The organism is Streptomyces griseorubiginosus (genome assembly GCF_001514195.1).
Taxonomy (GTDB): domain Bacteria; phylum Actinomycetota; class Actinomycetes; order Streptomycetales; family Streptomycetaceae; genus Streptomyces; species Streptomyces griseorubiginosus.
Genome location: NZ_KQ948745.1, coordinates 226038 through 308897 on the forward strand (window position 1 = coordinate 226038; position 82860 = coordinate 308897).

Here is an 82860-nt window from a genome sequence, read left to right on the forward strand (position 1 = left end):
CTGTGACATGACAGTCGACGCTCTGACAGATGTCGCCGGAGTGCGGGTGGGGCACGCGACGCGTACCGGGGGCGGGTGGCTCAGTGGGACCACCGTCGTGCTCGCCCCGGAGGGCGGGGCGGTGGCCGCGGTGGAGGTGCGCGGGGGCGGTCCCGGGACCAAGGAGACCGACGCGCTCGATCCGCGCAACGTGGTGCAGAAGGTCGACGCGATCGTGCTGACCGGCGGGAGCGCGTACGGGCTGGACGCGGCCTCCGGGGTGATGGCGTGGCTGGAGGAGCGGGGGCGGGGGGTGCGGGTCGGGCCGGATCCCTCGCACGTGGTGCCGGTCGTGCCCGCGGCGTGTGTCTTCGACCTGGGCCGGGGCGGGGACTTCCGGGCCCGGCCGGACGCGGCGACCGGGCGGGCCGCCGTCGAGGCAGCGGCGGCCGCTGCGGTGGGTTCGCCGGTGCCGGAAGGGTGTGTGGGGGCCGGCACGGGGGCCGTGGCCGGGGGGATGAAGGGCGGGGTGGGGTCGGCCGGTGTCGTGCTGCCGTCGGGGATCACCGTGGCGGCGCTCGTGGTGGTCAACGCGGTCGGCGCGGTGGCGGATCCGGAGACGGGGGTGCTGTACGGGGAGTTGTTCCAGGGACGGGTGCGGTATCCGGACGAGCGGGTGCACGAGGCCGCGCGCCGGCGACTCGCGGAGCTCTCGGCTCGGCAGCCGCCGCCGTCGTTGAACACCACGCTCGCGGTGGTGGCCACCGACGCGGAGCTGTCCAAGGCGCAGGCGCAGAAGGTGGCCGGTACGGCGCACGACGGGATCGCCCGCGCCGTACGGCCGGTGCATCTGCTGCACGACGGGGACACCGTGTTCGCGCTGGCGACGGGGGCGCGGACGTTGGACACGGGCGATCCGCTCGCGCTCAACGACGTCCTCGCGGCGGGGGCGGACGTGGTGACCCGGGCGATCGTGCGGGCCGTCCGGGCCGCGGAGTCCGTGGACGGTCCCGGCGGGGTGTGGCCGTCGTACGAGTCGCTGTACGGGGGGTCCACGGCTTAGGAAGCGCTCCGGTGGGGGCCTTGGTTCAGGGAGCGCTCCAGTGGAGGCCTCGGCGCAGGAAGCCGCTCCAGTGGGGGTCGCGGCTCAGGAAGCGCTCCAGTGGGGCCTCGGATCAGGAGGCGCTCCGGTGGGCGCCTCGCCTCAGGAAGCACCCCCGTAGGGGCCTCGCCTCAGGAAGCGCTCCAGTGGGGGTCGCGGCCGAGGTAGCGCAGGAGGATGGCTGTGTCGTCGTCGGTCGGGGTGACGGGCAGGGCGGCGGCGTACGCGCCGTAGGCGCGGAGGGGTTCGACGATCTCCTGGGCGACCTTGAGGAGGGGGCGGGCCAGCTCGGGCGGGAGCGGGGAGGGCCGGCCGGTCGCGGCGGTGAGGTCCCAGGCGTGGACCGCGGCGTCCAGCCCGCAGGCCGCGGAGCCGGACCAGGGGGACATGCTGTGCGGTGGTACCGGTGTGGGGACCTCGGCGGCGTCCCGGTCGACTCCCGCCCACGCCTTGGCCGCGCGGGCCAGGGCGTCCTCGAGGAACGCCGTGGGGTCGGCGCCCGCCAGGTCGCCCGACGGCTCGAAGGGGTTGAAGTCGGGGCCGGGTTCGCCGGTCAGCGCGGCGGCGAAGCCGATCTGGTCGCCGACGGCGTGCTGGAGGACCTGGGCGACGGTCCAGCGCTCGCAGGGCGTCGGCAGGTGCCAGCCGTCGTCGGGGACGGACCGGACCGCCGTGCGCAGTGCTTCGTGTGAGGCGTCCAGGACGTCCCAGCCGCTGGAGATCGTGCCGTCGCTCATCGGAGAGCCCCCCTGGTGTCGGACTGTGGTCGGTGCCCTCACCCTGCTGAATGGTGCGGCCGTCCGTCCACCCCTGGCGCGCCCTTTGCTCTGTCCGGGTTCTGTCACATGAGGGCATTCGTCGCGCGGACGGGGAACCCGGCCGGGGACCGGGTCCCTCCTTTCCTCACAGCGGAGAACGGAGCGGACCACGCCTCTCACATGAATCTGGAGCAGACCTTGGCAACGCCGGACATAGCAGCACGGCGCGCACTGGGGACCTGTGCCGTCCTGGTGGTCGGCGCCCTCACCCTCACCGCGTGCGGAGGCGACTCCGACGGCGGCAGTGAGGGCAAGGGCGGCAAGGACTCCGCGCAGTCGTCCGCGGCGGAGATCGTCATCTCCGCGAAGAACGGTTCCACCGGCGCCTCGATCAACTCGACCGGCGTGAAGGTCAGCGACGGCACGCTGACCGGCGTGAGGATGACGGTGGCGGGGACGGGCGAGGACGTACCGGGGACGATCGCGGCCGGCGGCGGGAGCTGGCAGCCCGCGGAGCAGCTGGAACGGGGGACCAGGTACCGGATCACCGCCACGGCGAAGGACGCGGACGGGAAGGCCGTGGCCGCGAAGTCGGTGTTCACGACCGTCTCGAAGGCGCACAGCTTCATCGGGACGTACACGCCGGACGACGGGACGACGGTCGGTGTGGGGATGCCGGTGTCGTTCAGCTTCGACAAGGCGATCAGCGACCGGAAGGCCGTGCAGTCGCACATCACGGTCAGCTCCAGCAGCGGACAGCGGGTGGTGGGGCACTGGTTCGGGTCGCAGCGGCTCGACTTCCGGCCCGAGGAGTACTGGAAGGCCGGCTCCAAGGTCACGATGAAGATCGACCTGGACGGGGTGGAGGGGGCGAACGGCGTGACCGGCGTGCAGCGCAGGACCGTGAGCTTCACCGTCGGACGGTCCCAGGTGTCCACGGTGGACGTGAAGACGCAGACCATGACGGTGGTACGGGACGGCGAGGTCCTCAAGAAGGTGCCGATCTCGTCCGGCAGCCCCAAGTTCACCACCTACAACGGGCAGATGGTGATCACCGAGAAGCACAAGAAGATCCGCATGGACAGCCGGACGGTCGCGCTGGCCAACGCGTACGACATCCCGGACGTGCCGGACGCGATGCGGCTGACGCAGTCCGGGACCTTCATCCACGGCAACTACTGGTACAACCAGGGCAATCCACCCTTCGGCCGTACCGGCACCAGCCATGGCTGCGTGGGACTGCGGGACGTCAAGGGCGGTCAGGGCGACACACCGGCCAGGTGGTTCTACGACAGCTCGATCGTCGGGGACGTCGTCATCGTGAAGAACTCCCCCGACAAGCAGGTCGCACCCGACAACGGACTCAACGGCTGGAACCTCCCCTGGGCCGAGTGGACCGCCGGAAGTGCCGTCTGACCGGCGGCTTTTGACGGAACATCGGGCCGCGTGGGAACTTCTCGCGCGGTCCGGGCGTTTTCCGGACGTACGTTTTCTCGGTTCCCGGACATGATGTCCGACCGAGGGGCTACGGTATGCACCCACAAGGTGACATGCAGCAACGCCGGGAGAAACCTTGAGCGTTCCGTACGAGACGGCAGCGTACGAACCACCCGAGTCGCCCGAGTCTCCGGAGGAGCACCTCGCGCGTCTCCTCGGTCGTGCCCTGAACTCCTTCGAGCTGCCGGACGAGACCATCCGGCGCCTGGACTGCGCGCTGGCGTACGACAGTTCGCTGCACTCCGCGCACCACAGCGCGGGCCTGCACCGCGAGACGTACCGGCACACCTGGCTGCTCGACGACGGCTCCGCGCTCACCCTGTGGGAGCTCGTCCACAACACCGCCCGCGACAGCCTGCCGCAGCACGAGGTGTACGTCGACGAGGAGGAGCTGCGGGCGGCGACCGCCCGGCTGCCCTTACCGGCGGAGACACCTGACTTCGAACTGCCGGTGACGGTACAGCTGGAGCCCGTGCACCCGCCGCGGCACGCCTACGTCCCGGACGACTCACCGGACCACGCGCGCCGGCTGCTGCGCCGCGCGGAGAACGCGGACCGGCCGGGCGCGGAGACGGCGGCGCTGCTGTCCGAGGCGTTCGCGCACCAGATCACCCAGGCCTTCGGGCGCCCGTGCCGGGCGGGGCGGTCCGGGCTGGGTTTCTCGCTGTACGAGCACGCGTTCCTGCTGCGCGACGGTGCGGAGATCTCCCTGTGGGAGGTCGAGCACACGGCCACGCCGGACGGGCGGCACATGTGCGAGGTGTACGTCAGCGAGGACGCGGCCCGCGAGGCGATGGAACGGCGCGCGGCACAACTGTCCTGAGCGGACCGCCGGTTGGGCGCCGGTTGGGCTCGGCGGGCGCAGAGCCGTCCGGCGGCTGCTGCCTCAGCGGCGGCTACTGCCTCAGCGGCCGCCGCTGAGCTGTCGTACCAGACCCGCGAACGCGTCCTCCTCCGCCGGGCTCAGGGCGACGGACTCGTGGCCGGGGGCGGCCCGGCGCTGGCGGGGGAAGGCGGGCAGACCGTGGTCGACGCGCCAGGTGACGGCTTCGTGGCGGCCGTGTCGCAGCAGGTAGGCCAACCCCGCGGTCCAGGCGAAGACCACCAGGACGAGAAGGGTCACACCCAGCAGCTGGTAGACGGAGACGTGCTCAGGCATGCCGTCCAGTAGACACCACGGTCCGGGACTTTGGCCCCGGACCGTGACGTATCTCGCAGGTGCCGTGAACACCTCACAGCAGCCCCAAAGGGGCGGTTCCTACGCGGCGACCGGCTGCTTCGCCGGCTGTTCGGCGACGGGTGCCGCGGGGGCCTCGGCCTCCGGGGTCGTCTTGCGCAGCCCCTTCAGGACGATGACCAGGCCGGCCGTGATCGCCGTGCCGATGGCGATGGCGAGCAGGTAGAGGAACGGCTTGCCGATCAGGAAGGTGACCCAGATGCCGCCGTGCGGGGCGCGCAGGGTGGAGCCGAAGGCCATGGTCAGGCCGCCGGTGACCGCGCCGCCCACCATGGAGGCGGGGATGACGCGCAGCGGGTCGGCCGCGGCGAACGGGATCGCGCCCTCGGAGATGAAGGAGGCACCGAGGACCCAGGCCGCCTTGCCGTTCTCGCGTTCGGCGGGGGTGAAGAGCTTCTTGCGGACGGTGGTCGCGAGGGCCATGCCCAGCGGGGGCACCATGCCGGCGGCCATCACGGCGGCCATGACCTTCATCGCGGAGTCGCTCGGGTTCTGGACGGCGATACCGGCGGTGGCGAAGGCGTAGGCGACCTTGTTGACCGGTCCGCCGAGGTCGAAGCACATCATCAGGCCGAGGAGGATGCCGAGCAGGATGGCGTTGGTGCCGGAGAGGCTGTTGAGCCAGTCCGTCATGGCCTTCTGGGCCTCGGCGATGGGCTTGCCGATGACGATGAACATCAGGAAGCCGACGACGATCGACGAGATCAGCGGGATGACGACCACCGGCATGATGCCGCGCAGGACCGGCGGGATCTTCACCCGCTGGATGGCGAGGACCACACCGCCGGCCAGCAGCCCGGCGACCAGGCCGCCGAGGAAGCCGGCGTTGATGTTGACGGAGATCATGCCGCCGACGAAGCCCGGCACGAGTCCCGGCCGGTCGGCCATGCCGAAGGCGATGTAGCCGGCCAGCACCGGGATCAGGAAGCCGAAGGCGACCCCGCCGATCTGGAACAGCAGCGCGCCCCAGCTGTCGACCTGGCCCCAGTCGAAGTGCTCGGAGACCGACTTGGCGCCGTTGATCTGGTAGCCGCCGATCGCGAAGCCGAGGGCGATGAGGAGACCGCCCGCGGCGACGAAGGGGACCATGTAGCTCACGCCGGTCATCAGCCACTTGCGGAGCTTGGTGCCGTAGCCGTCGCCGGGGTCACCGGCCCGCTCGACCGGCGTACCGCCGCCCTTGGCCGTCGCGCTGACCTCACCGCGGGCCGCCTTTCCGCGCACCTCGGTGATGAGTTCGGCGGGGCGGTTGATGCCCGCCTTCACACCGACGTCGACGGTGGGCTTGCCGGCGAAGCGGTCCTTCTCCCGTACGGGGACGTCGTGGGCGAAGATCACGCCGTCCGCGGCCGCGATGACCGCCGGGTCGAGCCGGGTGAAGCCGGCCGAGCCCTGGGTCTCGACGACGAGTTCGACACCCGCCTCGCGGCCCGCGTTCTCCAGCGACTCGGCGGCCATGTAGGTGTGGGCGATGCCGGTCGGGCAGGAGGTGACGGCGACGATCCGGAAGGGGGCCGCCGGGGCGTCGGGAGCGGCGGGGGCCGCCGGCGCGGTGGTGGCCGTTGCGGCATCGGCGGAGGCCGCCGCCGATGCCGCAACGGAGTCTTCGGAGGGACGGTCCTCGGAGGCGCGAGTCTCGGAGGCGCGCGCCTCGGAGGCCTGCGGGGCGGTGGTCGCCTCGGCGGGTGCCTCGGGTGCCTCGGGTGCCTCGGGTGCCTGGTCCCCCCGGATCAGCGCCGCCGCGCCCGCCGCGTCCCCCGCGGCCCGCAGCGCGTCCGTGAACTCGGTGTTCATCAGCTGCCGGGCCAGCGACGACAGGATCGTCAGGTGGGCGTCGTCGGCGCCCGCGGGGGCGGCGATCAGGAAGATCAGGTCGGCGGGGCCGTCCGGCGCGCCGAAGTCGATGCCGGCGGCGCTGCGTCCGAAGGCGAGCGTCGGCTCGGTGACGTGCTCGCTGCGGCAGTGCGGGATGCCGATGCCGCCGTCGAGGCCGGTCGGCATCTGGGCCTCGCGGGCGGCCACGTCGGCGAGGAAGCCGTCCAGGTCGGTGACCCGGCCCAGGGCGACCATGCGCTCGGCGAGGGCACGTGCCGCCGCTTCCTTGGTGTCGGCGGACAGGTCGAGGTCGACCAGGTCCGCGGTGATCATCTCGCTCATCGCGGGCTCCTTCGCACGCGTATCGCCCGGAATGCGGAGTGGGCGTCGGGGGTGGGGACGGGGGTGCAGCGGGGGTTCTTCACCGGGAGGGGGGTGGCGGCGGGGAGTAAGGGCGCCGGTACGGCCGTAGGGGCGCCGACGCGGTCCAGAGCCCTGAGGGGCGGTGCGGCCGTGGGGAGAGCCATGAGGGGCGGTATGACGGGGCCGTTCATGACACCGGCTCCTTGAGCGGGCGGTCCACCGGCACCTCCGCCGTGACCGTGACGGCGGCCGGGTCCAGGTCGGCCGGGGTCGGCATGACGCTGCCGGGCAGCTGGACGGCCGCCGCGCCGTGCGCCACCGCGGAGGCGAGGGCGTCCGGGCCGCTGCCGCCGGCGATCAGGAAGCCGGCCAGGGACGAGTCGCCCGCGCCGACATTGCTGCGTACGACGTCCACGCGCGCGCTGCCGAACCAGGCGCCCGAGGCGTCCACGAGTAGTTGCCCGTCCGCGCCCAGGCTCGCGAGGACGGCACGGGCGCCCATCTCGCGCAGTTCCTCGGCGGCCTTCAGGGCGTCGCCCACGGTGGCGAGGGGGCGTCCGACGGCCTCCGCGAGCTCCTCGGCGTTGGGCTTGACCACGTCGGGCCGTTCCCGCAGCGCCTCCTGGAGGGCGCGGCCCGAGGTGTCCAGGGCGATCCGGGCACCTCCGGCGTGCGCCCGGGCCACCACGTCGGCGTACCAGGAGGGCGCGAGCCCCCGGGGCAGGCTTCCGCAGCAGGCGATCCACGCGGCGTCCCGGGACTGCGCGCGAACCGTCTCCAGGAGCAGTTCCTGCTCGTCGGGAGAGAGTTCGGGGCCCGGTGCGTTGATCTTCGTGAGCACGCCGTCGGACTCGGCGAGCGCGATGTTCGAGCGGGTGGCGCCCGCGACCGGCACCGGCGCGACCTCGATGCCCTGGGCGTCGAGCAGGTCGGCGACGAGCGCGCCCGGCGCCCCGCCCAGCGGGAGGACGGCGACCGTGCGCTGTCCGGCGGCGGCGACCGCGCGCGAGACGTTGACGCCCTTGCCGCCGGGGTCCATGCGCTCGCCGGTGGCGCGGATGACCTCGCCGCGGTCGAGGGCGGGCACCTCGTAGGTGCGGTCCAGGGACGGGTTCGGGGTGACGGTGAGGATCATGCGCGCACTACTTCCGTGCCGCCGCGCTCGATGGCGGCGGTGTCTTCGGGGCTCAGCCCGCTGTCGGTGATCAGCAGGTCCACGTCGCCCAGGTCGCCGAAGCGGGCGAAGTGCTCCTGGCCGTGCTTGGCGGAGTCGGCGAGGAGGACCACGCGGCGGGCGGCGGCGATCGCCGCGCGCTTGACCGCGGCCTCGGCGAGGTCGGGGGTGGTCAGGCCGTGCTCGGCGGAGAAGCCGTTGGCGGCGACGAACAGGACGTCGGCCCGGATCTCGCCGTAGGCCCGCAGCGCCCAGGCGTCGACGGCTGCGCGGGTGCGGTGCCGTACCCGCCCCCCGACGAGGTGGAGCTGGATGCCGGGGTGGTCCGCGAGGCGGGCCGCGATCGGCAGGCTGTGGGTGACGACGGTGAGCGAGGCCTCCAGCGGGACGGCGGCGGCCAGGCGGGCCACGGTGGTGCCGGCGTCGAGGATCAGGGTGCCCTCGGTCGGCAGTTCCGCGAGGGCCGCCTTGGCGATGTGGTCCTTCTCGTCGGCCGCGGTGGTCTCGCGCTCGGCGAGGTCCGGCTCGAAGTCGAGGCGGCCGGCCGGGAGGGCCCCGCCGTGCACCCGGCGCAGCAGGCCGGCGCGGTCGAGGGCCTTCAGGTCCCGGCGGATGGTCTCCGCGGTGACCTGGAACTCCTCGGCCAGCGAGACGACGTCCACCCGCCCGCCGTCACGCGCGAGCCGGAGGATCTCCTGCTGCCGCTCCGGTGCGTACATGTCCGCTCGCCTCCGACCGATGCCCGAACGTGTGGTTTCAGGTGGGAGGCTACGCCCGGATTTCCGGGATGTAAACAGGTTCGGGCGTGATTCGGGTGCGATTCGGGCATGAACGGACGCCCGGTTGTGTCCGAGTACGGCGAGGGGTTGTGACCGGGTACGACGAAGGGGCCCGGTACCTGGGCAGGTACCGGGCCCCTTCTCCCCGAGCGGTCAGGAGACCAGCTCGGGCTCCTTCTCCTCCACCGCGGGCAGCTCCCCCGCGCCCTCCACATGCTGGGCCGGCCGCTTCGGCAGCGCGAACATCAGCAGGAAGATGACGGCCATGACCGCCGCGATCCAGCCGAGCGCGTGCTGGAAGGCGTCCACGAAGGCCGGGCCCACCTGCTCGGGGCGCAGCCGGTCGCCGATCACCCCGAAGAACACGACCGACACCAGCCCGAGACCCAGCGCGTTGCCCATCTGCTGCACGGTGTTGATGAGCCCGGACGCCGACCCGGCGTGCTCCTTCGGCACCTCCGACAGCACCGCGTCGGTCAGCGGCGCCACGATCAGGCCCATGCCCACGCCCATCACGACCAGCGGCAGCGCCATCTGCCAGGAGCGGATCCCCATGCCGTACCGGTCGGCCTCCCAGAGGTAGAGCAGCACGCCCGCCGCCATCAGCAGCGCGCCGGCCTGGAGGACCTTGCGTCCGAAGCGGGGCACCAACTGCTGCACGGAGAGTCCGGCGGCCGTGGAGACGGCGAGGGAGAACGGCACCCCGGTCAGCCCCGCCCGCAGCGGCGTCCAGCCGAGACCGGTCTGCATGTACAGGGTCCACACCAGGAAGAAGATGCCGAGCCCGACCCCGAAGACGGTCTGCACCGCGATCCCGGCCGCGAAGCTCTTCACCCTGAACAGCGACAGCTCGACCAGCGGCGACCCGTCCCGTGCGGCCTTGCGCCTCTCGTAGGCCACCAGCGCGGCGAACACCAGGGGCGCGCCGGCCATCGACACGTACCCCCACAGCGGCCAGTCCAGCTCCTCGCCGCGGGTCAGCGGGTAGAGCAGCATCAGCAGTCCGAGGACGACCATGGCAACGCCCACCAGGTCCAGCTTCAGCGCCCGCGGGGCCTTGGACTCGGTGATGAAACGGCTGCCGAGGACGAGCCCGGCGATCCCGACCGGCAGGTTGATCAGGAAGATCGGCCGCCACTCCAGTCCGAACAGGTTCCACTCGGTCAGCAGCGCCCCGAGCAGCGGACCGGACACGGCGCCGAGTCCGACGACCGCGCCGAACAGCCCGAACACCTTGCCCCGCTCATGGGCCGGGAAGGTCGCGTGCACGATCGACAGCACCTGCGGAACCATCATCGCGGCCATGCCCCCTTGCAGGATCCGGGCCGCGACCAGCATCTCCGGGTTCGCGGCGAAGCCGCACAGCGCCGACGCGAGCGTGAAGCCCCCGATGCCGACGAGGAACAGCCGCTTGCGCCCGTGGATGTCACCGAGCCGCCCGCCGGTGATCAGCCCGGCCGCGAAGGCGAGGGCGTACCCGGCGGTGATCCACTGGATCTGGCTGACGGAGGCGCCGGCGTCCTGCCGGATGGACGGGATGGCGATGTTGACGATCGTGACGTCGACGAGGTCCATGAAGGCCGCGGTCATCACGATGGCGAGGGCGAACCAGCGACGCCGGTCGCCCGCGGCGGGCGCTACAGCGGTGGATGTGGTCTCGGTGGAGGTCATGGAACGAAGCTATGACGCCAGTAGGACAGATCGTGTCCTAGTTCTACGGCATCCTCGAACTCATGACGACGGACACCCCGGCACGGCTCCTGACGCTCCTCTCCCTCCTCCAGACGCCCCGCGAATGGCCCGGCGGCGAGCTCGCCGACCGGCTCCAGGTCTCCCGCCGCACGGTCCGGCGGGACATCGACCGGCTGCGTGAACTGGGCTATCCGGTCCAGGCGACGAAGGGCTCCGACGGCGGCTACCGGCTGGTGGCCGGCAAGGCGATGCCACCGCTGGTCCTCGACGACGAGGAGGCGGTGGCCATCGCGGTCGGTCTGCGGGCGGGGGCGGGGCACGCGGTCGCGGGGGTGGACGAGGCGTCGGTGCGAGCCCTGGCGAAGCTGGAGCAGGTGCTGCCCTCCCGGCTACGGCACCGGGTCTCCACCCTCCAGGCCGCGACGACCCCGCTGACCAGTGGGGACGGGGCGAGCATCCCGACCGGGACGCTGACCGTGATGGCGTCCACGGTGGCCGGTCACGAGCGGCTCCGGTTCGCCTACCGGGCGAAGGACGGGGCGGCCTCGCGCCGGGTGGTGGAGCCGTACCGGCTGGTCTCCACCGGGCGGCGCTGGTACCTGGTCGCCTATGACCTCGACCGCGGCGACTGGCGGACGTTCCGGGTGGACCGGGTGAGCGAGCCGTTCGCCACGGGCGCGCGGTTCGCTCCGCGGGATTTGCCGACGGGAAGTGCGGCGGAGTTCCTGCGGCAGTCGATGTACCGGCGCCAGGAGACGTACGAACTGGTCGTGACGTTCGAGGCGGACGTGTCCGTGGTGGCGGCCCGGGTGCCGGCGTGGATGGGGGTTCCGGAGTCCCTGGGCGAGGGCCGGTGCCGGCTGCGGGGATCTGTCGGGGACGCGGTGGACTGGATGGCGGTGCGGTTGGCGATGACGGGGGTGGAGTTCCGGGTGGAGGAGCCGCCGGAACTCGTTTCCGCCGTGCGGGAGTTGGGGGGACGGCTGGTGCGGGCTTCGGGGGATGCCGCCTGAGGGGGGCCGGGTTCGGTCTCCGGGCGGGTGCGGGTGGACGGGGGCTGGTCGCGCCCACGCGGCGGAGCCGCACATCGACGCAGCCCCGCGTCCCTGAGTGGGTGCAAGGGCCCTGCGCCGTAACCTGCCCCTTCTTGCCCTTGCGCGTCAGGCGCGAGCGACGACCAGCAGGCCGAACGCCGCGATGATCTCGGCGACCCGGACGTAGTGCCAGCGGTTCCAGCGGTTCAGTTGCTCCTTCCAGTCGGCGGGCCGGTTCTCCGGGGTCCACGTCTTGTTGCGGTTGTTGATCGGGACCAGCAGCAGGACCGACATGATCACGCTGATCAGCAGCAGCACGCCGGCGGTGACGACCAGTCCGGCGTGGTCGTGGTGCCGTCCCGCCACGGCCCAGACCGCGACGAGGCCGAGCGAGCCGAGGTACCAGACGGGCATCGCGGCGCCGAGCATCCGGCCCCCGTGGGCGTGCCCGAGCTGGGCGCTGTCCTCGGGCAGGGCGTTGAGGATCGGACCGAGGACGAACGCGACGGCGACCTCCACCCCCACCATCAGTCCGACGACCACGACGGTGATGACCTCGAGTGAGCTGAGCATGATGATCCTCCCGGGATCTAGCGTTGCTAGCCGATGAGTCAACGCTAGTACTACTGCCGCTCGATTGTCTAGCGGTGCTAGGATCGAGACATGTCGGTACAGGAACGCAAGGAACGCGAACGGGCCGAGCGCGAGCGCCTCATCGTGGCGACCGCCCGCGAGATCGCCGAGCAGCAGGGCTGGGACGCGGTCACCACACGCCGGCTCGCCGAGCGCATCGAATACAGCCAGCCCGTCCTCTACAGCCACTTCCGCGGCAAACGCGAGATCATCGGGGCCGTCGCGGTCCAGGGGGCGGCCGAGATCGCGGTGGCGGTGCGGGCGGCGACCGCCGGTGCGACCGGCCCGCGCGAGCGGGTCTCCGCCCTCGCCCGCGCCTACCTCGACTTCGCCGCGCGCAATCCGGCGGTCTACGACGCCCTGTTCCAGCTCGACGGGGGCCTGGCCTTCGCACAGGAGGACACCCCGGAGTCCCTGAAGGACGCCTTCGCCGCGCTGCTGGAGAGCTTGGGCGAGGTCGCCGGGGAGGGTGTCGACACGGGACTGTTCACCGAGCTGTTCTGGGCGTCCCTGCACGGCCTGGCCACCCTGACCCGAGCGGGCCGGCTGCCGCCGCAGGACATCGAACCGAGGGTGGAGCTGCTGGTGGACCGACTCGCCGTGCTGTGACAGGAGTCGGGGGTTGGGGGTTGGTGGTTGGGGGTCGGGAGGCCAACCCACCCGCCCCTCATGCTTCCCCGAACAAGCCCCTCACCGCCCCCAGATCATGCTTCCCCGAGAAAGCCCCCCACCGCCCCCAGATTCCGCACCGCCACTTCCACCAGCCTCTCCGCCGGCTCCTCCCCCGCCGCCCACGCCTCGACGGCCGTGCGGACCGCCGCGCTGCCCACCGCCGCGAGGAAGCGCACGTCCTCGCGGCCGGTCCGCTCCGTGAGGACCTCCGCGAGGCGTCGCTCCGAGGACCGGCACACCTCCGCCCACACCCGCCGCAGTCCCGCGTCACCGTCCGCGAGGCGGATCAGGGTGCGGACGAAGGCCCAGGAGGAGGTGGAGACCCCCTCCCCCGGTGTCAGGGTCCGCCGCGCGCCGTGGGTGAGGGCCTCGGCGACCGACAGTTCCGCCGGCGCGGACCGCACCGCCTGCGCCCACAGCCGTGCCCCCGCCGAGTAGAGCGGCTCGACCGCCTCCTCCTTCGTCGCGAAGTAGCGGTAGAAGGTCCGCGGCGCCACCCCCGCGGCCGCCGCGATGTCCTCCGCCCGGGTCCCGCGCGGCCCCTGCCGCACGAAGAGCTCTCCCGCGACCCGGGCGATCTCCATCCGGGTCGCCGCCTTGCGCCGCTCGGTCAGGGAGGAGGCCACCGGAAGGGCGGCCGGGACGTCGGACGACTCGCTGCTCACGGCCTGCACGCTATGCCGATGTGACAGAATCTGCCATCCGGTGGGTCACCCCGTGGTTCAGGTACGGGGTGACCCACCGCTCCGCCCACCGATCCGGCCTCGGGCAGAAAAAAGAGCCGGACCCCGGCGCCCGGGGGGAGGGGCGCCGAAGTCCGGCTCTGGGAGAGTCCCGGCGCCGGGGGGGGTGAGCGTCGGGACTTGGTTCAGGTGGGCCAGGAGGTGCGATCTCCCGGCCCGAACACCTGGACCCTGAAGTCTTTTGCCCAGGGTCCGGCGGGTTAAGCGGCCTACTACAGCCATGTTTACGCGGTCTTCCGCCACCCGGCGTACGCGGTTGGCATACCCCGCTCACGCAGCCGCGTCGAACCCGGTGCTGCGCGCCAGCTTCTTCAGCTCCAGCAGGGCGTGCTTCTCGATCTGCCGGATCCGCTCGCGGGTGAGGCCGTGCTCCTTGCCGACCTCGGTCAGGGTGCGCTCGCGGCCGTCCTCGATGCCGTACCGCATCTTGATGATGGAGGCCGTGCGCTGGTCCAGGCGGCCGATCAGGTCGTCCAGCTCCTCGCTGCGCAGCAGCGTCAGCACCGACTGCTCCGGGGACACCGCCGAGGTGTCCTCCAGGAGGTCACCGAACTGGGTGTCGCCGTCGTCGTCCACCGACATGTTCAGCGAGACCGGGTCACGGGCCCAGTCCAGGACGTCCGTCACGCGCTCGGCGTTGGAGCCGAGCTCGGCGGCGATCTCCGCGGGCTCCGGGTCGCGGCCGTGCTCGCGGTTGAACTCGCGCTGCACGCGGCGGATGCGGCCCAGCTCCTCCACGAGGTGGACGGGCAGCCGGATGGTGCGGGACTGGTCGGCTATGGAGCGGGTGATGGCCTGACGGATCCACCAGGTCGCGTACGTGGAGAACTTGAAGCCCTTGCGGTAGTCGAACTTCTCGACCGCGCGCACCAGGCCGGCGTTGCCCTCCTGGATCAGGTCGAGCAGGGGCAGTCCGCTGCGGGGGTAGCGGCGGGCCACGGCGACGACCAGGCGGAGGTTGGAGCGGATGAACACGTCCTTGGCGCGCTCCGCCTCCTCCACCAGGGCCTCCAGCTCCTCGCGGGTGGCGTCCGCCTTGGCCTCCTCGAACCCGTCGAGGACCTGTCGGGCGAACACACCCGCCTCGATGATCTGGGACAGCTCGACTTCCTTGGCGGCGTCGAGCAGCGGCGTACGCGCGATCTCGTCGAGGTACATGCCGACCAGGTCGCGGTCGGCGATCTCGCCGCCATGGACGCGAACACTGCGTGCCGCGTCGGTAGACCCGCCGGTGGCGGACTTACGACGGGCGACGGCACGGGTTGCCATGCGTGCTCCCTTGCGATGGTGGGGTCAGCGGGTGGTCCTTGGATGCTGGTTCCGAGTTGCGGTTGCTCTCGCGACTCTCCTCGGGTGCCCTGCATCCGATGGAAACAACGACTGGAAACCGGACAGAATTCCCACCGGCGTCTCTATTTTTCTGATCTTGCAGTATCCTGCCCGGCCACACGGAGGAGGCATGATGCCGTCGCAGCGTGCAGAGGTGCAGGTCAGGCCAGGAGTCGAAGGTGACCTCGGGGCGCTCACCGACCTCTACAACCACTACGTCCGTGAGACGCCCATCACATTCGACACCGCCGCCTTCACCCCGGAAGAGCGCCGCCCTTGGCTGCTCTCCCACCCTGAAGACGGGCCGTACCGCCTGATGGTTGCCACCGACACGCACTCGACAGGAACCTCACAGCGGCTCCTCGGCTACGCCACGTCGAGCCCGTTCCGTGCCAAGCCCGCGTACGCGACCTCCGTGGAGGTCACGATCTACCTCGCTCCGGACGCCGGCGGCCGCGGCATCGGCACGCTCCTCTACAAGGCCCTCTTCGAGGCCCTGGCGGGCGAGGACCTGCACCGCGCCTACGCCGGCATCGCCCAGCCCAACGAAGCGTCCACGCGGCTGCACGAACGCTTCGGGTTCCGGCACATCGGGACGTACGAGGAAGTGGGCCGCAAGTTCGGCCGCTACTGGGATGTCGCCTGGTACGAGAAGGACCTCTAGGCCCTGCGGGGAGCTCAGCCGAACTGTACGGACCGCTTGGCCATCCCCATCCAGAATCCGTCGATCACGGACTTCTGCGTGTCCAGCTCGCCGCTCACGTCGGCCGCGCCCATGGTGACGAACAGCGGCGCGAAGTGCTCGGTGCGGGGGTGGGCGTAGCGCCCGGCCGGGGCCTTGTGGAGGAAGTCGAGCAGGGAGTCCACGTCCCGCGCCTCCAGTGCCTGCCGGCCCCACTCGTCGAACTCCGAGGACCAGGTGGGCACTCCGGGCCCGGTGTGGCGCAGGGCGGCGAGGTTGTGGGTGAAGAAGCCGGAGCCGACGATCAGGACGCCCTCGTCGCGCAGCGGGGCGAGCTTGCGGCCGATCTCCATGAGCTTGACCGGGTCGAGGGTCGGCATGGAGATCTGGAGGACTGGAATGTCGGCTTCGGGGAACATCTCGACGAGCGGGACGTAGGCTCCGTGGTCCAGACCGCGGTCCGGGATGTCCTGCACGGGGACGCCGGGGGCGCGCAGCAACTTACGCACGGACTCGGCGAGTTCGGGCGCACTGGGGGCGTCGTAGGTCACCTTGTAGTAGTGCTCGGGGAAGCCCCAGAAGTCGTAGACGAGGGGGACCGGGGTGACCGCGCCGAGGGCGAGGGGGGCCTCCTCCCAGTGGGCGGAGACCATGAGGATCGCCTTGGGGCGGGGCAGTTCCGCGGACCAGGCGGCGAGCTCACCGGGCCAGATCGGGTCGTCGGCGAGCGGCGGCGCTCCGTGACTCAGATAGAGGGCGGGCATGCGCTCCAGCGTGTCGGCGGACATGGCGGGGACTCCTCCGGTACTTCCGATGCGTTCGGTGCGATGGACGGGTTCGATGCGATTGATGCTTCAAATTTAAAACGTCTTCTGACATGACTGTACGCCTCATTTGTTTAATATTCAAGGAGAGGGCTCGTAGAGTGGGACTCATGAACACGGCACCCGCCCCCGATGACAAGCCCCAGTGGCTCGACGACGAAGAGCAGCGCATCTGGCGCTCGTACGTGCACGCCACCACCCTTCTCGAGGATCACCTCGACCGCCAGCTCCAGCGGGACGCCGGCATGCCGCACATCTACTACGGGCTGCTCGTGGGACTCGCCGAGGCCCCGCAGCGGCGGCTGCGGATGACCGAGCTGGCCATGAGGGCGAAGATCACCCGCTCCCGGCTCTCGCACGCGATCGCCCGCCTGGAGCGCAACGGCTGGGTGCGCCGTGAGGACTGCACCGACGACAAGCGCGGCCAGTTCGCGGTGCTCACCGACCCGGGCCTGGAGATGCTCCGGGACGCCGCGCCGGGCCATGTGCGGGCCGTGCGAGGCGCCGTCTTCGACCGGCTCACCCCGGAACAGCAGAAGTCCCTCGGCGAGATCATGCAGATCGTCGCCGAGGGACTCCAGCCCAACGAAGCGGGTGCGGATCTGCCCTGGCTCCGCTGAGCCAGGGCAGGTCCTTGGTGGTCGTGCGTGCGGAGCGTCCCCATCTCCGTACGCACGACGGGCCCGAAGGGGTACGACCGGACGGTCGTGGTCGTCAGTGGGCGACGACCGGGACCGCCAGCTCCTCCTCCGCGCCCTCGCCGGAGGCCACCGGGGTGGTGTCCGGACGGCCGGCGTTGACCAGGGTCACCACGATCACCGCGGCGAGCGCCAGCATGCCGACGGCGAACCAGATCGCGTTGGTGTAGCCGTGCACCTGGCCCTCCAGCGCCACCAGCTGCTGCTGGGACTTGGAGGCCGCGGAACCCATGTGGTCCTTGATGTACGCGGTCGTCGCCGAGGCGGCGATCGTGTTCAGCAGGGCGGTACCGATCGCGCCGCCCACCTGCTGCGAGGTGTTGACCATCGCGGAGGCGACACCGGCGTCACGCGGCTCGACGCCCAGGGTGGCCAGGGACATGGCCGGCATGAACGCCGTACCCATGCCGAGGCCGAGCAGCAGCATCGCGGGCAGGATGATCGAGGCGTACGACGAGCCGATCTCCAGCTGGGTCATCAGCAGCATGCCGACCGCGGCGACCAGGAAGCCGGGGCCCATCAGCAGGCGGGCCGGCAGCCGGGTCATCAGACGGGTGCCGATCTGGGTCGAGCCGACCATCATGCCGACGATCATCGGCATGAAGGCGAAGCCGGTCTTGATCGGCGAGAAGCCCTTCACGATCTGGAGGTAGTAGGTGAGGAACAGGAAGGTGCCGAACATCGCGATGATCGCGATGCCGAGCGAGAGGTAGATGCCACCGCGGTTGCGGTCGGTGATCACGCGCAGCGGCAGCAGCGGGGCCTTGACCTTGGCCTCGGTGACGACGAAGGCGATCAGCAGGACGGCCGACGCGACGAACATCGAGACGGTCACGGTGTCGCCCCAGCCGTCGGACTCGGCGCGGGTGAAGCCGTAGACCAGCGCGACCAGGCCCAGGGTGGACAGCAGGACGCCGGGGATGTCGAGCGGGTTGCGGTTGCGGCCGCCCTCCGGCTCACGGATGACGAAGTACGCGCCGAGCGCGGCGACGATCGCGAACGGGATGTTCACGAAGAAGGTCCAGCGCCAGTCCATGTACTCGGTCAGCACACCGCCGAGGATGAAGCCCACGGCACCGCCACCACCGGCGATGGCACCGTAGATACCGAAGGCCTTGGCGCGCTCCTTGGCGTCCGTGAACATCACGGCGAGCAGGGAGAGCGCGGCGGGCGCGAGCAGCGCGCCGAAGACGCCCTGGAGGGCGCGGGCGCCGAACATCATGGCGCCGGAGGTGGCGGCACCGCCGAGCGCGGAGGCCGCGGCGAAGCCGACCAGGCCGACGACGAAGGCGCGCTTGCGGCCCCACAGGTCCGCTATGCGGCCGCCGAAGAGCAGGAGCCCGCCGAAGGCGAGGGCGTAGGCCGTGACGACCCACTGCCGGTTGCCGTCGGAGATGCCGAGGTCGGTCTGGGCGGAGGGCAGGGCGATGTTCACGATGGTCGCGTCGAGCACGACCATCAGCTGGGCGAGCGCGATGAAGACGAGCGCTTTCCAGCGGTTGGCGTCACCGGTCGGTGCCGGTGCGTCGGGAGCCTTTGCGGCTGTTTCAGACATGGGGGTACCCACTTCGGGACTTCGGTGCGGAAAAAGGGAACGAAAAGCTGCTGTTGGAGACTGCTGCGCTGCTCGGAACTAATCGGTCAGGACTGGCGGAGGCCCTCCATCGTCACGGCCGTGCCCGGGAGCTCGGACCGGGCCGGGGCCCGCAGTCCGTCCAGGAACAGCTGAAGAGTGCGGTGCACGAACCCGTCGAGCGTGAGGCAGGCGGTACCGGCCGGGGGCCGGGACAACTGGGCCACGGCGACCATCAGGTCACCGACGCCCACGTCCGCACGGAGCTGACCGGCCGCCCTGGCCCGGTCCATGAGCTGCTCGACGAGCTGCTCGATCCGTTCACGGGACGCTTCCAGGTCGGGGTGGTGCTGGTCGAAGGCGCCCTGGACCATCGGGCACAGAGCGGAGATCCGCTCGTCCGCGGAGGCGTGCACGAAACGCTCCAGCGCGCCGAAGGCGTCCCCCGTCTCGGCGAGCGACTGCTCCGCCGCCTCGGACGTGCGGTCCAGGACGGAGCAGACGACCTCGCGGACGAGGGCGTCACGGTCGGGGAAGTTGCGGTACAGCGTGGCATTGCCGACGCCGGCCCGGCGGGCGATGTCGTCGAGCGGCACATCCGGGCCGAACTCGGTGAACATCTCCCGGGCGGCGCTGACGATCCGCTCGCGGTTGCGCAGGGCGTCGGCGCGGGGCCGGGTCACCTTGCGCGGTGCGGTCGTCGTGGCGGTCACGGTGTACTCCCCTCAGGTCTGGTTTCCGCGATCCGGGGACAGGGTCCCCGTTTCGCTCGGACACAGGTCTAAACGGGGAGACGCTCCCCGGTTATTTCGGGTTGAGGAGAAAACATGTTGTGACCTGAGTCACACCGTTTCCGGTACCCACGTTCGGTCTCCTCCAGCGCGCGCCCACCCCTGCCCCGGCAGAGGGTGATCGAAAAGGTGCAGCCTTCCGACCAGCGGCTGCCGCGCTCCGAAGGGTGCCCCGCATGCCGTGGACCAGCCGTCGCATACGCCCGCGCCGGGTCGCCGCCCTCGTGTCCGTGACGGCACTGACCCTCGCGGTCAGCACCTCCGCCGGCAGCGGGCCGCTCACCGCGAAGGCCCCCACCGCGGCCGGTCCCGTCGCCCTGGCCCGCTCCGACTCCCACGGCGCCTGCCTGATCAACGGCGGCCCGACCGTCCAGATGTCCGAGGGCCTGCCCACCCCCAACGGCTACTCCCGCTCCACCGGCACGGTCCGCGCGCTGACCCTGATGGTCGACTTCTCCGACGCACCCGGCTCCGGCCCCGCGCTGAGCCGCTTCCGGGAGTTCTTCCCGCAGACCCAGGAGTGGTTCCGCACCAGCTCCTACGGCCGTCTCGACTACCGCCCCGAGACCCCGATCCCCGACTGGCTGCGCATGCCGAGGTCCTTCCGGTCCTACGGCATAGAGCGCGGCGCCCCCTTCGACCCCGGCTACCGGCGGCTGGTCCAGGACATCGTGGCCGCCGCCGACCCCAGGGTGGACTTCCGGGCGTACGACTTCCTGAACGTCCTGGTGACCCCGAACGCGGGCCCGTCCGCCCTCGACACGGTCCTGTCGGTGACCTTCGCCGGCAACACCGACGCCCCGGTCGCCGACGGGGTGCCCGTCGCCAACGCCTCCTTCGTGTACTCCCGCCAGGACGACGGCTCCGGCTCCTACCCGCAGACCGGCTACCGGGTGCTGCCGCACGAGAACGGCCATGTCTTCGGGCTGCCCGACCTGTACACCCAGGCGGGCGGGGGCGCGGTCGGCCACTGGGACATCATGAGCGAGGACTGGGGGGCCGACAACGACCTGCTCGGCTGGCACAAGTGGAAGCTGGGCTGGCTGGACGCGGCTCAGGTCGACTGTGTCACCGAGCGCGGCACCACGCAGTACACGCTGACCCCGCTGGCCCGGCCGGGCCTCGGCACGAAGCTCCTCTTCGTCCCCCTCAGCCGCCGCACCGGTTACGCCGTCGAACTGCGCACCCACGAGGGCAACGACGAGTCGGTGTGCCGGCCGGGCGTGCTGGTCTACCGCGTCGACGCGAACGTGGACACCGGGCGCGGCCCGGTCCGGGTCTACGACTCCCACCCCGACAGTGGCGGCTGCACCCGCAGCCCCAACGTCCACGCGGAACTGTCGGACGCCCCGTTCACCACCGGCGAGGAGTTCCGGGATCCGCGCAGGGGGGTCCGGGTGCGGGTGGAGGGGGTGGACGAGGAGGGGAACGTCCGGGTCGGGGTCACCCGGGGGTAGGGAGGGGATGGGCAGGGGGTGGGGTGCGGCTGGGGTGCGGCTGGGGCGGACTACCGTAGGCGTGCCCCGATCGCCGTACCGGAGAACCGATGCCCGCTGAGACGCCCCCTTCACCGGAGGCACCGGAGTCCGCCGTACCGGCCGAGGCGGTCGCACCGCTGATCAGGGGGGTCAGGGTGCTGCGGGAGCTGACCGAGGCGGGCGGGACGCTGAGCCTGAGCGGGCTGGAGCGGGCGACGGGCCTGGCGCGTTCCACGGTCGACCGGATCACGTCGACGCTGGCCCGCATGGGATACGTCCGCCTCGACGGCCGGGACGCGGTGGCGACCCCCCGGCTCATGGAACTCGGCAACGCCTATCTCGCCGCCCTGCGGCTGCCCGACCTGCTCTCCGCACGGGCCGACGCCCTCGCCGACGCGCTGGACGAGTCGGTGTCCCTTGCGGTCGCCGACCGGGACGGCATCCGCTTCATCCACCAGGCCACCCGCCGCCGCGCGATGTCCCTCAGCTTCCGCATCGGCGACCTGCTCCCCGCCGAACGCACCGCGCCGGGGCCCCTGTTCGCCGCCGAGTGGACCGACGCCGAGTGGCGGGCCTGGCGGGAGCGCCGGGCGACGGACCCGGAGAACCGGCACTTCACGGCCGTACCCCCGCGGGAACTGCCCTTCCCGGACGCGGAGTTCGAGCAGCGGGCGGAAGCGGCGGGGCGCGACGGCTGGGCGCTGGACGACCAGTTGATCGAACCGGGCCTGGTGGCGGTCTCCGTACCGGTACGGGACCCGCGCACGGGCCGGATCGCCTGCGTGGCGAACGTCGTCAGCCACACCAGCCGGCACACGGCGACCGACCTGCGCGACACGCTGCTGCCGCGGCTGCGGGCGACGGTGGCCGAGATGGAGCACGAGCTGGCGACCGCGCCCGGCCCGGACCCCGGGCCGCCCCCCTCCGACCTGGCCTCCTGGATCGGCGCGTCCAAGCACGAACTGGGCCGGGAGTTCATCGAGTCCCTCGCGCGCGGCCTGACGGTCCTGACCGCCTTCGGCGAAGGCAGGGCCGCATTGACCCTGACGGACGTGGCACGGGCGACCGGCCTGGCCCGGGCGACCGCCCGACGGGCCCTGATCACCTACGAACACCTGGGCCTGGTCCGCCAGCACCCGGAGTCCCGCACCTTCACCCTCACCCCGCGGGTCCTGTCCCTGGGCTTCCCGCCCCTGTCCCGTACGACCCTCCCCCGCATCGCGGCCCCGCACCTGGCGGACCTCTCGGCCCGGGTCCGGGAGTCGACGGCGCTGGCGATCCTGGTCTCCCGGGGACCGGACGCGGAGATCCAGTACACGGCACGGGCAGTATCCCCGCGAATCATGGGCGTGGACATCCGGGTCGGCACCCGGCTGCCGGCCGCGGCGACCTCGCTGGGCCGGGTGCTGCTGGCGGAGAACCAATCCCACGCCCTGCTGGACGAGGAGTGGGAGGACGGTCTGCGCACGCTCGCCGTCCCGCTGCACGACCGCAGGGGCCGGGCGATCGCCGCCGTGGGCGTGGCCCTGCACGCGGCGGGCCGCACGGCGACGGAGTGCGTCGACGAACTCCTCCCCGAACTGCGCCGGACGGCGTCCCGCATCGAGGACGAACTGCGGGCGGCGGGGCGGTTCACCCGGGTACCGCTGCTGTGACGCACCGGAACCGGGAAGAACACCGACGCCTCGATCGGCTACCCTGTCTGACGTTGGCTCGCCTTCGTAGCTCAGGGGATAGAGCACGGCTCTCCTAAAGCCGGTGTCGCAGGTTCGAATCCTGCCGGGGGCACCAGTGCAAGGCCCCGGACCGATCTCGGTCCGGGGCCTTTTGACATCCAGTTGCTTCGGCCCGGACTCGTCCAGGCAGGTCCACCAGGGCCGGACGGCTCGACCTGTCAGGCCGAGGGAGTCGCTCAGGGCTGCGCCTACCGTCGCGCGGAGAGCAGATTGCCATCGCGGAGGTACGACGATGGCCGGCACCGAGTCCTGACCCCTGAGGCGCGCCCGCCGTCGGCAGCCGTCACGCGGGGTGCCTTCAGCGGGCTACGGACGCGCAGCGCACGCAGGTTTTCGCCGCCGGGCGAACTTCGAGGCGTTCCGTGGGGATCGGCTCACCGCATTGCTCGCAGCGTCCGTAGTCGCCTCTCTCCAACCGTTCCAGGGCGCGGTCGAGATCGTTCAGATGCTCGCGCGTCTGGGACAGCAGGGCGGCGACGTGCGCCCGCTCGAAGGCCGTACTCGCGCCCTCCGGATCGTGCTCGTCGTCAATGGCCACCAGTGCGTTCGCCTCGACGATCCCTTCGAACTCGCGGCTGAGGGCGGATATCTGCTGCAGCGTGCCGACACGGTCGGCCGCGAGCAACGCCCGCATCGACTCACCCTGGGGTGCGGCGAAACCGGCATTGGCGCTTTGATCGCTCATATCGGAAGAAACCTCACTGTCTTGCGCCGAATTCCCGGGTATCACGAGGATCTGGTCGGCCTGGAGGTGGTGTCGCCGGGCTCGGAGACCACCGGCCCAGGCGGGACGGAGATGTCTTCACCGGCGTCACCGGCGTCCTCAAAACAGTGGCGCCGTTCCCGGTACCGATCCACCTGGGGCAGGTGTGACCAGGTCCTCGTTCAGGTGAGGTGCGGCCGGTTTGCGGAGCAGGAGCAGTGCCGCGTCGTCGTGCAGCCGGCCACCCACATACGCCAGTAGTTCTTCGTGAAGCGCGGTGAGAGTGCCGGCCGGCTCGTCGGACACGTGGCGGGCCAGCCCTTCGGCGAGCGGGTAGAACTCACGGACCTGGTTGCGGGCCTCGGTGACCCCGTCGGTGTAGAGCAGCAGTTGGTCCCCGTCGGCGAAGGGCAGCACCTGGAGGCTCGGGATCTCGTCCGTGAGGGTACGCAGCCCGAGGGGCGGGGCCGGACGGTCGGGCTCCACCGTCACGACGGTGCCGGATTCACGCACCAGCAGCGGGGGCGCATGCCCGCAGTTGACCACTTCCAGCTGGCCTGCCCGCGGGTACCCGACGACCACGGCGGTGACGAAGTCGTCGGCACCGAGGTTGCGCGCCAGGCTCCGCTCGATCCTGCCGACGACGGCGAAGAGATCGGGCTCGTCGTACGCGGCCTCCCGGAAGACACCGAGGACGAGTGCGGCGGTGCCCACGGCCGGCAGTCCCTTGCCGCGCACATCACCGACGATCAGCCGAACGCCGTACGGGGTGGGCACCAGTGCGTAGAAGTCCCCGCCGATACGGGCCTCCGCCGCCGCGGCGCTGTAGCGGACGGCCACCTGGAACGGACCGACGGTCGCCGGTACGGGCTTGAGGAGCGCATGCTGGGCGGCCTCCGCGACCGAGCGGACGGCCGCGAGCACCCGTTCGCGACGAGCGCGCAGCGCGCTGGCGAGGCCGCTCGCCAGGGTGACGGCCACCAGGGCCGACAGTACGGCCGTCAGCTCATGTCCCGGCACGTGGTCCCGGGTCCCCAGCGCCGCGCCCAGCACCGCGGCGAGAAGGCCGACGAGGAGAACTCCGCGCGGCCCACCCGTGGTCGCGGCCAGCGCGGGGCCGACCGCGAGCAGCGGCAGCCAGATCGTTCCTGCTCCGCACAGGACGGCGACCAGTACGACGACGGAGACGATCAGCACGGGCAGTGCGGGTGCGTAGGCGGCCAGCTGTGCGGCGACACCTTTGCGGGCCGCCGACCCGGGACGACCGGGCACTCGGTTCCTGAACGGCCGTATCGGCCAGTGGTCGCCGCCATGGTCTCGAGCCTGACTCATGCTGGGTCCGTAGTCCTCACTTTGTGCGGGGCCGCATAAATATGCCTTTCATCCAGAAAAGAGGTACAGCCCGAACGTCACAAGGAGGGGATTTTCAGATAGTGAGCGAGAGACCCCTGGTCACGCGATTCGCGGTCGGGATCAGCCGCGCCAGGATCTCCTCTAGTCGGGGGAGCCGGTCCGCCCGCAGCGAGACACCGAGCGAGCCGAGCGTGTCCCCGCTGTAGACGGGCACGGCGACGCAGACCGTGCCGAGGGCGTACTCCTCCAGGTCCGTGACGGCCGGAGCCACGGGTGAGGAGTCGAGTCGTCGGAGCAGTTCCGTGCGACTGGTGATGGTCCGCGGTGTGAGGTCGGCGAGAGAGTGCCGGGAGAGGTAGTCCTTGCGGGAGGCGTCGTCCAGTTCCCGCAGCACCGACTTGCCCAGTGCGGTGGCGTGCCCCGCGTCCTCGAATCCCACCCAGAGATCGACACGGGGCGCCTGGGGGCCATCGACGATCTCGGCGACTCGAATCTCCCCCTCCTCGTAGAAAGTGAGGTAGGCCGCGGTCGCGAGCTCGTCCCGCAGCGCGGCGAGCGTGGGACGGACGCGGCTGAGCAGCACCTGTCCGCGGCCGTTGGTGTGCAGCATCTGCACCTTGTCGCCCAGGACGTACCCACCGTCGTCCAGCTTCCGTACGTATCCGTCGTGGACCAGCGTCCGCAGCAGGTGATACGCGGTGGCCAGGGGGAGTCCCGTCTCACGTGCCAGCTGCTTCGCCGGCGCGCCGTTCTCGTGCGTGGTCACCGCTTCCAGCAGCCGCAGGGCCCGCTGCACGGACGTGATGAGCGTAGGGCCACCTTCCTGAGCACCCATACGACCAGCGTGCGCCGAGCACACGCGGTGAGCAAGGCACGAGTCCCGCCCGCGTCGGCGCCGTCAGCGGCTCGTCAGGATCACCAGCCGCTGTGTCGCCCTCGTCATCGCCACATACCGGTCCACCGCCCCCTCGACGCCCTCTCCGAAGTTCTGTGGGTCGACCAGGATCACCAGGTCGAACTCGAGGCCCTTCGCGAGGGTGGGGGTCAGGGAGCGGACCCGGGGGGTGGCCTTGAAGGCCGGGTCGCCGATGACGCAGGCCACGCCCTCGGGGTGGGTGCCGAGCCAGGTGTCCAGCAGGGCGGGCAGTTCCGTCACCGAGCCGTACGCGACCGGGGTGCCGGTGCTGCGGATCGACGTGGGGACGTTGGCGTCGGGGAGGGCGGCGCGGATGACCGGCTCGGCCTCCTTCATGATCTCTTCCGGGGTGCGGTAGTTGATGCTCAGGGAGGCCATCTCGACGCGGTCGAGGCCGACCCGCGCGAGCCTGTCCTGCCAGGACTCCGTGAAGCCGTGCCGGGCCTGGGCGCGGTCGCCGACGATCGTGAAGCTGCGGGACGGGCAGCGCAGCAGCAGCATCTGCCACTCCGCGTCGGTCAGTTCCTGCGCCTCGTCCACGACGACATGGGCGAAGGGGCCGGCCAGCAGGTCGGGGTCGGTCACCTGCAAGGCGCTCTCGTCGACCAGGGCGTGGTGGAAGTCCTCGCCGCTGAGCATCGTCACCAGGCCCATGCCGTACTCGTCGTCGGCGACCGCGCTCAGGTTCTCCACGACGGTGGCCATGCGCTCGCGTTCCGCGGCGGCGGTGGCCTCGTTGCGGCGCTTGCGCAGCGAGGCCTTCGGGTCGCCGAGGCGCTGGCGGGCCGCGTCCAGGAGGGGCAGGTCGGACACCGTCCAGGCCTGGCCGTCCGCGCGCTGGAGTGTCCGTACCTCGTCGCGGTCCAGCCAGGGGGCGCACAGCCGCAGGTAGGCCGGGACCGTCCACAGGTCCGAGACCAGGTCGGCCGCCTCCAGCAGGGGCCACGCCCGGTTGAACGCGGTGAGCAGCTCCCTGTTCTGGCGCAGGGACCTGCGCAGCAGTGCCTCCGGGGCGTCGCCCTCGTGCTTGTCGACCAGGATGGTGAGCAGTTCGTTCCAGACCTGGTCGCGGGCGTCGTTGTGCGGGGCGCCCTCGGCCGCGTCGAAGGCCTCGGCCCAGTCGGCGGCGGTCAGCCGGATGTCGGACCAGTGGGTGGTGACGGTCATGCCCTCGGTCGGCGGCTCCTCGTAGAAGCGGACGGCCCTCTCGATGCCCTTCACCAGGTCGGCGGAGGACTTCAGGCGGGCCACCTCCGGGTCGGTCTCGACGCCGGCCGCAGCCCCCTCGGCCACGAAGTCCCGCAGGACGCAGGTCTGGACGCCCTCCTCGCCCAGGCTGGGCAGCACGTCCGAGACGTAGGCCAGGTAGGGCCGGTGCGGGCCGACGAACAGCACGCCGCCGCGCCGGTGGCCGAGGCGCGGGTCGGAGTGCAGGAGGTAGGCGGAGCGGTGCAGGGCGACGACGGTCTTGCCGGTGCCGGGGCCGCCGTCGACCACGAGCGCGCCGCGGGAGCCCGCGCGGATGATGGCGTCCTGGTCGGCCTGGATGGTGCCGAGGACGTCCCGCATCCGCTCCGAGCGGTCGCTGCCGAGGCTGGCGATGAAGGCGGACTGGTCGTCGAGCGAGGCGTGGTGTCCGGCGAAGTCGGCGGCGGCGAACACCTCGTCCCAGTAGTCGCCGATACGGCCGTCGTTCCAGCGGTACCTGCGGCGGCTCGCCAGGCCCATCGGGTTGGCGTGGGTGGCCCCGAAGAACGGCTCGGCGGCCGGGGAACGCCAGTCGACGAGCAGCCTGCGGCCGTCGCTGTCGGTGAGGCCGAGGCGGCCGACGTACACGGGCTCGGAGTCGTCCGCGGTGACCATGTGGCCGAGGCACAGGTCCAGGCCGAAGCGGCGCAGGGTGCGCAGCCGGGCGCTGAGCCGGTGGATCTCCGTGTCCCGGTCCATCGCCTCCTGGCCGATGCCGCCGGGCGCCCTGAGGGTGGCGGCGAGGGTGGCGGACAGTTCGGCGATCGTCTGCTCCAGGCATGCCGCGATGGCCGCGAAGTGGCGCTCGTCGGCGGCGATCAGGGCCGGGTCGGCCTTGGCGGCAAGGCGCTCGGGGAGGTCGAACACGCTGGTGGGCAGGGAATTCAAGTCGGCAGCTCCGATGTGGGATCCAAGGTCGGTAAGTGTGCGCCACCCCGGGGGCCTTGCCGCAAGCCCCCACGTGCGCTATAGGTTGAACATGGCAGAGAGGTTCACCTCCCTGCCTTTTTCTTTTGCCTCGGGCCGCACTCTGCTGTCCGGAAGGCCTTCGAAACATTCGAAAGATTCGAAGACATCAGATCGATCATTCAAACCGGCTGGTCCCGACCGTGATCAAATATTGCCAGCTCAAAGGCAGCCGAATCATTCGAAACATCTGCCGAAACTGTTGACGCTTGACAGGGGCAGACCAAAACTGTGGAGCATGAACCCCACACCCGCACACCCCACGTCCCCCACCCGTCGCACCTTCTGCGGCCTCCTCCTCGCCACCGGTGCCACCCTCGCGCTGCCCGGTACCGCCGAGGCCGCCACGGTCATCACCACCAACCAGACCGGGACCAACAACGGGTACTACTACTCGTTCTGGACGGACGCCCAGGGCACGGTCTCGATGACCCTCAACTCCGGCGGCAACTACAGCACTTCCTGGCGCAACACCGGCAACTTCGTGGCCGGCAAGGGCTGGAGCAACGGCTCGCGCAGGACCGTGAACTACTCCGGCAGCTTCAACCCGTCCGGCAACGCCTACCTGGCCCTCTACGGCTGGACCTCGAACCCGCTCGTGGAGTACTACATCGTCGACAACTGGGGCACCTACCGGCCCACCGGCGCGTACAAGGGCACGGTCAGCAGCGACGGCGGAACGTACGACATCTACCAGACCACCCGCTACAACGCCCCGTCCGTGGAGGGCAACAAGACCTTCAACCAGTACTGGAGCGTGCGGCAGTCGAAGCGCACCGGCGGCTCCATCACCACCGGCAACCACTTCGACGCCTGGGGCCGGGCCGGCATGCCCATGGGCAGCTTCAAGTACTACATGATCCTCGCCACGGAGGGTTACCAGAGCAGCGGCAGCTCCAACATCACGGTGGCCTGATGAGGGCCCGGGCGCACCTCCCGTTACTGGCCGCCGCCGCACTGGCCGCCGCCGGCACGCTCGCCGTCCCCGCCTCCGCGGCTCCCCCACAGGCCGCCGCCTGCTCCGGATACGTCGGGCTCACCTTCGACGACGGGCCGGGCAGCAGCACCACCACCCTGCTCAACTCGCTCAGGCAGTACGGCCTCAGGGCCACCATGTTCAACACGGGCCAGAACGCCGCCGCCAACCCGGCGCTCGTCAGGGCCCAGGTCAGCGCCGGGATGTGGGTCGGCAACCACAGCTACACGCACCCGCATCTGACCCAGCAGAGCCAGGCCGCCGTCGACTCGGAGATCTCCCGCACCCAGCAGGCGATCGCCAACGCCGGGGGCGGTACGCCGAAGCTGTTCCGGCCGCCGTACGGCGAGACCAACGCGACGGTCAGGGCCGTGGAGGCCAAGTACGGTCTGACCGAGGTCATCTGGCAGGTCGACTCGCAGGACTGGAACAACGCCAGTACCGACGCGATCGTCGCAGCGGTCGGGCGGCTCACCAACGGGCAGGTCATCCTCATGCACGACTGGCCCGCCAACACCCGCGCGGCGATCCCGCGCATCGCCCAGACGCTGGCCGCCAAGGGGCTGTGCTCCGGCATGATCTCGCCCCAGACCGGCCGCGCGGTGGCGCCGGGCTGACCCACGGCCCCGGCCCTCCCGGCACGACACGGCACGGCACAGCACGGCACGGCGCGGCGGTCGTATCCGCTTCCCCCTTGGACCGCCGCGCCGCACGGGGACTCCCAACCGCCCCGGCACGACTCCCTTCGGCTGTCAATGTCGCGATTTCGCCACAGTGGCAGGACATCGGCGCCATCATGAGCCGCATGCGAGACGATCGCACTTCACCAACTCGCACCCGCCGCAGCCTGCTTGACGTGTCGTCATACGCCTCACGGAGGGAACCGCAGCCATGGCCACTCCCCTGTCCGCCGCGAAGATGCTCGCCGCGCTGAAGGCCGAAGGCCTCACCGTGCACGAGCACGCCGGCTGGAAGACCCACAACCGCGACGACGAGTCCGGGAAGTCGTTCGGGCCCGTCATCGGGGTGCTGATCCACCACACCGGCGGGCACAACGACAAGGAGCTCTGCTACCAGGGCAGATCCGATCTGCCCGGACCGCTGTGCCACGCCTGGCTCGGCAGGACCGCGGGACTGTGGATGATCGGCAACGGCCGTACCAACCACGCCGGTTACGCCGACATCGATGTCCTGAACGCGCTCCGCGAGGAGAAGCCGCTCCCCCACGACGACTCCGCGAAGGCCGACGGCAACGACTGTCTGTACGGCCTGGAGATCGAGAACCTCGGCAACGGCAAGGACGCCTACCCCAAGGCGCAGTACCGGCAGGCCGTGCTGTGGGCGGCGGCGATCTGCCGGGCGCACGGCTGGAGCGAGAGGTCCGTCGCCGGGCACAAGGAGTGCCAGCCGGGCAAGATCGACCCGAGCTTCGACATGGACGACTTCCGGGCCGACGTGAAGAAGCAGCTGGCGGCCGGCGCCGGGAAGCCGCAGCCGACGAAGCCCGCCCCGGGCAAGCCCCGCGTGGACCTGTCCCGGCTGGTGACGGCCGCGAGGACCGACCCCGGGGCCAAGCAGGGCCACATCAGCTACATGGCCGGCACCAACCTCACCGAGGCCGCCCTCGTCGAACTCGGCTACCTCTCCAAGTCCTACGCCGGGGACGGCTCCTTCGGCTCCACGACCGTCGCCGCCTACGCCAAGTGGCAGAAGCACCTGGGCTACACGGGCGCCGACGCCAACGGCATCCCCGGCAAGATCTCGCTGTCCCGGCTGGGCGAGAAGACGGGGCTGTTCACGGTCGTGGCCTGAGCGGTACCGGGTCGGTTCGAGTTGCGGGCCGGCCCGGTCCCTGCGGTACTGGCTGTATCTCCCGAACCGTCGCGGACTCCTGTCCACAGGGGCTGCGGGGAGAGGAGGCACGGCATGGCCAGACATCTGGTGGTCTGCTGCGACGGGACCTGGAATCGCGCCGACCAGTCGTACAAGACCAATGTGGCCAAGGTGGCCTTGGCGGTACGGCAACACACCGCCGACGGCACGGAACAGCGGGTGTACTACCACAGCGGGGTCGGCGCCCAGCGGCCCGAACGGCTGAGGGGCGGGGCCTTCGGTTGGGGCCTGTCGAAGAACGTGCTCGACGCCTACCACTTCCTCGTCCAGACCTACGAACCCGGCGACCGCCTCTACCTGTTCGGCTTCAGCCGGGGCGCGTTCACCGCGCGCAGCCTGGCCGGGCTCGTGCGCAACTGCGGCATCCTGCGCCGGGAGCAGGCCGACCGGACCGCCGAGGCGTGGGCGCTGTACCGCAGCCGCACCAAGCAGCCCACCAGCGTGGCGGCCACCCTCTTCCGCCAGGCCTACGCCCACGAGACGGAGATCCGCTTCATCGGCGTCTGGGACACGGTCGGTTCCCTCGGCATCCCGGTCCCGGCCCCCTGGTTCCTGCGCCCGCTGGTGGACCGCTTCAACAAGCGCTGGGCCTTCCACGACACCACCCTCAGCAGCTGGGTCAACGGCGCCTTCCACGCGCTGGCCGTGGACGAACAGCGCTCCGCGTTTCCCCCGACGCTCTGGCACCAGCAGAAGAGCGCCGCCGAGCAGGGCCAGGAGCTGCGGCAGGTCTGGTTCGCCGGGGTGCACACCGATGTCGGAGGCGGCGAGAAGGATTCGAGTCTGTCCGACCTCCCGCTGCTGTGGATGGTCAGGCATGCCTCCCGGTACGACCTGGAGTTCGACCCGGTGGTCCTCAGCGAGAAGACGCCGGAGGAGCTGAAGTCGCCCACCGCCTATGACGTACGACCGTGTGCGCTGGGCGATCGGCACTACTCGCGCGTGAAGTTCTACAAGGTGTTCCGGGTCGTGAACCGGCCCATAGGGCAGGCGGTGGAACCGCCGGAGCTGAAGGAGCCGGGGGCGCCCGACGTCGATGTCCTCGACGGGTGCGAGGCCTTGTCCGACTCCGTCGTCCAGCGGTACGGGACCACCGACAAGCCCTCCAAGCGCGAGTACCGCCCTCCGAAGCTCGACGAGTACTTCAGGATCTACGGGGACGGCCGGTGCATCGAGCACGCACCGCTCCGGGTGGACGACCCCGGCCCGTACCGTGTCCCCATGACGACCGAGGAACCCTGCCCCGTCTGCGACAGGCCGTTGACGTACGGCGGCATGCTCCTGGTCCACCGCGAGGACGACGACACACGCGCCTGCCGCACGCTGTGGAGCTGCGCCGGGCGGCACCACTGGTGGCGGTGGGCCGACCGCCCAGGAAAGCCCCTGGAGCCGTGCCCTTACCCGACGCTGTTCCGGCACGTGCCCCAGGGCGTGGTCCAGGACTGAGGAACCCGTACAGATTTCCTGTACGGGTGACAACGGGTGAACGTACGCCCCGAAATGGGGAGTTCACCGGCATGAGCAACAAGAGCCTCAGTACGCGGCGCCGGAAGAACGCGACCGCCGTGAAGATGGTCGGGTCCCTCGTCGGCACCTTCCGGCGGGCGGCCGGTCTCACCCAGCGGGCCCTCGCCGACGAGGTCGCCGTGGACGAGGAGACCATCGCCTCCGTCGAGCAGGGCCGGCGCACGCTGAAACCGGACCTCGCGGCCCAGCTCGACGAACTCCTCGACACAAAGGGGGCGTTGTCGGTCGCGCTGGAGAACATGCCGGAGATCGACCTGTTCCCGCGCTGGGCGGAGGAGTACATCGATCTGGAACGGGAGGCGCTGGCCCTGTCCTGGTACGACAACCAGGTCCTGCCGGGCCTCCTCCAGACTCCGGCGTACGCGCGGGCGGTGTTCCTGAACGACGTGCCCGCGCTGACGGAGGACGAGATCGAGCAGCGGGTGGCGGCGAGGATGGAGCGTCAGGAGGTCCTCCGGCGCGCGGAGCCGCCGACCGTCAGCTTCGTCGTCTCCGAGGTGACCGTGATGGACCGCCTCGGCGGCGACGCGGTCCACGCGGAGCAGCTGCGCCGCCTGCGGGAGTGGGCGGATCTGCCGGCTGTGACCCTCCAGATCATGCCGGTGGGCCGCGACTTCCACGCCGGGCTCGTGGGGCCCTTCACCGTCATCGAGACCGTCGACCACCAGCGCATCGTCTATACCGAAGCCCCCCGCCGGGGCTGGTTGATCGCCCACCCCGACGAGGTGTCCTTTCTGGAGCGGAGGTATGCGATGCTGCGGACGCAGGCTCTCAACGCTCACGAGACCAAGGGCCTGTTGGACCGTTTGCTAGGAGACGCATGAGCACCCCGCTTCAGTGGTTCAAGTCCAGCTACAGCAGTGACCAGGGCGGTCAGTGTCTTGAGGTCGCCGCCTCACCCCGCACCGTCCACATCCGTGACTCCAAGGACGTCCACGGCCCCACGCTCGCCGTCACGCCCCGCACCTGGACGTCGTTCCTCGCGCTTGCCCAGCGCTGAGAGCGTCAGGGTCACCGCGATCGACGCGGTCGCCATGAGCGTCATCGCCGTGGCCGGGGACGTCAGTTGAGCCAGGGTGCCGGCCAGGACCGCGCCGATGCCCTGGAGGGCCACCATGCCCGTGGTGTGCAACCCGAAGGCCTGACCGGCGAGTTCGTCGGGCGTGAGGGACATCAGGCGTTCCTGGAGGACCAACGAGGCGGCGAAGCCCAGCGCGGCCACGGTGACCGCCAGGACCGACAGCGCGAGACCGGGCCGTAGGAGGAAGAACAGGTACGGCACCGCCAGGAGCAGGCGCAGCGGGGTCGCGAGGCGGGGCCGCAGCGTGGGTGGCACCAGGCGGCCGACCGCCAGGTCACCGAGGAACATGCCCAGCGCCCCGAACGCGTACATCGTGCCCGCGTCCGAGGGGGCGTAGGAGACGTAGAGCGACTCGCCGCCCACGACCAGGCCGTTGGGGACCCACAGGCCGAGGAACACCAGGCGGCGGGGGCGCGAGGACCACAGCAGGGCGTTGGTGGTCCAGGTCGCGGAGAGGGACGGGCGGCCGGTGGCGCGGGGTGGGCGGGCCGTCAGGCCGAGGCGGGTGACGGCGGCGGACAGCAGGTAGCAGGCCGCGGTGAGGAGCAGACAGGCACGCGGGGACAGGAGGGCGAGGAGGGCGCCGCCCGTCGCGAAGCCGGTGATCTGGATCAGGCCCCAGAGCATGTTGAAGACCGAACGCCCCAGGACGTAACCGCCCTTGGGGAGGATCTCGTTCATCAGGCCGCCGCGCACTCCCCCGCCCAGGGAGGCGACGAGCCCCTGCGCGAGCAGGACGACGAAGACCGCCCGGATCGGCAGGCCGGGCAGCGCCAGTACGGCCGTACCCGCCGCGAAGGCGAGGGGGATGACGGTCAGGATCGCGCGCGGCGGCAGCCGGTCGGCGCCCGAGAGCAGGAAGGCGGCGCCCAGCAACTGGGCGAGCTGCGGCCCGAACATGCTCACCGCGGACAGTAACGGGGAGCCGGTGGCCCGGTAGACGAGCGTGCCGAGGGCCAGGCCGCCGATGGTCTGGGCCGCCGCGTAGGCGGCGAAGGAGAGCAGGAAGGGGGCGTACTCCGGGGTGCGGAAGAGCTCGCGGTAGCTGCGCATGGGCAGGAGTGTCGTCGGGGGTCGGCGGGTGACGGTTAGTCTTTCGCGCGTCCGCGAAACGACGGGGGGTCCATGGGCTGGTGGCAGGTCGACGGGGACACCCTGGTCCGCAGCCGGTTCGTGGTCTGCCCGTTCACCGAGACCTTCGCGGCCCTGCGGCTGCTGCACACCGGCACCGGCGCGCACCCGGGCGAGGAGGCCTGGCTCGGCGCCCATCTGCCCGCCTACCGGGCCCGGCTCGCGGCCGACCCGGTGACCGCGCTGCTGGTGCGCTCGGCGATGGGCACGTCCTGGATCGCCGACTTCCTGGCGCCCCTGCCGCGCGAGGGGACGCCCCTGGAGGACACCCTGGCCCGCATCCGGGCGACCGACCCCGCCGCGGCCCGCGCCGACGTGCGGGTCTCGCTGCGCGGCCCGCTCCCGGCCGCCCTGGAGCGCGACGACCTCCCCCAGCGGGCGGCGGCCCTCCTCGCCCACGTCTGGGCGGCGACCGTACGGCCGTACTGGCACCGTCGGCGGCGGATCCTGGAGGCGGACGTGGTCGCCCGGACCGCGCAGGTGAGCCGGGGCGGCTGGGCGGCGGTGATCGACTCGCTGCTCCCGGGGCAGACCCGCTGGCTCGGCGACAACCGGCTCCAGGTGAACCGGCACGAGCGGCCGCCCCGCGACATCCGGGGCGCCGAACTCGTCTTCGTGCCGGTCACGGTGGGGCGCGGCTGGGCGACGTGGGAGGAGCCGGGGCGGTACGCCCTGGTCTACGGCTGCACGGGCGCCCTCGCCGACCCGGGGGCCCGGAGCGTGCCCGCGAGTCTCGGCACGCTGCTCGGCGCCGGGCGGGCCCGGGTGCTGGTGCTCCTGGACTCCCCGCTCAGCACCAGCCAGCTCGTCGCGGTGACCGGGCAGGCGCTGGGGTCGGTGGGGCGGCATCTGCGGGTGCTGCTGGACGCGGGCCTTGTGGAGCGGCGGCGGTCGGGGCGGTCGGTGCTGTACGCGCGGACGGCGGCGGGGGAGGTGCTGGTGACGGCGTCCGGGGCCGGGACGGGTGAGCGGGAGCCCGGGGGCGGTACCGGTGAGCGGGAGCCGGGGGCCGGTACCGGTGAGCGGGAGGAGCCGGGGCCGGGGATTCACTGAGCGGAGTTAGCATCCGCTCATGACTACTTCTTCCTCCCCCCTGGACGTCGAGATCGGTGCTCTCACGGGTGGTGCGGCCGACCTCGGCCAGTACGCCGGCAAGGCCGTCCTCGTCGTGAACGTGGCGTCCAAGTGCGGGCTGACCCCGCAGTACAACGGGCTCGAGAAGCTCCAGGAGCGGTACGCGGAGCGGGGCTTCACCGTGCTCGGCGTGCCGTGCAACCAGTTCCTCGGGCAGGAGCCCGGCAGCGCCGAGGAGATCGCGGAGTTCTGCTCGGCGACGTACGGCGTGACCTTCCCGCTGACCGAGAAGGTCGAGGTGAACGGGGAGGGGCGGCACGCGCTGTACGAGCGGCTGGTGGACTTCGCCGACGCGGAGGGTCACACCGGGGACATCCGCTGGAACTTCGAGAAGTTCCTGATCGGGCGGGACGGGGCGGTCGTGGCCCGCTTCTCCCCGCAGACCGAGCCGGAGTCGGACGAGGTCGTGGCTGCGGTGGAGCGTGCGCTGGCGTAGTAGGCCGGCTGCGGGTGCGTCGTAGCTGGTCGCGCAGTTCCCCGCGGCCGAAGCGCCGCAGGCCCCCTCGGCTAGGACGGCGATCTGGTCGAGAGGGCTCTGTGGTGGTGCTTGTGGAGTTGTAGAGGGGTGGCGTGGTGTCACGCCTTGACCGAGGTCACGAAGGCACTCCACGCCTCGGCGGGGAAGGCCAGCTTGGGGCCCTCGGGGATCTTGGTGTCGCCGAGTTCGAGTGCTTCCTCCTCGGTCGACCTCACCATCAGGCACGCCCCGTTGGCGTTGGTGTAGGTGGAGGTCGTCCACGTGTCCAGGGTGCCCAGACGAATTGCCATATCCGCTCCGTAGCAAGATGCGCAGTGTTCGGATTCCGCCAACCTTTACTGATCGTTGGCGTGATCGACGCTACTCGCCGACTTGCTCTTTCGGAGCAGCCGTTCACTCTTCTGGTGGCATATTCCAGAGGAGTCTTCCAGCGGAGCCTGCCCGGGGTGTACTATTCGGCCCGCCCTGTCGGGAAGCGGCTCAACGGGCGTACTCCCGGGCGTAATCCTTCGCGAGATCCTCGATCAGCTGACGCGACTGGTCGACGTTGAGCGCCTGGGCCCTCAAGTGCTCGTACATCACGGTGTACTTCTGCACGTCGTGCGCCTTCTCCAGGTACAGGTCGCTGGTGACACCCTCGATGTAGACCACGCTGGAGTCGGCCGCGTCCGAGAACTCCAGGATCGAGTACTGGCCGCTCAGCCCCGGGTGGGCGCCCACGTCGAACGGCAGCACCTGGACGGTGATGTGGGGGTGCTGGGACATCTCCACCAGGTACTCCAGCTGCTCCCGCATGATCTGCCGGCTGCCCACGACCCGGCGCAGACACGCCTCGTCCAGGACGACCCACAGCCGCAGCGGATCGCGCTCCGCGGAGACCCGGCTCTGCCGCCGCAGCCGCACCTCCACCCGCTTGTCGTTCTCGGTCTCCGTCGCCTCCGGCGCGCCGCCGCGCACGATGGCCTCGGCGTACGGCCGGGTCTGCAACAGGCCGGTGATGATCTGGGGTTCGTACACCCGCAGCGACTCCGCGTCGGTCTCCAGGCCGATGTAGACGCTGCACGGGATGTCCCCGAACGCGTGCCACCAGCCCTGCTGGCGCGAGTCCTTGGCCATCTGCATCAGGGAGTCGACGATCCGCTGGTCCTCGACCTCGTACACCCCGCACAGGTCGCGGACGTCACGCTGGCTGATGCTGCGCCTGCCGTTCTCGAGGCGGCTGATCTTCGACTGCGACACCAGCAACCGCTCGGCCACCTCCTCGGCCGTCATGCCCTTGAGCTCACGGAGCCTGCGGAGCTCCTGGCCCAGCCGGCGCCGCCTGACGGTGGGATTGACATTGGACGCCACGGGACGTGCACCTCCGGCTGCGGGCCTCGTTCTTGACTTTGCGTATCTGCTGTTGAGCAGACTGCCACCAAGGTGCTTATTACCGCTGGGAAACGGCGGATATGCGCCGCGTGCACGACAGTTGGGAACGACCAGGTGGGACCTGGTGGCCAACTGGGCCCGGACATGCGGCCGCGCGGGGCGACGGAACCGTCCGACGCCCGGTGTACGGACGTACGTACGGCCCCGTCGCCCCGCGCGGACCTGCGGCTCCCGAACCGGTCTCATGGGGACTGACGGTGCGGCGCTGTGGCGGTGCGGGTGGTACGGGTCGTGCGGGTGGTACGGGTCGTGCCGGTGGTGCTGTTCCGGTGCCGTGGGACTGCGGCTCAGTGGGCCACGGCGCGCGCCATCGGTCCTCGGCGCGGTTGCATCGGAACACCACGAGCGGGTTCCGGCGCGGGCCTGGCCCCGGGTGCGGCCTGCCGGCCGGCCGGTGCCGGGTTACGGCGTGGCTGTGCGCCCACGCCGTTCTGGACGTCCATCACGGCGTGCGCGACGAGACCGCCCATGGGGTCGTGCCTGATCAGATCCCGCAGCCGGGAGCGGGACGAGCGTCCCTCGTTGCCCGGATACAGGTGCTTGCCGAGGCCGACCGCGTGTGCCAGGGCGGCGAGCGCGGCGGTCCGCGGGTCCGGCGGTACGCCGGTGCGGATCGCCGAGTCCAGTCGGGCCTTGATCTCCCGGCTGATCTCGTTGTCCGTCGCCTGGTAGCGAGTCGTCGGCAGCACTCCGCACATCTGGCCCGCCACGGCATGCACCATGCCGCACCGCTCCAGATGCGAGAGGTAGGTCTGGCGGAGCCCGAGACGCGGCCCGCCGATCCAGTTCACTGCCCGCACGGGAGCGCCACGCCTTCGCAGCAACTCCAACGCGCAGTCCAAAGTCGGATCTCCAGTCGGCCGTGGTACCACCACGGCGATACGATCCCCGTCTGGGGCTATCCGTCCGGCCAGCGCCAGCTCCACTAGCTGTGCTCCGGCCAGACCGAGGTCGAGCGACTGCGGCTGTGCGGTGGTACCCGTGGTCGGGTCCAACGCCAGCAGCAGAAGCTCCTCCGGAATAGTTCTGCGGCTCCTGCCCATCCATGCCTCCCCGCGTGGATGTACGACAGGGTGACCCCTCTCACATTGGTCTGTCGAGGGTGCGTGACCTGTTTGTAGTGGAACCGGTAGGTATGTCGTTCTCGTCTACCGGCTTGGGCAGGGCCACACACAGGACACTGGTACATGGTTCGGACAGCGTGGTGTGGCGGCTGCCCGGGCGGCGAATCAACGGTTCGGCAGACGCACGGTGACGGATACCGATCACGTGCGGCAGATGGAGGAGGCATCGGTGGCGGGCGAGTCCCCCGACAGGTCGAAGCAGCGCGAGTCGTCGGGAGAACCGACGCCGGGGAGCGCGAGTCCGGTTCCCGAGGCGAGGAGTTCCTCACCCGACCCCAGGCTCGCGGTGGCCCGGGAGTCCGTCTCCCTCGGCGGCGTCGACACCGCCACGAGGATCTTCTCGGTACGGGACCTCCCGAAGGCCTCCGAGGAGGCCGAGGAGAGCCCCGCAGAGGCCGAGGAGGCCGAGGAGAGCCCCGCAGAGCCGGAATCGACGCCTGAGGCCCCCGAGCCCACGGACGAGGCCCCCGAGGCGACGGAGAAGCCGTCTGAGGCCGCGGACACCGCGCCGGACGCCGAGGAGGCCTCCAGGGACGGCGACGAGCGCCTCCGGGAGGCGGTGGCGAAGTGGGTCACGAAGACCGACGGCGGCACCAAGCCCGAGCCGGCCGCCGCCGAAGCGAAGGACGACGCACCGGCACCGGAGACCGAGACGCCCCCAGCGGACGAGGAGCACGATCTCGACACCGACGAGCCCGACTCCCCAGGGGCGCGGGGAACTGCGCGACCGGCCCCCACCGGCGACCGGGCGGCCGCAGCCGACGAAGAGCACGATCTCGACTCCGACGAGCCCGACTCCCCAGGGGCGCGGGGAACTGCGCGACCGGCCCCCACCGACCCGCAGCCGGACGACGACGACCAGACGGCCGCAGCGGACGAGGCGCATGATCTCGACTCCGACGAACCCGACTCCCCAGGGGCGCGGGGAACTGCGCGACCGGCCCCCACCGACCCGCAGACGGACGACGACGACCAGGCCCCCGAGACCGACGCCGACGGCCAGGACGACGCCGCACCGGAGGACGAAGAGCCGCCCGTCGATCAGCCCACCGCCGTCTTCAAGGCCCCCCGGCCCCCCGTCGACCAGCCCACCACCATGCTCAAGCTCGGGAAGCCGGCACCCGAAACCAAGCCCGAGCCGAAGCCGGAACCCAAGCCGGACCCCAAGCCCCAGCCGGAGGCGGACGCCGAGCGGACCAGCAAGTTCGTCGCGCTGAAGCCCCTCGACGAACCCCGGCCGAAGCCCGAGGTGACCGCCGCCGTCCCCCAGGTCGGCCCCGAGCGCACCACCCAGCAGCCGCTGCCGCCGAAGCCCCCGCTGGACCTGCTGGCCGAGCTGACCAACACCCCGCCGCCCCCGCCCAGCCCCCTCCGCACCGTCGCCCGCCGCGTCAAGATCTGGACGCCCCTCGTCCTGCTCCTGATCGTCGCGTTTGCGATCGCGCAGTCCATGCGTCCTCTCCCGAGCCCCACGCTCGCCCTCACCGCCGAGGACTCGTACACCTTCGACGGCGGCAAGGTCTCCCTCCCGTGGCCCACCCAGGGCCAGGGCTGGATGGACGTCAACGGCATCGGCACGATGAGCGACTTCGGCAAGCAGACCCCCGTCGCGATCGGTTCCGTGGCCAAGGCCATGACCGCCTACATCGTGCTGAAGGACCACCCCCTCAAGTCCGGCGAGGAAGGCGCGAAGATCAAGGTCGACGCGCTCGCCGAGAAGGAGGGCGGCTACAACAAGCAGGGCGAGTCCACCCTCAACACCGTGAAGGAGGGCGACGTCCTCACCGAGCGCCAGGCCATCGCGGCGATCATGATCCCCTCGGCGAACAACATCGCCCGCCTGCTCGCCCGCTGGGACGCCGGTTCCGAGGCCGCGTTCATCAAGAAGATGAACGACACCGCCAAGGAACTCGGCATGAAGAACACCACGTACACCGACGCCTCGGGCCTGAAGGAGACCACCGTCTCCAGCGCCGAGGACCAGGTGAAGCTGGGGAACGAACTGGTGAAGATCCCGGCCCTGATGGAGATCACCTCCATGGGACAGTGGATCGATCCGTCCGGACAGAAGTGGTACAACTACAACTATCTGGTCCCCTACACCGGTATCGGCATCAAGACGGGCACCACCAGCGCCGCCGGCGGCAACCTCCTCTTCGCGGCGCGCAAGAAGGTCGACGGCGAGACCGTCACGGTCGTCGGCGCGATCCTCGGCCAGCACAAGGCGCCGATCATCAAGACCGTCAACGACGTCAGCAAGGTGGCGCTGCTCGCCGCGGAGGACCAGCTGAAGTCCGCGAAGATCCTCAAGAAGGGCGACGTCGTCGGGTACGTCGACGACGGGCTCGGCGGGCACACCCCGGTCGTGCTGACCAAGGACGTCACCGCCGTCGGCTGGTCCGGGTTCAAGGTGAAGCTGTCCTTCGCCGCCGACGACGTACCGCACACCGCGAAGGCCGGCACCAAGGTCGGCACCCTCACCGTCGGTGACGGCGAGGGCGGCGCGGTCAAGGTCCCGGTCACCCTTCAGAAGGATCTGACCGAACCCGGCTTCACCGACAAGCTGACCCGCGTCAGCTGACCCGGAAACGGGCCGGACGCACCCTCTCGGCCCGTCGGCCGGACCCCGCCCGGGTTCCGGTCGGCGGGCCGCGTGCTAGCGTCACGAAACGGGGCGGGTCGCCGCTGGGACGCGGCCGGGAAATGAAGACGGGACACCACGGGGAGTGCCTTCAGGTGGCCACTGCGGAGCCGACACGCGCCGACGAGACCGACCCGGGCCCGGGTACCGGCCCGCGAATACACGTACCCGCGGAGCCCGGCACCGGCAGGCCGCCCGGGGACGACGGGGCGGGCCGCGCCAGGGCGGCCTTCCACGCGCTGCGCGAGCGGCTGCTGCGTCACCCCGTCCTCTCCGTCACCGCGCTCTCCGGCATCCTCCACATCGTCTGGTTCTTCACGTTCGCGAACAGTGGCGGCGATCTCGCGGCGCAGGACGCCTGGGCCGAGTTCGTCGGCCGGCACCCTGACTCCGCGTACAACCTGGCCTGGTACGGCGGCATGCACCCGGTGTCGTACAGCATCGTCTCGCCGTACCTGATGTCGGTCCTCGGCGTCCGTACGACGATGATGCTGGCCGGGACCGTCTCGGCCGGGCTGCTCACCCTGATCCTCATCCGCAGCCGCTCGGTGCGGAACCCGCTGTGGGCCTCCCTCGCGGGCGTCTACGCCTTCCTGTGCAACGCGGCCTCGGGCCGGGTGACCTTCGGCCTCGGCACCGTCTTCGCGCTCGGCGCGGTCGCCGTCGTCTTCTGCTGGCCGCACCGCTGGCGCCACAAACGCGGGGCCAAGGCCGCCTGCGCGGCCACGCTGGCCGCCCTCGCGACCATGGCGTCCCCGGTCGCCGGGCTGTTCGTGGGCCTGGTGGCGGTGGCCCTGTTCCTCCAGAAACGGCGGCCCGGCGCCTGGGCTCTGGGCATCGCGCCCACCGTGGTGGTCGCCCTGTCGGCCTGGCTCTTCCCGTTCTCCGGCACCCAGCCGATGAAGATCGCCTCGGTGCTGCTGCCCCTCGCCTACGGCGTGCTCGTGTACCTCCTCGTCCCCCGCGAGTGGACGACGGTCCGGATCACGGCCGGGGTCTACAGCCTCTCGGTCGTCCTGGTCTGGCTGGTGAGCTCCCAGATCGGCTCCAACATCTCGCGCCTGTCGATGCTGTTCGCGGGGGTCGCCCTGGCGGCGGCGCTGCCGTTCACGGTGCCGCGCAGCCGCAAGTGGTACGCCGTCGTCGTCGCCTTCACCGGCTTCACCGTCTGGATCGGCTTCAAGTCGGTGGACGACGTCGTCCATACGACCCCCACCGCGTCCTGGGCCCGTGAGCTGGCCCCCCTCGTCAACGAGCTCCAGGAGGTCGGCGCCGAGAAGGGCCGCGTCGAGGTCGTACCGGCCGCCTCCCACCGCGAGGCGTCCGCGCTCGCGCCGTACGTCAACCTCGCCCGGGGCTGGAACCGGCAGGCCGACATGGAGCGCAACCCGCTCTTCTACGACGACACCCTGAACTCCGCGAACTACCACGAGTGGCTCCAGCGGTGGGCCGTGCACTTCGTGGTCGTGCCGAAGGACGAGCCGGACGGGAGCGGGGGCGAGCGGGAGCGGGAGCTGGTCCAGCGCGGGATGCCGTATCTGAAGCAGATCTGGGGCGACGCGAACTGGCAGCTGTTCCGGGTCACCGACCCGGCGCCGCTGGCCTCCCCGAACACGGTGGTCGAGCGGGCGGCGCAGGGTGAGATGACGATGCGGGTGCGCAAGGCGGGTCGCATCGTCATCCGGATCCCGTACTCGCCCTGGCTGTCGATCGTCGACGCGGACGGCAAGAAGGTGGAGCCGCCGCAGGAGACGGAGTCGTCCAAGGAGTCCGACGCCTCGCCGAAGGTGTTCGAGAACGTCAACGGGTGCCTGATGGAGACGGCGGAGGATGCGGACGGGGACAAGTGGACGATGTTGCTGGCGCCTCGGGCGGGGACGTATCGGTTGGCGGCGCCGTACACCGTTCCGCGCGGGACGCCTTGTCCTGATGAGTTGAAGTAGTCGGTTGACTGCGGGCCGGTGGGGGCTGGTCGCGCAGTTCCCCGCGCCCCTTAAAGGCCTACCTAAGCTGATCCACGTATTTGTCCGTGCCCGGAACGGTCGGAATGAAAGGCGCCAGCAGTTCGCGGCGGCCCATGCCCGGGTCTTCCAGGTCGGTGAAGTACGGGTCCCAGCACTCCCTCGGGTCCGTCTCCAGGAACCACAGGAGCGTCACTCGGGTGTCGACGCCCTCCACCTGCTTCACGTACGTCATGCGGTCGCCGGGGAGGGGTGTCGGGCGGAAGACCGTCACCATGGCCGCCGGGGAGCCCGCGAGTCGCTTCGGGAGGTGGCGGGAGAGGAGCCATTCCAGCAACTCCGGTCGCTGGTCCGGGGATTCGGCGTCGATGACCTCCAGGACCAGGCCCGCGTAGGGGTGGTCCAGGGCGTGGAAGTCCCTCGGGCCCGCCGCGCCGTCGCGGTAGACCGTCGCCTCGTGGTCCTGGAACGCCGTGAAGACGTGGGTGCGGTCGCGGTAGACGCGGGCGTCCCGGTTGAGGCGCTTGTTGATGGCGACCGTCCAGCGCATGTGGTCGTCGTAACGGCCGTCGGTGACCCAGTACGTGGAGAGGTAGCAGCCGGCCGTGACCGGCTGGGCCACCGCCGACTTCTCGGGTACGCGCAGGAGCTGGAGGTCCCGGGTGGCCACCCAGCGGCGGCCGGCGAACATCCAGGGCATGGCCATCGCGCCCGCGTAGAAGTGGTCGTCCTCGTACCAGCGGTTGTACGCGTACTCGTGGCCGGGATGCGGTTCGACCATGGTGATCAGGGCGTGGCCGGGGTGGACTCCGTAGGGGCCTACGGCGGCCAGTTCGGCGTACGTCTCGCTGCGGGTCTCTTCTGACATGGGACCTTCCCTCCTCCAGCGCTCGCCCATACTCTGACGCCCCGTCAGATATTGCGCCAGAGCCAGGAGCGGGCGGGAACCAGGCAGGGGCCGGACAGGAATCAGGGAGGCCGTCGGTATGTCACTTCTCTCCGGGAAGACCGTCGTGGTGTCGGGAGTCGGGGCCGGGCTCGGTCACCAGGTCGCCGCGGCCGTCGTACGGGACGGTGGGAACGCGGTGCTGGGCGCCCGTACCGAGGCGAACCTCGCGAAGAGCGCCGCCGAGATCGATCCGGACGGGGCGCACACCGCGTACCGCTCGACGGACATCACCGACGAGGAACAGTGCGTGGCGCTGGCCGAGTTGGCGGTGGAGCGGTTCGGGCGGCTGGACGCGGTGGTCCATGTGGCCGCGTGGGACAGCTACTTCGGGGGGCTTCAGGACGCGGACTTCGCGACCTGGCAGTCGGTCATCGACGTGAACCTGCTGGGGTCGCTGCGGATGACCAGGGCGTGCCTTCCGGGGCTGCGGGCGGCGGGCGGGGGGTCGGTGGTGTTCGTCGGGACGCAGTCGGCCGTGGCCGCCCCCTCGCAGGTGCGGCAGGCCGCGTACGCGGCGTCCAAAGGGGCGCTGACCAGCGCGATGTACTCGCTGGCGCGGGAGCTCGGGCCGGACCGGATCCGGGTCAACACCGTGCTGCCGGGCTGGATGTGGGGGCCGCCGGTGCAGGCCTACGTGCAGTTCACGGCCCATACGGAGAAGGTGCCGGAGGCGGAGGTGCTGGCGCGGCTGACCGAGCGGATGGCGCTGCCCGACCTCGCGACCGACGGGGACGTGGCGGACGCGACGGTGTTCCTGGCCTCGGACCGGGCGCGGGCGATCACCGGACAGTCATTGCTGGTCAACGCCGGGGAGCTGATGCGGTGAGTTCATGTAGATGAACACAGGCCATCATCTCGAATATTTTTACCTCCCCTTGACTCGACGTCAGCTTGTCGTGTCCACGCGGTGGCGCCCACGATGAGCGCTGGCTGATCCCTGGGAGGGCGCATATGAACGGTCTCGACTGGGCCGTGCTCATCGGCTATTTCGGTGTGATGGTGGCGATCGGCGTCTGGTCCCACAAACGCGTGGACGACGTCAGCGACTTCTTCACCGCCGGCGGCAAGATGCCGTGGTGGCTGTCCGGCATCTCGCACCACATGTCGGGCTACAGCGCGGTGATGTTCACCGGGTACGCGGGCATCGCCTACACCTACGGCGTCACCTCGTTCGTCACCTGGTCCTTCCCCATCGCACTCGGCATCGCCATCGGCTCGAAGCTGTTCGCGCCGCGGATCAACCGGCTGCGCTCCCGACTCCACGTGGCCTCCCCGCTGGAGTATCTGAAGAACCGCTACGACCTCAAGACCCAGCAGGCGCTCGCCTGGTCGGGCATGCTGCTGAAGATCGTGGACGTGGGCGCCAAGTGGGCCGCCATCGCGACCCTGTTGTCCGTCTTCACCGGCATCTCCCTCAACCAGGGCATCCTCATCACCGGCGGCATCACCGCCGTCTACTGCACGATCGGCGGTCTGTGGGCGGACGCGCTCACCGAGTTGGGCCAGTTCGTCATCCAACTCCTCGCCGGTGTCGCGATGTTCGTGGCCGTCGTCCTCAAACTCAACGACAAGGGCATCGGCTTCTTCGGCGCCTGGGACGAGCCGGAGCTCCAGGGTCACGGGGAGCCGCTGGTCGGGCCGTACGGCACGGTCTTCCTGCTCGCCTTCCTCTTCATCAAGCTCTTCGAGTACAACGGCGGCATGCTCAACCAGGCCCAGCGGTACATGGCCACGGCCAACGCGCACCAGGCCGAGCGCTCGGCGCGGCTGTCCGCGATCCTGTGGCTGGTGTGGCCCGTGGTCCTGTTCTTCCCCATGTGGATGTCACCGCTGCTGGTCGAGTCGCAGAAGCCGGACGGCTCGGACTCCTACGGCCTGATGACCGAACAGCTGCTCCCGCACGGCCTGTTGGGCCTGGTCATCGTCGGTTTCTTCTCGCACACGATGGCCATGTGCTCCTCCGACGCCAACGCCATCGCGGCCGTCTTCACCCGGGACGCGGCGCCGGTGCTCTCCAAGCGGGCCCGGACCTGGGGGCAGCGCTCGGGCCTGATCGCGGCGCGGGTGACCACGGTGGTCTTCCTCGCCCTGTCGATGGCGGTGGCGACTCAGGTCAACTCCCCCGCCTTCAAGGACATCATCACGGTGGTCATCAAGTGGGTCGCCGGTCTGATGGGCCCGATCGCCATCCCAATGATGCTGGGCCTGCTCCGCCCGTTCCGCCGCTCGGGACCGACCGCCGCGCTCACCAGCTGGTCGATGGGCCTGCTCGCCTTCTGGCTGGTCAACTACCCGATCAACTGGAACGTCGACGGCGGCGTCCCGCTCCAGTACCAGGTCTCGATCCCGCTGGCCGTCTCCCTGGCCCTCTACATCCTCATCGGCTTCATCAAGCCCGAGGACACCCCGGAGCGACTGGCGATCATCGAGAAGATCAACACGGACGGGGACGGTGACGGGGCGGCGGCCGCGGCCATCCCGGCTCCGGCGGGCGGGGTGGACGACGTGATCGGGACCGGCGTGAAGGACTGAGGTGCCGGTACGGCTGTCGCAGTCCTGAAGCCCCGGTCGAGGCGCCGCTGCACCGAGGTCCCGGTGCCGCTTCACGCCCTCGGGTAGCGGGCCAGCCACCCCGGGGACGCCCCCGACGGGCCGTGCAGGGCCGGGCCCTGGGTCATCTCCATCGCGAAGTCGTCGGCCAGCTCCAGCATCGTGGGACGGCCCTCCAGTTCGGCCAGCCAGGCCGGCGGGAGGGCCGTCTCGCCGTGCAGGGCGCCGAGCAGGCCGCCGGTGAGGGCACCGGCCGCGGCGGAGGGGCCGTCGTGGTTGACGGAGAGGCACAGACCGTGCCGTACGTCCTCCCCGACCAGCGCGCAGTACACGGCCGCCGACAGCAGCCCGTCCGCCGACCCGTCGGCGGCCAGCTCCTCCACCCGGGCCGGGGTGGGCATCCCCTGCCGTACGGCACCCAGCGCGTGCTGGAGCGCGTCCGACACGGGCTCGTGCCCGGGCCGCGCGGCCAGCAGCGCGAGCGCCCGCTGCACCGCCCCGTCCAGGCTGTCGCCGAGGGCGAGCGCGTGCACGATCACGGCGTACGCGCCCGCCGACAGATAGGCGACCGGATGACCGTGGGTCTGCGCCGCGCACTCCACCGCCAGCTGTACGACGAGCTGCGGCTCCCATCCGACGAGCAGCCCGAAGGGCGCGGACCGGGCGGTGGCCTCGGGCCCGAGTTCGCCCGGGTTCTTCGGGGACTCCAGCGTCCCCATGGTGTCGTCGCCGAACCCGATGAGCAGGGACCGGGTCGGGTCGCGGCGGGCGTACAGCCACTCCTCCCGGGCCAGCCAGCCGTCGTCCTTGCGCCGCTCGTCTGGCCCCCAGTCCCGTTGGGTGGCCGCCCAGCGCAGATACGCCCGGTGCAGGTCCGTGGGCGGATGCCAGGCACCGGTGTCCCGGCGCACCTGGGCGCGTATCAGCCCGTCCACGGTGAAGAGGCTGAGCTGGGTCAGATGAGTGACGGCACCGCGCCGGCCGTAGCCGACCCCGAGGTCCACGAGCCCCTCGGCGCCGTACGTCTCGCGGATCTCGTCCAGCCCGAGCGCGTCGACGGGAGCGCCCAGCGCGTCACCGACGGCCACCCCGAGCACCGTGCCGCGCACCCGGCTGCGAAAGTCCTGCTGCTCGGCACGCCCCCAGACGACGGCCCCGGCTGTCGCACCCACCAAGACCTCCCCGTGGCAACCGTCCGTATGTACGACGCCCTGCACTGTAATCGACGGGGGGTGCGGGGTTGAGGGGGCGAGGGCGTATGCGAGGTATGCGCAGGGCGAGATTCAGCCCGCGCCCCTGCGCACCCGGTCCCGTACCGCCCGTGCGTGCTCGTCGTCCGGGCTGAGCTCGCAGGCGCGGTCGGCGTCGGTGAGGGCCAGGTCCACGGAGCCGAGGGCGAGGTGGGATTCGGCCCGGCGGCACAGGGCCCAGGTGTAGGCGGGGTTGAGACGCAGGGCGCTGTCGAGGGCGGTGACGGCCTCCTCGTGGCGGCCGAGGGCGGCCAGGGCGGCGCCCCGGCTCGCGTGTGCGGAGGCGTAGTCCGGGTCGAGGGCGAGGACGTGGTCGTAGTCGCGGAGGGCCTCCTCGACCCGGCCGGCGTTGCGGAGGGCGTCGCCGCGTTCGCAGCGGCCCCAGGGCCAGTCGGGCTGGAGGGCCACGGCTCGATCCAGGTCGGCCAGTCGGCGGGCGGAATCGCCGAGGCCGCGCCAGACGCGGGCGCGGCGGACCAGGGCCCAGACGTAGTCGGGGTTCAGCTCCAGCGAGCGGTCCAGGTCGGCGCGCGCGGCCCGGAGGTCGCCCCGGGTCAGGTGGAGGGCGCCCCGGGAGGCCCAGGCGAAGTGGTGGGCGGGGTCCAGTGCGATGCCCCGGTCCAGATCCCGGAGCGCCGCGTCGTCGTGGCGCAGCGCCCGGTGGAACTCACCGCGCACCGAGTGGGCGGAGGGGCTGCCCGGTTCGAGGGCGAGGGCCCGGTCGAGGTCGCCGATCGCGGCCTCGTAGTCGTGGAGCTCCCCCCGGACGTAGGCGCGACCGCGGTGGGCACGGGCGAGGTCGGGGAGGGGGGCGGCGGGTCCGCCTCCGGGTGCGCTCGGGGTCTCCTCTCCGAGCGCCTCTCCCAGGTCGACGGCCAGGTCGTACTCGCGCAGGGCCTCCTCCAGTGCTCCGAGGCGGCGGAGGGCGGTGGCGCGTACCACTCGGGTGTGTACCTGGGCGGGTTCGTCGAGGTCGGCGTGGGACAGCAGTCGGGCGAGCGCCGTGGGCACGCCGCCCTCGGTGAGGGTGCGGGACAGTTCGCTCCCCCACCGGGACACCGGCTGCGTGTCGCCGTCCCGGCCCGCGTCCAGCAGGACCCGTGCCCATCGGGCGGCGGTGGCGTCGTCGGTGCCGCAGGCGTCCGTGAAGTCCCGCAGCACGTCGGGCAGGGCGTCCGGGTCCTGGGCGCACAGCAGGTGGTAGGACTCGGCGAGCCGCAGCTCCCGCCACCTCTCGTCCGCCCACCGGTCGAACTCCTCGCGGCCGGTTTCGTACTCCGCCCGCCATGCGCCGAACTTCCGTGCCAGGCGCCGGTGTTGCTCTGCCCAGCCGCGGGGTGAGCGGCTCCGCTGCATCCGCAGCATCGCCTCCCGGACCAGGTCGTGGTAGCGGAGCCGGTCGCCGCGGTCGACCACGAACGGCAGGGCCCGCAGCCAGGCGAAGAGCGCGTCGGCCTCCCGGTCGTCGCAGTCGACGGCCGCCCGGAACACGTCCAGGTCCAGCTGGCGGGGCAGCGCGCACGCCAGGGCCGCGGACCGCCGTACGGGATCCTGCTCCCACCTCAGGAAGCGTTCCACGGCCGTGGCGCTGGGGTCGCCGATGTCGTCGGGGTCGGTGGGGCGTTGCTCGGCGAGGGTGGAGACGAGGACGGGCAGGCCGCCCGTGAGACGCAGGACCTCCTCGACGACCGGCTCGGCGACGACTCCCTTGGCCGCCAGCAGTCCCCGTGCCTCCGCTTCCGTGAACGGCCCGAGCGGGACGTCGGTCATGAAGTCGGCGAAGGCACCCCAGCGGGCGGTGTCGAAGGGGCGTTGGCCGGCCGTCACCACGACGACGGTCGCCGGAAGGGTGCCGTGGCGGTCGCCGGTCATCGTCTCGTGCAGCCAGCCGTCGAGGAACGGGCCGGTGCGCTCGTAGGTGTCGAAGAAGAGGACGATCCAGGGGGCGGTGGCCGCCGCGTCGGTGAGTTCCCTCAGCAGGACCGGGGTGAGCACCCGCTCGGGGTGCAGGACCAGCTGGACGTCCTCCTGGGTGCGCAGTCGAGCGCTGAGTCCGGCCCGCAACCGGTCGGCGCCCTGCGCCAGTTGCCCCGCGTCCAGGACACCGGCGAAGGCTCCCACGCCCGGCACCATCCCCAGCCCGACCAGGCCTGCCCGCGCGACGGCCAGACTGCCCGCGGACGGGCCTCCGTCCTCCGTGTCGAGCGTGGCGAGGGCGGCCGCCTCCGCCTCGTGCCGGCGCTCCCGGTGCGCGGCGAGGAGGCGGTCGAGTTCCTTGAAACGGGCTCCCTGGGCGCCGAGTTGGCGGATGATCGCGGCCATCGCCTCCGGCAGACTGTCGACACTCTCATCGACGTAGGCCGTCAACGCACCTTTCTCCCGTGCGAGTTGCTCCAGCTCCCTGACGAGAAAGGTCTTCCCGACACCGGCGTTGCCGTGCACGTGGAAGAGGAAGCGGTGCCGCTCGTCCTCGGGCGGAAGGTCGAAGTTGGTCCGAAATGCGGCCCGTTCACCACCCCGCCCGACGAACCCGGCCCGCCTGCGCTGGGCGATCAGCTCCTGCATCGACACCCGTGCCCTGGTCATGTCGGCCATTCTGGCCCACGTTGTGGATCACACCGACGGCCTACGGGGAAGATGGCCCCCATGGCATCGACACCCCCACGCACCCCCCGCACCGCACTCCACCTCTCCGCCGCCCTCCTCACCGCGAGCGTCGCGCTGTACATAGCGCTCGTCTCGTTCGGGAACATCACGGACTTCGGGACGAATCAGGCGTTCGTGCAGCACGTTCTCGCGATGGACACGACGTTCAAGGACGACGATCTGATGTGGAGAGCCGTCACCAGCAAGGGACTTCAGAACACCGCGTATGTCGCGATCATCGTCTGGGAGACGCTCGCCGCGCTCGTGCTGATCTACGGCACGTATCTGTGGGTGCGCCGGGACGACCAGGCCGCCCGGCGGTTCTCCACCTACGGGCTGCTCATGCTGATGGTGCTGTTCGGCGCCGGGTTCATCGCGATCGGCGGCGAGTGGTTCTCCATGTGGCAGTCGGACACCTGGAACGGACTGGACGCGGCCCTGCGGGTCTTCGTGTTCAGCGGAATCACGCTACTGGTGGTCAACCTGCCCGACCGCAGCGCTAGTTGACGACGACGACCTTCGTCCCCGTCTCGCCGAACGTCCACAGGGCCGAGCCGTCCGCCGTCTTCATGCGGATGCCCCCGGTCTGTGCTCCGTCGGCCGGCGGGGGCGAGGAGCCGTCCACCGCGTTGGAGAAGGCGACGTTGACGCCGTTCACCATGGTGAAGTAGACGATGTGCTCGATCCGTACGCCGTCCGAACCGGTCCTCGGTTCACCCCGGCGCAGCGAGACGGAGTAGGTGCCGGGGGCCGGGTCGACGGTCCCCGGCCACACCGCGAACGAGCGCCGGGCCGCGTCGCTCGCGTCGACCAGCCACACCCGCTTCTCGCCCAGCGAGTAGACGATCCGGCGGCCGGTGCCGGAGGCGTCCGGGACCGCGGTCGCGGTCGGCTCGGGCCGGGCGGACGGGCTCGGGGACGCCGACACACTCGGCCTGCTGGTGAGGGCCACGCTCGGCTTGGTTCCCTTGTCGGCCTGTACGGCCAGGACGACGACAGCGGCGACCGCCCCCACGGTCAGACCCGTCACCCAGACCTTCGGGGCTGGCACGGCACGCATCTCCTCGGCTAAGGATCCCCGTCGAACGGGGGTCGGATCATCGTACCGGCCCCCGGCCGACTCCCTTTCTCAGTCCAGCACCGGCAGGAGTTCCGGCAGGTGGCCGTCGGAGGCCTGGGCCGCCTTCTGCCGCTCCTCGGACACCTGGCCGTAGAGGGTGGTGCGGGGACGTGCGGGACGTCCGGCCGCGTCCGCGACCGCGATCAGGTCCTTGACCGACTTGTACGAGCCGTACGACGAGCCCGCCATCCGGGAGATCGTCTCCTCCATCAGGGTGCCGCCGAGGTCGTTGGCGCCGGAGCGGAGCATCTCCGCCGCGCCCTCGGTGCCGAGCTTGACCCAGCTGGTCTGGATGTTGGGGATGTGGGGGTGCAGGAGCAGACGGGCCATCGCGGTGACGGCCCGGTTGTCGCGCATCGTGGGACCGGGGCGGGCGATCCCGGCCAGGTAGACGGGGGCGTTGGTGTGGATGAAGGGCAGGGTGACGAACTCCGTGAAGCCGCCGGTGCGTTGCTGGATGGCGGCCAGGGTGCGCAGGTGGCCCAGCCAGTGGCGGGGCTGGTCGACATGGCCGTACATCATCGTCGAGGAGGAGCGGATGCCGACCTGGTGCGCGGTCTCGATCACCTCGATCCAGGTCGCCGTGGGCAGCTTGCCCTTGGTGAGGATCCAGCGGACCTCGTCGTCGAGGATCTCGGCGGCGGTGCCGGGTATGGAGTCCAGGCCGGCCTCCTTCGCCGCGGTCAGCCACTCGCGGATCGACAGTCCGGTGCGGGTGGCGCCGTTGACGACCTCCATCGGGGAGAAGGCGTGCACGTGCATGCCGGGGACGCGTTCCTTGACGGCCTTGGCGATGTCGAAGTAGGCGGTGCCGGGCAGGTCGGGGTGGATGCCGCCCTGCATGCACACCTCCACCGCGCCCACCTCCCAGGCCTGCTGGGCACGGTCGGCGACCTGTTCCAGGGAGAGGGTGTAGGCGTCGGCGTCGGTGCGGCGCTGGGCGAAGGCGCAGAAACGGCAGCCGGTGTAGCAGACGTTGGTGAAGTTGATGTTCCGGGTCACGATGTACGTGACGTCGTCCCCGACCACCGACTTGCGTACGTCGTCGGCGATCCGGGTCAGCGCGTCCAGGGCGGGGCCGTCCGCGTGCAGCAGGGCGAGGGCCTCGGCGTCGGTGAGCTTGGTGGGGTCGTCGGCCGCTGTCCGCAGCGCGTCCCGGACATCGGTGTCGATGCGCTCGGGGACCATGCCGGGGGCGGCGGCCTCGCGCAGGGCGCCCCAGTCGCCGTAGACCTCGTCGAAGTCGTCGCGGCGGTCCGACGTACGGCCCTCGGTGTCGATCGTGGCGTGCAGGTCCGTGCGGCCGGAGGGGACGAAGACCTCCTCCGGCTCCTGCCACGGCAGCCCTTGCGGGAGGGTGTCGGGGCGGGCGAGGCCGGTGGCGGGGTCGGCGAGGGCCGCCACGTGCGGGCGCAGCCTCGGATCCAGCCACGGTTCGCCGCGCTGCACGAACTCCGGGTAGACGCACAGCCGTTCACGCAGCTCGAAGCCGGCCGCGCGGGAGCGCTCGGTGAGTTCCTCGATCTGCGGCCAGGGGCGTTCGGGGTTGACGTGGTCGATGGTGAGCGGGCTGACGCCGCCCCAGTCGTCGATGCCCGCCGCGAGCAGCCGTTCGTACTCGCCCTCGACCAGGTTCGGCGGGGCCTGGATGTTGGCCGCCGGGCCCATGATCAGACGGGCGACGGCGACCGCGGCGACGAGTTCGTCCAGCTCCGCGTCCGGCATGCCGCGCATCGCGGTGTCCGGCTTGGCGCGGAAGTTCTGGATGATCAGCTCCTGGACGCTGTGGTACGAGCGCGCCACGCGCCGCAGCGCGAACAGGGACTCGGCGCGCTCCTCGTAGTTCTCCCCGATCCCGATGAGGATCCCGGAGGTGAAGGGGACGGAGGAGCGGCCCGCGTCCTCCAGGACGCGCAGCCGCACGGCCGGTTCCTTGTCCGGGGAGCCGTAGTGCGGGCCGCCGGGCTCGGACCACAGCCGGGTCGCCGTCGTCTCCAGCATCATGCCCATCGACGGCGCGACCGGCTTGAGCCGCTGGAAGTCCGTCCAGGACAGCACGCCGGGGTTGAGGTGGGGCAGGAGTCCGGTCTCTTCCAGGATGCGGATGGAGATGGCCCGGACGTAGGCGATGGTGTCGTCGTAGCCGTGCGCGTCCAGCCACTCGCGCGCTTCCGGCCAGCGGTCCTCGGGCTTGTCGCCCAGGGTGATCAGGGCTTCCTTGCAGCCCAGCGCGGCACCCTTGCGGGCGATGTCCAGGACCTCGTCCGGGGACATGAACATGCCGTGACCGGCCCGGCGGAGCTTGCCGGGCACGGTCACGAAGGTGCAGTAGTGGCACTTGTCCCGGCACAGCCGGGTCAGCGGGATGAAGACGCTCTTCGAGTAGGTGATGACACCGGGGCGGCCGGCCTGTTCGAGTCCGGCGTCCCGCACCCGGGCCGCGGACGCGGTGAGGTCGGTGAGGGCCTCGCCGCGCGCTTGCAGCAGGACCGCTGCCTCGCTCACGTCGAGGGCGACGCCGTCCCGGGCCCGTTTGAGGGCGCGACGCATGGAGTTCTCGGTGGGGCCGGTTCCGCTGGGGCGGTCGGTGGGGCCGGTTCCGGAGGTCGCGGAGGTCGTCATCCTTCGAGCATACGAGCGGTGTGATCAGGGCAGAGGGGCTGCCTTGAGGTGGGCGACGTCACACCTGACCACCGTCACCGCCGACATACCGGGCATACTCGTCCAGCGCCTTCAGGACCTCCCCCTCGCCCGCCGGGGGCAGCTGCACCACGACCTCCTCGATGCCGAGGTCGGCGTAGTGGGCGAGCTTGCCCGGGTTCGGGAAGACGGCGTACGGGACGACCTGGAGGGCGTTCGGGTCGCGGCCCGCGTCGGACCAGGCGGCGCGCAGCACGGGCAGGGACTCGGAGAGGCCGCGTCCGCCGATGGGCAGCCAGCCGTCGGCGTACTCGACGATGTGGGAGAACAGCTTGGGCCCTGCCGCACCGCCCACGAGGGTCCTGCGCTGGACCGGCTTGGGGAAGGCGTGGCTGGCCCGGACGCTCCCGAACTCGCCCTCGTAGGCGGTGGGTTCGTCCGCCCACAGGGCCTGCATGAGCGCCATGCGGTCGCGGACGAGTTCCCTGCGCGTGCTCCACTCGACGCCGTGGTCGTCGGCTTCCTCGACGTTCCAGCCGAAGCCGAGGCCGAGGGTGAACCGGCCGCCGCTGAGGTGGTCCAGGGTCGCGATCTGCTTGGCGAGGTCGATCGGGTCGTGCTGGGCGACGAGCGTGATGCCGGTGCCGAGGCCGAGCGACTCGGTGACGGCGGCGGCCTGGCCGAGCGCGACGAAGGGGTCGAGGGTACGGCCGTACTCGCGCGGGAGTTCGCCGCCCGCGGGGTACGGGGTGACCCGCTCGACGGGGATGTGGGTGTGCTCGGGCAGGTAGAGCCCGGCGAAGCCCCGCGCCTCCAGCTCACGGGCGAGCCGGGTCGGGGTGATGGTCTCGTCGGTGAGGAAGATGGTCACGGAGATTCGCATGATGCATCTCTACCGGGCTGGGGCGGGGATGTCCATACCGACTGGTCGGCATCATGGGGATGCGGGCGGGCTGTAGGCCATCTGTCGGTGCTGTTGTCGGAGCTGTAGGTGCGCTGTCGGGGCTGTAGGTGCGCTGTCGGTGTTCTGTCGACGGGGCCCCGGAACCTTGCTGGAGACGGCCGGCCGGAGTCACCGGGCGGCCCTTCCCGAAGGAGCCACCATGACGACCAGCCATGCCTTGAAGAGCCCTGTCACGATCATCGGCGCCGGACTCGGCGGCCTCATGCTCGCCCGCGTCCTGCACGTCAACGGCATCGCGTCCACCGTCTACGAGGCGGAGTCCTCGCCGACGTCCCGGGCGCAGGGCGGGATGCTCGACATACACGACTACAACGGCCGGCTCGCGCTGGAGGCGGCCGGTCTGCTGGACGAGTTCCAGGGGCTCGTGCTGGAGGGCCGCGAGGCGGCACGGCTGGTCGCCCCGGACGGGACGGTCCTGTTCGACCAGCCCGACGACGGCACCGGTGGCCGGCCCGAGGTGCAGCGCGGTGAGCTGCGGCAGCTGCTGCTGGACTCGCTGCCGGCGGGCACGGTCCGCTGGGGCCACAAGGTCAGCGGTACGCGGGCGCTCGGCGGGGGCCGTCACGAGGTGAGCTTCGCGGACGGCTCCGCGGTCGTCACCGACCTCCTGGTCGGAGCGGACGGCGCCTGGTCCCGCGTCCGGCCGCTGCTCTCGGCCGCGGTGCCCGCGTACACCGGCATGTCCTGCGTCGAGGTGTATCTGCACGATTCCGACACCCGGCACGCGGCCAGCGCGAAGGTGGTCGGAGGTGGGGCGCTGTACGCGCTGGCGCCGGGCAAGGGCTTCGTCACGCACCGGGAGCGGGGCGGCAACCTGCACACCTACGTGATGCTGGCCCGGCCGCGGGAGTGGTTCGCGGACATCGACTTCACCGACTCCGCGGCGGCCGTCGCGAGGATCGCCGCGGAGTTCGACGGGTGGGCGCCGGAACTCACCGCGTTGATCACCGACGCGGACACCGGTCCGGTACTGCGCCCCTTCGCCGCCCTGCCCGCCGAGCACCGGTGGGAGCGGGTGCCGGGAGTGACCCTGATCGGCGACGCCGCGCACGTCGCCGCCCCGAACGGCGAGGGCGCCAACCTCTCCATGCTCGACGCCGCCGAGCTCGCCCGGTCCCTCGCGGCCCACCCCGACGACGTCGAGACCGCCCTCACCGCGTACGAGGAGCCCATGTTCCCCCGCAGCGCGGGTACGGCCGCCGAGGGCACGGAACTCTTCGCGCTGATGTTCGGCGAGGACACGCCTCGGGGGCTGATCGAGATGTTCACGGGGGAGGACCGGGGCGAGTGACGTCACCGTCCCTGTCGAGGATGCGGCGCGTATCCGGGGTCACCGCGGTGGAGCGGGGCAGCGCCGGCGGCCCGGGCCTCGTCATACACGTCGGGGCCTCGGCTGTCTTCGTGACGGTCTTCGTGGGAGGGGAAGAGGGGGCGACGGTCGTCGTCGGGGCGACGGCACTGAGGATGCCTCCGAGAAGCACAAGTCAAGACGTCGTCGGGGCGGGTGTCTCAGTCCAGGACCTGTGGGTCACGGAAGTAGTAGACGACGGTGATCCCCAGGCCCGGGGTGTGGGTGTAGACGACCGTGATCGCCTCGGCCGAGTCCGAGGCGAGACGAGTGGTGTAGGTGTACTCGACGGACGGAGCGCGCCAGCCGGGGATCTCTCTGCCGACCGCGGTGTCGCGGGCGATGGTAGCGAGTGCCTCACGGACCACGTCCCGCTCCCCCTCCGTCAGATCACCGAATGCCTTCCTCGCGGGCTCGGCCTCCTCCAGCGGGATCTCGTTCACGTACGGCCGCCTCCGCCGCGGGTGTCCTCCAGGGCCGTCATGATCTCGGGGGAGTTCCTGATCAGGACTCGGTGCCGATACGCGCGTACCACGGCCGCGGCGCCTTCGAAGTCGTTCGTCGGAGAGGCTCCTATGGCCGCCGCCAACTCCTCCTCGAACCGCTCCCGGTCACCGGGAAAGCCGTAGCGGCTGAGCGCGCTGCGCAGGTCGTTCACGGTCCGGATCTCCGGGAGGGGCATCGCTCCCCAGCCGTGCTCGGGCTGTGCGCTCATCGTCGGCTCCTGGTGGACGGCGGTCGCTCCACCTCCCAGTATGGCCCGGCTCACCGCCCCGGCACCCCGCACTCCGCCCACAGCAGCTTCCCTCCCCTCGACGCGCCCAGTTCCCGCAGAACCGACACGCCCGTCGCGTCCGCGCAGGCCCTGACCAGGTGCAGGCCCCTGCCGTGCTCGGCGTCCGGGGCGGCAGGAGGCTTGTCCGTCGTGAAGGCCGGCGGGACTCGGGGGTCCGTGTCCCAGACCGCCACCCTCACCCTGCCGGGGGACGGGGAGAGGAGGCGGAAGGCGTACGGTCCCCTCGTGTGCAGGTGTGCGTTCGTCAGCAGTTCCGCCGCGATCAGCTCCGCGGTGGGGGTCAGATCGGGGAGGTCGTGGGCGGCCAGCATCAGACGCAGGGCGCCTCTCGCGATACCCGGTGCGCGTGGATCGTGCGGAAGGTGCAGGGTGTAGTTCCACGACGGGGATACGGTGGCCATCGGAAGTCTCCGGTCACTGAGGGGAGTTGGGCGAGTGCCTGGTGTCTCTGCCGTGGCGTCCCACGGTGCGCTTCCAGGCGGTGCGGCGCCTGATGATGAAGATAGGGGCTCAGCAAATGTCATTTGCTGCCCCCGGAGATACTTCCGCCTGTTTTCCTTCGTGTGGGTGACCCACTTTTGGAACGCACGTCCGGGAGGAGTTCACGCATGCCCGCCAGACCCCCGCTGACGGCTCACCGCCTCCGGATCGCCGTGGAACTGCGCAAGATGCGGGAGCGCTCGGGTATGACGGCGACCGAGGCCGCCCGCACGCTCGGCACGAGTCAGGGGCAGCTGAGCAACGTGGAGTCGGGCCGGTTCGGAGTCAGCCCCGAGCGCATCCGCGCGCTGGCCGGCATCTACTCCTGCCCGGACCCGGGGTTCGTCGAAGCCCTCGTCGAGATGGCCACCGACAGGACGCTCGGCTGGTGGGAGTCGTACCGCGAGGTCCTGCCCTCAGGGCTCCTCGACCTCGCCGAACTGGAGCACCACGCCATCGCCGTACGCACCGCGTACACCTCCCACATGCCCGGTCTGCTCCAGACTGCCGACCACGCGCGCGAGATCTTCCGGCACGTCATCCCCGAGCCCAGCCCGCCCGAGATCGAGCACCGGGTCTCGCACCGGATCAAACGGCAGGGCCTGCTCTACGGCGCGGACCCGACGCCGTATCGGACGACCGTCCATGAAGCGGCCCTGCGCATGCGTGTCGGCGGGCGGGACGTGGCCCGGGCGCAGTTGAGACATCTCCTCGACATGAGCGAGCAGGAACACATCACCATTCGCGTGCTGCCGTTCGACGTGGGCGCCTTCCCCGGCTCGGGCCAGTCCATCAACTACCTGTACGGGCCCGTGCCTCAGCTCGACACCGCGCAACTGGACCAGTTCCACGGGCCCGTGCTCCTGGATGCCGAAGCCCTGCTGACCAAGTACCGGACTCTGCTCGACGTCGTGGAAGACATCGCCCTCAGTCCCAGCAAGTCCCGGGATCTGATCCATTCCATCGCCCAGAACCTCTGAAGGAGCCGAGATGATCACGGACAGCTGGCAGAAGTCGTCCCACTGCCAGGAAGGCGACGCCTGCGTCCACATATCCACAGGCCCCGACCAGGTCCACATAACCGACTCCCCCGCCGCCCAGACCATCGTCACCGTCAGCCGCGCCGCCTTCGACGCCCTGCTGAAGTCGCTCTGAGCGGTTCCCGGACCCCTGTCACCACGGGCCGTGATCAAGCAGGCCCAGGATCAGGATCGCCGTCGCCGTCGTCAGGAAGACGATGCCGCCCACGATGTTGCGGGAGCCCACCCTCAGGTGGGCGATGATCGCGCCGATGAAGTAGAGGATCAGGCCGGTCGCGGCGAGGGTGCCCAGGAGGGGTACGGCGAGGCCGGCCAGCAGGCCCACCGTGCCCGCCGCCAGCAGAGTGCCCAGGACCGGGACGTACTTGCGGGGTATCCCCTTCATGTCGGCCTGGGTCTTGGGGTATTCGTGACCGATCAGGTAAGTCACGGCCGCGGCGCCGTTGAAGACCGCGCCGAGGATCGTGACCGTGAGGTAGGCGGCGAACAACGAAGGTCCCCGTTCTGTAGACGTGAGGCATGAGGGTGCCGCCCTCACGACGAACGGGGACCCGCAGATGTGACATCGCCCCGCAGGGCCTCAGTCCCGCGTCGACTTCAGGTCCGCCACCACCGCCGCGTGGTCCGACGGCCACACCCCGTCCACCGGCCCGTCCCCCGCGCGCCGGACGCCGAGGACGTGGCCCAGATCCGAGGACTCCGACAGACCCAGGTGGATGTAGTCGATGCGGACCGCCGGGGACACACCGACGTAGGGGTTCGCCGGGTCCCACGTCGCCGACGCGGCGCCCGGCTCCGCGTACTCCCAGGCGTCCAGGAACAGTTGGCCCGCCGCGGCCGGGGCCGTCTTGTAGCCGCCGAACTTGCGGATCTCGTCGGAGTCGGGCCACGCGTTGAAGTCACCGGTGATGATCGGCGGGAAGTCGGTGCCCGAGCGGTGCGCGGCGACGAACTCCGCCAGCGCCGTGACCTGTTGGCAGCGGACCGCGGAGGCGGTGGGCGCCGAGGTGAGGTGGGTGGTGAAGAACGGGATGTCGTACGACGGTCCCGCGAGCCGGGCGTGGAAGGCCAGGCGGCCGTCGTCGATCTCCTCGGGCGCCGGGAGGCGCAGGACCGCCTGGTCCAACACCGGCCAGCGGCTCAGTACGGCGTTGCCGACCTCCACGCCCGGCTCGCCTATCCGCCGCTGCCAGCGCTCGGAGGCCGGTGAGGGCGCCCACGCCCAGTGCAGGCCCAGTTCACCGGCCAGCCACTCCGCGAGGTTCTCGGTGCCCGCCGACCACACCTCCTGGAGGCCCACCACGTCCGGCCGCAACTCCCGCAGCACCGCCAGGATCGCCTTCTGCCGCTGCTCCCACGGCCCGAAGCGCCACCACAGGTTCCAGGTCACCACGCGCATCGCCGACACCCCTTCGTCCGCCCGGCCCGCACCCTGAGATCATCGAGGGCGCCGGTCAGGATACGGAAGACGAGCGACGGGAACCTCAACGACCATGCCCCGCGACCCCGAACGCAAGTACCGCGCCGCCGTGGCCCTCCAGCGCCGGCTCAACCCGGTCATGCGACGACTGCCCCTCCAGACCGTCCTGGAGACCACCGGCCGCAGCTCGGGACTCCCCCGCCGGACCCCGGTGGGCGGCAGGCGGATCGGCGGCTCCTTCTGGCTGGTCTCCGAGTTCGGGGAGCGCTCGCAGTACGTCCGCAACATCAAGGCCGACCCGAAGGTCAGGGTGCGGATCCGCGGGCGCTGGCACCGGGGGACCGCGCATCTGATGCCGGACGACGACACCGCCGTACGCCTGCGCTCGCTGCCCCTGATGAACAGCGCCGCCGTACGGGCCATAGGGGCGGGGCAGTTGACGGTGCGGGTGGATCTGGAGGACTGAGAGGACTGAAGGGAAAGGGTGGTGGCTCCCCTTCGGGCCAGGCCATCACTCCGCTCGCGGCGAAGCCAACAGCCCGCGCTGCAGGGCGAAACCACCACCCCGTTCAAAGACCCTTGCGCCTCACTTCGCCGGCTTGTAGAAGGCGTACGTCGCCGAGTACGCCACGCTCACCTGGTCCGTGCCGGTGCAGGCGCCGGCCGGGGCCACGCCGCCCGACGTGTTCAGGCGCTGTATGTAGGAGACACCCCCGAAGACGCCGGCGCCCCGGGTCGCGGTGGCCTGGAGGAGGAGTTCGGGGATGGTGCCGGTCTTCGGGGAGTTGGCGATCGCGGTGGCGTTCACCGCGCTGCCGTCCACCGTGGACACCCAGACCGGGCCGCGGGAGTGCAGGGCGACCGCGCGGCCTCGGCGGTCGAACAGCGTGGCGGCCGGCTCCAGGAGCTTCCAGGCACCCTCGGTGCAGGTGTACGTCTGCACGCCCCGGGCGCCGAACACGGCGGTCAGCTTGTTGCCGTCGGGCACCTTGAGGGCCGCCGGGGCCTTCACGGGCCTCGGCGCGGGGTCCGAGGGGGTGGCGTAACCGGTGGTCGCGCCCAGCAGGGCGGCCGCTGCGGCGACACCCGCCGTGGTCAGGACGAAACGCTTGGTGAGCTTCAAGTCAGTTCTCCGGAACGGTTCTTGACTGATCGTCAGGACATGGACATCGATGTCCGCGCCCTCCGCTCCGGGACTCTACGGGCCCACCGCCCGGTTACCGGCCAGTCGGCCGAATTCCCTCCGTAGCAATTGCGAGAAGCCGCGGGAAGCCATGCAAAGCCGCCTCACCCCGGCCACACGATCGACTGCACCTCGCTGTAGGCGTGCAGCGCGTACGACCCGCAGTCCCGGCCGACCCCGCTGCGCCGGAAGCCCCCGAACGGCGCCTCCATGTTGCGGCCGACCGTGTTGACCCCGACGCCCCCGGCCCGCAGGCGCCGGGCCACGCGGAAGGCGCGGGCCACGTCGGAGGACCAGACGTAGTCGATGAGGCCGTAGTCGCTGTCGTTGGCGAGGGCGACTCCCTCGTCCTCGTCGTCGAAGGGCGTGACGGTCACGACCGGGCCGAAGATCTCCTCCCGGACCACCCGCAGGTCAGGGCGGCAGTCGGCGAGCAGGGTCGGGGTGACGTAGAAACCCCGGTCCTTCGCGGGCCGTTCACCGCCCACGACCACCGACGCGCCTTCCTTGCGCCCGAGTTCGACGTACGACTCGATCCGCTCCCGGTGCGCCGCCGAGATCACCGGCCCGACCACCGTCCCCGCCTCCCGAGGGTCCCCGACCTTCAACCGGCCCGCGTAGGCAGCCAGTTGCTCGACGAGACGGTCGTAGATCCCTCGTTGCGCCAGCACCCGTGTCGGTGCCGTGCAGATCTGGCCGCTGTAGAAGGAGAAGGTGGTCCCGATGCCCGCCACCGCCGACCCAAGATCCGCGTCCTCGAAGACGAGCGCCGCCCCCTTCCCGCCCAGTTCCATCAACTGCCGTTTCATGGACCGCCCGCACACCTCGCCGATGCGCTGTCCGACGGTCGTGGAGCCGGTGAAGCTGACCATGTCGACGTCGGGCGAGTCGACGGCGGCCTCGCCGACCTCCACCGCACGCCCGCCGACCACGTTGACGACCCCGCGCGGCACTCCGGCCTCCTCCAGCGCCTCGGCCATGCGGTAGACGGAGAGGGGGTCCTGCGGGGCCGGCTTCACGACCACCGTGTTGCCCATGGCGAGCGCGGGGGCGATCTTCCCGGCGGGGTTGGCCCAGGGGTTGTTGTACGAGGTGATGCAGGTGACGACCCCGACCGGCTGGCGGACGGCCAGCGCGCCCATCACGGCGGCCCTCCCCATCGGCCCGGCGTCGTTGACCTGCGGCGGGATCGCCCACTCGGTGGGCTCGACCTGCGCGTACCGCCGGAAGCGGGCGGCGGCTACCCCGACCTGCATGCCCCGGGCCGTCCCCGTGGTCGCCCCGGTCTCCGCCTGGGCGAGTTCGGCGTACGGCACGAGGCGGGCGCGGATGAGGTCGGCGGCGCGGGCGAGGATCGCCGCCCGCTCCCCCGGCGCCGTGCGCGACCACGGCCCGAAGGCCTCGCGGGCCGCGGCGCAGGCCGCGTGCACCTGATCCCGCGAGGCCTCCGGGGCCCACCCGACGGTCTCCTCGGTGGCGGGGTCGACCACCGCGTAGTGCCCGCCGTCGGGTGCCACCCACGCGCCGCCGACGAACAGCCCCTGTTCCTCCGGCCGCACGCTCACTTCGTGCTCACCGTCCGCGTGTCCCGCCCGGACCGCAGCACCCGCCCCGGCACGGCCCCGCTCACCACGTCGTCCCGGATCGCCTCGACCCCGTTGACCCACACGGCCCGTATCCCGATCGCCTTGGAGTCGAGCCGTGGGCTGTCACCCGGCAGGTCGTGCACCAGGGTGGCCGTGCCCGCGGCGATCCGCTCCGGGTCGAAGAGCACCAGGTCGGCATGGAAGCCCTCCTCGATCCGCCCGCGCTCGCGCAGCCCGAAGAGCTGGGCCGGGTCGTCGGTGAGCATCTTCACGGCATGTTCCAGCGAGGTCAGTTTCCGGCCGCGCAGACAGTCCCCGAGGAAGCGGGTCGTGTACGGCGCCCCGCACATCCGGTCCAGATGGGCGCCCGCGTCGGACCCGCCGAGCAGCACGTCCTCGTGCTGCCAGGCCTCGGCGCGCATGGCCCAGGACGCCGGGTCGTTGTCGGTGGGCATGGGCCACAGGACCGTACGGAGGTCGTCGGCCGCGCAGATCTCGACGAGCGCGGCGAACGGCTCAAGCCCGCGCTCGGCCGCGATGTCCTCGACGACCCGTCCGCTGAGCCCGCGGTTCTGCTCGCTGTAGGTGTCGCCGATGACGTACCGCCCGAAGTTGGTCAGCCGCCGGAAGACGCCGGCCTCCTTGGCCTGGGAGTGCCGGAGCAGCTCCTTCTGCACGTCGGGGTCGCGGAGCCGCTCGATCCGTTCGGGGACGGGCAGCGCGAGCACCGGGCCCCAGCCGGGGATGAGGTTCAGTGCGCAGAAGGTGCCGAGGGACATGTTCATCGGGGTGAGGATCGGCATGGTCAGCGCCACGACCCGGCCGCCCGCTTTCCGCGCCCGCTCACTGGCGAACAGCTGCCTAGGCACCCGCTCGGGGACGGCGGAGTCGATGGTCAGGACGTTCCAGTTGAGCGGCCGCCCCGCCGCCGCGCTCATTTCCACGAACAGCTCGATCTCGGCGTCGCTGAACTGGTCGAGGCATCCGGCGACGATCGCCTCGATCTGCGTCCCCTCGTGCTCCCCGACAGCTCGGGAGAGCGCGAGGAGTTCGGCGGGCAGGGCGTGCCGGGAGGCGACCGGTTTCCCGTCCCCGTCGGAGTGGGTGGAGGACTGGGTGGTGGAGAAGCCCCAGGCACCGGCGTCCATGGCCTCGTGCAACAGCCCGACGATCTCGGCCAGTTGCTCCTCGCTGGGCTGCCCGCCGACGGCGTCCGGCCCCATCACGTACCGGCGGAGCGCGCAATGCCCCACCATGAAACCGGCGTTGACCGCGATCCGCCCTTCGAGCGCGTCCAGGTACTCCCCGAAGGAGTTCCAGCTCCAGGGCGCCCCCTCCTCCAGCGCGACCAGGGACATCCCCTCCACCTTGGACATCATGCGGCGGGTGTAGTCGGCGTCCTCGGGCCGGGCCGGGTTCAGTGGCGCGAGGGTGAACCCGCAGTTCCCGGCGGCGACGGTGGTCACGCCGTGGTTGAGGGAGGGGGTGGCGTACGGGTCCCAGAACAGCTGGGCGTCGTAGTGCGTGTGCGGATCGACGAACCCGGGGGCGAGAACGAGCCCGGTGGCGTCCTCGCTGCTCCGGGCCTCCTCGCGGACATCGCCGATGGCGGCGATACGGCCGTCACGGATACCGACATCGGCAGTGAAGGCAGGCGCACCGGTCCCATCGACGACGGCCGCACCTTTGATGACGTGATCGAGCATGGGGCTCACCTCCTGGAGTTGCGGTGATGCGACCTACCCAGGGGCGCGGGGAACTGCGCGACCAGCCCCCACACGCCCGCAGCCGCCGTACGACCTCAGGCAGCCTCCCGGAACCGCGTAGTCCGGTGAACGGGATCCGTGTCGATCTTCGGAATCACGTGCTCCCCGATCAGCCGGATCGTCTGAAGCGTCTCCTCCTTCGGAACCCCCACCGGCAACCCGAAGCTCAGCTGGTCCGCCCCCGCCTGCTCCCACCGCTTGCACTGCCGGACCACCTCGTCCGGGTCCCCGCAGATCAGCAGTTCCTCCTCGATGAGGACCTCGACGAACTCCGCGGTGTACTCGGGCAGCGTCTCCGGCCACACCGGGAACCCCTCGGGCCGCGGGAAGGTGTCGTGGTAGCGGAAGACCAGCGAGGGCAGGTAGTGCAGACCGCCGTTGACGGCGATCCGGATCGCCTCGTCATGCGTGGGCGCGCAGATCGCCGTCGTCGTCACCATCACGTTGTCGTTGACGAAGTCCCCGATCGGCTCGGCGTCCACCACGGCCGTCTTGTACTGCTCGAGGACCCACTCCATGTCGGAGACCTTCTGCACGCTGAAGCCCAGCACCCCGAGGCCCTTGCGGGCGGCCATCGCGTACGACGGCGGTGAGCCGGCGGCGTACCACATCGCGGGGTGCGACTTCCCGTACGGCTTGGGCAGGACCTTGCGCGGCGGCAGCTGCCAGTGCTTGCCCTGGAAGCCGGGGTACTCGTCCTGGAGCCACATCTTGGGGAACTCGGCGATGGTCTCTTCCCAGATCTCCTTGGTGTAGTTCATGTCGGTCACCCCGGGGATGAAGCCGAGGATCTCGTGCGAGCCGGCCCCGCGGCCGCTGCCGAACTCGAAGCGGTTCTCGGAGAGATGGTCGAGCATGGCGACCTTCTCGGCGACCTTCACGGGGTGGTTGACCTGGGCCAGCGGGTTGAAGATGCCGGAGCCGAGGTGGATGCGGTCGGTGGCGTGCGCGAGGTAGCCGAGGAAGACGTCGTTGGCGGAGAGGTGCGAGTACTCCTCCAGGAAGTGGTGCTCGGAGGCCCAGGCGTACTTGAAGCCGGACTTGTCCGCCTGGATGACGTACTCGGTCTCCTCCATCAGCGCCTTGTGCTCGGCCAGCGGGTCCGTCTCGGCGCGCTTGCCCACGTATCCCTGTACAAAGAGCCCGAATTCCAAGGAGGTTCACCGTCCCCAGTCTGTCTCTGACACTCCCGTTTCTGACAGATCGTCAGATTGCCGATCTGCCGCCGACTGTGGCACCGGCCGCACACAGGGTCAAGAGCTGATGTGCTGTCAGATGACGGAGACCCCGGCCAGCCAGCCCCCGTCGATCACGAACGGCTGCCCGGTGATGTACGAGGAGTCGGCCGAGGTCAGGAACAGCGCCAGCGCCGCCACCTCCTGCGGACGGCCGATGCGGCCCAGCGGCACCAGCTTGCGGTAGAAGCGGTCGAGCCCCCGTGAGGCCTCCTCGCCGTCCGCCGACGGGTCCAGGACGGCCGGGTTGGACATAGCGGTGTCCACGGCCCCCGGGCACATGGCGTTGACCCTGATCCCGCGCGGGGCCAGCTCCAGGGCGGCGACCCTGGTGAGCCCGAGGACGGCATGCTTGGAGGCGGCGTACGCGCCCACGCCCGCCATGCCGGTCACCCCGGTGTAGGAGGCGGTGTTCACGATCGTGCCCCCGTCGGACAGGACCGGCCCCACGGTCTTCATGCCCAGGAAGCAGCCGACCTGGTTGACCTGCAACACCTGCATGAACTCCGCGAGAGGGGTGTCCAGCAGGGTGTTGAAGCGCAGGATCCCGGCGTTGTTGACCAGCCCGTCGATGTACCCGTACTCCTCGACGGCCGTCTGCACCGCCCGCTGCCAGTCGTCCTCCCGGCCCACGTCCAGGTGGACGTACAGCGCCCCGATCTCCTCGGCGAGCGCCTCCCCCTGCTCGTCCAGCACATCCGCCACGACGACCTCGGCACCCTCCTCGCGGAACAGCCGGGCCTCCTGCTCCCCCTGCCCTCGCGCCGCTCCGGTGACCAGGACGACGCGTCCGTCGAGCTTGCCCATGGCGAACCCCTTCGCATCGGTGGAGTTCGCATCGTAGCGCCGTATCTGACGGTACGTCAGATAGCAAGTGACCCACGGGTAGGGACATTTGCCTCTGTGCACACTCTGTTCGTCTCGCCAACAATTCTTCCGCAACAGGTAAAGCAACCCTCAAGAACGGAGAACGGCGTGGCCCGGAGGAGACTCAGGAACAGGAAGGTCCGCTATGTGGCGATGGGTGCGGCCCTCGTCACCGGCGGCGCTCTGGCCGCCATTCTGCTGCCGTCGGCGAACGCGGCCGAGGAGAAGTCGGCGGCGGAGATCATGGACCTGTGCAAGAGGGCCAAGGTCCTTCAGGGAAAGCAGCAGTCCATCGAGGATTTCGGGGGCCATCCCATCGCCGGGCCGAGCTTCGGCTCGGACAACTGTGATTTCGTCGAGACGAAGTTCGAGACCTTCGACGGCCCCACCGAGAAGGCGTCGATCGATTTCCCCAACTGCGAGCCGAACGCCACCGATCCGGCCAAGGTGTCCATCTCCTGGGAGTCCGAGGTCGCCCAGGGCAAGGGCAAGCAGATCAGCACCGTGCAGGGCGGCTCCTTCGGTCTCTTCGGTGCGCTCAGCGGTGCCTATTCGGTCCACCGCAGCTCCCTCGACATGACGACCAACTCCGCGCGGGCCGGGAGCAAGGACACCGTCGAGGTGCCGGTCGGAAAGGTCGCGCACATCCAGTTCACGCCGAAGATGCAGCGCATGACCGGCGAGTGGCGGGTCCGCATCGACGCCTTCCCCGGTGACTTCGCCAACAACCCGCGGCCCGAGCAGAACTTCGTGCTGCCGGACGTGGTCGAGGGCCCCAGCATGCTGCCCGGCGCGGCCGGCGCCCCCGGAGTGGTGGACGGCACCGCCAAGACCGTCCTCGAGGACTGCTGACCCCTCGCCGCACTCCGCCCCACCTCATCCCAACCCGCTCACCAGGAGAAACCCCTCATGTCCCGGAACAGCCGCTCCAGAAGCCATGGTCGCCGCAGCCGCAGGAAGCGCGTCGCGCTCATGGTCGGCGCGCCCGTGGTCGCCGTGGCCGCGGGCGTCACACTGATCAACTCCGCCGGCGCCGCCACCCCGTCGGAGGTCTCGGCGGACTGCCGCGCCGACTCCGACAAACTGGAGAACTGCGAGTTCGTCGACGTCCAGTTCAAGCAGAACAGCTTCGGTCCGAACGAGCGGGTCTCCCCCGTCTCGGACAACTGCGGAAACGCCTCGACCACCACCAAGACCTTCAGCGTGAGCGCCTCGGTGACGCGGACCGTCCAGCTGGAGGAGGGGTTCTCCGTCGACAGCGGCATCAAGCTGGGAAACTCGGTCTTCGAGGTCGGCGCCAAGTTCCAGACCCAGGAGATCAACATCACCCGGGACGACAAGAGGACCACCCTGGCCTTCGACCGGTCCGACATCGTGCAGCCGGACAGCATGGGCTTCTTCATGTGGTCGCACAAGCGGACCGATGTGAGCGGATTCCTCAAGGCCACCTACAAGGAGCCGCAGGACGGCGGGACGGTGTTCTTCTCACCGAGCGAGGGTGCAACCAGTGTTCACGTCTTCTATCCGCAGATCCTCAACAACGGGACTCCGGACGGGCGGCTCTGGTTGCGCAATGTGAAATGCGACACCACCGACGCGGCCAAACTCTCCAAAGCAGCGGGTAATTCCGCGCAGAGCACGACACGGGCGGCCCGGTCGGAACCCGGATTCGGCCAGGGCGGCGCGAATGTCACCGACGTGGAAATCCCGCTGTCGGAGGTGACCGCTCCTTAGCGGTTCTCAGGTGCGAACCACGGGCGCGGCTCCCAGCCATCGCAGGACCGCGTCCGTGCTGCCGCGGGCGTGCAGCTTGGCGTAGATGTTGCTGAGGTTGTTGCGGATGGTCTTCTCGCTCAGGCTCAGCCGCAGCGCGATCTCCTGGGCGCCCAGGCCGGTCGACAGCAGCTCCATGACCTCGCGTTCACGTGGCGAGAGCAGCGCCCGCAGGCCGTCGGCGGAATCGCCCTGCTCGGGGGCGCGCCGGACGCCGTCGCGCACGGCGGCACAGGCGGAGGGCGAGAGATAGGTGTGTCCCACGGTCGCGCCGACGACGGCCGAGGAGAGCATGCAGGTGCAGTGGTCGCCCTCGACGAGGTAGCCCGCGCCGCGCCGGAAGACCTCGACGACGGTCTCCGTGTCCCGGTGCGGGCTGACCACGATCACCGGGGCGCCCGCACCGCCCAGCTCAGCGAGCGCGTCGAGCGGCTCGTCGCAGCGCAGGACGACGACGTCGGCCCCCGCCGGGACCAGGAAGGGCCGCTCCAACTGGATGGCCCGGCCGACGTAGGGGTCGTCCGCGGCGGGCCAGCCCGTGTGCGGCCAGTCGCCGTCGGCGCAGGCCAGGGCGACGGTCAGCCGGGTGAAGCCGTGCAGGGGGGAGACGGGGCCGGAAGGGTGGGGCGAGCTGTGGGGGGAGTTGCCGGAGGTGCGCACTTACGGTCCTTCCGCCGGAGCCGTCACATCCGTACCTCACTGGATACGCGGCCCGGCGGGAAGGTGTTCAAGCTTTCAACGACGAACCCACCTCGGTGCCGAACTCCTCGATCTGGTCCAGGAGTTCGGCGGAGCTCCGGCTGCGGAAGCGGACCTGGAGCTGGTCCACCCCCATCGCGCGGTAGGCCCGCAGCGACTCGGCGAGTGCACCGGGGGCGCCGCTGAGCGTGCGGCGGCCGACGTCCCATGTGGGGGTGCCGACGTAGAGCGGCTCGGCGATGGCCCCGACGGTGAACGGCCCCTCCAGGCCCGCCTCCTGCCGCAGCCGCCGGATCCGCTCGATCTGCGCGGGCAGCCGGTCCCGCGGATCGCCCTGGGGCAGCCAGCCGTCGCCCTTGAGGGCGGCCCGGCGTACGGCGGCCGGGGAGGAGCCCCCGACCCACACCGGGACACGGGACTGGGCGGGGCGGGGGCGCTGGCCGAGTCCCTCGAAGTCGTAGAGCTTGCCGTGGTGTTCGGGGAACTCATCGGGCCCCAGGGCGCTGCGCAGGGCGTCGATCGACTCGTCGAGGACGGCCCCGCGGTGGGCGAAGTCGACGCCGAGCGCCTCGAACTCCTCCTGGACGTGCCCCGCGCCGACCCCGAGGACGAGCCGTCCGCCGCTGAGGTGGTCGAGGGTGGCGTACTGCTTGGCGGTGAGCAGGGGGTGCCGCAGGCCCACCACGGCCACATGGCTGAGCAGCCGGGCCCGTTCGGTCACGGCCGCCAGGAAGGCGAGGGTGGCGACCGGGTCGTACCAGATCGTGCTCATCGCGGGGGCGAGGCGGCGCGGGATCGCCACGTGGTCGCAGGCGGCGATGTAGTCGAACCCGGCGCGGTCCGCGGCGCGGGCGATCCCGGCGAGGTCGGCGGGTGTCGCTTCGGCTTCCCAGGGTTCGGCGTAGATCGTGCTCTGGGACTGGATCGGGAGCTGGATGCCGTATCTCATGCACCGCTCCACAGCCCCTCGGGGGTGAGCCCGAGCAGTTCGATGGCGTTGCCGCGGACGATCCGTTCGACCACGTCGGGGGCCAGGTGTCCCATCTGGGCCTCGCCGACCTCGCGGGACTTGGGCCAGGTGGAGTCGGAGTGGGGGTAGTCGGTCTCGTAGAGGACGTTGCCGACGCCGATCGCGTCGAGGTTCTTCAGGCCGAACGCGTCGTCGAAGAAGCAGCCGTAGACGTGGTCGGTGAAGAGTTCGGACGGCGGGCGGTGGACCTTGTCGGCGACGCCGCCCCAGCCGCGGTTCTCCTCCCAGACCACGTCGGCGCGTTCCAGGATGTAGGGGATCCAGCCGATCTGGCCCTCGGCGTACATCACCTTGAGGTTCGGGAAGCGCTCGAACTTGCCGCTCATCAGCCAGTCGACCATCGAGAAGCAGCAGTTGGCGAAGGTGATGGTGGAGCCGACCGCCGGCGGGGCGTCGGCGGAGGTGGAGGGCATCCGGCTGCTGGAGCCGATGTGCATCGCGACGACCGTGCCGGTCTCGTCGCAGGCGGCGAGGAAGGGGTCCCAGGCGTCGGTGTGGACGGAGGGCAGGCCCAGGTGCGGGGGTATCTCGGAGAAGGCGACGGCCCGGACGCCCCGGGCGGCGTTGCGGCGGACCTCGGCGGCGGCGAGCTCGGCGTCCCACAGCGGGATCAGGGTCAGGGGGATCAGACGGCCCTCGGCCTGCGGGCCGCACCACTCCTCCACCATCCAGTCGTTGTACGCCCGCACGCACAGCAGGCCGAGTTCGTGGTCCTTGGCCTCGGTGAAGGTCTGGCCGCAGAAGCGGGGGAAGGTGGGGAAGCAGAGGGCGGACTGGACGTGGTTGACGTCCATGTCTGCGAGGCGGGCGGGGACGTCGTAGGAGCCGGGGCGCATCTGCTCGTAGGTGATGACCTCCAGTTTGATCTCGTCCCTGCTGTAGCCGACCGCGGTGTCCAGGCGGGTGAGCGGGCGGCGCAGGTCCTCGTAGATCCACCAGTCGCCGAGGGGGCCGTCGTCACCGGGGGCGCCCATGACGGGCTTGAAGCGGCCGCCGAGGAAGGACATCTCCTTCAGCGGGGCGCGTACCGTGCGGGGGCCGGTGTCCAGGTACTTCTTCGGGAGCCGGTTCTGCCAGACGTCGGAGGGCTCCACGGTGTGGTCGTCGACGGAGATGATCTTCGGAAGTGCCGTCGTGGTCTCCATGGCGCCCACGGTAGCGCTGATCTGACGGGTCGTCAGCTCCGTGTGCGGGGGCCGATGACGACGGTTCGTGTGCGGAAGTGTGCGAAGAGCGCGTGAGGGCCTTGTGATATCCCGCGCGTCCGCCTGTGATCAGGCTCTCCACAGCTGACGCATCCGCCGTGGACAAGGCAGACTGACGGGGTTGCAGACAGGCCCTAGGGGGACGGCGATGGACGGTGAACCGAGGGTGCCCGAGCAGCGGCGTCCCGGCGCGTCGACGGAGGGCGGGAAGGACGCGGGGTCTTCGGCGGGGGTTGCGGTGGAGGCGGGCAGCGCGAGGCCGGCCGTCAAGGGCGATACCGCCGCCGGCGTTCCGCTGCGGTTCTCCGTGCTCGGGCCCGTGCGGGCCCGGCGTGGTGAGGAGTTGCTGAGCACCGGGTCGCCTCAGCAGCGCGCCCTGCTGGCCGCCCTGCTGCTGCGGGAGGGCCGTACGGCCACCGCCGCCGAGCTGATCGACGCGCTGTGGGGCGAGGAGTCGCCGTCGCAGGCGCTGGCCGCCGTGCGGACGTACGCCTCGCGGCTCCGCAAGATCCTCGACCCCGGCATCCTGGTCAGCGAGTCCGGCGGTTACGCGATCCGCGGGCTCGGCGAGGACGCGCTGGACCTGGCCGCCGCCCAGGAGCTCGCCACCGAGGCCGAGAAGGCCAGGAACACCGGCGACCTGTGCCACGCGCGGGAGGTCCTGGGCCGGGCGCTGGCCCTGTGGGACGGCGAGGTGCTGGCCGGCGTGCCGGGCCCGTACGCCGAGGCACAGCGCGTACGGCTGGAGGAGTGGCGGCTGCAACTCCTCGAATCCCGCCTCGACATGGACCTGGAGCAGGGCTGCCACGCCGAGGCCGTCTCCGAACTGACCGCCCTCACCGCCGAGCACCCCCTGCGCGAGCGGTTCAGGGAACTCCTCATGCTCGCCCTCTACCGCAGCGGCCGCCAGGCGGAGGCCCTCGCGGTCTACGCCGACACCCGCCGTCTGCTCGCCGACGAACTCGGCGTCGACCCCCGCCCCGGCCTGCGCGAGCTCCAGCAGCGCATCCTCCAGGCCGACCCCGGCCTCGCGGAGCCCTCCTCCCCGCAGCCCGAACCGGCCGCCGCCCCCGTCCGCCCCGCGCAACTTCCGGCGACCGTCCCGGACTTCACGGGCCGCGCCGCCTTCGTCACCGAACTCAGCGAGGTCCTCGCCTCCGGTTCCGAGGGCCGTGTGATGGCGGTGTCCGCCCTCGCCGGCATCGGCGGCGTCGGCAAGACCACGCTGGCCGTGCACGTGGCCCACCAGGCCCGCGCGGCCTTCCCCGACGGACAGCTCTACGTCGACCTCCAGGGCGCCGGCTCCCGCGCCGCCGACCCCGAGACGGTCCTCGGCGCCTTCCTCAGGGCCCTCGGCACCGCCGACTCCGCGATGCCCGACTCCCTGGAGGAACGGGCCGCCCTGTACCGCTCGGTCCTCGACGGCCGCCGGGTCCTCGTGCTGCTCGACAACGCGCGCGACGCGGCCCAGATACGGCCCCTGCTGCCCGGCACCGAGGGCTGCGCCGCCCTGGTCACCTCCCGCGTGCGGATGGTCGACCTCGCCGGGGCGCACCTGGTCGACCTGGACGTGATGTCCCCCGACGAGGCACTCCAGCTGTTCACCAGGATCGTCGGCGAGGAGCGGGTCGCCGCCGAACGCGAGGCCGCCCTCGACGTGGTCGCCGCCTGCGGCTTCCTGCCGCTCGCCATCCGCATCGCCGCCTCCCGCCTCGCCTCCCGCCGCACCTGGACGGTGTCCGTCCTCGCCGCGAAGCTCGCCGACGAGCGCCGCCGCCTCGACGAACTCCAGGCCGGCGACCTCGCCGTCAAGGCCACCTTCGAGCTCGGCTACGGCCAGCTGGAGCCCGCCCAGCAGCGCGCCTTCCGCCTGCTCGGCCTCGCCGACGGCCCGGACATCTCGCTGGCCGCGGCGGCCGCCGTACTCGATCTGCCCGTCGAGGACACCGAGGACCTGCTGGAGTCCCTGGTCGACACCTCGCTGCTGGAGTCGGCGGCCCCGGGCCGGTACCGGTTCCACGATCTCGTACGGCTCTACGCGCGCGCGTGCGCCGAACGCGACGAGTGGCCGCCCAGCGAGCGGGGGGCGGCGCTGTCGCGGCTGCTGGACTTCTACCTCGCGACCGCGGCGGCCGTGTACGCCATCGAGCGGCCCGGGGACCGGCTGGTGGAGCACCTGGAGGAGATCCACTACCCCGGGCTGGCCTTCGCGGACCGCCACACCGCCCAGGACTGGCTGTACGCGGAGGCCAACGCCCTGCTCGCCTTCGTGCAGCAGTGCGCGCAGGGGGCGTTGCTGCGGCGCGCGGTGGATCTGCTGTGGGTGGCCAAGGACCTCGCCGAGTCGGGGGCCAACGCGAAGCAGTACGAGACCGCCGCCGTCGCCCTGCGGGACGCGGCCGACGCGGCGGACGACCCGCGCACGCGCGCGCGTGCCCTCACCACGCTGACCAACGTCCACCTCGTCGCCGGCCGCTTCGAGCAGGCCGACGCGGAGGCCCGCCTTGCCATGGAGCTCGCCCGCGCGGCCGGCGATCTGGCGCCGAGCTGCTGGGCCGCCAACGACCGCGGCATCATCGCCCTCTACCAGGGGCGGCACGCGGAGGGCGAGGCCTGCCTGAAGGAGGCCATCGAGAGCTTCCGGCTCGACCGGAACCTCGCGGGCGAGGCGAGCGCGCTGTGCAACCTCTCGCGCATCCACCTGGCCATGGGGCAGAGCACCAGCGCCGTGGAACTGGCCCAGCAGGGCATCGTGATCTACGACCGGCTCGGGCACACCCTGCGGGGCGCGAACGGCCGGTACGCGCTGGGTCTCGCGCTCACCGGGCAGCGGCGGCTGGAGGCCGCGGTGGAGCGGCTCACGGAGGCGCTGGAGGTCTTCCGCGACAGCCGGCAGCGGCTGTGGGAGGGCATGACGCTCTTCCGGCTCGCCGAGGCGCACCTCGCCGGCAACCGGCCCGCGCAGACCGCCGCCCTGACCGAACAGGCCCTCGCCGTCCTGCGGGGCATCGGCGGGGAGTGGCGACGCGGCAATGTGCTGACGGTCCTCGGCCGCGCCCTCAGCGGCCTCGGCCAGCCCGGCCGGGCTCAGGCGTGCTGGCAGGAGGCGCTCACCATCTTCGAGCACCTGGGCTCGCCGGAGGCCGCGGACGTACGGCTCCTGCTCGCGCCGTCGGCGACCGTGTAGGGCGTGGGGGCGTCGGGCGGGGCGACGTTCATCGTTCGTTTATCGCCGCCCGGCAGACTCGTCCCCGTCGATCCGTCGCGTCGGGGGGCAGACGGGTCAGCGGTGGTCGCCATCGCTAGGGTTACCGACCCTGACACGGCCGCCCGGCGACCCTCGGGGGAGTCGCCGGGCGGCGTGGCCCATCATCGAACGGGAGAGTCACCACCCATGAGTGAAACCGCGAAGAAGGACGGCCCCGTCAAGCCGCTCGACAACCACGCCACGGGGACCGAGGACACGACGGTCAAGCCGCTCGACAACCACGCCACGGGCGCCGAGAAGGTCGTCACCCTGGCCGCCGGCACGACGGACGGCACGGTCAAGCCGCTCGACAACCACGCCACGGACGAGAAGGCCTGACCAGGACTTCTCCTCGCACGGGGATCGGCCGCGGCGGCGCGGAGGGGGAGCCGCCGCGGCCGAGGCGTGTCCGGGGGCGGGTCGTTCAGAACCCCCGCAGCTCCCCCTTCACCACCTTCCCGCTCGCGTTCCTCGGGAGTTCCGTCACGAACTCCACCGTTCTCGGGACCTTGTAGTTCGCCATCTCGCGGCGGGCCCAGGCGATCAGGTCGTCGGCGGTCAGGGTCGAGGTCGGGCGGCGGACGACGTACGCCTTGCCGACCTCGCCGAGGCGGGGGTCGGGGACGCCGATGACCGCCACGTCGGCCACCGCCGGGTGCAGGCCGAGGAGTTGCTCGATCTCCGCCGGGTACGCGTTGAAGCCGCCGACGATGAACATGTCCTTCAGCCGGTCGGTGATGCGGAGGTTCCCGGAGGGGTCCAGGACGCCCACGTCCCCGGTGCGCAGCCAGCCGTCCGCCGTGACCGCCTCCGCGGTGGCCGCCTCGTCCTCGAAGTAGCCGCGCATCACGTTGAAGCCCCGGACCAGGATCTCGCCGGGCTGCCCCGGCGGTGCCTCGACGCGGACCTCCGTGCCGGGGATGGCCCGGCCCGACGTCGACGCGATCACCGGCAGCGGGTCGCCGCGGCGGCACATCGTGACGATGCCGCTGGCCTCCGAGAGGCCGTAGGCGGTCAGGACCGTCTCCACGCCCAGTTCGCCGTGCAGTTGCTCGACCAGCCGGAGCGGGACCACCGCCGCGCCCGTCACCACCAGGCGCAGGGCGGAGAGGTCGTGGGAGTCGCGTGCCGGGTGGTCCAGGAGGGACTGGTGGAGGGTGGGCGGGCCGGGCAGGACCGAGACGCGTTCCGCCGCGATGTTCGCCAGCACGGTGTCCACGTCGAACACCGGCTGCGGGATCATCGTCGCCCCGCGCATCAGGCACGCGATCACCCCGGCCTTGTAACCGAAGGTGTGGAAGAAGGGGTTGACGATCAGGTAGCGGTCGCCCTGCCGCAACCCGGCCAGTTCGCACCAGACGTCGTACGCCCGCAGTGTCTGCTCGTGGGTGATCACCGCACCCTTGGAACGGCCGGTCGTCCCGGACGTGAAGACGATGTCCGAGGGCCAGGACCCCTCGACGGCGGCGGCCCGCGCCCGCACCTGCGTCTCCCCCACCCCGTCCCCGCTCGCCAGGAACTCCTTCCAGGTGCGGAAGTCCGCGGGGGCGTCGTCCGAGAGCACCACCACCTGGTCCAGCGACGGCAGCCCCGGGCCCTCCGCGATCGCCCGCCGCAGGGAGGCCACGTAGGAGGTGCCGAGGAAGGTGCCGGTCACGAACAGCAGGCGGGCCCCGCTCCTGCGCAGGACGTCCGCGGCCTCGGTGCCCTTGAAGCGGGTGTTGAGGGGCACCAGGACCGCTCCCGCCGACACCGCGCCGAGCGCGGAGACCATCCAGTCGAGGGAGTTGGGGGCCCAGACGGCCACCCGGTCGCCGGGCCGTACGTCGTTCGCGAGGCACGCGGCCGCCGCGCGCTCCACGCGGGCGCCCAACTCGCCGTAGGTGACGCGGTTGCGGCCCTCCACCACCGCTTCCGCGGACCCGTACCGCCGCGCCGCCCACTGGACCAGTTCCGGGATGCTGCGCCACTCCACATCGGCCTCCCCGAAAGCGGAAACGCGTTAGCTGACTACCCGTCAGATTAGCTGTAGCCTGACGGGCTGTCAGCAGGCCTCACAGGTGCGGAGGTGCGTGCAGCGTGACCCTCAAGGACGCCACGGCGATCGTGGGCATCGGACGGACCCGGTTCGCCAAGAATCTCGCCGAGGACGAGAGGACCCTGGCCTGCCGGGCCGTTCTCGCCGCGCTCGACGACGCCGGGATCGCCCCGGGCGAGGTCGACGCCCTCGCCTCGTACACCATGGAGGAGACCGACGAGGTCGAGCTCGCCAAGGCCGTCGGCTTCGGCGACCTCACCTTCTTCAGCAAGGTCGGCTACGGCGGCGGCGGTTCGTGCGCCACGGTCGCCCATCTCGCGGCGGCCATCGCGAGCGGACAGGCGAGCGTCGGGGTCGCCTGGCGGTCCCGCAAACGCGGCTCCGGACCCCGTCCCTGGACCAACACCACCGTCCAACTCCCCACCCCGGCCCAGTGGACGAGACCCTTCGGGCTGCTCCGGCCCGCCGACGAGATAGCCATGCTCACCCGCCGCTACATGCACGAGTACGGCGCGACCCGCGACCACCTCTTCAACGTCGCCCTCGCCTGCCGCAACCGCGCCAACCAGAACCCCGCCGCGATCATGTACGACCGCCCCCTGACCCGCGAGATGTACATGACCTCCCGCTGGATCAGCGAGCCCCTGTGCCTCTTCGACAACTGCCTGGAGACAGACGGGGCGTTGGCGTGCGTGGTCGTCAGCAGGGAGCGGGCCCGCGACTGCCCCAGCACCCCCGTCTACATCCACTCCGCCGCCCAGGGCCTGCCCGCCCAGCACCACGGCATGGTCAACTACTGGAACGACGACCCGCTCACCGGACCCGCCTGGACCGCCGCCCGGCACCTGTGGAAGCACGCCGACTTCACGCCGCAGGACGTCGACGTGGCCCAGATCTACGATGCGTTCACCTCCCTCGTCCCGCTGTCCCTGGAGGGGTACGGCTTCTGCGGCCGCGGCGAGGGCGGCGCCTTCACGGAGGGCGGCGCCCTGGAGATCGGCGGACGGCTGCCGATCAACACCGGCGGGGGCGGGCTGTCCGAGGCCTACGTGCACGGCTTCAACCTCATCGACGAAGGCGTACGGCAGTTGCGCGGGACCAGCACCGCCCAGGTGCCGGACGCCGCGACCTGCCTCGTCACCGCCGGCGAGGGCGTCCCCACCTCCGCCCTGCTGCTGACCAACAGGAGCTGACATGCTCGAACCGGTGACAGACCCCACGGGTGCCCCCTTCTGGGAGTACGCCGCCCGGGGCGAACTCCGCGTCCAGGCCTGCGCGGACTGCGGCGAACTCCGTTTCCCGCCCCGCCCCTGCTGCCCGCACTGCCAGTCCTTCGAGGAGGAGTGGCGCCCCGTCTCCGGCCGCGGCCGCGTCTGGTCCTACGTCGTCCCGCACCCGCCCCTGCTGCCCGACTACGCGGCCCAGGCGCCGTACAACGTCGTCGTGGTCGAACTGGAGGAGGCGCCCCGGATCCGCCTGATCGGCAACCTGGTCCGGGCCGCCGGGGCCACGCTCAACTCCGTCGATCCGAGCCGGATCCGCATCGGAGCCCGGGTCCACGTGGTGTTCTGGGGCGGGCTTCCGCAGTGGGTGCTCGCGTGAGCGGCCTGCGGGTGAGCGCCGACAAGGACACCGGGGTCGCCGTCGTGACCCTCGACCGGCCGCACCGGCTCAACGCCATCGACCTCCCCCTTCGGGACGAACTCGTCTCCACCTGGCAGGAGTTGCGGTTCGACGACTCCGTGCGGGCCGTGGTGCTGACCGGGGCCGGGGATCGGGCCTTCTGCACGGGGCTGGACCGGGATGCCGAGGTGCCGCAGCCGAACTCGCCCTACATGACCGACGATCCGCTCCTGAACATCGGGCCGAAGTCCAACGACCTGTGGAAGCCGGTCGTCGCCGCCGTCAACGGGATGGCCTGCGGCGGTGCCTTCTATCTGCTCGGCGAGTGCGACTTCCTCGTCGCCGACCCGGCCGCGACCTTCTTCGACCCGCACACCACCTACGGCATGGTCTCCGCCTACGAGTCCGTGCTGATGGCGCAGCTCATGCCGCACGGGGAGGCCGCGCGGACGGCGCTCATGGGGACGGCGGAACGGCTCTCCGCGGCGCGCGCCCACGCCATCGGGCTGGTCACCGAACTCACCGAGCCCGGCGGGGCGTTGGCGGCCGCGACCGCCGCCGCCGAGGTCATCGCCGGGTATCCGCCGGAGGGGGTGCAGGGCACGGTCCGCGCGCTCTGGGCAGCCAAGGAGGCGGCCGTGCAGCGGGGCTTCGCGCAGGCCCCGCACCTCATCGCGCTCGGGAACCTGCCGCCGGACCGGCAGGCCGGGCTGTTCCGTTCCCGACAACCCGGATTCCGATTGCGTTAGCAATTTCGATGCACTGTACAGGCGTATGCTCACCCCATGGTTGAACATCGCATGGTCGACGTGAACGGCATACGGCTGCACATCGCCGAGGAGGGCGAGGGGCCGCTCGTCGTGCTGCTGCACGGCTTCCCGGAGTCCTGGCACTCCTGGCGCCACCAGTTCGCCCCGCTGGCCGCGGCCGGTTTCCGGGTGGTCGCGCCGGACCAGCGCGGATACGGCACGAGCGACCATCCCGGGGACGTGTCGGCGTACAGCATCCTGCACCTGGTCGGCGATGTCGTCGGGCTGGTCCACGTGCTGGGCGAGGAGCGGGCCTTCGTGGTCGGGCACGACTGGGGCGCGCCGGTGGCCTGGCACACCGCGCTGCTGCGGCCGGACGTGGTGCGGGGGGTCGCCGGGCTGAGCGTGCCGCCGCCGTTCCGCGGGGACCGACCGCCGCTGGAGGTCATGCGGGAGCGGTTCGACGGGCACTTCTACTGGAACTGGTTCGAAGAGCCGGGCCCGGCCGACGCCGAGTTCGGCAAGGACCCGCGCGCGGCCCTGCGCAGGCTGCTGTACGGCGCCTCGGGCGACGCCCCCGGCGCGGGCCGCTACGAGCAGGCCCTGGTGAGCGACCTGGACCGCGGCTGGCTGGCCGACATGCCCGACCCCGCGACGCTCCCCGACTGGCTCACCGAGGACGACCTCGACGAACTCGCCGCGAGCTACACCCAGGGCTTCACCGGCGCCCTGAACTGGTACCGCAACCTGGACCGCAACTGGGAACTGACGGCCCCTTGGCACGGCGCCAAGGTCACCCCGCCGGCCCTGTACGTGTATGGCGACCGGGACCTGGTGCCGGCCTTCCCGGGCACGCCGGAACTGATCGAGCAGCTTCCGCGGCTGATGCCGAACCTGGTCCGGGACCCCGTCCGGCTGAAGGGCTGCGGCCACTGGACCCAGCAGGAGCGGCCGGACGAGGTCAACGAGCTGCTGGTGGAGTTCCTGACGGGGCTTCGGGACTGACGGTCAGGAGACCCTGTCGGCTTCGGGTTCGACCTGGCAGTGGTCGAGGCGGGTGAGGAGAGCGGCGCTCGCCTTCACCCGGACCGTCTCGGTCCCCTTCGCGGGCACCGTGACGTCCGGGTACTCCACCGACAGCAGGTGGCCGTCCTTGTCCTCGAAGGAGAAGGAGACCTTGAAGGTGCCCGCGCGGCTGTTGGGGTTGGTGACCTCGGCCGTCGCGTACGGGTCGGTTCTCGTCGCGCACCTCACGAGGCGCACGGAACCGTCCCTCAGCACCCTGGTCCGGCTCGACGAACTGCCGCCGCCGCTTCCCCCACTCGTGCTGTAGCTGTCGTGGTCCTGGCGGGAGCTGCTGCATCCGCCCCCGCCGTCACTGTCGCTGTGACTGCTCTTGTGCCGCCCGCTGCTGTGGTGCCGCCCGCTGGAGAACCCCGTCAGCGCGAGCACCACCGCCGCCATGACCGCTGTGAACCTGAGAACACGCCCCCGTGAATGCATGTGCTCACCCTAATGGCGGCCACTGACAGCGTGCACGGACGGCTCAGGTCGCTCAGGTCGCCCGGGCCGTCCCCGTCCCCTTCTCCGCGTCCAGCGCGTACACGCAGCGGTCCTTGCTGCACGCGTACACCACGCCGTCCTTGACGACCGGTGAGCCGGTGATCTCGCCGCCGGTCGCCAGCTTCCAGCGCAGTCGGCCGTCGTCGGCCTTCAGGGTGTAGAGCAGGTGGTCGGTCGAGCCGAAGTGGATGCGGCCCTCGGCCACCGCGGGCGCCCCCACGATGTCGCCGCCCGCCTGGAACCGCCACTTGGGTGTACCGGTGACGGCGTCGAGGGTGTAGAGGCCCTTGCCGCTGCCCACGTGCACATGGCCGCCCGCGACCAGCACCGGTTCGACCGAGGCGCGGGCCTCGGTCGCGATGCGCCAGCGGTCCCGGCCGTCGACCGCGTCGAGGGCGTACACCGTGCCGAGGTAGTCGGCGAGGTAGACCCCGCCGCCGGTGACCGCGGCGCCCGGCACGAAGGTGGGCGGGCACAGGAAGGCCGCCGGGGCCTCGAAGTGCCAGCGGACCCGGCCGGTGGCCACCTCCAGGGCCATGACCCGGGTCCCGGCCGAGACGTACACGTATCCGTCGTGGGCCTGCGTCACCCGGACCGGCACCCCGCCGCAGGAGGCCGCGTCGCCGATGGGGAACGCCCAGCGCTCCTTGCCGTTGCGGGCGTCCAGGGCACGCAGGCGGCCCTCCTGCCAGACGTAGACCGTGCCCTCGTGGAGGGCGGGGCCGGCCTCCGGGGACTCGAAGTCGGTCTGGCAGCCGCCGATCTCCCAGAGCTTGCGCCCGTTGGAGGCCTCCCAGCCCTGGACGCCACCGCCGCGGGTGCCGGTGACGACGGTGCCGTGCTCGGCCTTGAGGGAGTACACCCAGGCGTCGGTGCCGATCCGCCACTGGTCGGCGCCCTCACGGGCGTCGAGGGCGAACAGGGTGGGGCCGTCGGAGGCGTGGATCCGGCCGTCCGCGACCGCCATGGACCAGGCCACGTCCCGGGTCTTGAAGCGGCGGCGGCCGGTGGCGACATCGAGGGCGTGCACCTCGAAGGAGGTGACGTAGACGAGGTCGCCGGCCACCGCCGGGGTGCCCCACACGTCGTTCGACATGCGGAAACGCCAGGGGCGCCAGCCGGCCGCGGACTCCGGCGGCGCGGGCGGCGGGGACGGTACGGCGGGGCCCACGGCCGCGTCCGTGCCGTTGACGCCGGGGCGCGGCCGGGACCAGGAGGCGACCAGGCCGAACTCCGGCGGGGGCGCCTTCACGGCGGCGGCGCGGGCGTCGGCGACCCGCGGGCCCGGCCCGATGGGCACCTGCGCGCCGGCGAGCCGCACGGGTCCGGTGTCGGGGGCGCCGACGGGTACGGGCGCGGGCGGCACCGGGTCGTAGGAGGGCGGCGGCGGTACGACCGCGGGGCGGCCTCCTCCGCTGCGGGAACCGCCGGTCTGGGTGGGCGCCGGGCGGCCGCCGCGCCGGGACTCGATGAGGGCCACGGCCTTCTCGGGCAGCCACGCCGACGCCGTACCGCTGTCGTCGGAGCCGGAGCCGAAGAGGTGGGGTGCCAGCTGGGCCTGGAGGTCGGCCGGGTTGGGGCGGGCGGTGGCCTCCATCTGCATGCAGGACTCGATGAGCGGGCGCAGCTCGTCGGGGAGGCCTTCGAGGTCGGGGCCCTCGCGGAGCAGCATGAAGACCGTCTCGACCGGGTTGGCGCCGTGGAAGGGCGGGTGGCCGGTGGCGGCGAAGACCAGCATGGAGCCGAGCGAGAAGACGTCGCTGGCGCCGGTGACGCTCCGGGAGTCCTTGGCCTGCTCGGGGGACATGTAGGCGGGGGTGCCGACGGCGACGTTCGTCATCGTCAAACGGGTGTTCGATACACCGGACGCGATGCCGAAGTCGATGACCCGGGGGCCGTCCTCCACGACGAGGACGTTGGAGGGCTTGAGGTCGCGGTGGA

At 71.2% G+C, this 82860-nt stretch carries 77 protein-coding genes, 1 tRNA gene and 1 pseudogene (1 of these 79 cut by a window edge); 36 read left to right on the top strand and 43 right to left on the bottom strand.

Features of this window, described 5'->3' with window-relative positions:
* Both AQJ54_RS37715 and AQJ54_RS37720 read left to right on the top strand, forming a co-directional pair.
* Positions 1–11 carry the 3' portion of a low temperature requirement protein A gene (locus tag AQJ54_RS37715; protein WP_062245453.1) on the top strand. 1222 nt of this gene lie to the left of the window's left edge, so the window shows 11 of its 1233 coding nt (coding positions 1223–1233); its start codon lies beyond the left edge, outside the window; its stop codon occupies positions 9–11.
* On the top strand, positions 8–1042 hold the full coding sequence (locus AQJ54_RS37720) for a P1 family peptidase (RefSeq protein ID WP_062245456.1): 1035 nt from the start codon (positions 8–10) through the stop codon (positions 1040–1042). Before AQJ54_RS37715 ends, AQJ54_RS37720 begins: the two co-directional genes overlap by 4 nt.
* Positions 1043–1212: 170 nt before the next feature.
* On the opposite strand, the gene AQJ54_RS37725 is transcribed toward AQJ54_RS37720, so the two are convergent.
* On the bottom strand, positions 1213–1818 hold the full coding sequence (locus AQJ54_RS37725) for a TIGR03086 family metal-binding protein (RefSeq protein ID WP_062245459.1): 606 nt from the start codon (positions 1816–1818) through the stop codon (positions 1213–1215).
* 201 nt (positions 1819–2019) lie between these two features.
* On the opposite strand from AQJ54_RS37725, the gene AQJ54_RS37730 reads away from it, so the two are divergent.
* Together AQJ54_RS37730 and AQJ54_RS37735 are read left to right on the top strand one after the other, a co-directional pair.
* Positions 2020–3255 carry a L,D-transpeptidase gene (locus tag AQJ54_RS37730; RefSeq protein WP_079070195.1) on the top strand — a complete coding sequence of 412 codons (1236 nt, stop codon included), beginning with the start codon at positions 2020–2022 and terminating at the stop codon, positions 3253–3255.
* 157 nt (positions 3256–3412) lie between these two features.
* Positions 3413–4159 (top strand): DUF6227 family protein, encoded by a 747-nt coding sequence (locus AQJ54_RS37735; RefSeq protein WP_062030152.1) that lies wholly within the window; start codon positions 3413–3415, stop codon positions 4157–4159.
* A gap of 81 nt (positions 4160–4240) precedes the next feature.
* Here AQJ54_RS37735 and AQJ54_RS37740 read toward each other — a convergent pair whose 3' ends face one another.
* From AQJ54_RS37740 to AQJ54_RS37760, 5 genes are all read right to left on the bottom strand, one after another.
* Positions 4241–4495 carry a hypothetical protein gene (locus tag AQJ54_RS37740; RefSeq protein ID WP_062030154.1) on the bottom strand — a complete coding sequence of 85 codons (255 nt, stop codon included), beginning with the start codon at positions 4493–4495 and terminating at the stop codon, positions 4241–4243.
* A gap of 99 nt (positions 4496–4594) precedes the next feature.
* Positions 4595–6730, bottom strand: coding sequence for a PTS fructose transporter subunit IIABC (locus tag AQJ54_RS37745; RefSeq protein ID WP_062245462.1), 2136 nt, complete (start codon positions 6728–6730; stop codon positions 4595–4597).
* 208 nt (positions 6731–6938) lie between these two features.
* The gene (gene pfkB, locus AQJ54_RS37750) at positions 6939–7886 is read right to left on the bottom strand and encodes a 1-phosphofructokinase (RefSeq protein ID WP_062245464.1); all 948 of its coding nucleotides are present in this window, start codon (positions 7884–7886) and stop codon (positions 6939–6941) included.
* On the bottom strand, positions 7883–8644 hold the full coding sequence (locus AQJ54_RS37755) for a DeoR/GlpR family DNA-binding transcription regulator (protein WP_062030160.1): 762 nt from the start codon (positions 8642–8644) through the stop codon (positions 7883–7885). The genes pfkB and AQJ54_RS37755 overlap by 4 nt, the downstream gene beginning before the upstream one ends.
* Before the next feature lie 213 nt (positions 8645–8857).
* Positions 8858–10375, bottom strand: a complete 1518-nt coding sequence (locus AQJ54_RS37760; RefSeq protein ID WP_062245466.1) for an MFS transporter — start codon at positions 10373–10375, stop codon at positions 8858–8860.
* Between the two features lie 62 nt (positions 10376–10437).
* On the opposite strand from AQJ54_RS37760, the gene AQJ54_RS37765 reads away from it, so the two are divergent.
* Complete coding sequence (locus tag AQJ54_RS37765) at positions 10438–11409, top strand: helix-turn-helix transcriptional regulator (protein WP_062245469.1); 972 nt, start codon at positions 10438–10440, stop codon at positions 11407–11409.
* A gap of 147 nt (positions 11410–11556) precedes the next feature.
* On the opposite strand, the gene AQJ54_RS37770 is transcribed toward AQJ54_RS37765, so the two are convergent.
* Entirely contained in the window at positions 11557–12003 is a 447-nt protein-coding gene (locus AQJ54_RS37770) for an anthrone oxygenase family protein (RefSeq protein ID WP_062245471.1), read from the bottom strand.
* A 90-nt stretch (positions 12004–12093) separates the two neighbouring features.
* Here AQJ54_RS37770 and AQJ54_RS37775 point away from each other — a divergent pair, with 90 nt between their 5' ends.
* Positions 12094–12672 carry a TetR/AcrR family transcriptional regulator gene (locus AQJ54_RS37775; RefSeq protein ID WP_062245474.1) on the top strand — a complete coding sequence of 193 codons (579 nt, stop codon included), beginning with the start codon at positions 12094–12096 and terminating at the stop codon, positions 12670–12672.
* Between the two features lie 95 nt (positions 12673–12767).
* On the opposite strand, the gene AQJ54_RS37780 is transcribed toward AQJ54_RS37775, so the two are convergent.
* Both AQJ54_RS37780 and AQJ54_RS37785 read right to left on the bottom strand, forming a co-directional pair.
* Entirely contained in the window at positions 12768–13409 is a 642-nt protein-coding gene (locus AQJ54_RS37780; RefSeq protein ID WP_062245477.1) for a TetR/AcrR family transcriptional regulator, read from the bottom strand.
* Positions 13410–13748: 339 nt separating this feature from the next.
* The gene (locus AQJ54_RS37785; RefSeq protein ID WP_020137744.1) at positions 13749–14747 is read right to left on the bottom strand and encodes a sigma-70 family RNA polymerase sigma factor; all 999 of its coding nucleotides are present in this window, start codon (positions 14745–14747) and stop codon (positions 13749–13751) included.
* Positions 14748–14940: 193 nt separating this feature from the next.
* Between AQJ54_RS37785 and AQJ54_RS37790 the strand changes: the two genes are divergently transcribed.
* A complete protein-coding gene (locus tag AQJ54_RS37790) occupies positions 14941–15471 on the top strand; it encodes a GNAT family N-acetyltransferase (protein WP_062245601.1) in 531 nt (176 codons plus the stop codon).
* A 14-nt stretch (positions 15472–15485) separates the two neighbouring features.
* On the opposite strand, the gene AQJ54_RS37795 is transcribed toward AQJ54_RS37790, so the two are convergent.
* A complete protein-coding gene (locus AQJ54_RS37795; RefSeq protein WP_062245480.1) occupies positions 15486–16277 on the bottom strand; it encodes a dioxygenase family protein in 792 nt (263 codons plus the stop codon).
* Between the two features lie 146 nt (positions 16278–16423).
* Between AQJ54_RS37795 and AQJ54_RS37800 the strand changes: the two genes are divergently transcribed.
* Positions 16424–16933, top strand: coding sequence for a MarR family winged helix-turn-helix transcriptional regulator (locus AQJ54_RS37800; RefSeq protein WP_062030175.1), 510 nt, complete (start codon positions 16424–16426; stop codon positions 16931–16933).
* 94 nt (positions 16934–17027) lie between these two features.
* On the opposite strand, the gene AQJ54_RS37805 is transcribed toward AQJ54_RS37800, so the two are convergent.
* Both AQJ54_RS37805 and AQJ54_RS37810 read right to left on the bottom strand, forming a co-directional pair.
* Positions 17028–18566 (bottom strand): MFS transporter, encoded by a 1539-nt coding sequence (locus AQJ54_RS37805; RefSeq protein WP_062245483.1) that lies wholly within the window; start codon positions 18564–18566, stop codon positions 17028–17030.
* An 86-nt stretch (positions 18567–18652) separates the two neighbouring features.
* Positions 18653–19297 carry a TetR/AcrR family transcriptional regulator gene (locus AQJ54_RS37810; protein WP_062245487.1) on the bottom strand — a complete coding sequence of 215 codons (645 nt, stop codon included), beginning with the start codon at positions 19295–19297 and terminating at the stop codon, positions 18653–18655.
* Between the two features lie 254 nt (positions 19298–19551).
* Here AQJ54_RS37810 and AQJ54_RS37815 point away from each other — a divergent pair, with 254 nt between their 5' ends.
* The 3 genes from AQJ54_RS37815 (at position 19552) to AQJ54_RS37825 (ending at position 22644) form a co-directional block, all read left to right on the top strand.
* Positions 19552–20832, top strand: coding sequence for a M6 family metalloprotease domain-containing protein (locus tag AQJ54_RS37815; protein WP_062245490.1), 1281 nt, complete (start codon positions 19552–19554; stop codon positions 20830–20832).
* A gap of 89 nt (positions 20833–20921) precedes the next feature.
* A complete protein-coding gene (locus AQJ54_RS37820; protein WP_062245493.1) occupies positions 20922–22508 on the top strand; it encodes an IclR family transcriptional regulator domain-containing protein in 1587 nt (528 codons plus the stop codon).
* A gap of 60 nt (positions 22509–22568) precedes the next feature.
* Positions 22569–22644, top strand: a tRNA-Arg gene (locus tag AQJ54_RS37825).
* Between the two features lie 243 nt (positions 22645–22887).
* Here the strand turns inward: AQJ54_RS37825 and AQJ54_RS37830 are convergent.
* The 4 genes from AQJ54_RS37830 to helR all read right to left on the bottom strand — a co-directional run bounded on the left by AQJ54_RS37830 (position 22888) and on the right by helR (position 27697).
* The gene (locus AQJ54_RS37830; protein ID WP_062030183.1) at positions 22888–23274 is read right to left on the bottom strand and encodes a TraR/DksA family transcriptional regulator; all 387 of its coding nucleotides are present in this window, start codon (positions 23272–23274) and stop codon (positions 22888–22890) included.
* Positions 23275–23412: 138 nt separating this feature from the next.
* Positions 23413–24624 carry a PP2C family protein-serine/threonine phosphatase gene (locus AQJ54_RS37835; protein ID WP_174856943.1) on the bottom strand — a complete coding sequence of 404 codons (1212 nt, stop codon included), beginning with the start codon at positions 24622–24624 and terminating at the stop codon, positions 23413–23415.
* Positions 24625–24718: 94 nt separating this feature from the next.
* Positions 24719–25480, bottom strand: coding sequence for an IclR family transcriptional regulator (locus AQJ54_RS37840; RefSeq protein ID WP_062030184.1), 762 nt, complete (start codon positions 25478–25480; stop codon positions 24719–24721).
* A gap of 63 nt (positions 25481–25543) precedes the next feature.
* Positions 25544–27697, bottom strand: a complete 2154-nt coding sequence (helR, locus tag AQJ54_RS37845; RefSeq protein ID WP_062245496.1) for an RNA polymerase recycling motor ATPase HelR — start codon at positions 27695–27697, stop codon at positions 25544–25546.
* 316 nt (positions 27698–28013) lie between these two features.
* On the opposite strand from helR, the gene AQJ54_RS37850 reads away from it, so the two are divergent.
* The 6 genes and pseudogenes from AQJ54_RS37850 to AQJ54_RS47020 all read left to right on the top strand — a co-directional run.
* Positions 28014–28691 carry a glycoside hydrolase family 11 protein gene (locus AQJ54_RS37850; RefSeq protein ID WP_062245498.1) on the top strand — a complete coding sequence of 226 codons (678 nt, stop codon included), beginning with the start codon at positions 28014–28016 and terminating at the stop codon, positions 28689–28691.
* On the top strand, positions 28691–29368 hold the full coding sequence (locus AQJ54_RS37855; protein ID WP_062245501.1) for a polysaccharide deacetylase family protein: 678 nt from the start codon (positions 28691–28693) through the stop codon (positions 29366–29368). The genes AQJ54_RS37850 and AQJ54_RS37855 overlap by 1 nt, the downstream gene beginning before the upstream one ends.
* Positions 29369–29642: 274 nt before the next feature.
* Entirely contained in the window at positions 29643–30563 is a 921-nt protein-coding gene (locus tag AQJ54_RS37860) for a peptidoglycan recognition protein family protein (RefSeq protein WP_062245505.1), read from the top strand.
* A 114-nt stretch (positions 30564–30677) separates the two neighbouring features.
* Entirely contained in the window at positions 30678–32090 is a 1413-nt protein-coding gene (locus AQJ54_RS37865; protein WP_062245508.1) for a T6SS phospholipase effector Tle1-like catalytic domain-containing protein, read from the top strand.
* Between the two features lie 71 nt (positions 32091–32161).
* Complete coding sequence (locus tag AQJ54_RS37870) at positions 32162–32995, top strand: helix-turn-helix domain-containing protein (protein ID WP_062245511.1); 834 nt, start codon at positions 32162–32164, stop codon at positions 32993–32995.
* Positions 32992–33099: pseudogene (locus tag AQJ54_RS47020) on the top strand (DUF397 domain-containing protein); the annotation flags it as partial. The gene AQJ54_RS37870 and the pseudogene AQJ54_RS47020, both read left to right, overlap by 4 nt.
* Here the strand turns inward: AQJ54_RS47020 and AQJ54_RS37875 are convergent.
* Complete coding sequence (locus AQJ54_RS37875) at positions 33067–34305, bottom strand: MFS transporter (protein ID WP_062245514.1); 1239 nt, start codon at positions 34303–34305, stop codon at positions 33067–33069. The pseudogene AQJ54_RS47020 and the gene AQJ54_RS37875 sit on opposite strands and share 33 nt — an antisense overlap.
* 72 nt (positions 34306–34377) lie before the next feature.
* On the opposite strand from AQJ54_RS37875, the gene AQJ54_RS37880 reads away from it, so the two are divergent.
* The gene (locus tag AQJ54_RS37880) at positions 34378–35436 is read left to right on the top strand and encodes an ArsR/SmtB family transcription factor (protein WP_062245517.1); all 1059 of its coding nucleotides are present in this window, start codon (positions 34378–34380) and stop codon (positions 35434–35436) included.
* A gap of 19 nt (positions 35437–35455) precedes the next feature.
* Complete coding sequence (locus tag AQJ54_RS37885; protein WP_062245520.1) at positions 35456–35953, top strand: glutathione peroxidase; 498 nt, start codon at positions 35456–35458, stop codon at positions 35951–35953.
* A 140-nt stretch (positions 35954–36093) separates the two neighbouring features.
* Here the strand turns inward: AQJ54_RS37885 and AQJ54_RS37890 are convergent, their stop codons facing one another.
* The 3 genes from AQJ54_RS37890 to AQJ54_RS37900 form a co-directional block, all read right to left on the bottom strand.
* A complete protein-coding gene (locus AQJ54_RS37890; RefSeq protein WP_030317661.1) occupies positions 36094–36285 on the bottom strand; it encodes a DUF397 domain-containing protein in 192 nt (63 codons plus the stop codon).
* Between the two features lie 190 nt (positions 36286–36475).
* Complete coding sequence (locus tag AQJ54_RS37895; RefSeq protein WP_062245524.1) at positions 36476–37345, bottom strand: helix-turn-helix domain-containing protein; 870 nt, start codon at positions 37343–37345, stop codon at positions 36476–36478.
* Between the two features lie 368 nt (positions 37346–37713).
* Positions 37714–38469, bottom strand: a complete 756-nt coding sequence (locus AQJ54_RS37900) for a GOLPH3/VPS74 family protein (RefSeq protein WP_028809655.1) — start codon at positions 38467–38469, stop codon at positions 37714–37716.
* 235 nt (positions 38470–38704) lie between these two features.
* Between AQJ54_RS37900 and AQJ54_RS37905 the strand changes: the two genes are divergently transcribed.
* Together AQJ54_RS37905 and AQJ54_RS37910 are read left to right on the top strand one after the other, a co-directional pair.
* Complete coding sequence (locus tag AQJ54_RS37905) at positions 38705–41131, top strand: D-alanyl-D-alanine carboxypeptidase (protein WP_062245605.1); 2427 nt, start codon at positions 38705–38707, stop codon at positions 41129–41131.
* Between the two features lie 155 nt (positions 41132–41286).
* Positions 41287–43134, top strand: a complete 1848-nt coding sequence (locus tag AQJ54_RS37910; protein ID WP_062245526.1) for an MFS transporter — start codon at positions 41287–41289, stop codon at positions 43132–43134.
* Between the two features lie 58 nt (positions 43135–43192).
* On the opposite strand, the gene AQJ54_RS37915 is transcribed toward AQJ54_RS37910, so the two are convergent.
* A complete protein-coding gene (locus AQJ54_RS37915) occupies positions 43193–44020 on the bottom strand; it encodes a hypothetical protein (RefSeq protein ID WP_107121222.1) in 828 nt (275 codons plus the stop codon).
* Between the two features lie 118 nt (positions 44021–44138).
* Between AQJ54_RS37915 and AQJ54_RS37920 the strand changes: the two genes are divergently transcribed.
* Both AQJ54_RS37920 and AQJ54_RS37925 read left to right on the top strand, forming a co-directional pair.
* A complete protein-coding gene (locus AQJ54_RS37920) occupies positions 44139–44927 on the top strand; it encodes an SDR family oxidoreductase (protein WP_062030209.1) in 789 nt (262 codons plus the stop codon).
* Positions 44928–45052: 125 nt separating this feature from the next.
* On the top strand, positions 45053–46633 hold the full coding sequence (locus AQJ54_RS37925) for a sodium:solute symporter family protein (protein WP_062030211.1): 1581 nt from the start codon (positions 45053–45055) through the stop codon (positions 46631–46633).
* 71 nt (positions 46634–46704) lie between these two features.
* Here AQJ54_RS37925 and AQJ54_RS37930 read toward each other — a convergent pair whose 3' ends face one another.
* On the bottom strand, positions 46705–47823 hold the full coding sequence (locus tag AQJ54_RS37930; protein ID WP_062030213.1) for an ADP-ribosylglycohydrolase family protein: 1119 nt from the start codon (positions 47821–47823) through the stop codon (positions 46705–46707).
* A 111-nt stretch (positions 47824–47934) separates the two neighbouring features.
* Positions 47935–50487 carry a tetratricopeptide repeat protein gene (locus AQJ54_RS37935; RefSeq protein ID WP_248845518.1) on the bottom strand — a complete coding sequence of 851 codons (2553 nt, stop codon included), beginning with the start codon at positions 50485–50487 and terminating at the stop codon, positions 47935–47937.
* A 60-nt stretch (positions 50488–50547) separates the two neighbouring features.
* Here AQJ54_RS37935 and AQJ54_RS37940 point away from each other — a divergent pair, with 60 nt between their 5' ends.
* The gene (locus AQJ54_RS37940; protein WP_062030217.1) at positions 50548–51054 is read left to right on the top strand and encodes a DUF2165 domain-containing protein; all 507 of its coding nucleotides are present in this window, start codon (positions 50548–50550) and stop codon (positions 51052–51054) included.
* On the opposite strand, the gene AQJ54_RS37945 is transcribed toward AQJ54_RS37940, so the two are convergent.
* The 3 genes from AQJ54_RS37945 to AQJ54_RS37955 form a co-directional block, all read right to left on the bottom strand.
* Positions 51047–51607, bottom strand: a complete 561-nt coding sequence (locus tag AQJ54_RS37945; RefSeq protein ID WP_062245531.1) for a L,D-transpeptidase — start codon at positions 51605–51607, stop codon at positions 51047–51049. The two genes, AQJ54_RS37940 and AQJ54_RS37945, sit on opposite strands and share 8 nt — an antisense overlap.
* Before the next feature lie 69 nt (positions 51608–51676).
* The gene (locus AQJ54_RS37950; RefSeq protein ID WP_062245534.1) at positions 51677–54289 is read right to left on the bottom strand and encodes a bifunctional FO biosynthesis protein CofGH; all 2613 of its coding nucleotides are present in this window, start codon (positions 54287–54289) and stop codon (positions 51677–51679) included.
* A gap of 58 nt (positions 54290–54347) precedes the next feature.
* Positions 54348–55190 (bottom strand): LLM class F420-dependent oxidoreductase, encoded by an 843-nt coding sequence (locus AQJ54_RS37955; protein ID WP_062245535.1) that lies wholly within the window; start codon positions 55188–55190, stop codon positions 54348–54350.
* Between the two features lie 220 nt (positions 55191–55410).
* Here AQJ54_RS37955 and AQJ54_RS37960 point away from each other — a divergent pair, with 220 nt between their 5' ends.
* The gene (locus tag AQJ54_RS37960) at positions 55411–56562 is read left to right on the top strand and encodes an FAD-dependent oxidoreductase (RefSeq protein ID WP_062245537.1); all 1152 of its coding nucleotides are present in this window, start codon (positions 55411–55413) and stop codon (positions 56560–56562) included.
* Positions 56563–56564: 2 nt separating this feature from the next.
* Here the strand turns inward: AQJ54_RS37960 and AQJ54_RS47630 are convergent, their stop codons facing one another.
* From AQJ54_RS47630 to AQJ54_RS37975, 4 genes are all read right to left on the bottom strand, one after another.
* On the bottom strand, positions 56565–56651 hold the full coding sequence (locus AQJ54_RS47630; protein WP_346265476.1) for an excalibur calcium-binding domain-containing protein: 87 nt from the start codon (positions 56649–56651) through the stop codon (positions 56565–56567).
* Between the two features lie 129 nt (positions 56652–56780).
* Positions 56781–57062, bottom strand: a complete 282-nt coding sequence (locus tag AQJ54_RS37965; protein WP_062245539.1) for a hypothetical protein — start codon at positions 57060–57062, stop codon at positions 56781–56783.
* A complete protein-coding gene (locus AQJ54_RS37970; RefSeq protein ID WP_159055603.1) occupies positions 57059–57334 on the bottom strand; it encodes a hypothetical protein in 276 nt (91 codons plus the stop codon). Before AQJ54_RS37970 ends, AQJ54_RS37965 begins: the two co-directional genes overlap by 4 nt.
* Before the next feature lie 50 nt (positions 57335–57384).
* Positions 57385–57816 carry an ATP-binding protein gene (locus AQJ54_RS37975; RefSeq protein ID WP_079070197.1) on the bottom strand — a complete coding sequence of 144 codons (432 nt, stop codon included), beginning with the start codon at positions 57814–57816 and terminating at the stop codon, positions 57385–57387.
* Between the two features lie 207 nt (positions 57817–58023).
* Between AQJ54_RS37975 and AQJ54_RS37980 the strand changes: the two genes are divergently transcribed.
* Both AQJ54_RS37980 and AQJ54_RS37985 read left to right on the top strand, forming a co-directional pair.
* On the top strand, positions 58024–58875 hold the full coding sequence (locus AQJ54_RS37980) for a helix-turn-helix domain-containing protein (protein WP_062245543.1): 852 nt from the start codon (positions 58024–58026) through the stop codon (positions 58873–58875).
* A gap of 10 nt (positions 58876–58885) precedes the next feature.
* Positions 58886–59050, top strand: a complete 165-nt coding sequence (locus tag AQJ54_RS37985; RefSeq protein WP_079070198.1) for a DUF397 domain-containing protein — start codon at positions 58886–58888, stop codon at positions 59048–59050.
* Between the two features lie 18 nt (positions 59051–59068).
* Here the strand turns inward: AQJ54_RS37985 and AQJ54_RS37990 are convergent, their stop codons facing one another.
* Positions 59069–59425, bottom strand: a complete 357-nt coding sequence (locus AQJ54_RS37990; protein WP_062245546.1) for a DoxX family protein — start codon at positions 59423–59425, stop codon at positions 59069–59071.
* Positions 59426–59515: 90 nt separating this feature from the next.
* Positions 59516–60334: an endonuclease/exonuclease/phosphatase family protein gene (locus AQJ54_RS37995; protein WP_211278625.1), complete on the bottom strand. Its 819-nt coding sequence runs from the start codon at positions 60332–60334 to the stop codon at positions 59516–59518.
* Between the two features lie 94 nt (positions 60335–60428).
* Between AQJ54_RS37995 and AQJ54_RS38000 the strand changes: the two genes are divergently transcribed.
* Complete coding sequence (locus AQJ54_RS38000; RefSeq protein WP_062245551.1) at positions 60429–60821, top strand: nitroreductase/quinone reductase family protein; 393 nt, start codon at positions 60429–60431, stop codon at positions 60819–60821.
* 120 nt (positions 60822–60941) lie between these two features.
* Here AQJ54_RS38000 and AQJ54_RS38005 read toward each other — a convergent pair whose 3' ends face one another.
* From AQJ54_RS38005 to AQJ54_RS38025, 5 genes are all read right to left on the bottom strand, one after another.
* Positions 60942–61478 carry a DUF3455 domain-containing protein gene (locus AQJ54_RS38005; protein ID WP_020137709.1) on the bottom strand — a complete coding sequence of 179 codons (537 nt, stop codon included), beginning with the start codon at positions 61476–61478 and terminating at the stop codon, positions 60942–60944.
* Between the two features lie 164 nt (positions 61479–61642).
* Positions 61643–63103: an aldehyde dehydrogenase family protein gene (locus AQJ54_RS38010; protein ID WP_062245553.1), complete on the bottom strand. Its 1461-nt coding sequence runs from the start codon at positions 63101–63103 to the stop codon at positions 61643–61645.
* The gene (locus AQJ54_RS38015) at positions 63100–64830 is read right to left on the bottom strand and encodes an N-acyl-D-amino-acid deacylase family protein (protein WP_062245557.1); all 1731 of its coding nucleotides are present in this window, start codon (positions 64828–64830) and stop codon (positions 63100–63102) included. Before AQJ54_RS38015 ends, AQJ54_RS38010 begins: the two co-directional genes overlap by 4 nt.
* Positions 64831–64925: 95 nt before the next feature.
* On the bottom strand, positions 64926–66044 hold the full coding sequence (locus AQJ54_RS38020) for an LLM class flavin-dependent oxidoreductase (protein ID WP_079070199.1): 1119 nt from the start codon (positions 66042–66044) through the stop codon (positions 64926–64928).
* A gap of 117 nt (positions 66045–66161) precedes the next feature.
* Complete coding sequence (locus tag AQJ54_RS38025; protein WP_062245562.1) at positions 66162–66932, bottom strand: SDR family NAD(P)-dependent oxidoreductase; 771 nt, start codon at positions 66930–66932, stop codon at positions 66162–66164.
* Between the two features lie 213 nt (positions 66933–67145).
* Here AQJ54_RS38025 and AQJ54_RS38030 point away from each other — a divergent pair, with 213 nt between their 5' ends.
* Positions 67146–67844, top strand: coding sequence for a hypothetical protein (locus tag AQJ54_RS38030; RefSeq protein ID WP_211278626.1), 699 nt, complete (start codon positions 67146–67148; stop codon positions 67842–67844).
* A gap of 57 nt (positions 67845–67901) precedes the next feature.
* On the top strand, positions 67902–68726 hold the full coding sequence (locus AQJ54_RS38035) for a hypothetical protein (protein WP_062245565.1): 825 nt from the start codon (positions 67902–67904) through the stop codon (positions 68724–68726).
* A gap of 6 nt (positions 68727–68732) precedes the next feature.
* Here AQJ54_RS38035 and AQJ54_RS38040 read toward each other — a convergent pair whose 3' ends face one another.
* From AQJ54_RS38040 to AQJ54_RS38050, 3 genes are all read right to left on the bottom strand, one after another.
* Entirely contained in the window at positions 68733–69425 is a 693-nt protein-coding gene (locus tag AQJ54_RS38040; protein WP_079070200.1) for a response regulator transcription factor, read from the bottom strand.
* Positions 69426–69492: 67 nt separating this feature from the next.
* On the bottom strand, positions 69493–70413 hold the full coding sequence (locus AQJ54_RS38045; protein ID WP_062245567.1) for an LLM class F420-dependent oxidoreductase: 921 nt from the start codon (positions 70411–70413) through the stop codon (positions 69493–69495).
* Positions 70410–71639 carry an amidohydrolase family protein gene (locus tag AQJ54_RS38050; RefSeq protein WP_174856940.1) on the bottom strand — a complete coding sequence of 410 codons (1230 nt, stop codon included), beginning with the start codon at positions 71637–71639 and terminating at the stop codon, positions 70410–70412. Before AQJ54_RS38050 ends, AQJ54_RS38045 begins: the two co-directional genes overlap by 4 nt.
* Positions 71640–71847: 208 nt before the next feature.
* Between AQJ54_RS38050 and afsR the strand changes: the two genes are divergently transcribed.
* Together afsR and AQJ54_RS38060 are read left to right on the top strand one after the other, a co-directional pair.
* Positions 71848–74886, top strand: a complete 3039-nt coding sequence (gene afsR / locus AQJ54_RS38055; RefSeq protein ID WP_062245570.1) for an SARP-family global regulator AfsR — start codon at positions 71848–71850, stop codon at positions 74884–74886.
* A gap of 207 nt (positions 74887–75093) precedes the next feature.
* On the top strand, positions 75094–75285 hold the full coding sequence (locus AQJ54_RS38060; RefSeq protein ID WP_062030262.1) for a hypothetical protein: 192 nt from the start codon (positions 75094–75096) through the stop codon (positions 75283–75285).
* Positions 75286–75370: 85 nt separating this feature from the next.
* Here the strand turns inward: AQJ54_RS38060 and AQJ54_RS38065 are convergent, their stop codons facing one another.
* Entirely contained in the window at positions 75371–76921 is a 1551-nt protein-coding gene (locus tag AQJ54_RS38065; RefSeq protein WP_062245573.1) for a FadD3 family acyl-CoA ligase, read from the bottom strand.
* A 104-nt stretch (positions 76922–77025) separates the two neighbouring features.
* On the opposite strand from AQJ54_RS38065, the gene AQJ54_RS38070 reads away from it, so the two are divergent.
* The 4 genes from AQJ54_RS38070 to AQJ54_RS38085 are packed head-to-tail and all read left to right on the top strand — an operon-like array spanning position 77026 to position 80361.
* Positions 77026–78177, top strand: coding sequence for a lipid-transfer protein (locus AQJ54_RS38070; RefSeq protein ID WP_062245576.1), 1152 nt, complete (start codon positions 77026–77028; stop codon positions 78175–78177).
* Between the two features lies 1 nt (position 78178).
* Positions 78179–78586, top strand: a complete 408-nt coding sequence (locus AQJ54_RS38075; protein ID WP_062030274.1) for a Zn-ribbon domain-containing OB-fold protein — start codon at positions 78179–78181, stop codon at positions 78584–78586.
* Entirely contained in the window at positions 78571–79356 is a 786-nt protein-coding gene (locus AQJ54_RS38080) for an enoyl-CoA hydratase/isomerase family protein (protein ID WP_062245577.1), read from the top strand. Before AQJ54_RS38075 ends, AQJ54_RS38080 begins: the two co-directional genes overlap by 16 nt.
* 36 nt (positions 79357–79392) lie before the next feature.
* Complete coding sequence (locus AQJ54_RS38085) at positions 79393–80361, top strand: alpha/beta fold hydrolase (protein WP_062245580.1); 969 nt, start codon at positions 79393–79395, stop codon at positions 80359–80361.
* A 3-nt stretch (positions 80362–80364) separates the two neighbouring features.
* Here AQJ54_RS38085 and AQJ54_RS38090 read toward each other — a convergent pair whose 3' ends face one another.
* The gene (locus AQJ54_RS38090) at positions 80365–80859 is read right to left on the bottom strand and encodes a hypothetical protein (protein WP_062245582.1); all 495 of its coding nucleotides are present in this window, start codon (positions 80857–80859) and stop codon (positions 80365–80367) included.
* A 52-nt stretch (positions 80860–80911) separates the two neighbouring features.
* Positions 80912–82860 (bottom strand): outer membrane protein assembly factor BamB family protein (locus AQJ54_RS38095; RefSeq protein ID WP_062245584.1); only part of this gene is annotated, 1949 nt, incomplete at its 5' end.

Excerpts from the sequence above, each read along its gene's own strand:
- AQJ54_RS37920 (WP_062030209.1), top strand. The coding sequence starts at position 44,139 with ATGTCACTTCTCTCCGGGAAGACCGTCGTGGTGTCGGGAGTCGGGGCC.
- AQJ54_RS37960 (WP_062245537.1), top strand. The coding sequence starts at position 55,411 with ATGACGACCAGCCATGCCTTGAAGAGCCCTGTCACGATCATCGGCGCC.
- AQJ54_RS37855 (WP_062245501.1), top strand. The coding sequence starts at position 28,691 with ATGAGGGCCCGGGCGCACCTCCCGTTACTGGCCGCCGCCGCACTGGCC.
- AQJ54_RS37875 (WP_062245514.1), bottom strand. The coding sequence starts at position 34,305 with ATGCGCAGCTACCGCGAGCTCTTCCGCACCCCGGAGTACGCCCCCTTC.
- AQJ54_RS37900 (WP_028809655.1), bottom strand. The coding sequence starts at position 38,469 with ATGGGCAGGAGCCGCAGAACTATTCCGGAGGAGCTTCTGCTGCTGGCG.
- AQJ54_RS38090 (WP_062245582.1), bottom strand. The coding sequence starts at position 80,859 with ATGCATTCACGGGGGCGTGTTCTCAGGTTCACAGCGGTCATGGCGGCG.
- AQJ54_RS37745 (WP_062245462.1), bottom strand. The coding sequence starts at position 6,730 with ATGAGCGAGATGATCACCGCGGACCTGGTCGACCTCGACCTGTCCGCC.
- AQJ54_RS37760 (WP_062245466.1), bottom strand. The coding sequence starts at position 10,375 with ATGACCTCCACCGAGACCACATCCACCGCTGTAGCGCCCGCCGCGGGC.
- AQJ54_RS38025 (WP_062245562.1), bottom strand. The coding sequence starts at position 66,932 with ATGGGCAAGCTCGACGGACGCGTCGTCCTGGTCACCGGAGCGGCGCGA.
- AQJ54_RS37755 (WP_062030160.1), bottom strand. The coding sequence starts at position 8,644 with ATGTACGCACCGGAGCGGCAGCAGGAGATCCTCCGGCTCGCGCGTGAC.
- AQJ54_RS37790 (WP_062245601.1), top strand. The coding sequence starts at position 14,941 with ATGCCGTCGCAGCGTGCAGAGGTGCAGGTCAGGCCAGGAGTCGAAGGT.
- AQJ54_RS38085 (WP_062245580.1), top strand. The coding sequence starts at position 79,393 with ATGGTTGAACATCGCATGGTCGACGTGAACGGCATACGGCTGCACATC.
- AQJ54_RS37995 (WP_211278625.1), bottom strand. The coding sequence starts at position 60,334 with ATGCGCGTGGTGACCTGGAACCTGTGGTGGCGCTTCGGGCCGTGGGAG.
- AQJ54_RS37970 (WP_159055603.1), bottom strand. The coding sequence starts at position 57,334 with ATGAGCGCACAGCCCGAGCACGGCTGGGGAGCGATGCCCCTCCCGGAG.
- AQJ54_RS37815 (WP_062245490.1), top strand. The coding sequence starts at position 19,552 with ATGCCGTGGACCAGCCGTCGCATACGCCCGCGCCGGGTCGCCGCCCTC.
- AQJ54_RS37985 (WP_079070198.1), top strand. The coding sequence starts at position 58,886 with ATGATCACGGACAGCTGGCAGAAGTCGTCCCACTGCCAGGAAGGCGAC.
- AQJ54_RS37880 (WP_062245517.1), top strand. The coding sequence starts at position 34,378 with ATGGGCTGGTGGCAGGTCGACGGGGACACCCTGGTCCGCAGCCGGTTC.
- AQJ54_RS37740 (WP_062030154.1), bottom strand. The coding sequence starts at position 4,495 with ATGCCTGAGCACGTCTCCGTCTACCAGCTGCTGGGTGTGACCCTTCTC.
- AQJ54_RS37890 (WP_030317661.1), bottom strand. The coding sequence starts at position 36,285 with ATGGCAATTCGTCTGGGCACCCTGGACACGTGGACGACCTCCACCTAC.
- AQJ54_RS38075 (WP_062030274.1), top strand. The coding sequence starts at position 78,179 with ATGCTCGAACCGGTGACAGACCCCACGGGTGCCCCCTTCTGGGAGTAC.
- AQJ54_RS37955 (WP_062245535.1), bottom strand. The coding sequence starts at position 55,190 with ATGCGAATCTCCGTGACCATCTTCCTCACCGACGAGACCATCACCCCG.
- AQJ54_RS37850 (WP_062245498.1), top strand. The coding sequence starts at position 28,014 with ATGAACCCCACACCCGCACACCCCACGTCCCCCACCCGTCGCACCTTC.
- AQJ54_RS37835 (WP_174856943.1), bottom strand. The coding sequence starts at position 24,624 with ATGAGTCAGGCTCGAGACCATGGCGGCGACCACTGGCCGATACGGCCG.
- AQJ54_RS37770 (WP_062245471.1), bottom strand. The coding sequence starts at position 12,003 with ATGCTCAGCTCACTCGAGGTCATCACCGTCGTGGTCGTCGGACTGATG.
- AQJ54_RS37885 (WP_062245520.1), top strand. The coding sequence starts at position 35,456 with ATGACTACTTCTTCCTCCCCCCTGGACGTCGAGATCGGTGCTCTCACG.
- AQJ54_RS37795 (WP_062245480.1), bottom strand. The coding sequence starts at position 16,277 with ATGTCCGCCGACACGCTGGAGCGCATGCCCGCCCTCTATCTGAGTCAC.
- AQJ54_RS37800 (WP_062030175.1), top strand. The coding sequence starts at position 16,424 with ATGAACACGGCACCCGCCCCCGATGACAAGCCCCAGTGGCTCGACGAC.
- AQJ54_RS37775 (WP_062245474.1), top strand. The coding sequence starts at position 12,094 with ATGTCGGTACAGGAACGCAAGGAACGCGAACGGGCCGAGCGCGAGCGC.
- AQJ54_RS37840 (WP_062030184.1), bottom strand. The coding sequence starts at position 25,480 with ATGGGTGCTCAGGAAGGTGGCCCTACGCTCATCACGTCCGTGCAGCGG.
- AQJ54_RS38030 (WP_211278626.1), top strand. The coding sequence starts at position 67,146 with ATGGGTGCGGCCCTCGTCACCGGCGGCGCTCTGGCCGCCATTCTGCTG.
- AQJ54_RS38000 (WP_062245551.1), top strand. The coding sequence starts at position 60,429 with ATGCCCCGCGACCCCGAACGCAAGTACCGCGCCGCCGTGGCCCTCCAG.
- AQJ54_RS37720 (WP_062245456.1), top strand. The coding sequence starts at position 8 with ATGACAGTCGACGCTCTGACAGATGTCGCCGGAGTGCGGGTGGGGCAC.
- AQJ54_RS38060 (WP_062030262.1), top strand. The coding sequence starts at position 75,094 with ATGAGTGAAACCGCGAAGAAGGACGGCCCCGTCAAGCCGCTCGACAAC.
- AQJ54_RS37940 (WP_062030217.1), top strand. The coding sequence starts at position 50,548 with ATGGCATCGACACCCCCACGCACCCCCCGCACCGCACTCCACCTCTCC.
- AQJ54_RS37925 (WP_062030211.1), top strand. The coding sequence starts at position 45,053 with ATGAACGGTCTCGACTGGGCCGTGCTCATCGGCTATTTCGGTGTGATG.
- pfkB (WP_062245464.1), bottom strand. The coding sequence starts at position 7,886 with ATGATCCTCACCGTCACCCCGAACCCGTCCCTGGACCGCACCTACGAG.
- AQJ54_RS37830 (WP_062030183.1), bottom strand. The coding sequence starts at position 23,274 with ATGAGCGATCAAAGCGCCAATGCCGGTTTCGCCGCACCCCAGGGTGAG.
- AQJ54_RS37765 (WP_062245469.1), top strand. The coding sequence starts at position 10,438 with ATGACGACGGACACCCCGGCACGGCTCCTGACGCTCCTCTCCCTCCTC.
- AQJ54_RS37730 (WP_079070195.1), top strand. The coding sequence starts at position 2,020 with ATGAATCTGGAGCAGACCTTGGCAACGCCGGACATAGCAGCACGGCGC.
- AQJ54_RS38035 (WP_062245565.1), top strand. The coding sequence starts at position 67,902 with ATGTCCCGGAACAGCCGCTCCAGAAGCCATGGTCGCCGCAGCCGCAGG.
- AQJ54_RS37725 (WP_062245459.1), bottom strand. The coding sequence starts at position 1,818 with ATGAGCGACGGCACGATCTCCAGCGGCTGGGACGTCCTGGACGCCTCA.
- AQJ54_RS37975 (WP_079070197.1), bottom strand. The coding sequence starts at position 57,816 with ATGGCCACCGTATCCCCGTCGTGGAACTACACCCTGCACCTTCCGCAC.
- AQJ54_RS37870 (WP_062245511.1), top strand. The coding sequence starts at position 32,162 with ATGAGCAACAAGAGCCTCAGTACGCGGCGCCGGAAGAACGCGACCGCC.
- AQJ54_RS38050 (WP_174856940.1), bottom strand. The coding sequence starts at position 71,639 with ATGGAGACCACGACGGCACTTCCGAAGATCATCTCCGTCGACGACCAC.
- AQJ54_RS37785 (WP_020137744.1), bottom strand. The coding sequence starts at position 14,747 with ATGGCAACCCGTGCCGTCGCCCGTCGTAAGTCCGCCACCGGCGGGTCT.
- AQJ54_RS37820 (WP_062245493.1), top strand. The coding sequence starts at position 20,922 with ATGCCCGCTGAGACGCCCCCTTCACCGGAGGCACCGGAGTCCGCCGTA.
- AQJ54_RS37915 (WP_107121222.1), bottom strand. The coding sequence starts at position 44,020 with ATGTCAGAAGAGACCCGCAGCGAGACGTACGCCGAACTGGCCGCCGTA.
- AQJ54_RS37805 (WP_062245483.1), bottom strand. The coding sequence starts at position 18,566 with ATGTCTGAAACAGCCGCAAAGGCTCCCGACGCACCGGCACCGACCGGT.
- AQJ54_RS37980 (WP_062245543.1), top strand. The coding sequence starts at position 58,024 with ATGCCCGCCAGACCCCCGCTGACGGCTCACCGCCTCCGGATCGCCGTG.
- AQJ54_RS38045 (WP_062245567.1), bottom strand. The coding sequence starts at position 70,413 with ATGAGATACGGCATCCAGCTCCCGATCCAGTCCCAGAGCACGATCTAC.
- AQJ54_RS37860 (WP_062245505.1), top strand. The coding sequence starts at position 29,643 with ATGGCCACTCCCCTGTCCGCCGCGAAGATGCTCGCCGCGCTGAAGGCC.
- AQJ54_RS37935 (WP_248845518.1), bottom strand. The coding sequence starts at position 50,487 with ATGACCAGGGCACGGGTGTCGATGCAGGAGCTGATCGCCCAGCGCAGG.
- afsR (WP_062245570.1), top strand. The coding sequence starts at position 71,848 with ATGGACGGTGAACCGAGGGTGCCCGAGCAGCGGCGTCCCGGCGCGTCG.
- AQJ54_RS37950 (WP_062245534.1), bottom strand. The coding sequence starts at position 54,289 with ATGACGACCTCCGCGACCTCCGGAACCGGCCCCACCGACCGCCCCAGC.
- AQJ54_RS37865 (WP_062245508.1), top strand. The coding sequence starts at position 30,678 with ATGGCCAGACATCTGGTGGTCTGCTGCGACGGGACCTGGAATCGCGCC.
- AQJ54_RS38015 (WP_062245557.1), bottom strand. The coding sequence starts at position 64,830 with ATGCTCGATCACGTCATCAAAGGTGCGGCCGTCGTCGATGGGACCGGT.
- AQJ54_RS37945 (WP_062245531.1), bottom strand. The coding sequence starts at position 51,607 with ATGCGTGCCGTGCCAGCCCCGAAGGTCTGGGTGACGGGTCTGACCGTG.
- AQJ54_RS37905 (WP_062245605.1), top strand. The coding sequence starts at position 38,705 with ATGGAGGAGGCATCGGTGGCGGGCGAGTCCCCCGACAGGTCGAAGCAG.